Origin of the sequence: Vibrio aerogenes, assembly GCF_024346755.1 — a bacterium.
GTDB lineage: Bacteria > Pseudomonadota > Gammaproteobacteria > Enterobacterales > Vibrionaceae > Vibrio > Vibrio aerogenes.
In genome coordinates this window covers 1-115343 of record NZ_AP024862.1, presented here as the reverse complement: position 1 = coordinate 115343, position 115343 = coordinate 1, and the positions used below count along the sequence as shown (strand labels likewise).

General features: G+C 45.3%; 97 protein-coding genes and 1 pseudogene (1 of these 98 running past the window's edge). 43 read left to right on the top strand and 55 right to left on the bottom strand.

The window, feature by feature from the left end; genetic code table 11:
* The 3 genes from OCV29_RS18140 to OCV29_RS18130 form a co-directional block, all read left to right on the top strand.
* Nucleotides 1–1026, top strand: partial view of a hypothetical protein gene (locus tag OCV29_RS18140; RefSeq protein ID WP_073605164.1) — the 3' portion only. 39 nt of this gene lie to the left of the window's left edge; the window shows 1026 of its 1065 coding nt (coding positions 40–1065); its start codon lies beyond the left edge, outside the window; its stop codon occupies nt 1024–1026.
* Between the two features lie 30 nt (nt 1027–1056).
* Nucleotides 1057–2121 (top strand): hypothetical protein, encoded by a 1065-nt coding sequence (locus OCV29_RS18135; protein WP_139281658.1) that lies wholly within the window; start codon nt 1057–1059, stop codon nt 2119–2121.
* A 61-nt stretch (nt 2122–2182) separates the two neighbouring features.
* On the top strand, nt 2183–3424 hold the full coding sequence (locus OCV29_RS18130; RefSeq protein ID WP_073605166.1) for a hypothetical protein: 1242 nt from the start codon (nt 2183–2185) through the stop codon (nt 3422–3424).
* 17 nt (nt 3425–3441) lie between these two features.
* Here OCV29_RS18130 and OCV29_RS18125 read toward each other — a convergent pair whose 3' ends face one another.
* The 11 genes from OCV29_RS18125 to OCV29_RS18075 form a co-directional block, all read right to left on the bottom strand.
* Entirely contained in the window at nt 3442–4038 is a 597-nt protein-coding gene (locus tag OCV29_RS18125; protein WP_139281659.1) for a DUF6630 family protein, read from the bottom strand.
* A gap of 200 nt (nt 4039–4238) precedes the next feature.
* Nucleotides 4239–6068, bottom strand: coding sequence for an ABC transporter ATP-binding protein (locus OCV29_RS18120; protein WP_073605168.1), 1830 nt, complete (start codon nt 6066–6068; stop codon nt 4239–4241).
* A gap of 8 nt (nt 6069–6076) precedes the next feature.
* On the bottom strand, nt 6077–7909 hold the full coding sequence (locus OCV29_RS18115) for an ABC transporter ATP-binding protein (protein WP_261887419.1): 1833 nt from the start codon (nt 7907–7909) through the stop codon (nt 6077–6079).
* A gap of 141 nt (nt 7910–8050) precedes the next feature.
* Entirely contained in the window at nt 8051–8209 is a 159-nt protein-coding gene (locus OCV29_RS18110; protein ID WP_175561590.1) for a hypothetical protein, read from the bottom strand.
* Between the two features lie 132 nt (nt 8210–8341).
* Complete coding sequence (locus OCV29_RS18105; RefSeq protein ID WP_073605169.1) at nt 8342–9706, bottom strand: aminotransferase class III-fold pyridoxal phosphate-dependent enzyme; 1365 nt, start codon at nt 9704–9706, stop codon at nt 8342–8344.
* Complete coding sequence (locus OCV29_RS18100; RefSeq protein WP_073605170.1) at nt 9707–10477, bottom strand: carbon-nitrogen hydrolase family protein; 771 nt, start codon at nt 10475–10477, stop codon at nt 9707–9709.
* Between the two features lie 173 nt (nt 10478–10650).
* Nucleotides 10651–11676, bottom strand: coding sequence for an extracellular solute-binding protein (locus tag OCV29_RS18095; RefSeq protein WP_073605171.1), 1026 nt, complete (start codon nt 11674–11676; stop codon nt 10651–10653).
* 281 nt (nt 11677–11957) lie between these two features.
* Nucleotides 11958–12776: an ABC transporter permease gene (locus OCV29_RS18090; protein WP_073605172.1), complete on the bottom strand. Its 819-nt coding sequence runs from the start codon at nt 12774–12776 to the stop codon at nt 11958–11960.
* Nucleotides 12773–13696 carry an ABC transporter permease gene (locus tag OCV29_RS18085; protein WP_261887418.1) on the bottom strand — a complete coding sequence of 308 codons (924 nt, stop codon included), beginning with the start codon at nt 13694–13696 and terminating at the stop codon, nt 12773–12775. The genes OCV29_RS18090 and OCV29_RS18085 overlap by 4 nt, the downstream gene beginning before the upstream one ends.
* Nucleotides 13696–14769 carry an ABC transporter ATP-binding protein gene (locus OCV29_RS18080; RefSeq protein WP_139281660.1) on the bottom strand — a complete coding sequence of 358 codons (1074 nt, stop codon included), beginning with the start codon at nt 14767–14769 and terminating at the stop codon, nt 13696–13698. Before OCV29_RS18080 ends, OCV29_RS18085 begins: the two co-directional genes overlap by 1 nt.
* Nucleotides 14770–15000: 231 nt before the next feature.
* A complete protein-coding gene (locus OCV29_RS18075; protein WP_073605174.1) occupies nt 15001–15804 on the bottom strand; it encodes a helix-turn-helix transcriptional regulator in 804 nt (267 codons plus the stop codon).
* A 173-nt stretch (nt 15805–15977) separates the two neighbouring features.
* On the opposite strand from OCV29_RS18075, the gene OCV29_RS18070 reads away from it, so the two are divergent.
* The 8 genes from OCV29_RS18070 (at nt 15978) to OCV29_RS18035 (ending at nt 25261) form a co-directional block, all read left to right on the top strand.
* Nucleotides 15978–17249, top strand: coding sequence for an ArgE/DapE family deacylase (locus OCV29_RS18070; RefSeq protein ID WP_073605175.1), 1272 nt, complete (start codon nt 15978–15980; stop codon nt 17247–17249).
* Between the two features lie 66 nt (nt 17250–17315).
* On the top strand, nt 17316–18806 hold the full coding sequence (locus tag OCV29_RS18065; protein ID WP_073605176.1) for an aldehyde dehydrogenase: 1491 nt from the start codon (nt 17316–17318) through the stop codon (nt 18804–18806).
* 29 nt (nt 18807–18835) lie between these two features.
* Nucleotides 18836–19282: a hypothetical protein gene (locus OCV29_RS18060; RefSeq protein ID WP_139281661.1), complete on the top strand. Its 447-nt coding sequence runs from the start codon at nt 18836–18838 to the stop codon at nt 19280–19282.
* Between the two features lie 364 nt (nt 19283–19646).
* Nucleotides 19647–20237 (top strand): hypothetical protein, encoded by a 591-nt coding sequence (locus OCV29_RS18055; protein WP_073605178.1) that lies wholly within the window; start codon nt 19647–19649, stop codon nt 20235–20237.
* Nucleotides 20238–20691: 454 nt separating this feature from the next.
* Nucleotides 20692–20892 carry a hypothetical protein gene (locus OCV29_RS18050; RefSeq protein WP_073605179.1) on the top strand — a complete coding sequence of 67 codons (201 nt, stop codon included), beginning with the start codon at nt 20692–20694 and terminating at the stop codon, nt 20890–20892.
* Between the two features lie 522 nt (nt 20893–21414).
* A complete protein-coding gene (locus tag OCV29_RS18045; protein WP_073605180.1) occupies nt 21415–22563 on the top strand; it encodes a sialate O-acetylesterase in 1149 nt (382 codons plus the stop codon).
* A gap of 295 nt (nt 22564–22858) precedes the next feature.
* A complete protein-coding gene (locus tag OCV29_RS18040) occupies nt 22859–23815 on the top strand; it encodes a transposase (protein WP_073605181.1) in 957 nt (318 codons plus the stop codon).
* 477 nt (nt 23816–24292) lie between these two features.
* Nucleotides 24293–25261 (top strand): phosphotransferase family protein, encoded by a 969-nt coding sequence (locus tag OCV29_RS18035; RefSeq protein WP_073605183.1) that lies wholly within the window; start codon nt 24293–24295, stop codon nt 25259–25261.
* A gap of 127 nt (nt 25262–25388) precedes the next feature.
* On the opposite strand, the gene tnpA is transcribed toward OCV29_RS18035, so the two are convergent.
* A complete protein-coding gene (gene tnpA, locus OCV29_RS18030) occupies nt 25389–25847 on the bottom strand; it encodes an IS200/IS605 family transposase (protein ID WP_073605184.1) in 459 nt (152 codons plus the stop codon).
* A 206-nt stretch (nt 25848–26053) separates the two neighbouring features.
* On the bottom strand, nt 26054–27097 hold the full coding sequence (locus OCV29_RS18025; RefSeq protein ID WP_073605372.1) for a GMP reductase: 1044 nt from the start codon (nt 27095–27097) through the stop codon (nt 26054–26056).
* A gap of 475 nt (nt 27098–27572) precedes the next feature.
* Here OCV29_RS18025 and OCV29_RS18020 point away from each other — a divergent pair, with 475 nt between their 5' ends.
* Entirely contained in the window at nt 27573–28145 is a 573-nt protein-coding gene (locus tag OCV29_RS18020; RefSeq protein ID WP_073605373.1) for an outer membrane protein, read from the top strand.
* Here the strand turns inward: OCV29_RS18020 and OCV29_RS18015 are convergent.
* The 3 genes from OCV29_RS18015 to OCV29_RS18005 form a co-directional block, all read right to left on the bottom strand.
* Nucleotides 28142–29614, bottom strand: a complete 1473-nt coding sequence (locus OCV29_RS18015) for a bifunctional ADP-dependent NAD(P)H-hydrate dehydratase/NAD(P)H-hydrate epimerase (RefSeq protein ID WP_073605374.1) — start codon at nt 29612–29614, stop codon at nt 28142–28144. The two genes, OCV29_RS18020 and OCV29_RS18015, sit on opposite strands and share 4 nt — an antisense overlap.
* Before the next feature lie 75 nt (nt 29615–29689).
* Nucleotides 29690–30133 (bottom strand): PAS domain-containing protein, encoded by a 444-nt coding sequence (locus OCV29_RS18010; RefSeq protein WP_073605375.1) that lies wholly within the window; start codon nt 30131–30133, stop codon nt 29690–29692.
* A complete protein-coding gene (locus OCV29_RS18005; protein WP_073605376.1) occupies nt 30133–31140 on the bottom strand; it encodes a response regulator in 1008 nt (335 codons plus the stop codon). Before OCV29_RS18005 ends, OCV29_RS18010 begins: the two co-directional genes overlap by 1 nt.
* A gap of 495 nt (nt 31141–31635) precedes the next feature.
* Between OCV29_RS18005 and OCV29_RS18000 the strand changes: the two genes are divergently transcribed.
* Entirely contained in the window at nt 31636–31845 is a 210-nt protein-coding gene (locus OCV29_RS18000) for a cold-shock protein (RefSeq protein ID WP_073579533.1), read from the top strand.
* 211 nt (nt 31846–32056) lie between these two features.
* Here OCV29_RS18000 and pepT read toward each other — a convergent pair whose 3' ends face one another.
* Nucleotides 32057–33295: a peptidase T gene (pepT, locus tag OCV29_RS17995; protein ID WP_073605377.1), complete on the bottom strand. Its 1239-nt coding sequence runs from the start codon at nt 33293–33295 to the stop codon at nt 32057–32059.
* A 204-nt stretch (nt 33296–33499) separates the two neighbouring features.
* Here pepT and OCV29_RS17990 point away from each other — a divergent pair, with 204 nt between their 5' ends.
* The gene (locus tag OCV29_RS17990; protein ID WP_139281675.1) at nt 33500–33730 is read left to right on the top strand and encodes a hypothetical protein; all 231 of its coding nucleotides are present in this window, start codon (nt 33500–33502) and stop codon (nt 33728–33730) included.
* Between the two features lie 258 nt (nt 33731–33988).
* On the opposite strand, the gene OCV29_RS17985 is transcribed toward OCV29_RS17990, so the two are convergent.
* Nucleotides 33989–34192 carry a restriction endonuclease subunit S domain-containing protein gene (locus OCV29_RS17985; protein WP_073605378.1) on the bottom strand — a complete coding sequence of 68 codons (204 nt, stop codon included), beginning with the start codon at nt 34190–34192 and terminating at the stop codon, nt 33989–33991.
* Between the two features lie 364 nt (nt 34193–34556).
* Here OCV29_RS17985 and OCV29_RS17980 point away from each other — a divergent pair, with 364 nt between their 5' ends.
* The 8 genes from OCV29_RS17980 (at nt 34557) to OCV29_RS17945 (ending at nt 42695) form a co-directional block, all read left to right on the top strand.
* Nucleotides 34557–35513: an AAA family ATPase gene (locus OCV29_RS17980; RefSeq protein WP_073605379.1), complete on the top strand. Its 957-nt coding sequence runs from the start codon at nt 34557–34559 to the stop codon at nt 35511–35513.
* 10 nt (nt 35514–35523) lie between these two features.
* Nucleotides 35524–36441, top strand: a complete 918-nt coding sequence (locus tag OCV29_RS17975; protein ID WP_073605380.1) for a DUF58 domain-containing protein — start codon at nt 35524–35526, stop codon at nt 36439–36441.
* A complete protein-coding gene (locus tag OCV29_RS17970) occupies nt 36442–36915 on the top strand; it encodes a DUF4381 domain-containing protein (protein WP_073605381.1) in 474 nt (157 codons plus the stop codon). It abuts the gene before it with no gap.
* Nucleotides 36916–36952: 37 nt separating this feature from the next.
* Nucleotides 36953–37891 (top strand): vWA domain-containing protein, encoded by a 939-nt coding sequence (locus OCV29_RS17965; RefSeq protein ID WP_370737229.1) that lies wholly within the window; start codon nt 36953–36955, stop codon nt 37889–37891.
* A complete protein-coding gene (locus tag OCV29_RS17960; protein ID WP_073605383.1) occupies nt 37884–39830 on the top strand; it encodes a vWA domain-containing protein in 1947 nt (648 codons plus the stop codon). The genes OCV29_RS17965 and OCV29_RS17960 overlap by 8 nt, the downstream gene beginning before the upstream one ends.
* Nucleotides 39831–39832: 2 nt before the next feature.
* On the top strand, nt 39833–41485 hold the full coding sequence (locus OCV29_RS17955) for a BatD family protein (protein ID WP_175561599.1): 1653 nt from the start codon (nt 39833–39835) through the stop codon (nt 41483–41485).
* Nucleotides 41486–41724: 239 nt separating this feature from the next.
* Entirely contained in the window at nt 41725–42240 is a 516-nt protein-coding gene (locus OCV29_RS17950; RefSeq protein WP_073605385.1) for an acyl-CoA thioesterase, read from the top strand.
* 53 nt (nt 42241–42293) lie between these two features.
* Nucleotides 42294–42695: a hypothetical protein gene (locus OCV29_RS17945; RefSeq protein ID WP_073605386.1), complete on the top strand. Its 402-nt coding sequence runs from the start codon at nt 42294–42296 to the stop codon at nt 42693–42695.
* Nucleotides 42696–42730: 35 nt separating this feature from the next.
* On the opposite strand, the gene OCV29_RS17940 is transcribed toward OCV29_RS17945, so the two are convergent.
* Nucleotides 42731–42952, bottom strand: a complete 222-nt coding sequence (locus OCV29_RS17940) for a DUF3820 family protein (protein WP_073605387.1) — start codon at nt 42950–42952, stop codon at nt 42731–42733.
* A 51-nt stretch (nt 42953–43003) separates the two neighbouring features.
* Nucleotides 43004–43756, bottom strand: a complete 753-nt coding sequence (locus tag OCV29_RS17935; protein ID WP_073605388.1) for an SMODS domain-containing nucleotidyltransferase — start codon at nt 43754–43756, stop codon at nt 43004–43006.
* Between the two features lie 283 nt (nt 43757–44039).
* Here OCV29_RS17935 and OCV29_RS17930 point away from each other — a divergent pair, with 283 nt between their 5' ends.
* Nucleotides 44040–44531 carry a hypothetical protein gene (locus OCV29_RS17930; RefSeq protein ID WP_073605389.1) on the top strand — a complete coding sequence of 164 codons (492 nt, stop codon included), beginning with the start codon at nt 44040–44042 and terminating at the stop codon, nt 44529–44531.
* A 77-nt stretch (nt 44532–44608) separates the two neighbouring features.
* Here OCV29_RS17930 and OCV29_RS17925 read toward each other — a convergent pair whose 3' ends face one another.
* On the bottom strand, nt 44609–45511 hold the full coding sequence (locus OCV29_RS17925; RefSeq protein ID WP_073605390.1) for a DMT family transporter: 903 nt from the start codon (nt 45509–45511) through the stop codon (nt 44609–44611).
* A 149-nt stretch (nt 45512–45660) separates the two neighbouring features.
* Between OCV29_RS17925 and OCV29_RS17920 the strand changes: the two genes are divergently transcribed.
* Together OCV29_RS17920 and speG are read left to right on the top strand one after the other, a co-directional pair.
* Nucleotides 45661–45909: a hypothetical protein gene (locus OCV29_RS17920; protein ID WP_073605391.1), complete on the top strand. Its 249-nt coding sequence runs from the start codon at nt 45661–45663 to the stop codon at nt 45907–45909.
* 158 nt (nt 45910–46067) lie between these two features.
* Nucleotides 46068–46613, top strand: a complete 546-nt coding sequence (gene speG, locus OCV29_RS17915) for a spermidine N1-acetyltransferase (RefSeq protein ID WP_073605429.1) — start codon at nt 46068–46070, stop codon at nt 46611–46613.
* A 58-nt stretch (nt 46614–46671) separates the two neighbouring features.
* Here the strand turns inward: speG and ppiC are convergent, their stop codons facing one another.
* The gene (gene ppiC / locus OCV29_RS17910; RefSeq protein ID WP_073605392.1) at nt 46672–46950 is read right to left on the bottom strand and encodes a peptidylprolyl isomerase PpiC; all 279 of its coding nucleotides are present in this window, start codon (nt 46948–46950) and stop codon (nt 46672–46674) included.
* Nucleotides 46951–47115: 165 nt separating this feature from the next.
* Between ppiC and OCV29_RS17905 the strand changes: the two genes are divergently transcribed.
* Nucleotides 47116–48033, top strand: coding sequence for a chemotaxis protein (locus OCV29_RS17905; RefSeq protein ID WP_073605393.1), 918 nt, complete (start codon nt 47116–47118; stop codon nt 48031–48033).
* Between the two features lie 407 nt (nt 48034–48440).
* Here the strand turns inward: OCV29_RS17905 and OCV29_RS17900 are convergent, their stop codons facing one another.
* Nucleotides 48441–49022: an aldolase/citrate lyase/malate synthase family protein gene (locus OCV29_RS17900; RefSeq protein ID WP_073605394.1), complete on the bottom strand. Its 582-nt coding sequence runs from the start codon at nt 49020–49022 to the stop codon at nt 48441–48443.
* A gap of 156 nt (nt 49023–49178) precedes the next feature.
* Here OCV29_RS17900 and OCV29_RS17895 point away from each other — a divergent pair, with 156 nt between their 5' ends.
* On the top strand, nt 49179–50705 hold the full coding sequence (locus OCV29_RS17895; protein WP_073605395.1) for a DUF3612 domain-containing protein: 1527 nt from the start codon (nt 49179–49181) through the stop codon (nt 50703–50705).
* Nucleotides 50706–50993: 288 nt separating this feature from the next.
* Here OCV29_RS17895 and OCV29_RS17890 read toward each other — a convergent pair whose 3' ends face one another.
* Entirely contained in the window at nt 50994–52361 is a 1368-nt protein-coding gene (locus tag OCV29_RS17890) for a diguanylate cyclase domain-containing protein (RefSeq protein ID WP_073605396.1), read from the bottom strand.
* Between the two features lie 139 nt (nt 52362–52500).
* Nucleotides 52501–53106, bottom strand: a complete 606-nt coding sequence (locus OCV29_RS17885) for a TetR/AcrR family transcriptional regulator (RefSeq protein WP_073605397.1) — start codon at nt 53104–53106, stop codon at nt 52501–52503.
* 330 nt (nt 53107–53436) lie between these two features.
* Here OCV29_RS17885 and OCV29_RS17880 point away from each other — a divergent pair, with 330 nt between their 5' ends.
* The 3 genes from OCV29_RS17880 to OCV29_RS17870 all read left to right on the top strand — a co-directional run bounded on the left by OCV29_RS17880 (nt 53437) and on the right by OCV29_RS17870 (nt 57794).
* The gene (locus OCV29_RS17880) at nt 53437–54183 is read left to right on the top strand and encodes a MipA/OmpV family protein (protein ID WP_073605398.1); all 747 of its coding nucleotides are present in this window, start codon (nt 53437–53439) and stop codon (nt 54181–54183) included.
* Nucleotides 54184–54517: 334 nt separating this feature from the next.
* Nucleotides 54518–56470 carry an NAD(P)/FAD-dependent oxidoreductase gene (locus tag OCV29_RS17875; protein WP_084193471.1) on the top strand — a complete coding sequence of 651 codons (1953 nt, stop codon included), beginning with the start codon at nt 54518–54520 and terminating at the stop codon, nt 56468–56470.
* A gap of 385 nt (nt 56471–56855) precedes the next feature.
* Nucleotides 56856–57794 carry a porin gene (locus tag OCV29_RS17870; protein ID WP_073605399.1) on the top strand — a complete coding sequence of 313 codons (939 nt, stop codon included), beginning with the start codon at nt 56856–56858 and terminating at the stop codon, nt 57792–57794.
* Nucleotides 57795–57986: 192 nt separating this feature from the next.
* Here OCV29_RS17870 and OCV29_RS17865 read toward each other — a convergent pair whose 3' ends face one another.
* Nucleotides 57987–58340, bottom strand: a complete 354-nt coding sequence (locus OCV29_RS17865; protein WP_073605400.1) for a hypothetical protein — start codon at nt 58338–58340, stop codon at nt 57987–57989.
* Between the two features lie 280 nt (nt 58341–58620).
* Between OCV29_RS17865 and OCV29_RS17860 the strand changes: the two genes are divergently transcribed.
* Nucleotides 58621–60486, top strand: a complete 1866-nt coding sequence (locus OCV29_RS17860; RefSeq protein ID WP_073605401.1) for a putative bifunctional diguanylate cyclase/phosphodiesterase — start codon at nt 58621–58623, stop codon at nt 60484–60486.
* Nucleotides 60487–60662: 176 nt separating this feature from the next.
* Here OCV29_RS17860 and OCV29_RS17855 read toward each other — a convergent pair whose 3' ends face one another.
* The 6 genes from OCV29_RS17855 to OCV29_RS17830 all read right to left on the bottom strand — a co-directional run bounded on the left by OCV29_RS17855 (nt 60663) and on the right by OCV29_RS17830 (nt 66517).
* Nucleotides 60663–61961, bottom strand: a complete 1299-nt coding sequence (locus tag OCV29_RS17855) for a peptidoglycan DD-metalloendopeptidase family protein (protein ID WP_073605431.1) — start codon at nt 61959–61961, stop codon at nt 60663–60665.
* A 252-nt stretch (nt 61962–62213) separates the two neighbouring features.
* Nucleotides 62214–62513, bottom strand: a complete 300-nt coding sequence (locus OCV29_RS17850; protein ID WP_073605402.1) for an isoamylase early set domain-containing protein — start codon at nt 62511–62513, stop codon at nt 62214–62216.
* 491 nt (nt 62514–63004) lie between these two features.
* Nucleotides 63005–63754: a phosphate ABC transporter ATP-binding protein PstB gene (pstB, locus tag OCV29_RS17845; RefSeq protein ID WP_073605403.1), complete on the bottom strand. Its 750-nt coding sequence runs from the start codon at nt 63752–63754 to the stop codon at nt 63005–63007.
* 52 nt (nt 63755–63806) lie between these two features.
* Nucleotides 63807–64670, bottom strand: coding sequence for a phosphate ABC transporter permease PstA (gene pstA, locus OCV29_RS17840; protein ID WP_073605404.1), 864 nt, complete (start codon nt 64668–64670; stop codon nt 63807–63809).
* Nucleotides 64671–64672: 2 nt separating this feature from the next.
* On the bottom strand, nt 64673–65602 hold the full coding sequence (gene pstC, locus OCV29_RS17835; protein ID WP_073605405.1) for a phosphate ABC transporter permease subunit PstC: 930 nt from the start codon (nt 65600–65602) through the stop codon (nt 64673–64675).
* 93 nt (nt 65603–65695) lie between these two features.
* Complete coding sequence (locus OCV29_RS17830; protein WP_073605406.1) at nt 65696–66517, bottom strand: phosphate ABC transporter substrate-binding protein; 822 nt, start codon at nt 66515–66517, stop codon at nt 65696–65698.
* A 350-nt stretch (nt 66518–66867) separates the two neighbouring features.
* On the opposite strand from OCV29_RS17830, the gene OCV29_RS17825 reads away from it, so the two are divergent.
* The gene (locus OCV29_RS17825) at nt 66868–68511 is read left to right on the top strand and encodes a methyl-accepting chemotaxis protein (RefSeq protein ID WP_073605407.1); all 1644 of its coding nucleotides are present in this window, start codon (nt 66868–66870) and stop codon (nt 68509–68511) included.
* 445 nt (nt 68512–68956) lie between these two features.
* Nucleotides 68957–70597: a methyl-accepting chemotaxis protein gene (locus OCV29_RS17820; protein WP_073605408.1), complete on the top strand. Its 1641-nt coding sequence runs from the start codon at nt 68957–68959 to the stop codon at nt 70595–70597.
* Between the two features lie 105 nt (nt 70598–70702).
* Here OCV29_RS17820 and OCV29_RS17815 read toward each other — a convergent pair whose 3' ends face one another.
* Nucleotides 70703–72010, bottom strand: a complete 1308-nt coding sequence (locus tag OCV29_RS17815) for a DEAD/DEAH box helicase (RefSeq protein ID WP_073605409.1) — start codon at nt 72008–72010, stop codon at nt 70703–70705.
* 363 nt (nt 72011–72373) lie between these two features.
* On the opposite strand from OCV29_RS17815, the gene OCV29_RS17810 reads away from it, so the two are divergent.
* Complete coding sequence (locus OCV29_RS17810; RefSeq protein ID WP_073605410.1) at nt 72374–72643, top strand: Lpp/OprI family alanine-zipper lipoprotein; 270 nt, start codon at nt 72374–72376, stop codon at nt 72641–72643.
* Nucleotides 72644–72785: 142 nt separating this feature from the next.
* On the opposite strand, the gene OCV29_RS17805 is transcribed toward OCV29_RS17810, so the two are convergent.
* The 4 genes from OCV29_RS17805 to OCV29_RS17790 are packed head-to-tail and all read right to left on the bottom strand — an operon-like array spanning nt 72786 to nt 76854.
* Nucleotides 72786–73688: a L,D-transpeptidase family protein gene (locus tag OCV29_RS17805; RefSeq protein ID WP_073605411.1), complete on the bottom strand. Its 903-nt coding sequence runs from the start codon at nt 73686–73688 to the stop codon at nt 72786–72788.
* On the bottom strand, nt 73678–75105 hold the full coding sequence (gene phrB / locus OCV29_RS17800) for a deoxyribodipyrimidine photo-lyase (protein WP_073605412.1): 1428 nt from the start codon (nt 75103–75105) through the stop codon (nt 73678–73680). Before phrB ends, OCV29_RS17805 begins: the two co-directional genes overlap by 11 nt.
* Nucleotides 75102–75914, bottom strand: a complete 813-nt coding sequence (locus OCV29_RS17795; RefSeq protein WP_073605413.1) for a MerR family transcriptional regulator — start codon at nt 75912–75914, stop codon at nt 75102–75104. The genes phrB and OCV29_RS17795 overlap by 4 nt, the downstream gene beginning before the upstream one ends.
* Nucleotides 75904–76854, bottom strand: coding sequence for a YbgA family protein (locus OCV29_RS17790; protein WP_073605432.1), 951 nt, complete (start codon nt 76852–76854; stop codon nt 75904–75906). Before OCV29_RS17790 ends, OCV29_RS17795 begins: the two co-directional genes overlap by 11 nt.
* A gap of 405 nt (nt 76855–77259) precedes the next feature.
* Here OCV29_RS17790 and OCV29_RS17785 point away from each other — a divergent pair.
* Together OCV29_RS17785 and OCV29_RS17780 are read left to right on the top strand one after the other, a co-directional pair.
* Nucleotides 77260–78746 (top strand): annotated as a pseudogene (locus OCV29_RS17785) (hypothetical protein).
* The gene (locus tag OCV29_RS17780; RefSeq protein ID WP_073605414.1) at nt 78727–80310 is read left to right on the top strand and encodes a GGDEF domain-containing protein; all 1584 of its coding nucleotides are present in this window, start codon (nt 78727–78729) and stop codon (nt 80308–80310) included. The pseudogene OCV29_RS17785 and the gene OCV29_RS17780 overlap by 20 nt, the downstream one beginning before the upstream one ends.
* A gap of 152 nt (nt 80311–80462) precedes the next feature.
* On the opposite strand, the gene OCV29_RS17775 is transcribed toward OCV29_RS17780, so the two are convergent.
* Nucleotides 80463–81653, bottom strand: a complete 1191-nt coding sequence (locus OCV29_RS17775) for an MFS transporter (RefSeq protein WP_073605415.1) — start codon at nt 81651–81653, stop codon at nt 80463–80465.
* A gap of 302 nt (nt 81654–81955) precedes the next feature.
* Here OCV29_RS17775 and OCV29_RS17770 point away from each other — a divergent pair, with 302 nt between their 5' ends.
* The 3 genes from OCV29_RS17770 (at nt 81956) to sstT (ending at nt 85267) form a co-directional block, all read left to right on the top strand.
* Nucleotides 81956–82615, top strand: a complete 660-nt coding sequence (locus OCV29_RS17770; protein WP_245796963.1) for a PilZ domain-containing protein — start codon at nt 81956–81958, stop codon at nt 82613–82615.
* 144 nt (nt 82616–82759) lie between these two features.
* The gene (locus OCV29_RS17765; RefSeq protein ID WP_073605417.1) at nt 82760–83677 is read left to right on the top strand and encodes a DUF368 domain-containing protein; all 918 of its coding nucleotides are present in this window, start codon (nt 82760–82762) and stop codon (nt 83675–83677) included.
* Nucleotides 83678–84046: 369 nt separating this feature from the next.
* Complete coding sequence (gene sstT / locus OCV29_RS17760) at nt 84047–85267, top strand: serine/threonine transporter SstT (RefSeq protein ID WP_073605418.1); 1221 nt, start codon at nt 84047–84049, stop codon at nt 85265–85267.
* Nucleotides 85268–85442: 175 nt separating this feature from the next.
* Here sstT and OCV29_RS17755 read toward each other — a convergent pair whose 3' ends face one another.
* The gene (locus OCV29_RS17755) at nt 85443–86645 is read right to left on the bottom strand and encodes a tetratricopeptide repeat protein (protein WP_073605419.1); all 1203 of its coding nucleotides are present in this window, start codon (nt 86643–86645) and stop codon (nt 85443–85445) included.
* Nucleotides 86646–87141: 496 nt separating this feature from the next.
* Here OCV29_RS17755 and glgX point away from each other — a divergent pair, with 496 nt between their 5' ends.
* Nucleotides 87142–89124, top strand: coding sequence for a glycogen debranching protein GlgX (gene glgX, locus OCV29_RS17750; protein ID WP_370737230.1), 1983 nt, complete (start codon nt 87142–87144; stop codon nt 89122–89124).
* Nucleotides 89125–89396: 272 nt separating this feature from the next.
* Nucleotides 89397–91223 (top strand): ABC transporter ATP-binding protein, encoded by a 1827-nt coding sequence (locus tag OCV29_RS17745; RefSeq protein ID WP_073605421.1) that lies wholly within the window; start codon nt 89397–89399, stop codon nt 91221–91223.
* Between the two features lie 224 nt (nt 91224–91447).
* Here the strand turns inward: OCV29_RS17745 and OCV29_RS17740 are convergent, their stop codons facing one another.
* Nucleotides 91448–92812: a histidine-type phosphatase gene (locus tag OCV29_RS17740; RefSeq protein ID WP_073605422.1), complete on the bottom strand. Its 1365-nt coding sequence runs from the start codon at nt 92810–92812 to the stop codon at nt 91448–91450.
* A 220-nt stretch (nt 92813–93032) separates the two neighbouring features.
* Between OCV29_RS17740 and OCV29_RS17735 the strand changes: the two genes are divergently transcribed.
* Nucleotides 93033–93737 (top strand): DUF445 domain-containing protein, encoded by a 705-nt coding sequence (locus tag OCV29_RS17735; RefSeq protein ID WP_073605423.1) that lies wholly within the window; start codon nt 93033–93035, stop codon nt 93735–93737.
* Nucleotides 93738–93866: 129 nt separating this feature from the next.
* On the opposite strand, the gene OCV29_RS17730 is transcribed toward OCV29_RS17735, so the two are convergent.
* A complete protein-coding gene (locus OCV29_RS17730) occupies nt 93867–95255 on the bottom strand; it encodes an SLC13 family permease (RefSeq protein ID WP_073605424.1) in 1389 nt (462 codons plus the stop codon).
* A 237-nt stretch (nt 95256–95492) separates the two neighbouring features.
* Here OCV29_RS17730 and OCV29_RS17725 point away from each other — a divergent pair, with 237 nt between their 5' ends.
* Nucleotides 95493–96452 carry an AEC family transporter gene (locus tag OCV29_RS17725; protein WP_073605425.1) on the top strand — a complete coding sequence of 320 codons (960 nt, stop codon included), beginning with the start codon at nt 95493–95495 and terminating at the stop codon, nt 96450–96452.
* A 180-nt stretch (nt 96453–96632) separates the two neighbouring features.
* Here the strand turns inward: OCV29_RS17725 and OCV29_RS17720 are convergent, their stop codons facing one another.
* The 14 genes from OCV29_RS17720 to OCV29_RS17655 form a co-directional block, all read right to left on the bottom strand.
* A complete protein-coding gene (locus OCV29_RS17720; protein ID WP_073605426.1) occupies nt 96633–96899 on the bottom strand; it encodes a DUF5062 family protein in 267 nt (88 codons plus the stop codon).
* 264 nt (nt 96900–97163) lie between these two features.
* A complete protein-coding gene (locus tag OCV29_RS17715; RefSeq protein WP_084193474.1) occupies nt 97164–98603 on the bottom strand; it encodes a flotillin family protein in 1440 nt (479 codons plus the stop codon).
* A gap of 119 nt (nt 98604–98722) precedes the next feature.
* Nucleotides 98723–99232: a hypothetical protein gene (locus tag OCV29_RS17710; protein ID WP_073605427.1), complete on the bottom strand. Its 510-nt coding sequence runs from the start codon at nt 99230–99232 to the stop codon at nt 98723–98725.
* A gap of 211 nt (nt 99233–99443) precedes the next feature.
* Complete coding sequence (glgB, locus tag OCV29_RS17705) at nt 99444–101633, bottom strand: 1,4-alpha-glucan branching protein GlgB (protein WP_261887417.1); 2190 nt, start codon at nt 101631–101633, stop codon at nt 99444–99446.
* A gap of 286 nt (nt 101634–101919) precedes the next feature.
* Nucleotides 101920–104373: a glycogen/starch/alpha-glucan phosphorylase gene (locus OCV29_RS17700; RefSeq protein WP_073602353.1), complete on the bottom strand. Its 2454-nt coding sequence runs from the start codon at nt 104371–104373 to the stop codon at nt 101920–101922.
* A gap of 395 nt (nt 104374–104768) precedes the next feature.
* The gene (cyoE, locus tag OCV29_RS17695) at nt 104769–105635 is read right to left on the bottom strand and encodes a heme o synthase (protein ID WP_073602352.1); all 867 of its coding nucleotides are present in this window, start codon (nt 105633–105635) and stop codon (nt 104769–104771) included.
* Between the two features lie 13 nt (nt 105636–105648).
* Entirely contained in the window at nt 105649–105963 is a 315-nt protein-coding gene (gene cyoD, locus OCV29_RS17690; protein ID WP_073602351.1) for a cytochrome o ubiquinol oxidase subunit IV, read from the bottom strand.
* Complete coding sequence (cyoC, locus tag OCV29_RS17685; RefSeq protein ID WP_073602350.1) at nt 105963–106565, bottom strand: cytochrome o ubiquinol oxidase subunit III; 603 nt, start codon at nt 106563–106565, stop codon at nt 105963–105965. The genes cyoD and cyoC overlap by 1 nt, the downstream gene beginning before the upstream one ends.
* A complete protein-coding gene (gene cyoB / locus OCV29_RS17680; protein ID WP_073602349.1) occupies nt 106555–108579 on the bottom strand; it encodes a cytochrome o ubiquinol oxidase subunit I in 2025 nt (674 codons plus the stop codon). Before cyoB ends, cyoC begins: the two co-directional genes overlap by 11 nt.
* A 2-nt stretch (nt 108580–108581) precedes the next feature.
* A complete protein-coding gene (gene cyoA / locus OCV29_RS17675; protein ID WP_084193220.1) occupies nt 108582–109583 on the bottom strand; it encodes a ubiquinol oxidase subunit II in 1002 nt (333 codons plus the stop codon).
* A 583-nt stretch (nt 109584–110166) separates the two neighbouring features.
* A complete protein-coding gene (locus tag OCV29_RS17670) occupies nt 110167–110886 on the bottom strand; it encodes a YebC/PmpR family DNA-binding transcriptional regulator (RefSeq protein WP_073602348.1) in 720 nt (239 codons plus the stop codon).
* 88 nt (nt 110887–110974) lie between these two features.
* Nucleotides 110975–111184 carry a DUF3283 family protein gene (locus OCV29_RS17665; RefSeq protein WP_073602347.1) on the bottom strand — a complete coding sequence of 70 codons (210 nt, stop codon included), beginning with the start codon at nt 111182–111184 and terminating at the stop codon, nt 110975–110977.
* Nucleotides 111185–111341: 157 nt separating this feature from the next.
* The gene (locus tag OCV29_RS17660) at nt 111342–111542 is read right to left on the bottom strand and encodes a PA3496 family putative envelope integrity protein (RefSeq protein WP_073579466.1); all 201 of its coding nucleotides are present in this window, start codon (nt 111540–111542) and stop codon (nt 111342–111344) included.
* 379 nt (nt 111543–111921) lie between these two features.
* Complete coding sequence (locus OCV29_RS17655) at nt 111922–113898, bottom strand: replication initiator protein RctB domain-containing protein (protein WP_073602346.1); 1977 nt, start codon at nt 113896–113898, stop codon at nt 111922–111924.
* Between the last annotated feature and the right edge of the window lie 1445 nt (nt 113899–115343).

The window sequence follows — 115343 nt, the reverse complement described above, 5'->3', positions numbered from 1 at the left end:
GTGATCGGAGCCTGCATCATGTCTGATGAGTATTTAGGCTTTTTACTGGAAGAAAACTATGAACAAGCAAAATACAATAAAGGCGGCGGCGTCAAAGTTCGCTTTTGTACTTATGATTTAATGAAAAATAAAGGTAAGCGCTGGGGAATGAAGGAATTTGAGACAGGTTGGGCATCTCCAATTATGGCGCATTCTAAACAGGATGAATTTATCGTTGTTGATCGTATCGCAAAAGTATTTTACAACGGACTTGGTAAAAATAAACAGTACGAAAAACCACTCAACAGTTATAAAGCTGGTTTGTTTGGCCTCAAAAATATTCACGGCACCATTTATGGCGCTACATCTGCCCGCATAACATATAAGCGGATTGGCCCTGACAATTGGATCAAAGATGAACGGTTAAAAAATATTCCGGGGGGAGATCAAACATCCCAGAAAGGCTTCCGGGATATTGATGGTTTTTCTGAAAATGATATTTATGCGGTTGGTGGAGACAGGGATGTCTGGCATCTCGATGAACAAGGTTGGAGTCCTGTCGATATTAGTCGCCAGCCATTTTATTGCACCTGTGTTGTTTGTGCTGAAGATGGCTATGTTTATATCGGTGGGCGGTTCGGTGCAATTGCCCGCGGACGCGGTGATGAATGGGAAACTTATTATCCAGAAGAGTTGACCCATGATATTGAAAGCATTGCTAGTTACCGGGGACGTATTTTTGTCGGAACCCAAAAGCAAACGTGCGTTCTTGGAGAAAATCTCATTCCGGAGTCATATGACTTTGAGGGGCAACTTCCTCTTATGGCTGGTCACTATATTTATACCGCTTATGATCGTTTATTAATTGCGAACAACTTCAATCAGGTTGCTTTTTTTGATGGCGAAAAATGGCTGAATATCAATGGATGTGAAGATATGACAGCAGATGAAGCCAGCTTATTTATGAATCAAAATCTTGAGTGGCTGGAGAAAGCAACCGACGATCTGGAAGAGCTGACCGAAATCATTCAGAAAGGGAAGAAGTAATAAGAAACCATCGACAATAAGCTACAAAACATGGGACTAACAACAAAAGAAATATTACAGGAGTATTATGTAACCGGCGCTTGTATCATGAGCCCATACTACTTTTGTCTTCTTTTAGAGCAAGATGAAGATTCAAAAGATGATCCTGACGAAGATGGTGTAAAAGTTCGGTTTGCTGTACATAATCTGAAAAATGACCCGGGAAAACGATGGGGAAAAGTTCAATTTGATGAGGGCTGGGCCAGCCCAAGTATTGTTCACACCGATAAATTAAATGAGTATCTGGTTGCCGATCGGGGGGGAGATGTATATTACTGTGGAGTTGGCGATAATAAGCAATTTGAGAAATCAATTGAAGACTCTGCAGGAATCTGGAGCTTAAAAAATATTAACGGTAATATTTACGGTGCCACTATCCCCAGAATTACCTATAAACGGCTGGGAGTAAATCGTTGGGAAGAACTATGCGATTTATCCAAACTGCCAGGAGCTCAACACAGCAATCGGGTTGGATTTTATGCTTTAGATGGTTTTACAGAACAAGATATCTATGCCATTGGAGGAGATCGGGACGTATGGCATTTTGATGGTAAAGACTGGAGTCCCGTAGATATTGGTCGTGAAACATTTATATGTAGTTGTATTGTTTGTGCAGACGATGGTTATGTATATATAGCCGGGCGCGGTGGGATTATAGCCAGAGGACGGGGAGACGAATGGGAAACGCATTACCCGAAAAAACCATCCGATAATATATGGAGCATCACAAGCTACCGGGGAAGGGTTTTTGCAGGAACAGAAAGTGAAACCCTTATCATTGGAGATGATTTAATTCCACGTACCTATGACTTTGAAGGTCAGCTTCCATCAATTGCAGGCAGGTATATGTATTCAGCATATGACCGGTTACTCATCACAAATAATGATAATCAGATCGCATTTTTTAATGGTGAGAAGTGGCTCGATATTAATGGTTGCTTCGATATTACTGAAGAAGAAGCTCAGGTATTAATGAGTCAAAACCTTGAATGGATTGAACAAGCCCAGGATGATTTAGAAGATTTAATGGACATAATAAACAAGGTGAAAAAATGATCATTCATTTTAAACAGATAAATTTTGAATATTAGCGATGCGAAAATAACAGGTAATTAAAGTGGCAATATTTTCTGAGCAGGTATTAACTCAACTTCATGAAGATGCCCCATTTTGGTGGTATCTCAAAGATCAGGCAACCCGTTCCCCTTTATACCGGCGAAAGCAAATCACTGAGCTGGATAACCGGGTGAATGCTTTTCTTACAATGCTGGCACTCGCTGATAAGAATGGACATCAACCGCTTGCGCATATCCCGCTGGATGAGCAAGGCGGTTTGTTTGTTCATACGTGGCTGGGCATCAGGCAGCATCAGCCCGAAATATGGCAGGCTGCAATTGAGAACGTCACCGATGCAGCACTCAGCGATGAACTGGCTTCCGCGCTTGCCTGTTATGAGACACAATCTATCGGGGATGTGCTGTCTCATCTTGGGTTCAGTGACAACCCGTGGTTGCGGCGGGCAACCCTGAAATATGCACAGCTGCGGCAGGTACGGCTGGCGGATGCTTACCTTCAGGAGAAAATCTCCGCAGCAGATGAGCCGGAAGTACTCATGGCGCTGGAAAATATCGCCTGCCAAAGCCACGAAACACAATATGACCTCTCCGCCATTCAGATTGACTCCGAAGCCATCGCGTTTGCAAAGCTTTATATCCGCTACTGTCACGGAGAAAATGAGTCAACACTTATCCCGGATCTGATGCAAATCCTTCGCCCCGATTCAGCGCATTTACGCGACCTGCTTCCTCTGCTGTTTTCAATTGCGCCGGTCGATCAGGTCTCCACATGGGTTCAGCAGTTACTCAAGGCTGCCATCTCAGATCGGCTCAAGATTTTCTCAATCGGTATTGCCGGGTTGACGGAAAATATCCCGGTTCTGATTGCATATATGCATTCACCGGAATGGGCACCTCTGGCGGCTGAAGCGTTGACCATGATCTTTGGCGTAGAGCTTGATGATGATAACCTGAGCCTGCTTCAGGTCGAATTCGAAGATAAAGAGAAACAGTCAGCGTATGAAGCGCTGGCGGAAGAGACATGGCACCAACGCTATCAGCGGGATAAGCAGGCCCAGCCCTATGAACCGGATTTACCCTACCCTGATATTGAGAAAGTCACCGCATGGTGGGCACAACATCAGGCGCAATGGGAGTCAGGCCAGCGGTATTTTGCCGGGCAACAACCGGATCAGGCCGGGCTTGAGCATGTGCTGGCAAATGGCAATCAACAGCAAAGGATACTGGCAGCGCTGTATCTGAAGCGATTGGATCCGGAAAAGCCGATGCATCGTGTGGTTTAAGTACGGCTGCAACGGGTTTAATCTTCAAACCGGGAGACTATCGTGATTTCAAGCTGATTCACCTTCTGCTGTTCCAGCTTTCTGGCTGTAGGTTCAGGAAAGACACCGATGTAATACTGATCGCTACCGGTATCAAAATTAACCAGACGATACCCTCTGGCTTTCAGCTTCCGGTCGACAATTTTCAATAACACCAGAATATCATCATCAGGCTGCATTGCTTGTTCAACAGACTGGGCATTGACGGCATCATTTTGATGAAAATAGTCCCGCAAAATACGATTGATAAAATGAACGGTTTGATACTCTTCCTCTTCTCCTTTCCAGTCGAGTTGCAATAACTGATTGTCTTCCTGCAAAAAGAAAATCATCATCAGCGCTAAGTAATCTTCTCCATCTTCTATCTCTTCTGCATATTCACTTTCATCAAAACAGTCATCTAACTGCAACTTTTGGTTGTAATGACGATAAAAAGTCATGGCATCCATCTGTTGATAATCATCGATTAACTGAATCAATGGACGGTGGTCGCTATTTTTATCAACCAGCTGAACAAACTGACTGAGACCAGATTGAGAATGCAAATAAGGCAAAGCTATCCGCTTTGTGTTCATTCCCGCGACAGCACAAAGGCTGAAAGCGCATAAAAGGAAAAATAACAGAATAAATTGATTCATAAACAGAGGGATAACTCACCGGAAATAATGTCATCAGAATACTCTTCCTGACAGGAAACAACCATATCATGACTCAATTTATTCAATTGAATCAATACAAGACAGGGTTGTTTCCGTCTCAAAATATTGAAGTCTGATTATGTGCCTGTCACCGCTGATTCCGCCTCAGACTGAAATTGCTTGCGGTACAACTCGTAATACCGGCCTTGTTGTGCAATCAACATCTCATGACTGCCCTGCTCTTTCAGTTCGCCCTGATCGATCACCAGAATCCGGTCTGCCGCACGGATGGTGGACAGGCGGTGCGCAACGACAAAGCTGGTCCGGCCGTGCAAGACCTGTTGCAAGCTGTGTTGCAGCACGTGCTCTGTTTGCGTATCCACAGAAGAAGTTGCTTCATCCATGACCAGAATCTGAGGGTCGGCGACCACCGCCCGCGCAAAGGAAATCAACTGCTTTTGCCCGGTGGAGAGGTTGTTTCCGCCTTCCTGAACTGCCGTCTCGTAGCCGTTTTCCATTTGCAGAATAAAGTCATGCAGGTTCACGGCTTTAGCCGCCGCTTCAATCTCCGCATCCGTGGCGTCCAGATTGCCATAACGAATGTTCGAGCGAATTGTGCCGGTAAACAGAAACGGCGTTTGTTGCACAATGCCAAGGTTTGATTGCAACCATGCCAGACTGCGCTGACGATAATCCGTCCCGTTCAGCAAAATCTCCCCGGCACTGGGTTCATAAAAGCGGCATAACAGGCTGATGATGGTCGATTTTCCTGAGCCGGTGGCACCGACAAGCGCAATGGTTTCCCCTTTGTTCACCCGCAGGTTAAATCGTTTCAACACTGTTTCTTCCGGTTTATAGCCAAAAGAAACATCCCTGAATTCAATCGTCTCAATCAGGTCATCGCCGCCATCAATCACGGCATGACCGGCATCTGTTGCCTGCTGAATGCTCGCCAGCACAGTATCAGAATCCTGAATCTCCGGAGTGACCTGCAATAAGCCTATCACCCGTTCGACACTGGCAGTCGCCCGTTGTAACTCTGCAAGTTTGCCGGAAACCTCCAGCATCGGGTCCATCAGGGAGCGGGTATAACTCATAAAAGCAACCAGCGTACCGAGGGTGAGTGTCCCTGCCAGAACATCTGCACCACCGAGCCAGAGTGCGATGCCGGTGGAGACCGACACAAACACATTCACAAACGGATAAAACGCCGAAGTCAGCAGTAAGTTTTGCATCGACTGGAAATAGATTTTCCGGGTATCACTTTGAAACTCATGCAGGTTCTCATCCTCGCGGCCCAAGACTTTGCTGGTCTGCACACCGGACAGACTTTCGTTGTAAATCGCCGTGATCCGGCTGTTGGTTTGGCGCAGTTTCCGGGAACTGTCGAGAATTTTCAGGTTAAACCACACGGCCACGGCCAGCAAAACCGGCACCAACGCCAGTACGATGAGGCCCAACTGCCAGTTCAAAACCAGCAGCACCACAAAGATCCCGATGAGAAACGGAACGCCCCAGCATAAATCGAGCGTGCCCCAGGCAATCACATTGGCTATCCGGTTTGTGTCTGACGTGATCCGGGCCAGCAACCAACCGACGGCATTTTGATCAAAGAAACGAAACGACAAGGTCTGTAAATGTTCAAAGCTCTCTTTACGCAGCCGGTACATCAGGCGTGTTGATAGCTGCCCGGCCAAACGAATAAAGCACCAGATCGAAGCCGCAATGGACACAGTCAGTCCGGCAAAAATCAATCCATAGGAAAGGAGCTCAATGTCAGGGCCGAGTGCCACAATGTCATCGACGATGGCCTTGGTTACCAGCGTGAAACTGGCATCGACGATAGCCGTAAACAGCGCGACCACAATTAACCGGTGAAACAAACGCTTTTCCGGCTGATAAATCATCTGAAATAAGGTTTTCCATGCACCGTTCTGTACCGGTGTGTTGTTATCATATTGGTTCATAAATGCCTCTAAACGGCCAGTTCTGATTCAAAATCGGCTTGCTGGTGACTTTGAATCTTCCATAGCTGACGATAGAAATGATTGTTTGCTTCAACATCAGCATGTGTTCCCTGAGCGGTCAGCCGCCCGCCTTCCATCACAAAGACCCGGTCTGCGTGGCGGCACACACTGATCCTGTGGGTGATGATCAGCAGAGTTTGCTGACCCTTTTTCTGATGCAGGGCACGGATAATCTCTTGCTCTGTTTTTGAATCGACGGCGCTGAGGGTATCGTCCAGCACAAGGATCGGCGTGTCTCTCAACAAGGTTCGGGACAGAGTCATCCGTTGCTTTTGCCCGCCGCTTAAACTCACACCACGCTCACCAATCACGGTATCGTATTGTTTGGTGAACCGTTCAATGGTGTGATGCACCGCCGCATCAACAGACGCCTGAATCATCTCCGGATCGGTCGCTGCTGCCCGGCCCAATTTGATGTTGTCCCGCAGGCTCCGGCTGTAAAGAAACGGCTCTTGTAACAGTGCGCCGATATGTTGACGAACACTGTGTCGCGTGAGCTGATTAAGTTCATAGCCGCCCAGTTGAATGGAACCTTGCCGGTAATCCTGAAGCCGCATTAACAGTTGCACCAGTGTGCTTTTTCCGGCACCGGTCGGCCCGACAATGGCGATCGTTTCACCGGGGTCAATGTTGAAGGTGACATCCTTCAGTGCATGTTGATCGGCTTCAGAGGCAGATGAGTCCGCGTCATAGGCAAAACTGACCCTGTCGAAAACAATCCCCGGTGTGAAATTTTCAGGCAGAATCTGCTCTTCATCCACGGGTTGCTCTTCCGGGACAGACAGAATTTCCTGCATCCAGCCAATTGCAACCGTGGCTTTCCCGGCTTCACTCAGTTGTTGACCCAGCTGACGAATAGGCCAGATCAGCAGGATCGCATAGCCGATAAAGGCGAAGTAGGTGCCGACGCTGATATGACCGTGTGCCGCCATCCACGCACCACCGACCAGCACAATGCCGTTTTGTGTCACGCAAAGCAGGCTCGACGTCGCCCAAAACCTGGCCAGTAACCGCATCAGCTTCAGATTTAAGTCGCTGTAAGTCCGGTTGCTCTGATCAAATTTCTCACACTCATAAGCCTGACGGGCGAAAGCACGTACGACCCGAATTCCGGTCAGGTTCTCCTGCACGATGGTTGTCAGATGACCTTCCGCTTCATCCACCAGCTGGAACATGGCTTTCACTTTGCGGAAAAACTGCCATGCAAAAGTGAAAACAACAGGCATCAGGCATAAGCTGATGACGGTCATCAGCGGTGATTGCATCACCATCAGCGGGATGACAATACACATCAAAATGACGGTTCTCCCCATGTCCATCACCTGTAGCGTTAAAAATTCACGCAGGGTATCGACATCTGAAGTACAGCGTTGCACCAAATCACCACTATCAGCCCGGTTCAAATACGGTTCGGGGAGACGATGTATATGCGAGAAAAGCCGTTCACGCAAAGATTTAACGGTTTGCTCACACGCACGTGCGGCAAGAAAATCTTTGAGATACATGAATAGTCCGCCTAACGCGGTCACGACAACGATGGCGACACCGGCAAGCCAGAGCCGGTCGGGGGAACCAATCCAGTCCACAAGCCACTGTAATGAACTATGTGTCGTTGTGTGCCCGGAGGAAAGTAAGGTATCAATGGCAATCTGGCCGATGGTCGGGCCAAGAAACATAAAATAACTGGCAATTGAGACTGCAATCGCCGAGCCTGAGTAATACCATTTTTTTTGTTGAATCAGTTCAAGTAAAAACTGGTTCGGATGTTTCGATGAATTCACCGCATATCCTTCCTTGATTGATGATGCGGGCTTTCAACGTTAATAAAAAAGCCCGCAATATTGCGAGCTTTTTTATTGAAGAAACAAGAATGAGATTCTGAATCTGTCAGCCCGCGTTGAACGGGCCGGAAAACTGAATTCCTACCCGTGAGTCACACCATTGCCGGTCGCCATGAGCGGCATATTTTGGAGAATGATATTCATCATGGGTTTAATTCCTTCTTCGTTGGCTGTTACACAGCCGGTTAAATCAATCTGTTTGCCATTACAAAATGGCAGTGCAACGAATGTATAAGACATCCTGAACATTTGCAAGTAACTTATGTATTCCTTTTTATATACGAAAAGGAAAAGGCCTGAGCGGTTTGCACAGCCAGATATCCGGTTCAGAAAATACCCTGGATACGCGCTGCTTATAAAACGGTACTCTGGTTATATGCGGGCACTCACTTCAATGATGCTGTCGCGCAGAATCTCATAAATCGTGTTAATGATTGGCTCATCAAGAATCAAAGGAGGCGAGAGAATCAGGCAATTCCCTAAAGGCCGGGCGATCAGTCCCCGCTTCTGCGCAGCCTGTGCCACTTTCATCCCAACCATATCCTGCTCTGCGAACGGGATTTTATTCGCTTTATCTTTGATAAACTCAATCCCGATCATAAAGTGGCTGCCACGCACTTCCCCAACCAGCTCAAGGCTGTCTAAAGTTTTTAATAAATTCTCAAAAACTTTACCGGTATGCCTGACCTGCTCAGGAATGCGCTCCTGCTCCATCAGCGCAATGTTGGCTAATCCGGCTGCTGCTGCCGCCGGATGGCCTGAATAAGTCATCCCATGCAAAAACACTTCTCCGGGCCTGGAAATCACTTCATAGATTTCATCAGAAAGAATCGTTGCAGACAAAGGCTGGTATCCGGAGGTCAGCCCTTTTGCCGTGGTAATGATATCCGGGGTAATACCGAACATCTCTTTTGAAGCAAAGAAGTGCCCTAACCGGCCAAAAGACGTCACCACTTCATCTGAAATATATTTAATCTCATTGTCGGCACACACTTTTGCCATGCGGGCATGGTAGCCTTGCGGCGCCATGATCACGCCGCCAGCACCCATCACCGGCTCAGCAATAAACGCTGCGATGTTCTCAGCACCGATGTTGTGGATGTTCATTTCCAGATCGTCGACCAAACTGTCAAGAAATTCGGCTTCGGTCATCTCTCCGCCTTCTTTCCAGAAATGCGGGCACTGAATGTGATGCACTAACTCCGATGCACTGTCCCAGCCTTTGCTGTAAGCCGGGGTTGTCATGGCGACAGAAAGATGTGTAGAGCCGTGATAAGCACCAATACGGCTCAGTATTTTTTTCTTGTGCGGCCGTCCAAGACGGTTGTTGTAATGATGCAAGATACGAATGGCAGAGTCGTTAGCAACGGAGCCTGAATTGGCAAAATAAACATGGTTCAGATCACCGGGAGCAAGCTGAGCCACTTTGTCGGCCAGTTTTGCCGCTGTCGGATGGGTAAAATTGTAAAACGTCGAATAGTAATCCAGCGTGTTCAGTTGTCTGCTGATGGCATCAATAATTTCCTGACGCTTATGCCCGACATTGACACACCATAACCCGCCAATGCCATCGATCAGCTGGTTTCCGTTACTCTCTGTGACGTAATAGCCTTCGGCCGCCGTAACGACCGTCAGTGCGTCTTTATTTTTTAAGTCGTTTAGATCAGCGAAAGACTGAATCAGATGCTCATCTGCATGAAGAATATCGTCCGTGTCTGTTGGTAAATGCATCGCCATTTATATAATCTCCTGATAATCGGTGAGCTGTGTGGTGTTTGTGCTCACTTCAAACTCCATTTGTGCGTTGATATCGGTGATAAAAAGTGTCTCGGTTAATCCGGCGGCAGCGATTGGCTGTGAATCTGGCCCGGCAATCAAAGAATGACCGGCATAGCTGAGTCCCTGTTCTGTTCCGCAATAATTGGCATAAACGATCGTGACCGCCATTTCCGCCGCCCGCGCGGGCACCAAAACTCTGGACACATGCTCATACCCCTTCGGGTTGGCTGTCGGCACAAATATCAGCGTCACCCCCTGCCTGGCTAAAGCCCGGCAATGTTGGGGAAATTCAATGTCATAACAGATAAGCAGTGCCGCTTTTTGTCCGCCCCATGAAAACGTCTGGTATGCGTCACCGGCGACAAAGCTTTGTTTTTCCATTTCCCCGAACAGCTGAATTTTCCGGTAATGAGCCAGAATGTTGCCTGTCTGATCGAAGCAGGTGGCTGCGTTATAAACCTTGTCCCCACAAGCTTCTGCCCAGCCGATCGTCAAACCACAGCTATATTCTTTCGTCAGTCCGGACAGACGCTGCATCCAGGCGCCATCCATCGTTTGTGCGGCTGCCCGGTGTAAATCCGGCCGGTTGTAACCCGGTAAAAAAAGCTCAGGGAATACAAGCATCTGCGCGCCACCCTGCACCGCGGCTGAAAGGCAGTTCTCTATGGTGGAAAAGCCTTTTTCAATCTCACCGTCGGTGGGTAAACTCTGATAAAGCCCTACTTTCATCCCTGATTCCTTTGATTGAACTTATATCAATTCCATTCATTTCCTAATCTGGACATATCTGGTTCCGCAAACCGCTCAAGCCCTCCATGGGCGCTTAAACAAGGGCATCCATGCCCTTGTATGTTTGCTCCACCAGACATATCCAGATGAGCAGTACCTTCGTGTGATTGGTATTATTTTTTGAGGCGGGTCCAGATCGCGTCGTACATTTCCTGTACTTTTTGATCACAGGCCTGAACAAAGACACCTTTCGAACCTTTTGGCGGATGAGATTCCGGTGAGTTTTTCACGGCATCCGTCAGGTAAGGTTCTGTCCCTTTCACCCCTGCGGAATATTGCGCAAAATTGGTCACTGCCGCTGCATTTTCCGGCTCAAGCAGGAAATTCATAAATTTCAGTGCATTTTCCCGGTTTGGTGCATCTTTCAGCAGCACGACGTTATCCATCCATACCAAATAGCCTTCTTTGGGAAAGATATATTCGATATTCGCGCCTTCGTTTCTTGCTTTGGCAGAAAAGCCGGACCAAATCATACCAGCGGCGGCATCACCGGAAACCAGCACATCTTTCGCAACATCAGAGCCAAAAGAAGCCCAGTCTTTTTTGGCTTTATTAACCAGCTTGCTGAGCGCCTTCAACTGTGATTTATCGGTACTGCATTGCGGAATCCCCAGATACAGAGAGGCGAGGGTTAATGTTTCTCCGGCGGTATCCAGCACATTGATCTTACCTTTCAATGCCTGCGGTGGATCGAAGATAATCGATAAGGAATCTGCCGGCCCTTTATAAACATCGCGGTTAACAGAGAAGGATGTTGTCCCCCACTGGTAAGGAATCGAACTTTTCCGGCCCGGATCAAAAGGTACATCGAGCCACTGCTTCTCTATATTGCCAAAATTGGAGAGTTCCTCCGGTTTAAAGGTATCGAGCATCCCCTCACCTTTCATGATTTTGACCATATAATCGCCGGGAACGGCAAGGTCATAACTCCCCAGCTTGCCTGCCTTGAGTGATGCCAGCAGCGCTTCGTTACTGTCGTAGGTGTCCATCGTCACTTCCACATCATATTCTTTGGAGAATTTGTCCAGAAGTTCCTGTGGGATATATTCAAACCAGTGATAAAGCGATAACTTCCCTGCGGCCTGCACATTTGTGGCAAGAGCAAGTAACAGCATTGATGCGATCGTTGTTTTCTTCATAGTCTTTCCTTCCCTGTTAAGATTCTGATGTTTTTTCCGGCCTATATACCCAAATCACCTGAAGATGCAGTGTTCAGTGAGATTTGTCCGGGCTTGAAACAAGGCACTGATTTGAAAACATAGTCACTCTACGTTGAGAATCAGTAACGCTGGAGCAAGCCCGGACAAACTCACCCGCAGGGCGTCAGCCGAAACGCACATTTCTGCGTCAGGTGAATTTGACAGGTGTTTACATGCCTACATTCACCTTCCTTGAACTGCACCTTTCGGCTGGCGCTGAATCATGCATCTTCAGGTGGTTTGGGTATACGTCCAATCAACCAGGACAGCGCAACAAAAACAGCGGAGACACCGAGCATAAGCGTGGAAATCGCCATAATATTGGGTTTGATTCCCTGTTTGACGGACCCGAAAATGGCCGTTGGGAGCGTTTCAACGCCTGCGCCTTTGACAAAGTTCGTAATCAAAAAGTCATCCAGTGAAATGATGAATGCGAGCAGAAATCCTGACAGAATCCCCGGCATCATCATCGGCAGAAGCACCTGATTAAAGGCTTCTTTGGGGGTTGCATATAAATCCATCGCCGCCTGTTCATACATCGGAGGAATACTTTGCATCCGGGCAGAAATTGGCAGGTAGGCAAAAGGAATACAAAAAACGATGTGAGCCAGCAGGATGGTCAGTATTCCCCCTTGAAAGCCAATGGCCGAAAAGAACACCAGGCTGGCAACCGCAGTCACCACCTCCGGAACCATTAAAGGGAGATTAATCAGCGCAAACCCTGCAACTTTTCCTCTGAATTTTCCGGCTCTTGTCATCGCGACGGAGGCGGCCAGTGCAATCATCGTTGCGATGGTCGCGGCAGCGACAGCAATAAACATTGAGTTGAGCGCGGCGGCTTTGAACTTCGGTGCTTCGGGGCCTGAAAATACTTCGCTGTACCATTTCAATGACATCCCGCCCCATTTCGTGATCGAAGGTGATGCATTGAAAGAATAAATGGCGACAATCACCAGCGGCGCATAGAGAATCACCAGACACAGCAGGGTGATTTCCCGAAAGCCAGTGAACTTTTTTAAATCAATCAGATTTTTCATCATTTCTCCTGCTGTTTATGCTGGCTTCTGGCGTAAATAATCAGAACGGCCATCACGATGGTTAAAAGAATCATCGATACCGCAGCACCAAAGGGCCAGTTCCCCGCGGCACCTTTAAACTGTTCTTCAATCAGTGAACCAATCATGAAGTTCTTCGCGCCGCCGAGCAGATCCGGTGCTAAAAAAGCGCCCAAAGATGGCACAAACACCAGAATGCAACCGGCGATAATGCCGGGTTTGACGAGCGGTAAAATCACCAGGCGCAATGTTGTCCAGGCACCGGCATACAGGTCAGCCGCCGCTTCCGATAAACTGAAGTCGTAACGCTCTGCGGATGCGTAAATCGGCAGCACCATGAAAGGCAGATAGCTGTAAAACAGCCCTAACTGAACCGCAAGATCTGTGTTGACCAAACCCAGAGGTTCAGAGATCACACCAGTCCAGAGCAAAAATTCGTTTAATGGCCCGTTGTCCCTGATCAGAAACTTCATCGAGACGGTACGGATCAGCAGGTTGACCCAATACGGAATCGTAATCAGAAACAACCAGATCGGTCTGGATTTTTCGTCACGGGTCGCAATGAACCACGCGGTTGGAAATCCGATAATCAAACACAGCAGTGTCGCCATCGCAGCTTGCTGGATAGAGCGGAGAAAAATATTGATATAGGTCCATTCGATCACGGGGGGCTCATCACCAAACAGACCGCGATCAAGAAAGAACTGATCACAGGAAGCAGCAGAGAATTCCCAGATCACACCGCCACGAAATTCTTTGGTCAGAATTGAATAAACACCCATGATGGCGACGGGAACCAGTAAGAAGAAACCGATCATCACCCAGGAGGGAAGCATCAGACCAAATGCGTTTTTTTTGTAAATATCGGATGTGATACCAGCGCCTGAAGACGCGCCCGCAGCCATTAGTCAATCAGCAGGCTTGCTGCACCTGCCTCCAGTTTTAACCCGACCACATCACCCATTGCGGGAATTGTCATCGACTCCGAATTCTGCATCCGGACAGTCATGTCTTCACCGTCATCCAGCTTTAACTGCACATGCGTATCCGTTCCCAGATACGTTTGATCGGTCACAGTTCCCCGCAAGTCGCTCTGATCCGGAGCGCAAACACTAATCCGTTCCGGCCGGACAGAAAGGTGTCCCTTACCGGGGCTGACTTTAGCAGCAGCGGGACAGGAAAACGGATGTCCGCCCGGCAGCACAATCTGTGCGATACCGTCCGTGACAGACTGAACTTCAACATCAAGGAAGTTTGTTTCACCGATAAAATCAGCAACGAACCGGTTGACCGGTGCCTCGTAGATTTCTTTGGGGGTGCCTGTCTGCTGAACATAACCTTTTGACATCACCGCAATCCGGTCAGACATGGTCAGCGCTTCTTCCTGATCATGGGTCACAAAGACGAACGCAATGCCGGTTTCCCGCTGTATTTCTTTTAACTGCATGCGAACGGCCTGACGCAGTTTCAGATCCAACGCAGACAGAGGCTCATCAAGCAGCAGGACTTTGGGACGAGGCGCCAGCGCGCGGGCCAGCGCAACCCGTTGTTGCTGCCCGCCAGACAATTGTGTGGGTTTACGATTGGCATACTCCGTCATTTGCACCAGCTTTAACATATCGTCAGCCCGGCGAACCGCTTCCCGGCGGCTCCAGCCACTGCGCCGCAGCCCAAACATGACATTCTCTTCTACCGTCATATGCGGAAACAGCGCATATTGTTGAAAAACAGTATTTACCGGGCGCTCATGTGCCTTTAAGCCAGTCAGGTCGGTATCATTGAGATGAATACTGCCCTCGCTCACATCCTCGAAGCCAGCGATACATCTCAACAAGGTTGTTTTCCCGCACCCGGAAGGCCCAAGCAGGGTGAAGAACTCGTTTTCCCGTATATCCAGCGAAACCCCATGTAAAGCCGTGAAGGAGCCATAACGCTTCACAACGTTATGAATCCCCACTGAAACATCGCGTGTCATCATCAGTTATCTTCCTTGATACCCCTGTATTTCATTATTTAACGATATAACAAGCCTAATGAGGGGTATATAACCCCAGAGGGTTATGAATATGATCCACAGATAATGTCAGTTTGAATAATACCAGTCCGAGTCATTTTCTGATCTGGATATATCTGGTTCCACAAACCGCTCAAGCCGTCCATGGGCGCTTAAACAAGGGCTTAAACAAGCGCGTTGCAGCAGGTTTTTTATTCAGATGCTGGAGATGACAGGCATCAGAAGGGCGAAAAGTTCCGCCTGAGAACTAATCTGACACTTAGCGTAAAGCTGTTTGCGAAATACTTTGACCGTCTCTTTACTGATATTCAGATTCAGGGAAATCGATAGTGATGAGTGTCCCTGCAATATATGGAGTGCAACTTCTGCCTGACGGGGACTGAGTGAAATGTCATGCTGAGTGAAGACGGCATCCCGGAGGCGTTCCGTCACCGGCGGTAAACTGATATTTTTCCCCTCTTTTGGCTGATAGTCTTTCCAGTGTTGTGTACATAATGCGGACAAGACCTTTTCAAATGACCGGATGTGCTTTAATTCCGTTTTACTGAACTTCGTTCCCCGTGATTCATCCCGGCCGAAGCAGGCTGTCAGTGTTGTCTCAAGCCCCAAAGGGGCGAATAAAGCAAACTCATCAATCAGGGTTGTCTTGTCATAGTATTCATTGAAGTAGCTTGTAAACTTAAACTGGTCAGGCGCCAGATCAAAGATACTGTGGATACCGGTTTGAATGCCACTGCGCACCACATGATAAAACGGGTCCAGCATATATGCGCCACTGAGATAATGCGTCTGCATTTTTTCGTACACCAGCGGGTCTTCGGACTCTCTGTAAAGCTCTTGCGGCGTGTGATCTTTGTGGTAGACAATAATGATCAGGTTATCGAAATGAACCTGTCTGGCAACGAAATAACTCAAAGCTTCCGGAAAGTTCGCACTCCCCGAAGCATTCACTAAATCGGCCATTGCCTTATCCAGTCTGACATCAAATATCCTGCTCATTGATCAGTGACTCCTGAAACACTTTCCCTGCTATTTAAACATACCACTCTGGGGTTATATACCCCCAAATTTACAGGCTTTATGATTTCTGTTATCGACACGGGTTATATAAACCACAGTAAAAATCATCATTGATGTGACCAGTTTCCCCTTATTATTCAGAGAATTAAAAGATGAATACAACACTGTTAAGCCAGATTCTCGATTCGGTAGAAAAGCGCCGGAACAACATCATTACTGACCTGTCTTCTCTTGTCGCTTGCGACAGCACGCTTGGTCATGAGGCAGCGGCTCAATCTGTTATTAAACAAGTTTTTCTGGAATTAGGGACCAGGGTGAGTGAGATAACGATAGATCTGGACAAACTCTCCTCACTTCCCGGCTTCTCCCCACCAGTGACAAACAAAACAGATGGCCGGACAAATATTGTGGGTGTTCATACTCCCAAAGAGGCAACCGGCAGGTCACTTATTCTCAATGGTCACATGGATGTGGTGCCATCCGGACCGGCGCATTTATGGAATCATCCGCCCTTTGAACCCTATGTTGACGGCGACTGGCTGTACGGACGCGGTAGCGGCGATATGAAGGCGGGTATTGTGGCTTATTGCAACGCATTCGCTGCATTAAAAGATCTGGGTTATCAGCCTGCCGCGAAAGTGATTTTGCAAAGTGTCATCGAGGAAGAATGTACCGGAAATGGAGCCCTCGCCTGTTTAGATGCAGGCTACACTGCTGACGCTGCAATCATTCCTGAACCTTTTGGCCAAACCTGTCTGGTTGCCCAGCTTGGTGTCATGTGGTTTCAGCTAAAACTCACCGGCAAACCCGCACATGTGCTGGATACATCCAGCGGAAGTAATGTTTTTGATGCACTTTACCTGATCATCAACAGGCTGAAAGCGTTAGAAAGCGAGTGGAATCAAACTGATAGACGTCACCATTGCTATGCCAGTCATGCTCACCCGATTAATTTCAATTTAGGTAAGGTGCATGGTGGCGACTGGGCATCAACGGTCGCCTGCTACTGTGAAGCCGATTTCCGGGTTGGTTTTTACCCGGGAATGAAACTGGACGATATCAAGAATGAGCTTGAGCAGGTCATTGCCAGCGTTGAACTGCCAAACGACCTGAAAGCAGAACTATGTTATACCGGCTTCCAGGCTGAAGGCTGTGAAATCAATAAAGACGCTCCGCTGATTGAATCAGTGAAAGAAGCACATCGTCTGGTCTCTGATACACATTGTGAAACACTCGCAGTGACCGCCACGACGGATTGTCGTTTTTTCCAGCTCTATGGCAATACCCCGGCAACATGCTACGGCCCGGTAGCCGAGAATATTCATGGCTTCAATGAGAGAGTCTCAGTATCGAGCACGGTTCAGGTTGCTCAGGTACTGGCCGTATTCATTGCAAACTGGTGCGGCTTAGAAAAAACCGGATAAGCAGGCTTTTTCTGCTTTGAATGAACTCGCTGAGTTCCCCCCTATTCAGCTAAAACGGAGTCAAGGATGAACAGCTACAAACAATGGCAAGAACAGGCACAGTCAATCACATTAATTACAGACGCTTTTATTAACGGTGAATTTGTCGGCTCTGAAACAGGAGAGACGCTCACATCTATCAATCCGGCAACCGGAGAGATTCTGGCAGAGGTAGCAAGTTGCTCAGATATTGATGCAGACATTGCCGTGGCTGGCGCAAGAGCCGCTTTTCAATCCGGTGTCTGGTCGCGGATACCAAATGCTGAACGGAAAAAGATTTTATTAAAACTGGCTGATTTAATTGAAGAAAACCGGGATAAATTCGCTCTGATTGATACTCTGGATATGGGGAAACCCATTTCAGATTGTGTTTACTTTGATGTACCAACAACCGTTGACACTTTCCGCTGGTCTGCCGAGGCGATAGATAAGATCTATGGCGAGATCTCTCCGACAACTGACAGCAGTCTGGCTTTAATCACACGGGAGCCGGTGGGCGTCGTTGCAGCCATTGTCCCGTGGAACTATCCATTAATGATGGCAAGCTGGAAAATAGCCCCCGCTCTGGCAGCCGGAAACTGCGTGATTCTGAAGCCTTCGGAAAAATCACCGCTTAGTGCACTCTATCTGGCTGAACTGGCGAAAACAGCCGGTATTCCTGATGGTGTATTGAATGTATTACCGGGTTCAGGCCATACCGTAGGAAAAGCACTTGCATTACACCCGGATGTGGATGTCATCGCATTCACCGGGTCGACAAAGGTCGCCGGTCAGTTAATGGAATATGCCGGCCAGTCAAACCTCAAGCGAACCTGGCTTGAAGCCGGAGGAAAATCACCATGTATTATATTTGCTGATTGTGAAGACCTTGAAGCCGCAGCCTCAGCTGTCGCACTCGGTATTTTTTCCAATCAGGGAGAGGTGTGTATTGCGACTTCAAGACTGATTATCGAAGACTCAATCAAGGATGAATTCATTCCTTTACTCATCGAAGAGGCGAAGAAATATACCCCCGGCGATCCGCTGAATCCTGACACCATGATGGGCGCTTTGGTTGATCAGCAGCATTTGGATCAGGTGTTAGCCTGTATCGGGAAGGGAAAAACAGAGGGGGCAAATCTTCTGTTTGGTGGTGAAAGTGTACAGGTGAACGACAAAGGGTGTTACATCCAACCGACGATCTTCACCGGGGCACAACAGGATATGGAGATTGTGCAACACGAAATATTTGGTCCCGTTCTGGCAATCAGCACTTTTTCCGGTTGGGAGGAAGCCATTCAACTGGCAAATGACAGCAAGTATGGCCTGGGGGCCGGAATCTGGACCAGTAATCTCAAAAAGGCACATAAAACCGCACGGGAGTTACAGGCAGGCATGGTATGGATTAACAACTGGGCTGGCAGTGACACCACGACACCATTTGGTGGCGTTAAACAGTCTGGTAACGCCCGGGACAAGTCTCTTCATTCTCTTGAAAAATATACGGAAATAAAAACCACCTGGATTGATCTCAGCTAACTTTTAGCGCTGTGCACTGCCCATACTTCTTGTTCCAACGCTCCTGCGTTGGAATACATACCGGGTTTGAAACTGGCGTTTTCTTTTTTTGTTGTGGTTTTGATTCGGAAGATTTTGGCTTTTGTGGATGGTTTGGTGCGCTATTGAGTTTTGTTGATCCAAGCGGCGCTTGGTGGGCGCGCCCCAGATACTCTTTGCTGGCGAAAAGCGTATCCGGAAATGTCTTTTGGTGGACGCTGCACCTCTCCTTGTTCCAACGCTCCCGCGTTGGAATACATACCGGATTTGAAACTGGCGTTTTCGTTGTTTGTTGTGGTTTTGATTCGGAAGATTCTGGCTTTTGTGGATGGTTTGGTGCGCTATTAAGTGTTGTTGATCCAAGCGGCTCTTGGTGCTCGCGCCCCAGAGACTCTTTCCCGGATGAAAGAGTATCCAGAAAATCCTTTTGGTGGGCGCTGGCCGGAACGGTTTTGTAAGCGCATCCATGCGCACAAAACCTGACAAATTCATCGTGAATTTGCCTCCTGAATTATGTGATTTCTTGGTTGCTGTGCTACGTTTTTGTTATGGGATTGATAGGAGATATTTGGTGTGTTTGGGTGGTTGGCATAACTCGAAATTGCCCCATTCCGTGTTTCGGCTCCTTAGTTCAATCGAAAATTCCCACTCCAGCTGCCATACAAATTCTTATCTATTTGCCTATGTTTGGCCTTACCAGAAATCGACTACAATGTATGGGTATACAGTCATATTTAAATTTAGGTGTTTTTGTATGATTTTAAGACAGGAACAGTGCGCACTAATAAAATGTTATACAGCACAAGAATCCGAGGAGATGCAATGAACGCCGCAATTAATTTCGCATCGGCCATATTGGTCGCTTTCATACTTACATCCTGTGCCGCCATCGATCACACGTCAAAAGTGAAACAGAAAACTGGACAACCCCTTTTCGCTGGCGTAGGCGATATTGTTGTAAGCATTGATAGAGAACGAAATCTGGAAAATGCTTTTGGAAAATCCGACATTTTTGGCCGCAAAACTAAAGAGGGATATACCGAGATCCGTTTCGCCGGTATTGAGCCAGACGGTACCGTTGTTTTGTATAGAAAGGATATCAGCATTATTTCCAATGAAACAACAATGAGCCGCACTCCCATTTCAAATACCACTGGCTACTCGCAAACAAACGTAACAGGAAGCGCTAATACTTTTGGCAACCAAACCTCACTCAACGTTTCTGGAAACACAACCTACAATGCCACGACCATCGGGCCCGCTGAGGATTACCACATAGCCGTACCTTCGGACACAATTCCAATTCGGCTAAAGCCAAACGAAAAGGTGTTGCCCGTTTCCGGCTATTTGATACGAATCGGCCACGTCACACCTAATTCAATTGAGTATCGCGTCGAGCAACAACCGAACTAAAACGGGTCCATATGAAAGTGCTGTATAACAAATCACTGCAAGGGACGCTTTTTTATACGCAAGTTAATCCGTTATATTCTAATTTAGCAAAAGCGCTGACTCGCATGTGTCCAAATATAACTTAACCAGCTGATACATTTTTAATGCTCTGATATTCAAAACCATATACGACAATTGACACCCAATCCCACCAAGATTAGCACCCCGGTTGATATAGGGCATGTAAGTGCCAGCGTTGTGCTGGTTTTTTTATATGCTGCTTTTGCGTACCTGAATTTTATGATGTTGTCTATTCTTCAGACAAGATTATAGTCAAATTATGGTGAGCTGGGCGTGAGGCTGACTTCGGTCAGGCCGTTTCCTATGTCACGGTAGTCCTAACCTCGCTCCAGTTCACCACCCATTCTTAGCACCTCTGAGTTGTGATCGTTTCTCGATGACATAGGAGGCACTTATGCCCGTAACAATCGCTTACGACCCTGCCCTTTCGCAGCAAGCCTGCGAATATCTGATGCAAATTGAGGATTATCTGCACAAGAACAATCCTTCAGATCATAATTTCCATGAAGTCATACTTTACATGAATAAGTTGATCACCATTCAGGACGTAATCGGAAAAACCACCGCTTCCGGAAAGGCCAGCGTAAAACAATAAGCCTGTTGTTCTAAACTAAGTTAATTCAGAGCCACTTCAGTTGTGTGGCTCTTTTTGTGATAGCCTTCCGTTTCACTTCAGCCATCTTCAGCGACTTCACCCAGCAAAATGAATCCATGAAATCAGGAGAAAAATCAGGAAGATTTTTCAGGGATTGGGTGCAGGATGCACTTCCAATCCCGCTCCGGCCAGCACCCACCAAAAGGATTTTCTGGATACTCTTTCATCCGGGAAAGAGTATCTGGGGCGCGTGCACCAAGTGCCGCTTGGATCAACAAAACTTAATAGCGCACCAAGCCCACCACAAAAGCCAAAATCTTCCGGACAGACACGCAAAAGATAAAAGGTCAGTCCTCAAAACGAAGTGAATTAATAACCACACCCCATACCCTTTATAGTTTGAGAAGTCGCTCCGCAATTACCAGCCTGTCATTTGAATTCACGACTGTTCATATCTACCCTAAGTGAACCATATATACATTTGGTTTCATATAATTATATCAATTAGAAAGGAAACATCATATGAATAAATTACCGTTGCTGGCTGGTGTGCTGAGTATGGCACTACTTCCGTTATTTTCTCAGGCGGAGCCCGATCCTGACTTTCATATTTATCTGGCACTGGGCCAGTCAAATATGCAGGGTGAAGCACATTTACCTGACACACCGATTTCACACCCGAGAGTCCGGGCACTTCAGAGCCAGAATTGCAGTGACTCTGAATACGCTTACGGAACGTGGCGGGGTCATTTTCAACCCATCGCCCGTTGTAAAGAAGGTGACTTTCCAAAACAGGATGGCACCTATGCGCCTGTTGGTCTGAGCCCGGCTGACACATTTGCAGTCACCATGGCTGACGCAGAAGGTGAAAATGTCACGATTGGGATCGTCGGTGTCTCATACGGTGGTTCGGATATCCGGGCTCAGTTGCCAAACTGTGCCGATTTCGATCTGTGTAAGCCACCTTATGGCGATATAACGGGTGCACCGGTTGTGAACGGAACAACGCCGATCTATCCATGGATTTTAGAACTGGCGAAAAAAGCCCAGCAAGTCGGGGTGATCAAAGGCATCATTTTTCATCAGGGCGAGACGAATACCGGACAGGAAGTGTGGGTTGAGTATGTCAGACAATTTGTCAATCATCTAAGAGAAGATCTGAACCTTGACCCGGAAAAAGTTCCTTTCATTGCCGGTGAACTGCCAAGAACCGGCTGTTGCGCTGTCCACAACTCTTTAGTTCATCTTCTGCCGGATCATATCGAAAATACTTACTGGGTTTCATCCGGCCCGATGCCTGATGGCACCGTATTGGGAGACCGGGGCGACCACGTGCACTGGAACACCGACGCCGTGATTGAAATGGGTAAACGCTATGCCGCTAAAATGCTTGAAGTCGGTGATTATCCTTCAGACAAAAGGATCAGTGCATCGCTGAAAATTAAAGATGACTGGGAAAACGGTTATTGCGCCGTCGTCACTGTGACAAATCACGGGCAAAGCAGTGTGAACTGGAAAGCAAATCTAAACATAGAAGGCACCATCAGCCAGGTCATTAACGCCGAATGGGAACAGAATGGTACAACACTGACGCTGAATGGGCTCAGCTGGAATAAGACATTAAAAGCGGGAGCCAGTATATCTTCTGTGAGTTTCTGTGCTGAGCGGTAAACGCTCATCAGCCTGATGCCGTTTTGAATCACACAGAAAAGAGATGCATTCCGGGGGAGGGTTAATGGCACTGATGCGCTGAGAACCCAAGTAAAATCCACCTGCAAAGCCGGTGGATTTTAGCGGTTCTGCGGACACGCACCATAAACCTGTAGGTCAAAACTCAAGACATCATACTGATATCACATACGATTTCATTCACAACGCAAAGTCCATCGTATCTACGGTTACTGCATTTTCAACCATGTCATTCAACCGGTATGATTGACTCACTCACAATTAACCTGACGAAGTAATGACCACACCCAGAGCGCAGAAAGTTTCTCTTGATATCACGCCTTATTACCACTGCGTCTCCCGCTGTGTCCGGCATTCTTTTCTGTGCGGGGAAGATCAGTTCTCAGGCAAGTCTTATGAGCACCGTCGCCTGTGGGTTGAAAACCGGATTCTTGCGCTTGCTCAGGTTTATTGTATTGATATCTGTGCGTATGCGGTGATGCATAACCATTATCACCTTGTCGTGCATATCAATCAGGAAAAGGCAGCGCAGCTGACAAATGCTGAAGTGATTGAACGCTGGTCTGTTGAACATCAACTGCCGACAATCATTCAGCGCTATTTACATCTCCCATTAACACCCACTGAAAACCGGCAATGTGAAGTCATTATCGAAGCATGGCGCCAGCGCCTCTGGTCTCTCAGCTGGCTGATGAAAGAACTCAATGAGGAGATAGCCAAACAGGCCAATCAGGAAGATCACTGCACGGGGCATTTCTGGGAAGGTCGCTTCAAATCTCAGGCGCTGCTGGATAAGAAAGCCTTACTGGCAGCCATGACGTATGTTGACCTGAATCCCATTCGGGCAAAGGTCAGCCCCACCCCGGAAACCTCACAGCACACTTCCGTGAAAAAGCGGCTGGATAGTCTCGAAAATCACCAGCCAACGCCTGCTGGCCTGCACTCTTTTACAGGTTATGAACATCAGGACAACCCGGCAGGCATTCCGTTTCGGCTCATGGATTATCTCGAATGGGTTGATTTTGTCGGAAGGCAAATCCGGGAAGATAAACCGGGCTATATCGATGCCCACCTTCCGGCCATTGTCTCGCGTCTTTCCCTGAACCAGACTGAATGTCTCAAACTCTGTACCCATCTGGAACAAAACCGATGTGGGTGGATTGGGCCACCTGAGCAGCTCCTGATAGTGAAAACTTTCTTCAACAAGCAGCGAATTCACGGGATTTATTGTTAATCCGGGTTTCGCTGCATCCTGAATGAATCAACAACCGGCTTTCCTTATTTGAATTACCTCAAACGTGCTGTTTTCTTACTGGAAACACTCAGAATCTCATCACTTTTCAATATAAGATTATATTTCTCTGTGGCAAAGGCAGTTGTTGTGTGATCTTTGTTAAGGTGCATGTCCCTGTTATTACTGGAAACACTCAGAATCTCATCACTTTTCAATGTAAGATTATATTTCTCTGTGGTAAAGGAAGTTGTTGTGTGATCTTTGTTATGGTGCATGTCCCTGTTATTTATTAATGGTGCATGTCCCTGTTATTTATTGGTGATTGTGTCTGTGCAGCTAAAACAGGAGAAGCCGTGCCGGAAGGTTATATTGCAGCCCTGTCTATTGTATGATTTTTGCGGATTATACCCAATGAACTTTAAGGTGCCGGTTTCAGGAGCAGATTAAACAACAAACAGCGTCAGGAAGTAAATTTCAATGGACTTTGATAAAAAATATGATCGGCGGGAGCCGACAACCGATTTCTCTCAGGCAAAGCTGCAACGATTACTGTGTCGTTCAGGCTACGAACCCGCTGGATGTATAAAAAAACTATCAGGCGGATACAGCAACCTGAACTATCTCTTTGAATCAAAAGGGACAAAGTGGATTTTAAGGCTGTCAGGAAAATCAGTTCGCGAATTTCTCGGAGAATTATCCGTGCTTGAGCAAGTTGAGACAATCCTGCCTGTACCACGGGTATTGCGGTTTGAAACCGATGCGCCGGAAGTGAACCGGCACATCGCTATCATGAGTTTTGTTGAGGGCGTCCCGCTGAGCCAGACAGAAGATGATCTGCCTGCGGCTGCGATTGAATCAATTGCCCGCTCTTTGGGATACTGGATGGCTAAAATGCATCAAATCTCTTTTCATACCTCAGGATTTTTTGGACCCGGCGGCGAGATTGTGGAAACCTTTACGCCTTTTCAGGAAAAGACCTATCACTATTACCAACATCTCCTCTCAGAACCATTGCTGGCAAAGCGACTCGGCTCTGAGACGTTGGAAAAGTTAGCCAGGTATATAGAAATCAACCGGCCCTTACTTGAATCACTGCCCGCTGTGATGAACTTGACCCACTCTGATTTCAATCAGAAAAATCTGTTGGTTGAGAACAAATCCGGACATTGGCAGATAGCAGCTATTCTCGACTGGGAATTCGCTTTTTCCGGCTCACCAATGATCGATTTCGGCAATTTTTTTCGATACGACACCGAACTCTCCCCACACTACGAGCAACCACTGGTTGAGGCGTATCTGGCAAATGGCGGAGTGTTGGATCACAACTGGAAAGCACAGGGGAAATACCTCGATCTGCTCTCAATGATGCAGTTTCTCACCCGCGAAGGCGACTATCCGCGAACGTTTGCGACAGCACGTAAGGTAATTGAGAATACTGTGGAATGAAGAGCGGAAACCATCAAAAAAAAATATCCTCCGGCATAGCCGGAGGTTTTTCATATGCGCCTATAAGGCTCTCCTACCAGCAGCGCCCTAACAGGCGCATCACGCGATCTGACATTTGCATAGATGATTACTTACGGCCCGTAAACGGGCTGCCTGGATATGGGATCGACAGTTGCTCTCCCAATTTATCCTGTTCCAACTGATGTTTTATATAATTCTGTATCTTCGCGGTATTTTTCCCCACCGTATCTACGTAATACCCTCGACACCAAAATTCTCGATTTCTGTATTTAAACTTCAAGTCCTCAAATTGCTCGTAGAGCATCAGACTACTTTTTCCCTTCAAATACCCCATAAAACTCGAAACGCTCATTTTCGGCGGAATTTCTAACAACATGTGAATATGATCAACACAACACTCTGCTTCCAGAATATTCACCTTTTTCCATTCACAGAGTTTTCTCAATATTTCGCCTATCGCTCTTCGTTTTTCTCCGTAGAAAACCTGTCTTCGATACTTGGGTGCAAATACGATGTGATATTTACAATTCCATCTTGTGTGCGCTAAGCTCTTTTCGTCCCCCATTGGGACCCCCTTTCAATTTTTGTTTAACTTTTGCAGTTGCCAGACCGCAAGGTGTTTTAACAAATTGAAAGGGGTTTTATAACTGACTCATAGCTTAAAGCTTTACGGAACCCCCAGCCTAGCTGGGGGTTTTCTCAGCACAAAAAGCCAAAACCCGAAGGTTTTGGCTGATGCATGACAGTCTGGAAGAACTGATTTTCAAAAAACTACGCCTTCCCGAACACCTGGTTTTCCTGTTCTTCCACCCGGATAAAGGTCGTGCGCTTGGTCAGCTCTTTTAACTGAGCGGCGCCAACATAAGTACAGGTGCTACGGACTCCTCCGAGGATATCCTGAATGGTATCTTCGACACTGCCACGGTATGGCAGCAGCACGGTTTTACCTTCTGCGGCACGGTATTTAGCCACACCGCCGGAGTGTTTATCCATGGCCGATTTTGACGACATACCATAAAACTTCATATAGCTTTCGCCATCTTTCACCACAACCTCACCGCCGGATTCTTTATGCCCGGCAAGCATGCCGCCCAGCATGACAAAATCTGCACCTCCACCGAAGGCTTTGGACACATCTCCGGGGCAGGTACAGCCACCATCGCCGATAATCCGGCCACCCAGGCCGTGCGCCGCATCGGCACATTCAATAATCGCTGAAAGCTGCGGGTAGCCAACACCGGTTTTCACCCGTGTCGTACAAACTGAACCGGGACCAATACCAACCTTCACAATATCAGCACCGGCCAGAATCAGCTCTTCTGTCATATCACCGGTCACGACATTACCGGCAATAATGACTTTATCCGGCAGACTTTCACGAACCTTCTCGACAAATTCCACCAAATGTTCAGAATACCCGTTCGCAATGTCAATACAGACAAACATCAACGCATCATTCAGTGCCAGAATCTGATGCATTTTTTCAAAGTCAGCATCAGATGTGCCCGTAGACACCATCATATGTTGCAGCACGTTTTCATCTGCATTTGCGACGAATTCCGACCATTCATCGACAGAATAATGCTTATGAATTGCCGTCAGCACATCATGTTTTGCCAGTACTGTCGCCATTTCGAAACTACCCACAGAATCCATATTGGCAGCAATGACAGGCACGCCACACCATTGACGCCCACTGTACTTGAAGGTAAACTCGCGGGTTAAATTAACTTGGGAGCGGCTTTTTAAAGTCGAACGTTTCGGACGAAACAGGACATCTTTAAAACCTAACTTAAGTTCTTGTTCGATACGCATTGTCTTTTTCCTTATTGATTCACCTTGTGTCTCAATGTTGCAGTGCTGAAAATGATGTTGGCAGACATCGATTCATGATCATCGGACACAAAAAAACCGGAGCGTTGGCAGACGCTCCGGTTTTCAGCATTATAGGTTTTGTTTTACTTTCTACAAGACTGATATTTTTATTTTTTTTGTGGTACTATTTTGCGAAGCTGTATATCTGAAACACCAGAGCGTGTTGACCGCAATTCTCAAGGATTACAATCACCTGCCTTCCATAATTCCCGCAATTCCCAGGTTCTTTTGACCTCCAGATGAAACACTGCATCCTGAGATCACTTGAGCACACAGTCTCATAAGATCTCTTTCCCAGAATCTGATGAAAATATTATCTCAATGGTTCAATTTTGAACAAAATTTGCTAGAGTTAAGAAATGTCTGTCCATCTGGTTAATCCGGAAACTTACGGGCAGATTCAAAGGAGGATACGATGGCTCTCCCGTCACTACGGTTGAAAACAATCATGCTGTTACTGCTGGCAATACCTTTTCAGGTACTTGCGGCGGATCAGCATCATTTTTACCGTAGTTCAGGTATCGCCAAAATAGGCAGCACTTCAAGCACCTATGAAGAAACATGGGTCACGCAAGTCGGATTCAACTACGCACTCAGCCCGGCAATTAATCTGGACATTGGTTACTCTGAAAGTCCCTCTTTTCAGGACTTCTCCCTGTTTTCACAGCCTCAGTTACTCAATCAGCCGAAACTGACTTATAAGGGAATTTTTGGAGGGGCGAAGCTGCAACATAAAGTCTTTGACAATACGTCGATTTATGCAAAAGGCGGTGTGGCCATTACCCGGTTTGATGAATCATTTACAAATACCACTTCGGCACAGGACTCTGACGCCCGTGAAATCTCACCTTATTTTAGTGTCGGGGCCAGTATCCCGGCGACCAACCTGATGAACCTGGATTTGAATGTTGAAATTTCTTATCAGGATCCGGAGTTAAAAGCAGATATCAACCCAATCTTCCTGTTGGGCGCACAATACCGGTTTTAATTCACCAGATGGCGTAAATGAGGTAATAAATCGCTGGCAAGTAACCCCCGTTCTCCGAAAGCTTTTGCATTTTGATCGGCCGCCATACTGTGTGTCTGCACGCCCAGCTTTGCAGCTTCCGGCAAATCCAGCCCCTGTGCAATAAATGATGTAATCACACCTGTCAGCACATCGCCCATACCTGCACTCGCCATCCCTGGGTTGCCTGCCAGACAAACATAGGTATCTTGCCCGTCACACACTAATGAACCCGCTCCTTTCAACACAATGACGCCACCATAACGGGCCTGAAGCGCTTTAATCGCCGCATAACGATCTGCTTCTACCTCAGCAACGGAGGTCTGAAGCAAACAGGCAGCTTCAGCCGGGTGTGGGGTAATGACACGTTTATCATCTTCATTAGGCTGCTGCATCAGAAAATAGAGCGCATCTGCATCAACAACTTTAGGTTTATCCGAAGACGCAACAGTTGAATAAATACGGTAGGCTTTTTCATCTCTGCCAAGGCCCGGACCAATCGCCAGCACATCACTCCATTGCATTCGTTTTTCAACGAACTCCGGTGAATCCCAGCAGGCACTCATCACTTCAGGTGTACTGACCAGTAAAGGAGTCACATTATATGCGTGACAGAGAACAGACGTCATACCGGTCCCGCACTTCGCCGTCGCCATTGCTGCCAGAATAATGGCACCACCCATGCCTTCATTCCCGCCAAACAGTAGTGCTTTACCGTGGGAGCCTTTGTGTGAAGATGCCGCTCTTTTGGGTAAAACATGTCCCGAAGGTTTGACCTGAATCGCCCGGACTCCGGGGGTATTCATGTGGTCAAAAGCATCTTCGACCCCCAGACCAGCGAAATGCAGCTCTCCAACATAATTTCTGGCTTTGCCGGTGACCAGCCCTTGTTTCAGGCCGATAAAACTGACCGTATGTTCGGCTTTGACTGCGCCACCAAGGACGCTACCGGTATCACCACACAACCCAGATGGAATATCAACGGCAATCACCGGCTTTGGACTTTGATTCAGCGCTTCAATCAACGTGAGGGCGCTCATTCTCACCGGACCTTTTAATCCGGTTCCCAGTAACGCATCAATAATAACATCAACACTTTCAGGGACTTTATCACCGGGGGCTGAGACTTCCCCGCCATGGCTCCGCCAATGTTCGTACGCCACTCTCGCATCCCCGGTTAAAGAGTCCGGCCCGCCGGTCTGCCATACGGTAACGTAGATTCCGACGGATTTAGCGAGACTGGCCACAATGTAACCATCTCCACCGTTGTTACCTGAGCCACAACAAATCAACCAGTGCTCTGAGCTGGGATATTGCGCCATCCCTATCGCAAAAACAGCCTGCCCCGCCCGCTCCATCAGACTGTACATTTTCAGCCCTTTTGCATCAGCAGCAGACTGCTCTCCATTTTTGACTTGCCGGGTTGAGTAAAAAACATTGGTCATTGCCATAGACAAATACTCTTATCAATTATATCTGTGGGATACGACTGCACAGCAAAAGACTATTGAAAAAATCAGACCAGCTTAGCCTGTAGGATGATTCGACATCAACGCTTCTGAGGTCGCATCTTCAATCGACAGAAAAATCGATTTAATTTCCCCCGTCGGGGTTCTCATCGGATTTAACGTGACATTCTGATACATATAATCAGCCTGTTGAGTCACGGGCCTGACATTGCGACACTTAAAAAGGTAAGGCCTTTGACGCCAGGTAATAAAACTCCGGCAACCCAGGTTATAAACCGGCTTGGTTTTGACTTCAAACCAGGCCCTTGGGATCTCCGGAAATAACTCAAATAAAGACAAACCAATCGCATCATGCGATTGCTTACCACTATGGTGAGTCATGAACCCGTTCCATAACTGAACCTTATATTCTTTGTCGATGACAATCAGACCCAGATCAATATTCTGCACCATATCGACCATCCAGTGAAATTGCTCAAACTCTGCGGGAAGACTCATAATTAAAACTCCTCCTCCATTAAATAAGCCAGCTTGTTATCGAGAATCGGCAGTGATTCGTCGACAAACATAAAGAGCAAATCACATCTGATGGATGTATTTTCAATATTATAACTGACTTCAAAAGTCATCGTTTTTTGGAACGAACCCGCCGTTGACTCAATGACCGATTCAATTGGAATATGCTGCCCGAGCAATACCGGAGGACTCTGGAAAAAACGCACTTCAGACTGCTCTCCAAGACCATTTAAAAATGCGCCGACCAAAAGATTCGAGACATCAATCAATAATTCAATCTCTTTCAGATCTTCATTTTCGACCGGAACTTTCATTAACTGTTTCATATCAGAAACACTGGAATCACTCAGTAAAACCAAAGCTTCACCCGCGATCCCCTCACCGCTGAACCCCTGACACACACCAGAAACCTGATCATTTTCAGCCAGCTCTTTCAACGCCATATGCAGTTCAGTGACTTCGAAAATATTCACATTCGGTAAAGGTAACTCAACAAATACATCAAAATGACGGGCTAAAACATCCGCAGCACGACCAATGGCAATATTCGCCACTTCCATATAAATATCACGCCGTTTCAGAACAGGTAGCTCATAGGAAACCGGGGTAATCACCTGTTGTTTGACAGGTGTTTCAATCAGTGTTTTGAGAACTTCTTTCAGAACATCTGCAGCAATTGGTTTTTGAATGAAATCTTTTGCACCCAATTCAGAAACCCGCTCTTTTGCCTTGGGCTGAATATCCCCCGAAACCACGATCACAGGTGTCGTGTAACCAGCTTGCTTCATCGCTTCCAGCGTACCAAAACCATCCAGTTCCGGCATCGTCAAATCAAGAAACATCAAGTCAAACTGGCTTTCTTTCAACCGGTCCATCGCATCTAAACCATGCACGGCAAACGTAACCCCGGCATTGAGTGATGCCGGTAACGATCTTGCTATTTGCTTTCTTGCCAATGCCGAATCATCACAAATCAAAACTGAGAAGGACATAATTTCGCCTTAAATCATAACCAGTTAAGTTTCATTGTATACAGAAAATGAGAGGCTCACCAAAAAACAGCAGATATAGAGTCAAAAATATTTAATCCGAACAGGCAAATGGTCGCTACGGCGTGTTTAGCACAGATGCAGACAGGAAACTGGTGGAAATTCAGCAAAAAAACAATGATTGACCGACAGAGAAATAACTTAAATTTCGAGGCTTTAGTCAGAAAAAACCGGTCAAAAATGTAATATGTAAAAATTTATCTCATAATTTTTTGAGCCAAGGACGAATTTATTCCTAATCTTCCCGAAAAATAAATATTTAATTGACAAGCGAACAGATTACACTACACTCAAATGTACAGCTAGGAAGCAGTCCGTTGGTTACCATACGTCTTGTTGGATTATTCGTTACTCCCCGGTCGTTCGTACTCATCTTACTTTTCCACGCTATTATGGCCGTAATGGCTTAGTTTTACTTAGATTTACCAGGAAATAATTATGTCTAATACAGTGACTGGCACTGTCAAGTGGTTCAACGAAACTAAAGGTTTTGGTTTTATCCAGCAAGAAAATGGTCCAGATGTGTTCGCACACTTCAGTGCAATTCAAGGTGATGGTTTTCGCACTCTGACAGAAGGTCAGACTGTTGAGTTTGTCGTGTCTCAGGGTCAAAAAGGTCCTCAGGCTGAACAGATCAAAGTTCTGTAAGCAATAACTCGAATTATCAGAAATAGCCAGCCTCCGGGTTGGCTATTTTTTTATCTGTTTTTCGTCATCCACATCAATTTGTCTGACCAAGAATCAGACAAACTGATGAAGCAAACCTGATACCTTCTGTTTAAGCCAGCAGGCTTATCTTCATTAACCCAACATCTTTACTCAACATCCAGCCTTTGCCCAACCTCTGAAAATACAACTTTCAGATTTTTTGATGAGCGTAGTGCACGGTGTTTTCTGCAATTTTCACGATCACACGAACAGCCTGTTGCATCCCCTCGATGGTCACAAATTCATGAATACCATGAAAGTTATAACCGCCCGTAAAGATATTTGGACAAGGTAATCCTTTAAACGAAAGCTGCGCACCATCGGTGCCACCACGAATCGGACAGACTTTTGGCTCTACATCGACATCAATCATCGCCTGTTTGGCGATTTCAATAATCTGTGGATGCGGCTCAACCATCTCCTTCATATTGGCATAACAGTCCGTAAAATTGATTTCCACACGGCCACGCTTCAATTTTTGATTCAGGCGCCCGACTGTGTCCCGCATCACCTTTTTGCGTCGATCCAGCCCATCGTGCTCAAAATCTCTCAGGAGATAAGTCAGCTCGCTTTGAGCAATCGTCATGACTGCGGTTGATAAGTGATAAAAGCCTTCATAACCTTCTGTGGTTTCCGGCGTTTCATCCTCAGGCATCATCATTTGAAACTGCGCTGCGATATTCATGGCATTAACCATTTTACCTTTCGCAGTTCCCGGATGAACAGACACACCATGACAGGTCACAACCGCTGACGATGCATTAAAGTTTTCAAACTCCAGCTCACCCACAGGACCACCATCAACAGTATAAGCCCACTGCGCGCCAAATTTTTCCACATCAAAAAGGTCTGCACCACGACCGATTTCTTCATCCGGTGTAAATGCGATACAAATGTCGCCATGAGGAATTTCAGGGTGATCAATCAATACTTTCATCGCGGTAATAATTTCAGCAACGCCCGCTTTATCATCAGCACCTAACAGGGTGTTTCCATCGGTCGTGATCAGATTATAGCCATGCAATGCATGTAACTCTTTGTACTGAATTGGCGATAAAACTTCATCCCCTTTGCCAAGGGCGATATCACCTCCCTGGTAATTTTCAACAATTTGAGGCGTCACATTTTTGCCTGATGCATCGGGTGATGTATCCAGATGTGAAATAAAACCAATTGAGGGAACATCATGATCAACATTCGACGGGAGCCGCGCCATCACATAACCATGTAAATCCAGACTGACATCCTTGAGGCCCAATGCAAGCAGTTCATCAAAAATATACTGGGCTAACTTTTTTTGCCCGGAGGTACTCGGGCAACTCGATTTATACGGATTGGACTGAGTATCAAAGGATACATAACGCAAAAAGCGATCAACCAGACTTTCCATAACAGAATTCTCACGAAACAGATGATATTCAACCAATATTCAATGGGTTGATTTAGGATATTGATATACTACGGTGAGGTGTCAGTCTGTATGTTGCTATAAATCAGTTTTTTGCGATTCAATAATGATATGTTTCAAGGTTTTCACAAATAGGGAATTTGTCAGTGCAATTGGGTAGTGCAATTGATAGCGTCGTGTAGTGAAATGAGTTACACAACATCTGGTTTTTATACAAACGCCGTGCTTAATTTTTCAAAAAGAAGCGCTTCATCAATCAATTCAGCTCTAGAGCGTGTTTATCTTTCATCGCCGTTCCTGCTGGAGGCTATTTTTTACTCTGGCAAGGCGGCAAATTTAGATAATAGCAATCTATATTTAACATTTGCCAACGCGGTCAGAGTAAAAAATGGCCCCAGCCCTTCGGGTAGTGCCTGAAAATTGCTCACTCTGTGTTGCTCAAAGTTCATTTAGAATCCTAAACGACACTTTTCGCGCCTTGACTGAGCAATTTTCAGGCGACTACAGGTTAGGCTATGAAAGATAAACACGCTCTGGGAGAATCACTGACAATTTTTTGCTGAATGCTATTTACTGAACTATGCTTAAAGAGTCTCAGAGTTCCCTTCGCTGAACACATATACGCACCCAGGATATACCTCTCGTTTTACGGGAGGTATATTTTTTGGCTTTGGCTCAGTGAACCGGTACATCGGCATCGTCGGCAAACTGGCCAAAAAAGCTTTCCAGTACTTCCGGTGTCAGCTTACCCTCAGCTTCAAGTTGCTTTAGTTTGGCAACGACTTCTTTTTGTTCTTCAAGAGAAGGGAGCTTTACTTCTTCTTTCTTCTCAGGTGCCTGTGCGGCCATGTCTTCAAGCGCTTTATCGAAATCACTCATCTCTCTTTATGCCTTCAGTTTTATTGTTCGGTTCATCCAGGACACATTGGTTCAACAAACCGGTTTATCTCAGTGTCCTCAGAATTCAGTCAGCCATACTATTCACTCTTGATTCATGCATCAAGGATGAAAGATGAAATATCAATCCACAGTTGAAATCAACGAGTGTTTCCTATCAAATACACACCGAAGCGAGCAGAATCATTTACATTATTGATAATTTAAACAGGTAACATTAATCTTATCGATAAAAATGATTTTATTCAGCAAGTTATCTGCTGACAAAGTAAAAATTTAGTGAACTTTTCTTTCGTTTCTCAAACTAATCCTCAGTAATTTAGTTTAACCTGGAGCACTCATTGTCATGCAATCGGCAGCGTTTCAAAAATTGCAGCACTACTTAAACAGCCAAATCATCGGTCAGGAATCACTGGTAAAACAAGTTCTGGTCGCCCTGCTTGCGGACGGACATATTCTTGTGGAAGGTCCTCCGGGGCTGGCAAAAACCCGGGCGATCAAATCACTTGCAGATTGTATCGAGAGTTCATTTCACCGGATCCAGTTCACGCCGGATTTGCTTCCGGCAGACCTGACAGGTACGGATATTTTCCGCCCTGAAACCGGTGAATTCAAATTCCAGCCTGGCCCCATTTTCCATTCACTGCTGCTGGCAGATGAAATCAACCGCGCACCAGCCAAAGTACAGGCTGCGATGCTGGAAGCGATGGCAGAGAAACAAGTCACAGCCGGAAGAAAAACTTATGCACTGCCAAAACTGTTTCTGGTCATGGCAACTCAAAACCCGATTGAGCAGGAAGGGACTTATCCGCTGCCTGAAGCTCAGCTGGACCGTTTCCTGCTTCAGCTGAATGTTGACTACCCGGATGCTGACAGCGAATTATCCATTTTACGTCTGAACCGGGGAGAGGCTCAGGGAATTAATGCCACTCAACCGGATAAACTCAGCCAGGAAGATATTTTTAAAGCCCGCCAGGCGGTGCTAAACATCCATATGGCCGAGCCAATTGAACAATATATTGTCCGGTTGGTCATGGCGACTCGCCACCCGAAACAATATGATGAAAAACTGGCTCAATGGATTGAAATGGGCGTCAGCCCCAGGGCAACAATTGCACTCGATCGATGTGCCCGTGCCCACGCCTGGCTGAATGGCCGCGATTTTGTCAGTCCTGAAGATGTTCAGACGATGGCATTTCCGGTATTGCGCCATCGTCTGCTTTTAACTTATCAGGCACAGGCTGAAGGCGTTCATCCAAATCAGATCATTAACCAAATTCTTTCTCTGGTTGGTAGTGCATAAGAGGCAGAATATGGAATTACCTGCTTACAGCAACGGCGTCACACTCGGTCTGAAAGAGTTGCTGTTTTATAAACAGCAATGTGTGGCCTGGCTTCCCCCGGCAAGAAGCCTCTGGTCCACCATGGCTGGCCAGCACCAGAGCCGTAAACTGGGCCGCGGCATGGATTTTTCTGAAGTCCGCCAGTATCAGGCCGGAGATGATATCCGGACGATTGACTGGCGGGTGACAGCCAGAACCGGAAAGCCTCATACAAAACTCTTCAGCGAAGAGCGGGAAAAACCGGTGGTGATTTATGTCGACCTGAGTGCCAACATGCACATGGGTTCCCGGCTGCTGCTGAAATCGGTACAGGCCGCTCATATTGCGGCGCTGATTTCATGGCTCTCATTTACCCAAAAAGACCGGATTGGCGCATTGATTGATTTAGGTGACCGCCAGATCGAAATTAAACCGAAAAGTCATCAGAGCGGCATTCTGACGATGTTGCAAAAGATGATTGAGGGACAGGCAGAAATTCTGCAGCAAACGAACCGCAACGAAGTCAATTCGATGGCAGAGTCACTGGTTGCACTCAACCGCCTGGCACCCAAAGGAAGTGAAGTCATTGTGATTAGTGACTATACCCGCTATCACGATGATATGACATCTCTGTTCAATCAGTTAAGGCAACATAATCTGGTTCGTCTGATTCAGATTTATGACCCGCTGGAACGGGGAGAAACATCCTTCAGAGGTGTGGAGTCCGTCTCAGACAGCCGTCAGACCCGATGGTTAAACTTCTCAGCAGGAAAAACCCGGAGCGGTATAAAGAAAGCCTTTGAGACTCAGAAAGACCGTTTAGAATTACTGAGCAGAACTCAGGGAATTCCTTATACTCAATTATCCTGTGGTTTACCTTTATTGACGCAACTTTCCGGGAAGTTTTAAATGGCGAAATCAATCTCAAATTTACTGGACCTGAAACCTTTGCATCTGCCGGATGCTCCTTCATGGTGGCCTTTAGGCTGGGGGTGGATCAGTCTGATCGCATCTGCTGTGGTTGTGATTCTGCTGATTCTCTGGATAATCAGCAAATATCGTCGCTGGATAGCGCCGAAAAAAACAGCCCTGCGGCTGTTACAACCACAATATGGCCAAATCACGCCTTCAGATGCGATGGAATTGGTCAGACAGACCTCTTTATTCTATTACCCCCGCCAAAAAGTCGCCCATTTAACCGGCCGTGACTGGTATAACTTTTTAGATCAACAACTTGGTCAATCACTCTTTGTACCAAACGAAACATTGTGGCAACAGGCTTTGTATCAAGCGTCAACACCAGATGAAACCCAGCGGTTAGTCAATGACTGCCGCGCCTGGGTTCAGGGTGCTTTGCCACCGAAAAGAAAAAACAGGAGATAGGAAAGTTTTGACTCATATCGAATTAGTCTGGTGGTGGATGTTGTTTTTGTTACCGCTTCCGCTACTGATTGTCAGATTACTTCCTCCCGTCAAACAGCCTGCTGCTATTCAGCTTGCATACTTACCTCCGGAAGGCAGTATGACCCGTCCCAGCCACTGGCTGGCACGGATTCTGGCCGCTCTGGTCTGGGGAATGCTGGTACTGGCCTGTGCCAGACCTGTCTGGCTGGGCGATCCGGTGACTATCCAGCCAAAACACCGCGATCTGATGCTGGTGGTCGATCTTTCTTACTCGATGAGTCAGAAAGATATGAAGCAGGGCGATGATTTTATTGATCGTCTGACAGCCGTCAAACAGGTGGTCGGGCAGTTTATTGAAAAACGGGAAGGTGACCGGCTCGGTCTGGTGCTGTTTGCCGATCATGCGTATCTGCAAACCCCGCTGACCTTTGATCGGGAAACCGTAAAAAAGCAGCTGGATCAAACCGTGCTTAAACTGATTGGAACCAATACCGCGATTGGTGAAGGGATTGGTCTGGCGACGAAGACGTTCATTGATGGTGATGCACCACAGCGGGTGATGATTTTGCTCAGCGACGGCAGCAATACCGCAGGTGTGCTTGACCCGATCCGTGCGGCAGAAATCGCTAAAAAATATCACGCGACTATTTACACCATTGGTGTCGGTGCCGGAGAAATGATCGTCAAAGACTTCATCTTTTCACATAAGGTCAACACGGCCAAAGATCTCGATGAAGCAACTTTGACAAAAATTGCACAGATCACTGGTGGACAGTACTTCCGGGCACGTAACAGCAAGGAACTGTCGCAGATCTACGACAAAATTAATCAACTTCAACCGGTACAAAAAGCCGGACAAACCTGGCGTCCGCAGACTGAGTGGTTTATCTGGCCACTGGCACTGGCTTTTGTGCTGTCTCTTATTCTGGTGATTGTAAGGAGAAACCATGTCTGATTTTGTGTTTCTTTATCCTTTATGGCTGGCGGCGCTGCTCCCCGTCATCGCCGCGCTGCTCTGGCTGGCTAAACGACGCCGGAAACAGCAGCTGATTGCCCCGCATATTGCACAGGCTCTGGGGATATTTAATGGTCAGACCTCATCAGCAAAACTGGCCATAATCGGGATCACCTGGACAGCTGCGGTGATTGCGCTGGCGGGACCAAGCTTCCAGCAACAGTTGCGCCCTGCCTATGGCGATGCCCACGCACGGGTGCTGGTGATGGATATGTCGCGTTCGATGTTTGCCACAGACAATCAACCAAACCGGTTAACGCAGGCGCGTTATAAAGCGGCTGACTTACTGAAGCAGTGGAAAGAAGGTGTGACAGGCCTTGTGGCTTACGCCGGCGATGCTTACACCGTCAGCCCGATGACCACAGACTCAGCAACCATAGCAAACCTGCTGCCAAATTTGTCACCCGATATTATGCCGTATCCGGGCGCAAATGCCGTCAAAGGTGTACAACAAGCCATCACCATGATGAAAAATGCCGGGCTCAGTTCAGGAGCTGTCATTCTGATCACTGATGATTTAGATGAGCAGGAGCAGCAAGGCATTGAAAAATTGCTGAAAGGCACCCACTGGCGACTGGCTATCTTGGGGATGGGCACACTTTCCGGTGCACCTATTCCACAAAGCAACGGCTCGCTGCTGAAAAATGCACAGGGACAAACCGTGGTCGCGAAAGCCAGTTTCCCGCGGATGAAATCTCTGGCACAGAATGTTGGCGGTACGTTTATTTCTGTTCAGCTCAGTAATCAGGATGTTGATACGATTGTGCATGCAACCCAACCTTCCGGGCTGGAAAATACCTTAGCCAAAAGCAGCAAACAACAAGTGAAAGATCGGGTCAACAACGGCTACTGGTTGTTGCCATTGCTGTTAATACCAGCGCTGTTACTATTCAGACGAGGGATTATTTTTTGTTGGCTGGGCCTGCTCAGTTCAGGGCTGATTTGCCTGACACCACAACCGGCAGCAGCTTCTCCCTGGCTGAATCAAAATCAGTCCGCCAAACAGCAGTTCGATCAGAAAAACTATCAGGATGCTGCTCAAAATTTCACAAGCCCGGACTGGAAAGGCGCTGCATACTACAAAGCCGGAAAATATCAGCAGGCAATTGATGCCTTGTCGTCAATTCAAAATCCGACACCAAAACAGCAATACAACCTGGCAAACGCCTACGCCAGAAAAGGAGAGTTGCAAAAAGCGGCAGACCTTTATCAACAGGTGCTGGATAAAACTCCGGGCGATCAGGATGCAAAACATAACCTTGATGTGGTGAAAAAGGCGCTGAAACAGCAACAGCAACAGCAACAGCAACAGCAACAGCAACAGCAACAGCAACAAAACAAGGATAAAAACAGCCAAAATAATAATCAGCAGAAAAAACAAAACAGCAAAGATCAGAATAAGCAGCAGTCTTCCGGCAAAAACCAGCAAAATAAAGACCAGAAATCATCTGATCAGCAAAAACAAAACAAACAGTCCGGTTCCGAGCAAGATAAACAGCAGCAACCGGATCAGAATAAAAAGCAGTCGGGTCAGCATAAAAAGCAATCTAATCAAGCAAAGAACCCGTCTGAACAGAAGAAAAAAGACCAGCAGAGTGACCAGCAACACAGTCAGTCTCAGGCCGGAAAACAAAAAGAGAAACAGGACAAAAAGGCTCAGGCAAAAGCCAGCCGTCCCCAGCAGAAAAAACAATCCCAATCATCAAAACCTGAATCTGCGATGCAGCAGGCCAAAGAGCAAAATAAACAGGCAGACCCGGAGCTCCGTAAACTGGAGCAGGTTGAAAATGCCCGGGATCCAAGCCGCCTGCTCCGCGCCCAGTTATTACTTCAGGCTCAACAAAAAGCACCACCAGAGGACAACGGTAAAGCATGGTAAGTATGAAGAAACAAACCCAACCAGTGATGATGTCAATCCTGGTCATGCTGGCTGGTTTACTGATCAGTCTGACCAGCTATGCATCCACTTATGCAACGGTCAGTAAAAACAAGGTGACGAAAAATGAACTGTTCCGGCTTCAGATCATTACCGATACAAAAGCATCGAGTGATGACCTGAATCTGGATCCACTGAGAAAAGATTTCTATGTTGACCGGCCCAGCTTTGGCACATCGGTCAACATTATCAACGGCGACAGGAGCGTCCGTAGTCAGTGGGACGTCTCGATTGCAGCAACCCGCAGCGGCATTCTCACCATTCCTTCTTTTACGGTCGGCAATGAAAAGACCCAGCCGATTGCGATTCAGGTTGGTAATGATCCGACACTGCCCAGTGATGATGAAATTGTTGAAATTCATTCAACGCTGGGTCAATCAACGCTCTACCCGAATGAGAGCACATTGTTACATGTGCGTTTAATGCTGAAAACCGACACCCGGCACATGCAAAACCCACAAATTCAGCCACCATCCGCAGAAGGTGTGACTCTGGAAGCAGCCAGTCAGCCGGATCAGCACCGGGAGATTATCAATGGGCTGGCGGTCACCGTGTTAGAACAAAGCTTCCGGATCACGGCGACAAAAGCCGGAGATTTTTCTGTCACCGAGCCCGTTTTTACCGGCACGATGCTGTATAGCGGGATGCGTGGACAAACAAAAGTACACGCGATTAAAACCACCCCCAAAGTTTTCCCGGTCAAAGTACTGCCACAACCCGCAAATTATCAGGGTGTGTGGCTGCCAACTTCCTCGCTGTCGCTCAAACAAACCTGGGTGAATGGTGAAGGAAAACCCGTCTCATCCGCTTCAGCGCAAATGAACGTCGGTGATTCACTGACCCGGACCATTCAGCTTCAGGTGCGGGGTCTCAGTCAGGAACGCATTCCTGACATCCAAGTCAGCTATCCGGATTCAGTCCGGGTTTACAAAGAGAAGCCGGAATACAAAACGCTTGATAACGGCGACACGCTGATGACGCTCAAACAAGTGTTGATACCCAATCAGGCCGGGCATATTGAAATTCCCGGTATCAGCCTGAACTGGTGGGATACCATCAACAAGAAGCAGAAAAAATCGATGCTCACAGGTCTGAACCTTGAAGTGGCTCAGGGTAAACCGGTTGAAACCATGATGTCTGTACCTCAGGCTCCCGCTGCACCGGCGGCAGCTCCCGCGAAAGTGATAAAAGAGAAAGATGCCGGCTACTGGCCTTATCTGACTGCAGGCTTCGCCCTGCTTTGGTTGATCACTTTTATTCTGCTGGTTGTGGTCTATCGTGAGCGCTCACATACATCCAAACCAACAACGGAAAAAACACAACCCGATCAATCAGCACAAATCACGCTGAAACAAGCCCTCAAACAAAAAGATGGCATCCGGGTTCAACAGTTAGTCAACCAACATCTGGCACAGTTTCCGGGGGATGAAGAAACTCAGCAGAACATTCAGAATGAAGTGAACCGGCTGCAGGCCATCATCTATTCCTCTGCACCAGATGATTATGATCCCAAGACGCTGATGCAGTTACTCACTCAACTGGAAAAACAAGCCAAAAAGAGAGAGAAAAATCAGGCTGATTCGTTACCACAGCTTTAAATTTTTCTCCGGCCAGCGCGATAAAACGGGTTTGAAGAATCAGACCCGTTTTTTTATTCCCTGAAGAGATTTATTGCCTGAAGAGATTTATTGTCTGAAGAGATTGCCACCCCGCGCCTGATTTGCTATTGGTATAAAGATACTCCAACCATCTGACACAGGTTGTTTGAGTATCAATTCAGGAACGCAAGAATAAAATTTAAATCCTGATATTTCAGCTCAACACAAGGAACGCATCTATGACCGACTCATCAAGCTCCGATAGTAAAAACAAGCGCGAACTCACCCTCCGCTTTTTGGCCGAACCCGGCGATGTCAATTTTGGCGGAAAAGTTCACGGTGGTGCCGTGATGAAATGGATCGATTTAGCCGCTTACGCCTGTTCTGCCGCCTGGAGCGGAAAATATTGTATTACCGCTTATGCCGGTGGCATTCGCTTTGTTGCGCCTATTCTTGTCGGTCATCTGGTCGAAGTCAGCGCAAAAGTTGTCTATACTGGACGAACATCGATGCATATTGCGATTGATGTTCAGGCCAGCAACCCCAGAACCCAGGACAAACGCCTGACCACCCACTGTATTGTGATTATGGTTGCCGTGGATGAGCTGGGGAAACCAAGTTCCGTACCAGAGTGGGTACCCACAACACCCGAAGATATTGAATTGAGAGAATCTGCCATCCGGCTGATGAAAATGCGTGAGCAGATTGGTGAGGAAATGGAAGCGCACGTCAAAGCATTCAAAACCAAATCATAAAAAGCCCGGCGGAGCATGCAGATTCTGTACATAAAACAGAAGAGGCAATCACCATGAAAAAATTTTTCTTTATTGCATGTATGACCGGGTTATGTGGTTTATGGACGGTTGAAACTCAGGCGAATCTGGTTCCCGCCATCAAAACGGCAGTTGCGACTCAGGCACATGGCTTTGATCATCAGAAGCTGATGGATGAAATCATGGCCAATAATCAGACCGCCGTGCGTGAGATGATCAAAAGTAAAGATTACGATCCCAACTACCTGTTTTCAGACGGGAAAAGCTACTTCGACGGCGTGATGACGTTTGATAACTGCGAAATGGCTGCAATTCTGCTGGCTTCCGGCATCAGCACGAACCTGAAAACTTCCGGTAACCAGACCATTGCCGAAAAAATTACCCGCTCAGATAGCCTTTGTCTGAAAAAACTATTGACCAAATATACCGGGAAATAACAGCTTTCACGCTCGAACGTATAAAAACAACCGGACTATTCCGGTTGTTTCAGTGGCTTAACCAGCCGGTCCAGCCCTTCAATCTTAATCGCCAGACACAGCTGCATTAATTCACCCAGTTCACCTTTGGGAAATTCCCCTTTCCGCTCAAACCACAGCAGGTATTCCTCCGGTAAATCAATCAGCACCCGTCCGGCATATTTGCCAAACGGCATTTTCACTTGTGCCAGTTTTAACAGATTTTCTTTACTGAGCATATCAATCACACCTGCTGTAGTCGTTCGATGTTCAGGGACTGCCAACCCAATCTAAACCGGGAAGGCTTTGCCAAATAACATATTCCGGCAGAATTCACCGAATTCAGAATCCGCCATCGACTGCAGATGATACGGACTGTCCACCCAACCGTAAACCCGCAGCAATTCCTGAACCCCTTCACGATAGCTGCGGATGAACTCAAATGTTTCCAGCGCCACCTGTTCCATCTGATAAGAAGAAATATTGCTGATCTTATTCTGGTGCTTACAGTATTTCATCATCCGCAGCAGTGGCAGCAGTTTGCCATCCAGTTTTGCATCAGCGGCGATCAACTGCGTTTCTGAAATTTGCGGACTGCCGACATAGGACCAGTCATTGTGATTGGAAGCCAGCGGAATATAAAAGCCCAGCTCATGATGATCGCCGACCATCACCGCCGGCACCAGCTCAAACCGACAGTGGTCAAAATTGAGCGCCATACACATTTTATCTAAACGCAATACGCTGTCCGGCCACACGTGATGCAAGTCGTGCTTTAACTGATTCAACACCACATGCGGCACAATATCCCGCTGCTCAGACGACATCACCACAAACAGATCGACATCACAGGCTGATTCAATCAAGGTCTGCTTTTTATAACCACCGGTAATAAAGCAGTCAGTGACATAAGGGAGTTGCTTTAACTGGTGCCGGATTGCAGCAAAACAGTCGCTAATTTCGGCTTCCTGCGTCTCTGTCAGCGCAATATGTTGTAAAAATTGTTCAAACTGGGCTGATAATTCAGCGGATTGCTCAACCATATGATTTCCTTACTGATGCATTTCATAACTGCGGCACAGTATAAGGAAAGAGATTTCATATTTATACCCAAACGATCTCAGGATGCAGGATTCAGTGAGATGCGTCAGATCCTGTGGCAAAGCGTTGATTCAAAACATTGATTTATAGCATTGATTCAAAACACGGTGATTCAGCGCTGACTTTTATCTTGAACAGCCATTGCACAAAAATAATGAGAATAATTTGCAATTGATAATAATTTTCATTTAAATTATTACCTCAATCAGACGGATGGGAATCATCATGAATTTAGAACAGTGCTGGCGTTATTACGTCAAAGCAGAAGAGCTGAATCAAAACGGACACTGGCCGGAGGCATTCCACTTGTATCATGATTTTCTGGCTAACCTGCCCGATCATTTACAGGCTGCAATGACGGGCCATTCAACCAAACCGTGTCAGCTCATGTGCATGCTGGATGGATTTAAAAACGCCACGATTCATCAGGCTGAAATTCTGAACACACTTGGAAAAAATGAAGCGGCGTTTAAGCTGCTCAATCAAACCTACAATTTCCTGCAGTTTATGGCACTTGAACCTTTCTCTTTGCGGCCAGCCGTACATGACGTGCTCAATGATCACAGCGAAGCACTGTTACAGCACATAGAAGCCTTTTGCGCCGCCCAACGTTCAGCCACATGGATGCTGGAATTAGAACAAATCCAACGGGCTCATTATCATTTTCATCAGCTACAACAGTTCCGGCAAAGCGAACCATGCAGCCTGATGAATTAGTCTTGCAGATAAATTAGTCTTGTTGCCATCCGGACCAGAATTAAACCAGTTCAACGGGTCCGGAGACAAACCAACCTTCACGCCTTACGCAAAAACCGCAGTTGCGGCCCGAATACGTTAATCAGCGCACCGGAAACAATTAAACCACCGCCGAGGTAAGTCCAGACGGACGGCACTTCGTGGAATACCCACACGCCAATCAAGCCTGAGAAGACAATCTGGATATAAGAATAAGCGGAAGCTTTGCCGGCGGTCTGGGTTTGCATAGCTTTGGTCAGCCCGTATTGACCGACCTGAGTAAATACCCCGACTAAAACCAACACCAGCGTTAAGTGCAGATCAGGCCAGACAAAATCTTTGCCCATCAGCACGGCAGAAACAGGCAGCGCGACCAGCGGGAAATAGAAAATAATCACCGAGCTGTCTTCACTGCGGCTGAGTTTTCTGACGATGACATAAGCAACCGCACTACCGAATGCGCCTAAAAGAGCGATCCCCACGCTAAATAAAGGCAGGTGATAGTCGACATTGCTGTCCATGCCCGGCTGAACCATGGTAAACAACCCAAGCAAACACAGCACAATACAGATCAGCGTTGCAAACTGAACCCGCTCTTTTAAGAAAATCACCGCCAGCAATGCCGTAAATACCGGATGAACATATTGCAGGATCGTGGCAGCCGCCAGAGGAAGCGTTGTGACTGAATAATACACACACATCAAAGCAATCGTGCCCACGACACCACGGGCAAATAACCACTTTTTATTGTTTCCCCAAATGGAAATCTTTTTACGCCGGACATCGAGATAACTAATGATCAACGAAACCAATGCTCTGGCCGCTACAATTTCAAACAGTGGAATCCCGTATTGCCCTACCAGCTTGACACAGGCAGACATCAGGGCAAAACCAAGGGCAGATAAAAGCATAAAACGGACGCCAAGTGGCACCAGTGAGTCAGATTCAGAATGGGGAGACATAACAACATCAGATTAGTCAAAAGTGTGAGCAGTTTAACATATTCAACGGATAAAAGGACCATGAATATGCTCACAAATCATTGTCATCAATATTTCATCTTGATTTGATCTAATAGCAACCAATGAAATCAGATGAATAGAGTCACACCTTGAATGTTTCCACGATTACACTGAGCCATACAACAATAGAAGATTTACACGCCGTCGAATATCAGTGGGTTCGATCCATGTATGCCAGTGGGCACAGTGCTGAAGAAATCAATCATTATATTCGCCAGTGTTTTGGAGGCGATGAGTCTTTTGCCGATCTGTTTCGTCAGGTTGCACTTCATCAGGAAGAACTGTATGTCCTGCTGCAGTATCTCGGCTATCAGCCCGTGTATTATGATTCTGAGTGAACACAGCTGAATGTTATTTCCAATGCCTTTGCGGGCAGAAAAGTTTATTTTTCAACCGGAACTCGCTAAAGTAAGGGAAAAGCACTTTTACTTTTAAGAACTTTCACTTTAAGAACCTGCAGTGCTTATTTCACTTGTCTGGATCACACACGATTATGCTGAATGACGAACTATATCTTCGCGCACTGGAGCGCGATGATTTGAGGTTTATTCATAACCTCAATAATAACCGTAATATCATGTCTTACTGGTTTGAAGAACCTTATGAATCGTTCGATGAACTTGAAGAATTATACAATAAACATATCCACGACAATGCTGAGCGCAGATTTGTCGTCGAAGACAGAAACAAACAGTTGATCGGTCTGGTGGAGTTAATCGAGATTAACTATATTCACCGTAGTGCTGAATTTCAGATCATCATTGCACCGGATTATCAGGGTAAAGGTTACGCCTCCAGTTTAATTCACAAGGCGCTGGACTACTCTTTTACAATCCTCAACCTGCATAAGATTTATCTGCATGTCGCCATTCAGAATGAAAAAGCGATTCACTTATATAAAAAGGCAGGATTTACCGAAGAAGGCCATCTGGTTCAGGAATTTTTTATCAACGGACATTATCAGGATGTCAAACGCATGTACATTCTGCAGCATGATTACCTGACACGTATCGGACAGGCCATTCATTTTGATCATGTCTGACCCTTTTGATCACGCCTGAATATGAAGTCCGGTACACCCTTTAAGTCCGTTATAATACTTAAGTCCGGTATAATACTTTCACGATATGCCAGCCAAACTTGGTTTTGACCAGCTGCGGCGTCAACACTTCGCCTTTAAAACAGGCTTTATCAAAGGGGGGGACCATTTGCCCGCGACGAAACTCCCCCAGGTCACCACCTTTTTTGCCGGAAGGGCAAATCGAATGCTTTCTGGCGAGCGTCTGAAATTTTGCACCTTTTTTTAATTGTCGGAGGATATCTTCCGCCTGATTTTTATGTTTAACAAGAATATGCAGTGCAGCTGCTGTTGTAGCCATTGTTATGTTCTCCCCATCAAAACGATGGATTATAACGTAACCGGTCAGAGATAGTGATGATTGAATCGATAAGATCAATAAAATTCCGTTTAAAGAAATTCTGATATTGAACCGCAACTCAGATCGTTTACTATTACAAATAAGAGCGTCTTTAGGTAAGTCATCATGGGTAAAACCGTAAGTAAAGCGAATCAATCACAGGGAATGCTGATGTTTACACTCAATCGTCAGAGTCAGTTGTTTGCGATTGGTACGCTAAAAATTCGTGAAATTGTGTCTTATCAGCCCATGACACAAATTCCCTACTCACATCATAATGTGATTGGTACAGTCACTATCAGAAATTTAACAATTCCGGTCATCGATATGGCTGCAGCCATTGGCTTTTATCCGATTTCACCGGAAGAATATAAAGACTGCTACCTGATTGTAACCGATTGTCTGCGTACAGTTGTCGCGTTTATGGTTCGTTCAATTGAAAAAATCATTGAATGTAACTGGCGGACAATCGAACCTGCACCGTCAACTGCAGGGCACCATGTCTTTGTGACGGGGATAACCCGTTTTGAAGATCAGATTGTACAAATGCTGGATGTTGAACTGCTCTTATCCAAAATTTATCCGCAGTATGAATCCGCGAGAATTCCAATCCTGACCGATATAGAACGGGAAAAGCTGAAAGCGTTTAATATCTTGCTGGTCGATGATTCAACCGTGGCCCGGAAGCAGTTATCTGATGCTCTCGACGGCATCAATATTCCTTATGATATTTGTAAAAACGGTGCCGAAGGGCTTCAGCTGATGCGTGATCGTGCAGAAAGGGGATCTCCGGTTGATATTCTGGTCAGCGATATTGAAATGCCCGGCCTGGATGGCTACGAATTATCATTTGAGGTGCAAAATGATCCGTCTCTGAGCAACGCTTACATCATTTTGCACACCTCACTCTCCAGTGAAATCTGCATTGAGCAGGCACATCAGGTAGGCGCACATGAAGCACTGGAGAAATTTAACTCCACAGAGTTAGTCGAAGCGATGCTGCGTGGTGCGACCAAGCTGCAGGAGCAGGCTGTCAGTAGTTGAGACCAGCCAGGGGAGCTGTTTTTTGATAAACATGTTTTTTGATAAACATGTTTTTTGATGAACACGTTTTTTAATTCACACATTTTTAATTAACACGTTTTTAATTAACAATAACCGTTTGTGCAAAAACCCCAGTCAAAAAAAAGCAGCGCATCTGCCATTGCAGATCAGGTGCGCTGTTTCAGCAAGAAAAAAGAAGCTGCTTTCTGCCCCAGTAATCATTCGTACTATCGAATCGACTCACGCTTTTGAGTCCCACAACTGACAAAAAGTACAATCATCACTTCACAGCTTCAAAACAGGAACAAGGAATATTTACAACTCACTCTCACTTTATACCAATGCCACTTCATACCAATGCCACTTCTTTTCTGTCAGGAATTTCATGAGATGGTATGACTTCCGGCCTAACCTTCGTCGTAACTCACATCCAGCTGATAATCACCGTCTCCCTTGGCATGATATTCTTTGCTCTCACTACACACCAGCGGATGGCCTTTCTCGTCACACTTCACCAGGCTCACCCAATGACGAATACACAAAGTCGCATGACACTCTGAAGCCTGTGCGTTCAGATGTGTACAGGTTTCCAGCTGAATATCCTCGATTTCAACCAGTTCAATACACCCGGTTCCCCGGCGAGCTCCCAGCGCTACCTCTACATGACAGCCATCCCCGTTACGGAACACAATTTGTTTGGGTTCGTTCCGGTCGCCAACGTATGCGACAAAATGATTTGGATACTGCAGACCGGTATGTCTTCCATCACTGAAGTAAGCCACAATATGGTGGTAGTCAATCACATAACTGGTCACATCAGCATGAGATCCTTCATCAAGAGGGAAAAGTTTATCCAGTAATTTTTTGGCCTGAACCTGTTTCTCTTTCGCCTGTCCGGCCCCCAGTGATTCTACGGAAATCACCATCTCTGTAATAAATTGCTGACTTTGCTGTCTGTCAAATATGGTATTTGGCATTTGCATATTCATCAATGAATCCCCTCAATCAGTCCTTTTTAAAATTCACATTCACAACCTCACTTCATATGGGGTATTTTTCACCACGATGTGACCTTGCTTATCTTTTAGACTAATCTATTCTATATACAATTTCACAACAAAAATTTTACAGTGTGAATTATACAAATGGCCTTATCAAAGAGTATTATTCGTCAGTCTCATTTTCTGGGTACAAAAGTACGAAACTTAAGAAAGCGAAATCATCTGACGATGGAAGATTTATCTGCACGGTGTATCCGGATCAATCCTGAGTACGCCCCTTCGGTTTCTTATCTGTCAATGATAGAACGCGGCAAGCGGGTACCCAGCATTGAAATGCTGAAAGTGATTGCTCAGGTATTCCAGAAAGATCCAAACTGGTTTCTGGATGATCAGCCGGAAGCTGTTGATATTACACCAAATAAAGGCAGCCGTGGCGGGATTACCGGGATGGCACTTGAGCCTGGTTTTCTGTTTTCGGAAGAAATCCTGCAAATTGCAATTCCGGAGATGCTGTCTCAGACAGGTATTTCCGGCAGGCAGTTTGCACAACTGCTTATCCGGGCGCATCAGGAGAGCCTGAAAAATCATTTTCCTGATCTGGAACGTGCCGCTGAGAACATTGGTCAGAAGCAGCTTAATCTGACGGTCGAAGATCTGATCGATATCGCCCATCATCTCGGATTAAGGATTCACTGGTTTTCAGAAGCTTCAACCGAGATCCGGGACGAGCTTGGGCTCAAAGCAAACAGACTGGTGACCTCATATTTTGAACCACCCGGTTCCATCTACCTCAATGAATTGATGAAACCCTATCCGACCCGGATAAAATACGATTTAGCTGTGTATATCGGGCATAACATCCTGCACAGTAAAGAAGGCTGTAAAACCGTACTTTCGATCGGGCACACCAACAGCTGGGAAGAAGCTTACGGTGAAGCACAAAATTACGATATTAACTCAATTGACATGCTCAAAGCATGGCGTGACTTTGAATCCAGTTTCTTTGCCGGTGCCTTATTATGCCCCAAAGTGCCCTTTCGCCAGCTGCTGGACCGGAACGGATACGAAATATCGGTGCATGAAAAAGTCGGGGTTTCACCTTCTGTTGCCATGAGGCGGATGACCGCCGTTTCTCCCTATCCTTACTGGCATTACTTTGATGCCTATGGTGAAGGCAAACTCAAAGCCGTGTACAGAGGCAATGGCATCCCACTGCCCTGGGGGAATATGAGAAAAGTGAAAGATCCTTGTCAGCACTGGGCTGTGTTCCGCCAGCTCGCCACTCCCAAAGCTGGCAGCTCAGCCCAAATATCTTTGCTGAATGTCGGTGATGAACCCCGAATTTACTGCTGTGAATCAGTGAATGTGACCGATCCAGCGGGCAATTCAAGAGTGCTCTGTGCCGGAATTGATTTAAACCCGGCACTGGAAGCGCAGGGCTGGGATGCTTTGCAGATTGCATCATCCCTCAAAGAAGCCTGCATCCATGGCGGCGGCGGTGCAAAAATCCCGGAGCCGATCCATCAACGATTAACAACCATTGCAAAAATACTGAATATCAACTGGATTGAACGGGGCATCGCACAGGATGCACAGCTGATATGTTCACGGGGAGGCGTGTGTCCACGGACACCAAACTGTTATGAGTCCGGCAAGGAAAAAAAGAAATAACATCAGCAGGAAGCCTGACAAATAAAAAAAGCCAGTCACAAAAATAGTGTGACTGGCTGATAATCAGTGTGAACAATAATCAGGTTCACTAACAACGTCAGTTGGCTAGGTGACCCTCGGCTTAAAAGGGTCACTCTTAATAAAGCATGATGCATGCCAACTTTAAAAATAAATATAAGCTATTGATTTTTAATAAAATTAATTCTAACCCGCTTCAACTCATAGCAGAAGAGTTCATATCTGATTGCATTATGCAAAGATATTATCATTTTGCAAATGCAATATGAATCAGCGCTGATACTTTTCAGCGTACATATTACTGTCAGCATATCTGATCATATCACCGACATTGTTCATCTCTTCCATGTACGCGGTATAACCAATACTCACTTCCACATGAATACGGTGTCCTTCGCAATCGATCGATGCCCGTTCAAACGTATGACGAATTTTCTCAATGACACTTCTGATATAAAGTGAATGGCCGCTGTCAGCGAGTAAAACCAGAAATTCATCACCGCCAATTCTTGCAACACAATCATTGTCCCGGACGACATGACGAATTCTTCTGGCACATTCGATCAAGACCTGATCGCCCACCAGATGCCCGTACTGATCATTAATCAATTTAAATTTATCAATATCAATACAAAGTAAACCAAATCCCGGACCAGAGCAGCGACCCCTCTGTTTTTTTCCCTCAAATACTTTACTGAGCCTGTCCATGAAAAAACGCCGGTTTGGCAACTGCGTAAGCTCATCACACATCGATAACCGGCTGGAGCGCTTATATAACAGGTAAATAGTCAGAAATGAAATCGCCAGCACGATAAACAAAGAGTATCCGATCAAACGGACCAGGTAGTATTGATACCAGGTATACCGGCTAAGAATACTCCCTGGCTTTTCTGCCACGGCAATTTGCCAGGTCCCCGAAGGAAAATAAAACATTTCCTGCACAAATATATGTTGAAAGACTTCCGGATTACCCCAGAAAACATCCGCTTTTTTTTCGGTAAAATCCTGGCCGCTGACGGCAATATCGAAGTGACTGGCTAAATGAGTAAAATTCAGAAAATTAAACAATTTATCAATATCAACAACGATACTGACTCCTCCCCAATAATGCTGATTTTCCGGCGGATCGAGAAAAACCGGAGAGCGGACTATCACCGCTCTTCCCCCCTGAACAAGAAACACCGGACCAGAGACAACAACTTCCTGAAGCAACCGGGACTTCCGGACAGACTTCCACTGGTCAGGCAACTGATGGAAATCCGTTCCAATGACTTTGTTGCTGCCTTGCAACGGATAAACGTACCGAATCACATCATCCGGAGCAAAGGCCACAGAACGGATAAACTTACCCTGTTCAATGGTTTGCCGGGACACGTTTTCCCAGAATTGCTGAATGGACCGGCTATGCACAGAGATAAGCATCGAAAGACTTTTGGCAGCGTAAGCATCAGCCAGAATTGATGCTTCTAATTTATAGCGAATCAACGACAGTTCTTCTTCAGCCCGCTGCTGAATATCATGTCGCATTGCCTGTCGGTGAGTCAGAAAAAGAAACTCGATTAAACCAGTATAAGCACAGCCTAAAATGAATAAAAAGATGATGACTGTCCACTGCTTCAGAAGAAACGGATGTCGCATGTATACGCTCTCTGTTGTGATGGTTCAAAGCTCGTTGAGATCAATTACTCTAACAAAAACAATGAGAGTTAGTATGCATATATCTCCGCAGATGCCCAAACAACCTGAAGAGGCATGATTCAGATTGTTTGGCAATCAATTAATGTGGCTGCAACATTGAAAGCGCCATTCTGGTATACATCGCTTCCAGCATATCCCAGCCGGCGTCCGTCTGAACCGGAATACCGGCAAAGACCGACTCGCTCCCGGACCGGATAATCAGATAATTGAGGCTGGCACCGAAAATAGCGCCAAAAGCATTCAGAAATTCGCTGTCAAACCGCCCTGTTTTGAGCAAAAATGAAAACAACGCCTGAACATGCGCTTCCCTTGCTTTCGCCAGTACATTTCCGGCCGGAGAGGATTCAATCAGCTCCCAGGCCAAAATTGCCGCGGTCGCCTTACGGGTTCTGATTGACTGAATATGCTGATGAATCAGCGTTGCCACCGCATTTTCAAAATCATTTTGAAAATCTTCAAGGGTCAGTTGACCTATACTCTCTTCTACTGTTGGCCAGAACTCCCCACTTTCAGCGTACTTCTCCGCCAGTTGTTCTAATCCACCAAAATATCTGTAAATCAATACCTTATCTACTTTCGCTTTGGCGGCAACATAGTTAATTTTTAATTGTTGAAAACCTTCATTCACCAGAATATCTTCAAACGTATCCAAAATTCGTTGTTCAGTCTGCTCTCTTTTTCCCATGACTTTTTATTCACCTTCATGAATAGGTAATATATATTGCATATTAGTCTGCTATGTTCCTGTTCCTAATTGACCTCAAGATATATGTTCAGCGAGAGTTGATTGGTTTTTGAACAAGGCACTGATTTAAATCAGGCCGGATAAATGCCTGAATCAAGATTTTACTTTACAAACATATCATAAATAAACAAAATGTCACTAAACGGTGACAAACGGGACAGGATCATCATACAAAGCAGTTATATGAGTTGTTTCTCATAAAAACACTTTATATTTTCGCATGCGGCTTATGTGATTGATCCCGGGATTATTATAAAGAGTATTTGATTTATGAAAAAAACAACCAGTCTGGTTTTAACGGCAAGTTTCACTGCTTTTCCACTCTGTGCTCAGACGACAGATTATTCAATCGGTGCGGGCGTGGGCATACAACAGTCAATTTACAAAGGCGTGGATAATACAACGTCAGCTTTTCCATTAGTCGCTTATGAAGGGGATCATTTTTTCATTCAGGGCCTCACCGCAGGCTATAAACTCCGTCCGGGTAACGCATCCTCAAATCTCATTTTTAAAGCGATGTATGACCTTAAAGAATTTGATCCTTCAGACTCTGACAACGCGCAAATGAAACTGCTGAATAAAAGACGCGGCACGGTCATGGCAGGTATCGGATATCAGTTGAATACGGCACTCGGCAGGTTTCAGGCTGATGTGCTCACCGATGTCGGTGATGAACATAACGGCGCTTCAACCAGAGCGATGTGGACTATCCCACTCCCCTATGGCCGCTGGGGCGTGAATACAACGCTGGGCTATACCTACAGCAACGGAAACTACAATAACCACTACTATGGTATTTCGGCTCAGGAGTCTGTGACATCCGGACTGGATAGTTACGACCCTGACTGGGCTGGTGCATTCTTTACCAATGTTCAGTCTTACTGGGCTTTAACACAACATTTATCAGTCGGCGGTGGCATCAGTTACACCATCTATGATGACGAAATAGCAAACAGCCCAATGGTTGACGATGATACATCGGTAGGTGTCAATCTCAGTATGACCTATCGTTTTTAATGACATGATTCAAAGAGATACCCCAGGGCGTGTTTATCTTTCATCGCCGTTCCTGCTGGAGACGATGAAAGATAAACACGCCAGCACCTTCTCTCAGCTTCTCAGCCTGCAACGAAATAAGAACCGGAAACACAACAAATACCGGTTCTTGTCTCACTTCAGTTCTGGTCTCAAATAAGTTCCCGCCATTGAGCATATGTAAGTCATTTAATACATAAAAATCCCTGATATAAACACCATAAATTTTCGTCTGTTTCCTCTCAGTCAAATCCGCTAATTTATTTTTTCTTATAAAACAAAACTCTTATTGACCAGCCCAATTCACGGAGAAGCAATGATGAAACTGAAATATCCACACCTGTTCAGGCCCATTCAAATCGGCAAAATCACATTTAAAAACCGGATATTTTCCGCCCCGGTCTCTTTACAGGAATTATCCAGTGAGTGCTTTTTATCACAGGAAAACATTGCATTCTTCGAGCTGAGAGCCAAAGGCGGTGCCGCCAATGTCACCATCGGTGAAGCCATTGTCGAAGAGACAGGCCGGGCACACACCAAGGAGTTACGCATTGACGACCCTCTGATTTTACCGTCACTCACTCATGCAGCCCGCTCGATTCGCCGTCATAACTCAATTCCAAGCATAGAACTGGCCCATGGCGGTAAATATGCCGGGATTCCGAACCTTGAAAACCCACATCCCAAAAACAAACCCTACGGCCCGATACACGAATTCTCTGAAAATGGCACAGAAGTATTCCAGATGGAAGAAGCCATGCTGATCCGGTTGGCAGAATCCTATAAAACCGCCGCAGCACGGGCAAAACTGGCCGGATTTGAAATGCTGATGGTTCATGGTGCGCACGGTTGGTTAATCAGTCAGTTCCTTTCCCCAACGAATACCCGGACCGACCAGTACGGCGGTAGCTTTGAGAACAGAATGCGTTTTCCGGTCATGGTACTGAAAGCCATCCGGGAAGCTGTCGGACCGGGCTTCCCGATTGAATTCAGAATGAATGCGCTGGAGTTGTATCCCGAAGGACATGGGCTGGATGAAGCCATCCGGGTCGCCAAATATATCGAGCCTTACGTGGATATTCTGCATATCAGTGCCGGTAACCAACACGTTCAGGAAACCTTCGTCAGAACCCACCCATCGATGTTTTTACCTCACGGTGTCAATGCAGGACTTGCGGCTGAAATTAAAAAGCATGTCAACATTCCTGTCGCCGTTGTCGGCGCCATTACCGACCCGGATTTAGCCGAGGAAATCATCGCGTCAGGACAGGCCGATATTGTAGCTCTTGCCCGGGGATTAATGGCTGACCCGTTCCTGCCACAAAAAGCCCATGAAGGACGCGATCAGGATATCCGTAAATGTATGCGGTGTCATGATTGTATGGATACCATCATTGTGACCCGGGATACGGCATGCTGCATTAACCCGGTGATTGGTGAAGAAGAACTCTATTTCTCACCACCGCCTTTGCCTGCGCAGCCGAAGAAAGTGCTGGTTGCCGGTGGGGGTCCGGGTGGCATGCAGGCAGCATTGTCTGCGGCTGAACGCAATCATCAGGTGATTCTGTGTGAAGCCAGCGCAGAACTGGGGGGACAAATTCGTTGTGAAGCGCATGTCGATTTCAAAAAGAACTATTACGAGTTCTCACAATGGCTGATTCATCAGGTGACGCAACATGAGAACATCGAAATTCGCATGAATACAAAAGTTGATCCACAACTTGTCGATAGCATCGCACCAGACTCCCTCATCTGTGCCATTGGTGCCGTGCCGATCAAACCTGGCATTCCGGGGATTGATGACCCACGGGTGATCGACTGCATGGACATGGAAGATGAAAACCTCGAAACAGGCCAGCGGATCGTCATTATCGGCGCCGGGCTGGTGGGCTCTGAAGCAGCCGTACACTTCAAGCGGGAGAACAAGCAGGTTACCTTAATCGAAGCCAGAGATGACTTTGCTGTCGATGCCAACGTTTTCCATAAAATGGCACTCAATATCGAACTGCGCGAAGGCATCGATCTTCACCTCAATACCAGTGTGGAAGCAATTACTGCAGAAGGCGTGGTTGCTGTCGATCAATCCGGTCAGAAGCATGTGTTCCCGGCAGATACGGTTTTCTGCGCCGTGGGAATGCGTTCACTGGCGGAAGAGCGGGAACAGCTCCGGGAATCGATCATTGATTTCAGACCTGTCGGAGACTGTGTTCAGGTTGGCAAAGTATCCGCAGCTGTTCATCACGGCCATTATGCTGGTGTTGATCTTTAACGCCAGAGTACTGCAATAACGACAAGCCGGGAGGAAATTTGTTCCCGGCTTCTGCTTTGACTCAGGTGTTTTGCAGGGCAACACCTGTTCTCCCTCTTTCTGCACCTTCCCCGCTCTCCTTTCGTTTCTTGCTTATTCACTGATTTTATCTTAATGATTTTTATCAATTAATTTCTTCAGCATCCTTCCATTCATATAAGTGAAATAAAAATTCACAAAAAAACCAATAAAAACAACATCCAATAATAATCAAATTGAAAATAAAAATTCATCTCCAGTCTTTAATTTATCCGGGTCCAAACAATAAAGCGCTGAGGACCGGTTTGTCATCCGATGTCGGGGCGACGGTATGAAAGCAGCACTTCAAACAAACAAGGTAAATCAAATGAAAAAAGCAGTTCTGGCAACCGCAATTTTTACAGCATTGGTATCTGGTTCATCTTTCGCAGCAACCGTCTATGACAGCGAAGGAACAACACTGAAGGTTGGAGGCCGTGCAGAAGGACGTTTCAACATCTCTGACAACAATGAGTCAAAAGCTGATGGAACAAGCAAGTTCAAAGACAAATCCCGTGCCCGTTTCAATCTGAAAGGCAAGACTGAGATCTCTGATGAGCTTTACGGTTTCGGTAAATATGAAGCGGAACTGGATAGCGATTCTGACCTGACAAACCGTTACTTCTTCGCTGGTATCGGCACCAACATTGGCGAATTCTCTTACGGTAAACAGGATTCTGCTCAAACTCAGCTGACTGACTTTACTGATATCCTGAATACATTTGGTGCCAGCGCTTCAAGCTACGTGAGCGGTAACAAAAGCAAACGTGAGAACAACTTCCTTTACTCCGGCGAGTTTGATGCACTGACAGTGAAAACAAACTACGTTGCATCCGATGAAGAAGATCAGGACAGCTTCGGTATTTCTGGTGTTTATCACATCAATGACGCCTTCAGCGCTGGTTTGGGTTACGTGACTCAGGATGAAAATTCATCTGACACAAGTGACCAGTTCAACGTGACTGTGGGTTATACAATGGATGCTCTGTATCTGGGCGCACTTTTCAGCACCGGAACTATCGAATCAAAAGGTGTTGACAACGATGTAACGGCTTATGAAGTCGCTGCAAAATATAAATTCGGTAAGACTGCACTGGCTGCGGTTTATAACTATCAGGAAGTCGAAGACACAGATACAGTTGATGAATTTGCTGTTGAACTTGAGCATAAATTCAACGGTCATCTTCGCATGTATGCCGGTTATCTGTTCCAGCAAATAGATAACGAAGATGATGAGCTTCAGGCGGGTATCCGTTACGATTTCTAAGATGATGAATCTGGTCAGGCCTTTAGTCCACTGTTGTCAAACAACCCGGCCTGACCGTTTGATCACATCATAATAAAAACAATTTACTGTCCTTTTTATTCATTTGGCCTGATGCACTTGTCAGGCCCTTTTTCACTTGTGGTCTTTTTAACTTATCGTCTTTTTTTACTTCTGTTTTTTTAACTTCTGTTTTTAACGATGGCGCTTTGGTTGTTGATAAGTTTTACCAGCCGCCTGATAAACATCCTTCTTCTTCACACTAAACTCAGCGTCAAAAAACCAGGCAACAAAGTAAATCACATCATCACCTTCATTCATAATGTGTTCCACATACTCCTGAATTTCTCCCTGTTCATTTTCCTGCTGAGTCACATGATAAATTCTTTTCTCACCTTCAGCTTCTGCAATCGCAAACTGCCCGGTTAACTCTTTCGCGGCCTGAGCAACCTCACTGTCCTCAACCGTTTTCAGAAAATCAAGCGCCTGTGGCAACGAACCACATTCACAAGCCTGTTTCACTATTTGCACGAAGTCATGCTGTTGCATTGTATTTACCATTCTGATTCTAAATAAGTGCGCTTATCCTCTCATAAATTGATTTTTCTCAAAAGCCCGGAATGATTCTGTAGCTCAAAACCTGATATACCACTCTAAGTCATTTCCTGATTGGTATAAGGCCCCGGTTCCCGGATTCAGGCTGTTTGGAAACCGATTCATAGTTTGTTAAGAAAATAGCCCGGATACTGGAAAAGTTGCATTTCTTCTTCCACATTTAAAGGGACATTCTTAAATTAAAAACAAGGTCAGCGGGCTTTTTGGCATGAAAATGGACAAGCATTCCTTGTTCAGAGAACGAAGTCTTCAAGCAATCTCTGAGCTTATCGACACAACAGACGGCTCTTTATATCAACATGCGACGGATATACTGCATCACGCGTTATCTTCGTATGCTTCGTTACTGATAGAAATCGACCGGACATCTCAGTCGAAACGTTTATTAGCAACATCACCGAAAATGAGAGCGGAAGATAACATTTGCCGGGATCTCGAAACCCTGCTGACCCAGCAGATGAAATATATCCGGGATGACTACTTTATCATTCCGGTGCATACGTCTTTACGGTTTCCGCAAGAGCGGTATGTTGTGCAGCATCAGATCGAAGGTTATTTCGGAACCACACTCCAGTGCTCAGTTCCCGGCAATCTGTGCTACGTGTTTATTTCTCTGACGACAGAACCGATAGATGATCCGGATACCCTGTATGAATGGCACCAGTTAATTGCACAAATCATACAACAGAACCAGAAACATGATTATCTGGCCCGGCGGGTGGACCTGCTGCTGAACCGGCTCAATCACGAAGTCTCTCACGATAATCTGACCAATCTGATGAACAAAAGTTATCTGACAGATACGCTCGAGCGCCTGATGATTTCCCCACCGGAAACCGGGCCCAAACTATTCTCGCTGGGCTTACTGGATATAAAGAACTTTAGTTTGATTAATGATGTCCATGGTGCTTATGCAGGTGATCAGGTTTTGAAATATGTCGCACAAGTGATGACCAACCTGATACAGGACGAGCAGTTTGTCTTCCGGCTGGCAAACGATGAATTTGCATTTATTACATTTCGTCAGAATCCGGTCTCACTGTGTGAAAAGATGATCAAACAGATCTCCCATGGATATCATGATGCCCAGCATCACATCTCACTGAAAGTCCGGATTGGCCTAGCAACATACACCCAAAGTTCTGTCAATGCCGATGAACTGTTACTGCATGCTTCACTCGCACTCAAAGAATGTAAAACAGCAAACCAGATGATCTGCAGCTACGAAACATCCCTGAGCGAAGCCTACCTGCGCAAAACTGAACTGATTAATGCACTGAAAAAAGAACTGAGTCAGTGTATTGATGCCTCTGACGCACTCTATATCAAACTCCAGCCAATCGTACGCCGCCATCAAGGCGTCTGGAGTTACTTTGAGGTTCTGGCTCGCTGGATGCATCCGACATTAGGAGAAATCAGCCCGGTAGAGTTTATTGAAGTTGCTGAAGAATCCGGTTTAATCATCAGCCTGGGGCGGCGGATTATCAGGCTGGCCTGTCTTGCAAAGCAGGACATTGAATCTCATGGTTATCAGATCAGGCTGAGTATTAACTGCTCGGCTCAGGAACTCAGTCAGTCTCATATCTACACGGAATATTTGACTGAACAGGTCAGCTCTTTTGGATTTAATCCGGATGAGTTTACGATTGAAATTACTGAAACCACCCTGCTGGTCCAGCAGCATTTAGCGAAGAAGACATTGGGACAGCTCCGTTCTGCCGGGTTTAAAATTGCACTGGATGATTTTGGTACAGGTTACTCAAGTCTGAATTATATTCACAGCTACCCGATAGACTGTATCAAAATCGATGCATCTTTTATCAAGAATATGCTGAACAGCTATAAATCCGAACAGGTCGTCAGCCTGATTATCCAGCTGGCAAATCAATTGAATATTGATCTGGTCGCAGAAGGTGTTGAGCAGAAACACATTCTGTATAAGCTCTATCATATGGGCTGCAATCAAATTCAGGGTTACTGGTTTTCCTGTCCCATTCTGACTCAGGAAGTGATCAGCCATCTGCTGACCCAAACTCAGTCATCCGCATCCGACACATTGATTAACCTGCGTTCATCTTAAATCAGGGTGTTATATCATATCCACCGGGAGCACCCGGAGATGTTTGGCGAAACAGAATGACAAGGGCATTCAAATCAATTCCAAGGGCATTTAAATCAATTCATTGATAAAAAAAGCCAACATGACACAGGTCTGTTGGCTTTCCATTCACTGAAATTCAGGCTTCAATCAGGCTGCTAACTTTGACCCGGACTATTTTCTGTACGGGCTGCAAGCTGGAGTTCTTTCTGTTTCAACAGTTGGTCCAGCTGATTGCGGTTTGCTTTAAACTGCTGCATCTCTTTTCTTGCAACCGAAGTTGCCATCGGAATTTTCGCTTTCATTGCATTCACCGGGCGCCCTTTGACGATCAGTTCATAATGCAGATGCGGACCAGTAACACGCCCGGAACGGCCGGTTAAAGCAATTTTCTGCCCACGGGAAACTTTCTGACCTTTATGGACCAGGATTTTACTCAAATGCAGATAACGGGTTTTATAAGTGGAATCATGACGAATCACGACATATTTACCGGCATAAGGGTGGTTACGAATCATAATGACAGTCCCATCGCCCGTTGCCAGCACCGGCGTCCCGACCGGTGTCGCAAAATCAGTTCCGTTGTGTGGCATAATGCGGTGCGTCACCGGGTGATGACGATGGGGATCAAACGGTGAACTAATCCGCCATCTTTTGCTGGTTGGATAACGGCGAAAAGCTCTTTGCAGGCTGTGTCCGTTACGATCATAATACTGACCATCGGTATGCAGATAAGCTGCAATCGTCCTTCCCCGGTTAAAGATTTTAATCGCCTGAATTTCCGTATTACCGGTCAGTTGCTTGCCAACATACTGCTTCGACTGAACAATCTCAAACTTATCTCCGGCGCGCAAATCTCTGGCAAAATTAATTTTATCTTTCAATAAAGAAACAATCTGCTCAATTTCATTGCTGTTTAACCCCGCCTTATTGACAGATAATGAAAAAGAACCGTGAATTTCCCCTATGAGCGGCTCACGCTTCCACTGACCAGGAATTTTAATACTCTTATATTCATAACTACCGTCTTCCAGCCGGGTAAAGACCACGCTTTCAACCAGGCTGAATTCAAGTGACATTTTTTGCAGCGTTTGCCCGTCTTCCCCACGCCAGAAACGAAGCGTATCACCGGGCATGATAGTATCCAGAGACAGGTAGTCCAGATCCGTCTCCATAATTTTCATTAAATCACGGTAACTGAATCCAAGTTGCTCAAAGATATGACTGAGGTTATCGCCGGGACGAATGGTATACTCATAATCGGGCAAGCGCTCAGCAGCTAGCGTCTGTTCAGCCACTAAAGTCTCAACCAAACGATTTTCCGGTAAAGTCAGTTCCAGACTGCGTCGGTGAGCCTGTCCATGATAAAGCAAATTATAAAATGCGATCACGCATAATAATGGTAACCCCAGAACATATACTTTTTGCCGGCCAGAAAGCGCCGCGACACGTTCGATGATTGCTTTCACCACTCACAATACCCCGATAATTGAAAAATCAGTAAAGCTTAAAATTTTATACTGTAAAAGTCACGAAAGAAAAATGAAAAGGCTTAGATAAACGGCAAAAGGCACCGAAGTGCCCAATCATACATATGCTCAGGTATTCAATCTGTATTCTTTCAGATACGTTACTTTCCCGGTGCTTTTCAGCTCAGAAATCACTCAACTGAACAAAAACCGTTGTAACAACATTATTGTAAGGAAAAATTACTGGTGTGTTGAAACCAGGCAATTATCTTCACCAAACTCATTGGGAACATACTGATCAGCACCAGGGTCATTGACCCAATCCTGCTCATTAATCAGGTAACGAAACTGGAACTGCCCATCTTTCGGCAGGCGCGTCTTAAATTTAAAAGTCCCTGATTTTGCAATTTTCTTCATCGGTTCAGGCTTCCAGTCAAGAAAATCCGCTACGATCGCTGCTCTTGAAATATCTTCAGGCATATCCAGCTCAAACGTGACTTCAACTTCATTCTTGGTTTTAAAAAAGCGCTTACTAATCATCTGCAAACTCCGTCTTATCATCTCGGTGCTGATTCTTAACATGTCACTCTTTACATCAATAGAATAACTTGCCGAACCTAAGTTGTATAAATATTAACCAATCTTGTTTATCTTAGGAAATGTAGACCCTATCTACAATAACAAAATATACAAAGTGCTATTTTTTCTTTGATTTTCTGCCATCTGGCTATGGGCTGGTTACTGTCACCCATCAGATTGAATGATGCGACAGTAAGCATACGTTCATAAACATAAGCAATAGTATGAGATTTTTCCAGCTCAAAGTGTGATATCGGTTCCATCAGTATTGGATAATACCCATTCCACTTATTTTCTGATCAGGTATTGAATGTGATGAGACCCAAGGCATTCGGCCATCAAAAATAAAAAAAGCCCCTGAAACAGGGGCAAAAGTTACCATCGCTTATAGTTATTTGAATGCTGTAACCTGATGGTGAAGGTCTGTCTGTTCAAACTAAAATGCGGCCGGATCAGCCAAAGTCGCCATTGACATAACCACGGGTACGGTCATCCCCCGGATTGCTGAAAATCACTGAAGTCTCGTTATGCTCAACCAGCTCTCCCATCAGGAAAAAAGCGGTTCTGTCTGAAATACGGCGAGCCTGTTGCATCGAGTGTGTCACAATCACGATGGTGTAGTTTTTCTTCAGTTCTTCCATCAACTCTTCGATTTTATGCGTGGCAATCGGATCCAAAGCCGAAGTCGGCTCATCCATCAGAATCACATCAGGTTCCATGGCAATGGTCCGGGCAATACATAATCGCTGCTGCTGTCCGCCTGACAAACCAAATGCATGAGACTTCAGACGGTCTTTCACTTCATCCCAAAGCGCCGCACCACGCAGAGAGCTCTCCACGACTTCATCAATGTGCTTCTTGTCTTTAATCCCTTGTGCACGCAGGCCATAAGCCACATTCTCATAAATACTCATGGGAAACGGATTCGGCTTCTGGAAAACCATCCCGACTTTAATGCGCAAATCTGCCACATCGATATTGCCGTAGATATCTTCGCCATCCATCGTCAGCAAACCGGTAATTTTCACACCTTCAATCAAGTCATTCATCCGGTTCAGGCAACGCAGCAAGGTTGATTTACCACAACCTGAAGGACCAATCAGTGCCGTCACCTGACGCTGAGGAATAGGCAGATTAATCGATTTTAATGCCTGGTTTTCACCATAAAACAGATTCAGGTTTTCAATAGAAAATTTATTCATTGTTTCAATCTCAAATAATTCTTTATCACTTCATCAACAAGACACGATGTGTTTAGTACGTTGCTGTATTAAATCGTCTTGCAATCAGTTTCGTAATCATGTTGATCAAAAGAACAACCACAATCAGTACCGTCGCTGTACCGTATGCCTGGTTCCACTCTTCAATCGTGAACAATTCGGTCGTCAGTTTGTATAAATGCACCGTCAGTGTCCGGCCTGAGTCAAACAGTGAATCCGGAATACGTGCCACCATACCCGCAGTCAGGAAGATGGGTGCAGATTCACCAATCACCCGGCCAATACTCAGAATGACAGAGGTCAGAATTCCGGGAATCGCACTGGGTAAGATCAACCGCCAAATCGTATAGATTTTTGAAGCACCCAATCCGTAGGATCCCTCACGATACGTCTGAGGTACGGCCATTAAGGCTTCTTCCGTAGTACGGATGATGACAGGCAAAATCAGAATACTGATCGTTAATGCACCTGAAAGGATAGAGAATCCAAAGCCCAGAATCGCCACAAAGAATGTCATTCCGAACAAACCGAAAATAATCGATGGAATACCCGCCAGAGATTCGGTACAAAAGCGAATCACTTTCACCAGTTTGCTACCAACCTTCGCATACTCTGTCAGGTATATCGCCGTCATAATTCCCAGCGGTGCCGCCACAATGATCGAGGCAATAACCATATAAATGGTCGAAACAATCATCGGAAAAATACCGTGCTCATCTCCGGTTCGGGTATAGTTATCGGTAATGAAATGCCAGTCGACATGCTTCAGACCATTGGCAAGAATGTACCAGATGATCCAAAACAGGAATCCGACGGTAAATGCAGCGGACAGCCAGATAAAGCCTTTTAAAATCTGGTCCTGAAATACTCTGGCTTGTTTAAGTTTCACTTTATCCATCGTTATTTCGCCTTCTCACGGTTCAGATATAAAAGTCCGGCATTCAGCATCATGATAAAGACAAGCAACACCACGCCTGTCGCATAAAGTGCATTGGCGTGCACGCCGCTGGCATAAGACATTTCAATCGCAATATTCGCGGTCAGTGTCCGGGCTGATTCGAGAATGCTGTGAGGCATTGCCGGTGCGTTACCCATCACCATGATGATGGCCATCGTTTCACCGAGTGCACGGCCAATTCCCAGAATAACGCCCGTCATTATCCCTGAACGGGCCGCAGGGACTAACAGCTTGAAGATGGTATAGATATTTGAAGCGCCCAGCGCATATGAGCCTTCTTTGTAAGAACGGGGCACCGCACGAATGGATGTTTCTGATACCGTAATCACGGTTGGCAGAATCATCACGCCCAGTACAATCATTCCGGCCAGAATCGTATTTCCCGCCGGAACATCAAAAATCTGCTGAATCAGCGGAACAATGATCACCAGACCGAAAAAACCATAAACAACTGAAGGAATACCAGCCAGCAATTCAACTGCCGGGCGAATCACATCAGCCAAACGTTTAGGGGCGACTTCAGCAATAAAGATAGCCGTCAGCACACCAACCGGGACACCGATGATCACAGCACCAAATGTAGAAACAACAGACGCAACGATCATCGTCGCGACACCGTAAAGCGCGGGCGGTAACCAGTCCGTTCCGAGGACGATACCGGAAACCCCGGCTTCCTCAAATGCAGGAATACTCTCTTTAACAATGAAGTAAGCAATAATGAAGAGGGAAACAATTCCAATCACGGCACTGGTTAAAAACAAGCCGTGAAAGATTTTCTCTTTCCAGTCGACTCTTTTTTTAGCACGCAGGCGACGACCAGAGGTGTGAGGTATCTCATTCATGATGTTGTCATTACTCGTAGCGATGGTCATAAACAATCTCACTTATCGGACCAGCCGAATGTGGACAGAAAAAGCCCAGCCGATTCACTCAGCTGAGCAATAAAAAATAATTGTGGTTTTACCTTAGTGAATTGAAATGTAGCCTTTCTTGCTCACGATTTTCTGAGCATCTTTAGTCAGCATCCAGTCCAGGAACTTCTGAGTTTCAGCTGAAGGCTTGCCTTGCTTGTAAAGTACAAGGAACGGACGGGCAACTTTATAAGAGCCGTTCTTAACATTTGCAACTGTTGCATTCACACCATCAATAGCAAGCGGGTGAACAGAAGAATCAACAGAACCAAGGGAGATATAACCAATTGCATACGGGTTAGAAGCAACCATTGTTTTCAAACCACCGTTACCGTTTGCAACCTGAGCGCGCTGAGAAATAGCAGACACTTTTTTCCCTGCGATTTTCTTCTTCAGCTTCATGATGTCTTCAAATGCACCACGTGTTCCTGAAGCAGTATCGCGGGTGATAGCAACGATTGGCTTATCATTTCCGCCAACTTGTTTCCAGTTCGTCACTTCACCTTTATAGATAGCTGAAACCTGAGCTGCAGTCAGACCTTTCAAAGGGTTTTTCGGGTTCACAACAACGGCGATACCGTCGCGGGCAATCACTTCTTCGACTAAAGAAGTCTCTTTCTCTTTTGCTTTCAGATTACGTGAAGCCATACCAATATCAGCACTGCCATTTTTCGCAGCTTTGATACCTGCAGAAGAACCAGGTCCCTGCACTTCGATGAAAACACTTGAATGGCTTTTCATATAAGTTTCTGCAAAAACTTCCATCAGTGGCGTCACACTACTGGAGCCTACTGCAGAAATTGTTTCTTTAGCTGAAGCAATATTCACTGATAGCGCACTGATAAGAGCAACTGCACCGATAACTGTTTTTTTCATCATCTATATCCTTTAAATGGCGTGTTCGCCGTTCACGTTTTATTTCAACGAGGGTCAATGTAGGATAGAAATATGACAATTGTGTTTCAGTCTGTTTAAACGTGCATGACAAACGATAAAAATATACATGAGCTCAATGGAATGAGGCTCACAAAAAATCTTTATTAAATAATGAGTTAGGACGCATATCAGCGTAAGTGATAATTCTGATATCAGTTAATTTTTTTTGCATTTAACCATCTGATAAGTAAAGATTTTTTAGTTATCATTTTCACGATTTTTATTTGAAATATCCATGAAGAGAGATAAAATCACATTTCTTCCCCCCCATCGGATTAAAAGGGTCACTCATGCGACACATCATAAATATACTATCTATCAGGTTGCAGGTATTCATTCCGGTTATTGTCACATTAGCTTTACTGATAACCAGTTTTCTTCTGACAACATCTAATCTCCGGCAGGCATTTAACGGTGTCTCCACATCGACAGAACACATTATCGCAGGAAAAGACCAACTCAATGAGGTCATCGATCATGTATACAATATGAGGATTCACGCGATATACAGCACTTCAGAACATGAATCAGCAAGGTCTTTTACCAACTTGCTTGAGGAAAAAAAGCAAGCCATTCAGTCTTTATTACTCAAACTCGGACAGTTCCCGGCAATTCAGGATGAAGTGAACGCACTAAAAGCAGCAACGGATAAATATGTCAGTTACTCCGTCAATACGATTCAGCCCCTGCTTGAAGAAAAGTACAGCCAGCAACAAAAGCCTGACTTTGAAAGCCGTTACCAGAAAGCCTCTGATATTTACCGGGAACAGGGTAAAGATATGATTGCGCAAATCCAGTCTCTTTCAAACCATATGAATAAAATGGTCAGACAGGATATCGAAACACATACTCAAAAGCATCATCAGGCAGAGATCTACGCGCTGGTTGGACTGGCTTTTATTATTGTCATTGCCATCATCATTAACTGGTTATTAGCCGGCATCATTATCTCACCCATCCACCATTTGCAAAAAATAATGCATCACGTCGCGGATGGCGATCTGACCGCAGTCGCAAAAGTTGAAGGAAAAAGTGAGCTCAATGCACTGGCAAATGATGTGAATACCACCATCCGCCATTTACGAGACATGATCAGCACATTGCTTCGTACCAGCACTGATGTCGCCACTTCAGCAACAGAACTTGCCGCTGTGATGACACAGGCAAGTGTGAACTCTGATCAGGAGAAACAGGAAATTGAACTGGTTGCTTCTGCCGTTTCTGAACTGGAACAGACCGCAAGCAGTGTGACCGGGAATGCACAGGAAGCTGATGCAGCAGCAGAGCACTCCAACCAGTTAACCGCCTCCAGCCTGGAAATTTTTGATCAAAGTAATCACACCAACCAGCAAATGACGACACAAATCAACGAAGCAGCTCAGGTTGTTGCCTCTTTAAAATCACAGTGTGAACAGATCGGCACAGTCGTCGAAGTGATCGAAGAAATTTCTGAACAAACGAACCTGCTGGCTTTAAATGCTGCGATAGAAGCAGCACGTGCCGGAGAAACAGGCCGTGGATTTGCAGTCGTTGCGGATGAGGTCCGGATGCTTGCTTCCCGAACTCAGGAATCGACAAGCGAAATTCAAACCATTATTGAAGAACTTCAAAACCAGTCGGGTACAGCAAATGACAGCATGACATCCAGTCTGACAATGCTCAATACCAATCAGAAAATGATGGAACAGGTACAGTCCACCATGAGTGACATTGCCAAAGCGATTGGCAGCCTGAGCCTGATTAATACTCAGGTTGCATCATCTTCTGAAGAGCAGCGGCAGGTCACGACAGAAATTCATCAAAATATTTCAAATATCTATGAATTAGTAACTCAGAATGTTGCCGGCATTGTGCAGTCGACTGAAGCCAGTCAGGAGTTATCATCTCTGGCTGAGTTGCAGGCTCAGCAGCTCAGTATTTTTAAAACTTCATAAAAACAGTGAAGGCGCGCCAGTGATCGGTGTTGGTCACGAGCGCCGCCTTGATGCAGCAACTCAGCTCACAAACTGATTAACTTTCACCCACAATCAGTTCATAAAAGTGTCGTATCGCTTCAAAAAACAACTTAAACATAGTCATCCACACCCATATATTTCACTAAAAAATGAAACCGGATAAGATTTAATATGAACTTTTTTTGAACTTTTTTTGTCAGTTATTCGCCCCCTGTCATCTGCACATCTCATCTGACCAGCTATAAACAACTGAATAAAAAACAACCAAGTAAACCAGACACATACCCCCTGATATCATAAACAATCTATTGATTAATAAAGAAATTGTTACAATATTTATCTGCATTCTGACTGTTGAAATAATCATCGGACCAGTTAGAATCCTCTCCCGTCTTCAAAACAACAGAGGTTAAAAAATCGCCATATGATGAATAAATTATCAATAAGATTTCAGGTCATTTTACCTGTATTGGTGACATTGATCCTTTTGGTCGCAGGCCTTGTGTACACTAAAATCAATCTCAAACAAGCGTTTAACGGTGTTTCACAGGCTACAGAAGAAGTTGTAGAGAACAAGGACGATCTCACCGCAATCATTGATAACATCTATGGTATGCGAATTAAGGCTATTTACAGTATTTTCAACCCTAAGGATATCAGCACGTTATCTTCTGTTCTGCGTGAAAAGCAACTTTCTAATGCCAAAAAGCTGAATCGATTAAGTGAAATTTCTGAACTCAGAGATGAAGCTGTTGCCCTGAAAACTGCGATGGATCATTATGTCAATTACTCCATTAATACCATGCTTCCTTTAATGCATGAAAAACATAATGGTGACCAGCAACAAAGCCAAAATTTTAGTCAAAGATATCAGAACGCCTCAGATATTTATCGTCAGGCAGGCAAAGATATGGTCAGCGCAATTCAGCGTCTGTCAGATAAGATGAACACAGTTGCGTTCCAGACCATCAATTATCACAGTGAACACCATGCAGAAGTGCTGAATTATACTTTGATTGGTTTAGCGGTTATTTTGCTGATTGCACTATTGGTCGCCTGGACGTTATCCGGCATTATCGTCAAACCGATTCATCACCTTCAGTCAGCCATGCATGAAATTGCCCGTGGTAATCTGTCAGTCAAAGTGAAAGTCGATGGTCACAATGAACTGGGTGTTTTAGCGCAGGACGTCAACGCAACCGTCGGGCAACTCAGTGATACTGTAGAAACACTCAACCGGATCAGCAATGAAGTCGCAACCGCTGCAACAGAACTGGCAACCGTCATGACACAATCAAGCAGTAACTTTGATCAGGAAAAAGACCAGATTGAACAGGTTGCATCCGCAGTTTCTCAACTTGAAGTCACGGCGACCAGTGTGACCGGTAATGCGCATGATGCCAATACAGCGGTATTTGAAGCCGGAAAAATGGCAATGAACAGTCTGGATATGTTCGAAGAAAGCGGGCGTGCAAGCACAAAAATGGCAGAACAAATCAGCGATGCCGCACAAATGATTTCAGACTTACAGGCACAGTCAGAGCAAATTGGTCAGGTTATTGAAGTCATTGAAGATATTTCAGAGCAAACCAACCTGCTTGCCCTGAACGCAGCCATTGAAGCAGCCCGTGCCGGAGAAAGTGGTCGCGGATTTGCAGTCGTCGCCGACGAAGTCCGGATGCTGGCAGCCCGCACGCAGGATTCCACACAGGAAATTCAGGAGATCATTGAAAATCTTCAGAAAAAATCCGGTGACGCGAATGAAAGTATGACGACCAGTCTTTCGATGCTCAACAGTAGTCAGGCACTGACCGCGAAAGTCCGCGGCGCGCTGAATGATATTGCAGCGTCCATTTCTGAGCTGGAAAATGTGAATACTCAGGTTGCTTCCTCTTCAGAAGAACAGCAGGAAGTGACGTCTGATATCAATAAGAACATTGTCAATATTTACGAGCTGGTAACTCAGAATGTCAGCGGTGTGACTCAATCAGCAGAGGCAAGTCTGGAGTTGTCTGTTTTAGCCGAGCAACAAAAACAACAACTGAATTTCTTTAAACTCGCATAAACCGGGTCACAGTCACAGCTTAAAATTTACAAGCGGATATCAAAAAAGCCATGACATCTGAGTCATGGCTTTTTAATTCTTTCCGGGAACGATTTCAAAACCCGATTACTTTTTCTTCGGAATAAATACAGCTTCGCCCACCGGCACATTTTGATAATAGCTTTTATCGCGTTTCACCGGCTTCTTCGGTGTTACTTTGACTTTCTGCCGTGAAGCCACTTTCTTTTTGGCATTGCCCGGTTTACGCGGCTTTCCTGGCACCAATCCTTTAAACTTCGCTTCCAGTCCTTCAAATACCGAAAACTCAATGGTCTGAGAAAGAAAAGCTTCTACCCGTTTAAAGCTGTCCCAGTCTTTAGGGCCCACAAATGAAATCGCATTCCCTTTATTACCAGCCCGCCCGGTCCGGCCAATACGATGCACATACTCTTCCGTATGTTTCGGCATATCAAAGTTGATGACATGGGTGACATTGGTGATATCAAGACCTCTTGATGCCACATCGGTCGTCACCAGAATCTTATAAGCACCCCGTTCAAACTGACCCATAATCGTGTTTCGTTTTGTCTGGTTCAGCTCTCCGCTGAGCGCAACTGCTTTTAGCTTTTGTTGATTGAGCTTATCAGTTAAACGCTCTGTATCAGCACGGGTGGCAGTAAAGATGATCATTTGCCGGTATTCAGATGACGACAGTACGTGTGCAAGCAACGCTTCTTTGTGATCCAGGTGATCACACAAATAAAAATTCTGCGAAATATCTTTATGCTCTTCATTCGCCACCCCAACAGAGATCCGCCTCGGGTTATCCAGCATCTCCATCGCAATATCATTGACCTCTGCATGATCCAGTGTCGCTGAAAACATCAGTGTCTGGCGGCGGCGATGCTTTGCTGCCCGGCTGATTCGCCGTAACTGAGGCGCAAAACCAAGATCCAGCATCCGATCAGCTTCATCGAGAATCAATGTTTCCAGACCTTCCAGATATAAAGAGCGGTGATCCAGATGATCAGCAAGACGGCCCGGCGTTGCCACAATGAAGCGCGGATAACGTCTTAACGCTTTCACCTGATCGTTAAAGTTTTCTCCCCCGACAATTAAGGCCGCGGTATAACTCAGTCCACCCAGCATCGCCCGTAATTCTGTATAAACCTGCTTGGCGAGTTCCCGGGTTGGCGCAAGAATGACACCACGTGGATCTTTTGCAGAAAACGATTTATTTTTCAGAGCCTTATGCAACATAGGTAAAATAAAGGCAAGCGTCTTTCCTGACCCCGTCTTCGACGACGCCAGTAAGTCTTTTCCCGCAATGATCACCGGAATTGCTTTCTGCTGAATTTCTGTCGCTTGTTGAAATGCATAGTGATTTACATTTTTCAACAACCGGTTATCCAGGCCTAAATTTTTAAATTGCAAAGGTCTCTCCTGTTCATCTGATGTATGACAAAAAGTATATACCCGACAAGGCATCCTGAGGCCATCCGGGTATAAATATGCGAATAAGCGCGGTATCTTAACTCAATTAAATCCGGCTGGACAGCAATGTTTCGTTATCATTTTTCACCCATCTTTTGCACACCCGCGATGTATTTTTCAGTCAATTTCCAGCCACAGACAATACATATCTCGTTGTATGGTTTTCAAATTTCTTATTTTTCTCTGACTTTCTATTCACTTTATTAGTGCTACAATGACAACATCAAGTGTTCGTTATCTCCCCTCCAAACGGGTGAAGCGAACAGGTTTGATTCATAAAAAAAACAGCTAAAGGAGTTCACAATGAACAAGCTTTTATTTGCGATCGCAGCATCAGGCGTCGTTTTCCTTTCTGGTTGTGCTTCTCAAATGGATAGCTCAGCATCAGCAAAACTCGATAAGCTCAGCAACCAGGTAAGTCAGCTTAGTGATGAAGTCGCAGCACTGAAAAGTGAGCAAATGACTCTGAACAACAAGTTAGATCAGGCATCTGACGCCATCACTTCAGCGAATAAAGAAGCAGCAAGAGCGAATATGAGAATTGATCATATTGCTCAGTCTTATACCAAATAAGAAACACCCGGAGGAAAGTGCCGGTTTGCACTTTCCTTTATCATTCATTTCCTCTGTTCTGAATCATCCTGATCATTTCTTTTTCACTTATCCCGACATATCAATCGGACAAAAACAGAAAATTAAGATGCTGAGAAAGCTTTCAATGCTCATCAGGTGTGACGATCTCTACCGGTATGCCGTTTTTTGTCACCAACGCGGCTTTTGCTTTTTTATCAGGATAACCAAACGCGTCTAACCACCACATCAGCGACTGTGGCAGAGACAATGTCTTCTTCGACCCATCACTGCGGGTCAGAGGTTCATGGACTTCCATGTATACCGTCCGCTCCGGTTCAAGGGACACTTTTACCGGCTCATCGATCACCCGGACTTTTTCTCCGACTTTGACCTGATGGAATAACCATTCGATATCTTTGGGGTTCATCCGGATACAGCCGGAACTGACACGAAGTCCGATGCCAAAACTTTTGTTGGTCCCATGGATTAAATAATCGCCGGCACCATAAGCCAGTCTCAGCGCAAACAAACCCAGCGGATTATCAGGTCCGGCCGGGACAACCGAAGGTAATTGAATCCCTTTTTTTTGATACTCACTCCGGATGGATTGAGGCGGTGTCCAGGTTGGATTAGGTCTTTTCTCACTGATCCGGGTTTTCATTTCCGGCGTATCCCGGCCAATTCTGCCAATACCGACAGGAAAGATGTGCACTGTCTTCAGGTCCGGCTCGAAATAATACAGCCTTAATTCGGCCAGGTTGACCACAATGCCTTCATAAGGCACATCCGGTAAAACTGTCTGTGCCGGGATCGTCAGGATATCACCCGGTGTGGGTAAAAATGGATCCACGCCGGGATTAGCTTCCATGACAGCCAGAAATCCAACATCATATTTATCTGCAACTGCTGCAACGGTTTCTCCTTTCTCAACCTGATGATAAATAATTTCTCCGACCATCCGGCTTCCCTGTGGCGGGAAATGATATGTCCGGGCGTCAGTCAGACAGCTCCACAACAGCAGAAAACAGAATAAATTACGACACATACACCTGACCTTCCTTCGCGGCCTGATAAATCGCTAAGGTTATCTTTCTTTCTGTCTGATGATCAACGATAGGCGAAGGATATAACAATGAACTGACAGAAGGCATCTTCCATGGTTCATGGCACCAGCGGTCCGGCACATCTTTCAGTTCCGGAATCCACTGCCTGATAAAGCGACCTTCAGGATCAAATTTTTGTCCCTGAGTCACCGGATTAAAAATACGGAAATAAGGCTGGCCATCACATCCGGTTGAAGCCGACCATTGCCATCCACCGTTATTCGACGCATAGTCACCATCAATAAGGCGGCTCATAAAGTAATCTTCACCATGACGCCAGCTAATGTGCAGGTCTTTGGTTAAGAAGCTGGCGACAATCATCCGGAGCCGGTTATGCATCCAGCCGGTATGTTTGAGCTGACGCATTGCTGCATCCACAACCGGATAGCCCGTCATCCCCTCTTTCCAGCGGGTAAACGCCTCCTCATCAAACTTCCAGTGGAGCTGCTCCCCCCAACGATGAAAACAGACGCCCCGGCATAACGCGGGTTCAAACACTATCAGATGCTGATAAAACTCCCGCCATATCAGTTCATTCAGCCAGGATTCTGCTCCCTGACTTAATCCTCCCCCATCGGATTCTGCATATAAAGCAGCAACACACTGACGTGCAGACAAAGCACCAATCGCAAGATAGGGCGATAATACGCTGGTATTGTCTCCGGCCGGGAAATCCCGCAACTGATGATATGAGCTCACTTTGTCACGACAGAAATCTCTGAGGCGCTGGTTGATCACATCCGTATCAACCGTCCAGGCATCACTTGGCTCACACGGATAGCTGAAGCTGACATTTTCAGAAAATAAGCGCTGAGTAAAAATACGTGAAGGTGTTTGCACTCCGGCTTTGACAGCAGGAATAACTTGTGGCGTTCTGAATAACTGACGCCATGTTTTCTGAAATGGCGTGAAGACTTTGAAGTAGCATCCCTGACGGTTGAGCACCTCTCCGGGAGACATCAGACATTTATCATGAAATTCCCGGAACGAAATTCCCGCAGAAGCCAGTTCAAACCCCATCGCCTGATCGCGCTGCTGTTCATTCCATTCATATTCTGTATTGACCAGGACTTCATTCGCTTCGATGGCACTGGCGATGTCCTTGACGGCCCCAATACTTTCATCAAAGGTATTTACTTCCATGTAATACAGAGGAATATTGAGCTGACTGAGCTCATCGCACAGCTTTGTCAATCTTCTGCGGATCAGATCAGCCTGCATCGGTGACATTTGATGTCGCTTCCATTGTTCTGGTGTGGCGATATAAACGGCAGAAACAAACTCTCCCGTAGCAAGCGCATAGTTCAATGCACTGTGATCAATTGTTCTCAGATCCCTTCGATACCATACTAACTTCATGAACCCCCCAGTTCCTGATGCAGTTCAGTCAGCATCCCGGAACAGGAAATCTCTCCGGAGAAACACTCACTGAACTCATGTATTGCTCTTTGCTGTTTCACCGTCAGTGATTTATTCGCAAAAAAATCAACATGATTAAATTGATGCTCTTTTAAATGACCGGACAAATCCGATATGTCTTCAACCCCATCAAGCATCACAATGAAGTACCCTTTTTCAGCCTGCTTCAGCGTCTGAATCCATGCCCAGATACTGCCTGCTGAGTCAAAGCTGACACACAGACATTTCCCAAGACTGCTGGCTTTATTTTCAACTGTGACCATCCAGCTGAGATGAGTCATCATCAACGACTGGAAAAGACTCTTGCGGACTGACTTTTGTGACCCTTTCATTCTTTCCAGAATGTTCACAACCGGCACAATAAATTGTGCTTCAACAATCGATAGCGGATACATCCTGAACACAGAAGAGAGAATCTCTTCGGCCCGGCCCCGGTTAAGCTGAGACAGTGCATCGAGTAATGCTTCACATTCATTCAGATTTGCAGATGAATCCAACGGCTCACTGTCTTCTTCAGTTGAATGCCGGATTAATTGTGCAACTTTACCAATAGAGATCCCTTTAGCCAGCCACTGACGGATACGCTGGATAGTCTGTATATCCTGCTCATCAAACAAACGGTGCCCTTTGGCTGTTCTTTTTGGCTCAATCAAATGATAACGACGCTGCCACGCTCTGAGTGTGACAGGCTTTACACCCGTCATCTCAGAGACTTCGCGGATAGCATATAATTTTTCTTCAGAGTCCATAACGTAACTTCAGTCCCTGTGGATAAGGATTTAAATAATGTTGTTGTGCAATGTATGCATTCGGATATTGAGACAAATAGTGCTGAATCATTGTCACAGGGACTAACAGAGGTAACACGCCCTGCCGGTAATCATGGATCAAACGGGTCAGCTCTTCTTTTTGTACCGGATCGAGGAACGGCTTAAAATATCCCTGAATATGCATCAGGACATTGGTTGCATTCTTTCTGCTCGCTCTTTTCGCCAGCGCATTCATCAACCCCAACCGGTATTGTTCAAAAAACGTCACCGGGTCTGCCTCTGCGACTTTTGCCACCATTTGACCCAGTTGACGGTATGACACAGGATCATGCGCCATCAGTGTAAATTTATAGCGACTGTGAAATGCAATAATTTCGGCAGGCTTAGGCACCTCACTGACAGACTGGTATAAGTCATACAGACAAAACACCCGTGAGATGAAGTTTTCCCGCAATACCGGATCATTTAAACGGCCATCTTCCTCGACAGGTAGCCAGGGCATTTTTTCAATTAATTTCTCAGTATATAAACCTGTGCCATCTTTTCGTACACCATCTTGCTGATATACTTTAACACCTTGCATACCACAAGTCGGTGACTTTGATGCGACCACATAGCCACAAAGTTTCAACGGTTGCATTGTGCTGATTTTATTTTCAGCAAAGCGATACATGGTCTCTGTATAATCGACGGATTCATTTTTGGATTCAACCAATGCCGTCTTGCCTTCCATCCCGATAAGCCGGATGGCTGGCCGCGGCACACTCATTCCAATTTCAACTTCCGGGCAGACAGGATGGAAATCAAAAAACTCAGAAAGTGTATCAAGAATGAAGCGATTACCTTTATGACCGCCATCAAAACGAACTTTCTTGCCAAGTACACATCCACTGATCCCAACAGGTATTTTCTTCGTCATTGCCATCACCATATTTATACATAAATTTACTTTGTACAACTTAGTATAGCATAGTTATACAGGATGGAATTACGTATCACTTTTGTATCAGAATTATTACTGACAATAAGGTATTCGTCAAAAATTTGGCCGAAACTGTTTCAACCATTGATAAATCATCCTATGATTGTTACATATGAAAAGTGTCAAAATAAGAACACTTCGTTTCATAAAACAATAAATGGCTCACTGTCATGTTGGTATCGCGCAGTTATAAATCAGATAAATCAGTTACCTGAAAACCCGGCTAAAATGGAAGCGTGCAGAAAATACGTACTATTTTATTATGTATAAAAGAATACAATATCAACGAAACTGTCACGCTCACAGAGTATTGGACTGACATGGCCTAAAGGATGATTCAGTTTGGACAAGAGTCTTTACCTCCTTGAAATTGAAATTGAGCAACTCAAGCAACGCCTGGAAATCTCCCCTGAAGATGTACTCAGAGATGCAGAACAACTTCTGACGCGTTCAAAGCAAATCCATTATCCTGAGGGGGCAATTCAATGTCTTCTCATTATGTCACGCAGCGCCCTTCAGATCGTCCGGCACGACCGCAGTCTTCATTATGCAAATGAAGCACTTGATATCCAAAACAGCCTTGATAATGACAGATATCTGCCAGAGATACTTCATTTACACGCCATGAATTATTGGGAAGATGGCAAATATTATACCGCGCAACAGCACTGGATCAGTGCACTTGAACAATCGACGCTGGAAGAACAAATCGAGATCCTGATCGCTTCTCTGTTAGGGCTTGGTAACATATGGCGTAGTACCAATGAACACTATCTGGCCTGTGACATCCATCAGCTGGCGGTTAAGGTAGCAAATTCAACCCGGATTGCCTGGCTTGAAGGACGCGCCAGAATTCTTTGGGCATGGGATTTATATTTACTTGAAAACTTCGCAGAAATGCTGACCGTTCTCGACGTTGCCATGGAATTACTTGAAAATCATCATAATCAACAGTGGCTTGCTGAAGCATGGGACTTCCAGGCTCTGGCGCTGTTGGGGCTCGAACGTCTTGAAGAAGCTGACAATGCGATTCAGCAAGCCATTACCCTGGCGAAAAATATCAACTTCCCTGGATTCAGTCACATGCTTATATCAGCCGCTCAAGGCTGGAATTCATGAGAAAAAATATCGATCAGGCAACAGCATTACTGAATCAGGCAGAGAAACTGGCAGGTAAACTGGATGACAACCACGATTTACTCGCTCCGATTTATTATCAGCAGTCGATTATCGCTGAACAAAAAAGAGAGTACAAACTTGCACTGTCAGCGTTTAAAAAATACCGCGACTGTTCGGTCAATCAACTGAAATTGCAGATCACCCGGGAAAGTAAAGATAAGGCACAAAGCCAGAAAAAACTTCTGGATCAGAGAGCGAAAAAGCTCATCAACCGGATCCGCAGTCAATACGAATATGATCCGGAGAAACACCTGTCAAATGTCGTTTCTGAAACACACTGGTGGGAACAGCTTATCTTGTACAAAACAGCTTTAACATATTCAAATCATTCAGTTATTATCATTTATCATGAAGTACCTGAATATATCGATATCTGTACCGAACTTGCTCATTCACTTTGTTCAAAACAAGACCTGGTTGCCCGTTTAAGCTCTGAGCGCCTTGGATTATTGCTTTCAGACAAAGATGAAATCGCCCAAAACATTTTTAATGTATTAAAGAAGATGATTGAAATTTATCCATGGGAAAGAAAAGGACTCAGGGACTTCCCGCCCGAAGCGACTTTACATGATATCCTGTCTTTTCCATTTACTCTGGATCAGTTAATTCAGCTGCCAAGCGAGGAACAACATGCCGGGCTTACTGAATAAGATTAAAGAAGCAGGTCTTGACGTCACTTCTGTTCATGGTGACGGAGCGATTATTCTCTGGAACCATATCCGGAATTATATTGCGTCGACACAATGGGAACAGGCGCAATGCCATGTGATCAGCGCAGAATATCAGGCGCTGTTAAATCAAATCGAATTAAGTATTGATGAATTAAATGCAGCTCAGGCCCTGTTACAATTACCGCAAGATGCTGAAGCCGTACTTTCGATCAAAATCAGCCTGTGTCAGCGTTTAATTGAATCAGGAGATTACCGGACAGCACTAAACGAATACATTTCGATTTCTAACATTGCTGTTGAAAATGAGTTTATTGATGAATTTGCACTGGCTGTGATTGGCATGGGCGAGCTTTGTTACCGTTACGGTGACCCGACAAAAGCACTGCTGTTCTATCAAAAAGTTAACAGTATCGACCAGGCAATCTCAAGCCGCTCACTGCGTCTCAGATATAAAATATGCATGTTAGCCTGCTATGTCAGTATGAAAAAATATGCAACCGCAGAAGAACTTATCAAGGAGTGCGAAGAACTCAGTATCCTGGTCAGCAATCAGGAACTGACCCGACAGATTATTTTCTATGAAACCAAAATCCACCGCGCAAAAGGCCATATTGATAAAGCGATTCAGGTCCTTTCAAAAGCACCCTATACAACGAACAACCGCTACAATAAACCATTGACCTGCCTGCTAAAAATTGAACTGGCATATTGCCTGATTGCTCAGGGAAAAATCACTCTGGCAGAAATGATATTAACGCAAAAGCTGCAAAAGATGGCTCATCTGACTAACCCTGAATTACACAAATCTTTATATCAGGCCCTGGCATATATTTATGAATATCAGACGAAATATGAAGAGGCACTGAAATATGAAAAACAGGCATTTCAGATTGAATCAGATTTAATGAAACAAATTCCAATTGGAGAACTGGGTGCCAGCCAGATCAAACGCCTCTCACAATTTGAGTTACAGCTTAAACTCATTATGTCGAAAATGGAAAACCGGGAGTTAAAAGAAACGACAGAAAGTCAGAAACATACGGTGGCACGACTACAGCAGGATGTATTCACCGACCCGTTGACAAAACTGCATAACCGGCGATGGCTGGAAGTAAAATTAAGAGATTTACTGCTCAACGAAGTCTCATTTGCATTTTTAATCATCGATATTGACCATTTCAAATCAATCAACGATGAATTTACTCACCTTATCGGCGATAAAGCCATCATCAGTATCTCTGATGAGCTAAGCCGTTATTTTAATTTTCTTCATGCGTCATGTGTGCGTTATGGAGGGGAAGAGTTTCTGGTCATTCTGGAAAATACAACACTCGATGATGCCCAAAAACATGGTGAGAAATTCCGTCATCATATTTATCAGCTCAACTGGGATGAACTGTTCAATGAACGCAAACTCACTGTCAGTATCGGAATAACGCTGCACAGAGACGGGGAAAATACACAGCGAACACTTCACCGGGCAGACAAAGCGCTTTATCAGGCAAAAGCAAACGGAAGAAATCAGGTCTGTGCGGAAGCCTGACCTTGCCAATCAGCGTGCAGACAAGCCTGTACCCCCTGTCTCTGGCGTTGTCTGCATATACATCATCACTTTTTATACCATTCTGAGTCAGTTTCTGATCCGGTATTGTATGCCATTGGTATTGTTCTTCAGTGTTCGTTGATCACAAGCATCTATTGCCATTGTAATACTCTGACTTCATTGCCTTTTGCAGGAATGCCCGGAATATTCAGAGACAGCAAAAATGAAGCAACTGCCATCACGGCGCCGATATAAAAAACAGCCGGTGGAGAAACCATCCAGATCAAACCAAATGAAGCCGGTATAATCACAGCTGCAATGTGGTTGATCGTAAATGAGACGCCTGCGGTTGAAGCCATATCAGCCGGATCAGCGATTTTCTGAAAATAGGTTTTAATTGCCAGCGCCAGAGCAAAAAACAGATGATCCACCACATACAAACCGGCAGCAATATGGGCATTTTCGACAATCCCGTAACCGACAAACACCAAAACTAAACCACCGTATTCCAACATCAATGCCCGCCGTTCACCGATGATACCAATCGTTCTGCCGATTTTTTTGGCAAACAGGAAATTAAAAACATAGTTGATCAGAAATAATAAAGTAATTTCACTGGCCGAGTAGCCAAATTTTTCAACCATCAGAAAACCGGCAAATACCGTAAAAATCTGCCTGCGTGCACCACTCATAAATGTTAATGCATAATAAAGCCAGTAACGTTTTCTGAGCAGTAACTTTTTGTTTTGAATCGTCTTCGCTTGAAACTGTGGAAATATCAGCGCAGCGATGATCGTCAGGGCAAAAGCAATCCCCCCGGTAATCAGATAAACCCACAGGTAGGACAGTTTCAGCAAATCCAGCATCAGCCATAAACACCCATAAGTCAGCAAAGAAGCAAGCGCACCAGCCGAAATCAGCTTCCCTAACATTTCTGGCGCTTCATCCTTATTTATCCATTGCAGCGTCAGGGATTGCTTTAATGTTTCCAGATAATGAAACCCGCAGGACATCAGCAACGTCGTCATCAGTAACCCATTAAAAGAAGGGAAAAAACCGGTGACTGCGACCCCCAGCGTTAACATGGATAGAGCAATCATCAAGAAACGTTGTTCTTTAATAAACAGCAGAATAAAAACGGCAGAAAACGCCAGAAAACCGGGAATTTCTCTGACGCTCTGTAAAATACCAATGTCTGAACCATTAAACCCGGCGTTTTCAACAGAGAAATTATTCAGCAACGCACTCCAGCTGGCAAAAGCAATGGGCACAATAAACGAGACAACGAGCAAAAAATTCTCAGGGCTTTTCCACCTGCCTCTGTTTTTTCCTTCTCCTGACACAACAATTCCTTTTCATATGAGACAAATGAGTCATCATAAGCGATCATGGTGAGAATGAGAACTCTGTTTATTCAGGCCGCTCATATGGCTCATAGCTTACCCGTCAAAAAACCCGATCAAAATAACAATTTATGCAACACGACGGGTAAATGTATTGACTTCCCCGCTGCAGAATGCCGCCAGGCAACTACACTTAGTATCATGAAAAACTGAATCGATACACACGACAAATGGCAATGCCTAAACCTGAATTCACACATAAAAATCATGTATCAGCTCAGAATAGTCTTGAGTCATTAGCAATGATTGATCACAGTAGTGAGCTGACGTTAAACATTGCAACACCCGTCGGAAAAAAATTCAGATGCAATACCACTTTTATTGGCATCCATTCAAATGCTTACATTCTGACAGAACTACCTTCCTCAGATGGCGGAAACACCCGGACATTTTTCCAGCCGGGATTCTGGTGTAATGTCAAAGCAATTTCTCACCGTGGAGAAGGGGCATTTATCTATTTCCGCAGCCAGATTCTTCATGTTCTCAACAAGCCCGTACCGCTGGCTATCATGTCAATTCCCGAGGGGGTGAAGTTAACACCGCTGCGTAAAGAAGCCCGGTATCAGGTCAAACTCCCCGGAGCAGTTCAGTTTGATAACAGCAAAATTGAGTGTGAAATCCGGGATTTGTCTAAAAGCGGTTGCTGTTTTTCAACGTCACTTCTGGCAAAAAGTCTTTATGAAGGCGATTATGCCACCCTCATTCTGAGACAGGGAAATCTTGAAGTCAGTGTCGAAGGCAAGATATGTAATATTCAGCGTAATTCCCCGCATCGAATCGACCATGGTTTTGAATTAACCGATAAAGGAAAAGTCAGTATCAGGCCATTGCTTGAACTGCTGAATGTGAACGGCACCAAGATCATTCTTGATCATCACCCCACACAGCAGGAAGATACGTGAATGAGTCAAAGATCCCGGCATATGACCGGTTACCGATGAATTTTGACAAAAATTATGCAGATAACGACAGATTACCTGTTGAAAAAACATCAGCCTTCGCGATACTAAAGCCATCCAAATCAGACCTTAGTCAACAGTATCATAATGAATTATCTTTTCACTTTTTTTAAAGGCATGGCGATGGGAGCGGCAGATGTTGTTCCTGGTGTATCGGGTGGCACTATTGCCTTTATCACAGGCGTTTATGACACATTACTTGAGAGCATCCGGCGCATTAACCCCAAGCTCATCACAGTGATCAGAAAGCAGGGAATAAAAGCAGCACTAACCTACATCAACCTTAAATTTCTGCTCTGCCTGTTTGGTGGTATTTTTTTGAGTATCATCACGCTGGCTAAATTAGTTTCCTGGTTACTCGTGGCACACCCGATTCCGCTCTGGTCATTTTTCTTTGGCCTGATTCTGGTATCTGTCTTTCATATTTTAAAACAAATACAACACAGAAAAATCACCCAGCTTGCGGGCTTCATTGCCGGTATATTGCTGGCGTATTCAATTACAATATTACAACCACTGCACCTTGAGCCAACATCACTCAATATCATGCTCGCCGGTGCTGTTGCTATCTGCGCGATGATACTGCCGGGAATCTCAGGCAGTTTTATCTTATTATTAATTGGTATGTATACCCCGATTCTGAGTGCCGTCAAAAGTTTTCAGATCTCGCCAATCCTGACCTTTCTGAGTGGATGCGTTCTCGGACTCTTGTGCTTCTCTCATCTCTTGTCCTGGATGTTGAAACATTACAGAGATCTGACGCTGGTCACTCTCACCGGTCTGATGGTGGGAACACTGCCGAAGATATGGCCATGGAAAGAGACCCTGACCTGGCGAATTAACTCGCATGGAGAACAGGTTCCGCTGCTTCAGCAGAATTTAATGCCGGCTGAATATGAGCGCCTGACAACACAACCCTCTCAGCTACTTCTGGCGATTTTGATGATGCTCGCAGCAATCGGACTGGTTCTGATGCTGGAAAAGACAGCGAAGAAGAAATATTAAACGGTATAGACCTGAGCGGCCTCAAAATGCAGCTCAGGTATATCACCCAAGCCTGTTCATGTCTGGTGAGATACAAGGCCGTTTTCATCAATTCAGTTCATACAGAATGAAATCAGATCCAAACAGAAATAAAATCCATTTTTTTTAACAAATGCAACAAATTCACCACTAAATGCATCAAATTTGCAATTTTCCGACCAATATATCAATTAATCCTAGACACTTTCTGCTGGCACTATAATATTAATTTTTTCCGGAACCCGGTGCCGGAAGCATTATACCCAAACAACCTGATGGTACTGACCTCACACAAATCAGCCTGCTTGGGTATATAACTCATATACAAATAATTTAATGACAGGAATTATCATGCAAAACAACATCTTTGCCCGTTTTGCCCGAGGGAATTTAGTGATTCAGATTATTATTGGGATCGCCCTTGGTGCACTATTAGCAACATCTGCCCCCGATGTTGCTCAAAAAGCAGGCTTACTTGGCAGCCTGTTTGTCAGCGCCCTGAAAGCAGTTGCCCCGGTTTTAGTTTTTGTGCTGGTTACAGCATCCATCGCCAATCAAAAAAGAAATCAGCAGACCCACATGCGCCCAATTGTCATCCTTTACCTTGTAGGGACATTTGTTGCATCACTGACCGCTGTAGTTCTTAGCTTTCTTTTCCCGACGACACTGACACTGGTGACCGGCGCAGAAGGCACCACACCACCGGAAGGCATTACAGAAGTACTTCATACTCTGCTGTTCAAGGTTGTTGATAACCCGGTGAATGCCATTCTTCAGGCAAATTATATTGGCATCCTGGCCTGGGCTATCGGTCTGGGTATTGCCTTCCACCATGCCAGTGCACATACAAAAGCAGTTCTGGAAGATTTAAGCCATGGTGTTTCACAAATTGTTCGCTTCATTATCAGACTGGCGCCTTTTGGTATTTTCGGGCTGGTCTCTTCAACGTTTGCAACAATCGGTTTCTCAGCACTGGCAGGTTATACCCACTTACTCGCTGTCCTGCTTTCTGCCATGCTAATCATTGCTTTGATTGTCAACCCTGTCATTGTTTATATCAAAACAGGACAAAATCCATTTCCTCTTGTTCTGCAATGTTTGCGCGAAAGTGGTGTAACGGCATTTTTTACCCGCTCAAGTGCTGCAAACATTCCTGTGAATCTGGCATTGTGCAGCAAACTTGATCTGGATGAAGATACCTATTCCGTCTCGATCCCGCTTGGCGCGACTATCAACATGGCTGGTGCTGCCATTACAATTACGGTTTTAACACTGGCTGCTGTTCATACTGTCGGGATTGAAGTTGATATGATGAGTGCTGTTCTGCTCAGTCTGGTATCCGCAATTTCAGCATGTGGCGCATCTGGCGTTGCCGGTGGTTCACTGCTCCTGATTCCTCTGGCTTGTGGCCTGTTCGGAATTTCGAATGATGTAGCAATGCAGGTCGTCGCGGTAGGTTTTATTATTGGTGTCATTCAGGATTCAGCGGAAACGGCACTGAACAGTTCAACAGACGTGGTATTCACTGCGGCAGTTTGTCAGGCTGAACATAAAAAAGCCAACAAACACTAGAGCGTGTTCTCGTTTTATATCAAAAGAAAAGCCCCTGACTTCAAAATCAGGGGCTTTTTATTAACCGCTGCTCATTCCATTCAAAATAGTGACTGATCTACTCAATGATATAACTTGCAGGCCACCAGCAAACAACGCCCGTTCTGAGCCAGTTCATAAGTTCATAACTACTCATTCAGTGCATATTTTTATCCGTATAATCAGTACTGACCTGAACACCTGTCTGTTCAAAAGATACTTTTTGTTCTTTTTCTTCTTTCTCTTCCTGCTCTGCAACCGGTTCTGTTCCGGAAACACCGGACGCTGAAATTTTGTTGATCAATTCACTGTGTTCGGATGAAAGTATCTCTTCAGTCCCTTCACCGGAACCAGAACCAGACACCGGAACATCCCTTTTATACAACTTATTAAATGCTTTGATTAACAAGTGCTTCGTGACACCACCCTCATGCAGTTTCTTGAGTAATGGTTTAGCAAAATTTTGCAGCAGAACAACCGCTTCAACACCCAGTTTGTTTCCGACTTCATCTCTGACATTCTGCGCCATCTCATAGCCACATTTTGCCGAACAAAATAGCCAGACATAAGCGATCGAATTACCGTGTTCGCCGTGATCAATCCACGCTTTCCCCGCATGATACATCGCTTTAGCATTGCCTTTTTCTGAACAACGCTCGAGCCAGTAACAGGCTTTACCGTGATCCTGATGAATTCCAATCCCCTTGAGATAATTGAGACCCAGTTTGATCATGCCTTCTTCACTTTCCAGTTTTGCCGCTTTTGCAAACCAGAAACAGGCATCTTCCGGTTTCGGAGAAGGATTGTCTTTGGACATGAACCAGTCACCTAACTGCAACTGTGCCGGTGTATAATTTGATAGTGCTGCTTTTTCCAGCAGACTCATTCCTTTTTCAATATCCACATTGGTGCCACGGCCAGTCAGATAAGCCTGACCCGTTTCACACAGAGCAGCCATATTTCCTTCCAGTCCCTGAATATATTTCTGCCAGAAACGCCCTTTTTCTTCATAGACCATATCACCAACAGTTTTTTTACATAGCCGGACAACACCATACATCCCGGTTTCGCTGTCGAGCTCAGCCGCTTTTTCATACCAGTACAGCGCATCTTTTACATTGAAGCGTTCAGCTTCTTTGGCCATAAATAAAATCGTCGGAACATGCCCGGATTCTGCTTTCAGCAAACGTTCCTGATGCTCATCTTCTTTCTCTCTTTCCAGAGCCTTACGACGAGCTTCCCCTTTTGCGATCCGCTCTCTGTCGAGCTTTTTCTGGTTGAGAGACATCATCATCAACCAACTCACAAGACCGATCAGAACCAATCCCGCTAAACCAATAAAAATTCCAAGAATACTCATTAATGTTATTTCTTATTCCACTAAAGCCGGAAAACACTCCGGACAAAACAACTGCGACACTGTATGACATGAAACACAATAAAAATAAAATTAAAGAATATCAACAACAACGGATTTCATGCGAATCCTTTTACTCATACAGTGACATCAACCTAAAATAATATAGACAAACAACCTGAAGATACAGTATTCAGAATATTCGGGTATATCTCTGAGTATAATTGAAGATAATCATTCAGATTTCAGCAAGTACACCCGGGATAAAAAGCCACAGTACCCACATTAAATGAACAATTCATGATAAATCACAGTTTTTGTGGGCCATGTACGTTATCCGTTGCCTTCTGATAAAGAGCCCTCTCAACAGAAATACCCGGCAAAATACCTGATAAAAGACATATTTTATGGCGAATACTTGACCTATTCACAACTAAGTTTTTTACTAAAAAGAGTAACGCTCGCTTAATCACTCATCAAATAAGACTCTATAATGCGTATGAGAAATGACCGTTTGTCCCGTCCCTACCCTTTAGGGGCAACACCTGATAGCAATGGATGTAATTTTTCTGTTTATGTAACAGATGACTGTCAGATTCAGTTAGCTTTGTTTGACAGCAAGGGGAAATGCCGGACCTTCCCGCTGACAAATGAGTATGCTGGTATTCGTTACATCTATATTCAGGAAGTCACTGCCGGCCAGAAATATGGTTACCTGATAAAGCAACATGATCAGCGCTGGCACTATATTTCAGATCCTTACACAAAAGCACTGGAGGGACCATTAACATACACTCCCCCCTTCACAGCAAAAAAAAGCTTTCAGCTACCGAAGTGTGTGGTGGTAGATAACCACTTTGACTGGCAAGATACAGTAAAACCAGAGATTCCCCGTGAAGCGACCGTCTTATTTGAGACCCATGTGAAAGGCCTCACTCATGAAAATCCGGCAATTCCGGCCAATATCAGAGGCACCTATCCGGGACTGATTCATCCTGAAATGATGAAATTTTATCAGGCACAGGGGATCCGCACCCTGCAATTTCTCCCGGTGGCTGCATGTATGCATGAAACACACCTGCTCGAGATGAATGCAGTGAATTATTGGGGATACAACCCGTATGTCTTTATGGCGCCGGATCCCCGCTATGCAGTCAAAGATGCTGTGACTGAATTCAAAACCGTCGTCAGGGAACTCCACAAAGCGGGTATCGAAGTCATTCTTGATGTTGTGTATAACCATACCGCAGAAGGCGGCGGTGAAGGACCACTCTTCAATCTCAGAGGACTTGACCCTCAGTACTATCTTACCAATGGCCCGTACTTTGCTAATTTTACCGGCTGTGGTAATACCGTCGATTTATCCTATCAGCCAGCGCTGAATCTGGTGATGGATACACTCAGATACTGGGTCAGTGAATATCACATTGATGGCTTCCGTTTTGATTTGGCAGCGACTTTGGGACGAAATGGTGAAGAATTCAGTCAGGGGGCTGCTTTTTTCAAAGCGGTTGCCCAGGATCCCATTCTCAAACAAGTGAAATTGATCGCCGAACCCTGGGATATAGGTCCAAATGGCTATCAGGTTGGTAACTTTCCATTCGGTTGGAATGAGACGAACGATAAGCTCAGAGATATCAGCCGGAGTTTCTGGCGTGGCGATCAGGGATATCTGAAAGAATTTGCGACCCGTTTGATGGGCTCGAGAGATCTTTACAGTGCAGCTAACTGGCCATTTAAATTAACCGTAAACTATATCACCTATCACGATGGTTTCACGCTTCAGGATCTGGTGTCTTACCGGCATAAGCATAATGAGCGAAACGGAGAACAGAACAGGGACGGACATGGTGATAACCGCTCTGAAAATTATGGAGTGGAAGGCCCGACAAGCGACAAATCCATTTGTGACATCCGGGCCCGCCAGAAACGCAATTTTATGGCAACGGTACTGTTTGCATTCGGAATGCCGCATATTCTCACCGCTGACCTGTTATCTCACTCCCAGCAGGGAAACAATAATGCATATTGTCAGGATAATGAGATCAGCTGGCTGAACTGGAACCTGAACACTGACCAGCAGCAATTCCGCGACTGGTGCGGAGCGCTGGTGAAAAACCGTGAACAGTTTATGATTCAGTTTATCGATGCATTCAGCGGCAATTCACGAAATTCAAACCGGGTTTTCTGGCGAAGAGTTGACGGTAAATTAATGAATCAGGATGACTGGAACCAGCTCAGTGCTGTAGCACTACACCTTGGTATTGGGGATGACGGCGCTGAACTGCTCTATCTGATCAATCAAACCAAAGCGCCCGCCCGCTTCTCTTTGCCGAAAAACAAAAATCAGCAATGGCAGGTCATATGCGATACCGACTCTTTTGTGATGATGGACGATACCGTATCGGTTGAAAAGCTTCAGCCGGAGATGACGATGACGATTCTTTACTTCGACCCGCAGTCTCTGCACGCAGAATCCTGATGTTTTATCTCTGAGTCAGACAACAAGGCCTGTATCTGCTATCTGCATTGACCGGACCGTACAGGAAAATAAGAAACATAAATAGAACATACTGATTACAATGGGTATAATAAAATGCTCAGTTTCCCCCCAGCAATGACCACAGTCCATGAAACCCAAACCTGAACGCGTGATAGTCAGGGAATCCGGGTCAATCATATTTTCTTGTCACAGAAACAGGCTGTGGTGTTATTGCTTTCTGTATTGATATTAAGCTGTATTAAGGATTCTTCATGTATAAGCGATTTGAGGGTTTTACGCAGGCTTTCCCCCCCGAAGAGCCACAACAACCCCCTGAAACTTTATGGGCATTTTGCCGGTATTACACAAAAGGCTTTACCAAACCGCTCTTATTCATTGCGGTTCTCAGTACCATGATTGCCATTGTCGAAGTCTCTCTCTTCGGCTTCATGGGCCACCTGGTGGACTGGTTATCTTCAAGTCGTCCGGAAACGTTCTGGGCTGAAAATAAGTGGACACTCAGCGGATTAGCGCTGGTTGTTGTCATTGGTATTCCATTATTGATTTCTGTTCAGTCTCTGCTGGTTCACCAAACCATGCTGGGCAATTATCCGATGTCTATCCGGTGGCTGGCCCACCGTTACTTACTGAAGCAAAGTATCTCCTTTTATCAGAATGAATTTGCCGGCAGGATTGCAACCAAAGTGATGCAAACCTCCCTTGCAGTCCGTGAAACGGTCATGAAGGCAGTGGATGTCTTCGTATACGTGGTTGTTTATGTAACGGCAATTTTGTTTATGCTGGCTGACTCAGACTGGCGCTTAATGATGCCAATGCTGGTCTGGTTACTGATCTATATCGGTATTCAGTTATATTTTGTGCCTAAGCTGAAGCGGGTTGCATCGCTTCAGGCTGACGCGCGTTCAACCATGACCGGACGCTTTGTTGATAGCTACACCAACATACAGACAGTCAAACTCTTCTCTCATCATCACCGTGAAACAGAGTATGTTCAGGACAGTATGAAAGGATTTTTAGGCACGGTTTATAAGCAGATGCGGCTGGTTACCGGCTTTAATCTTTCTGTAGAAGTGGCCAACTATCTGCTGCTGTTTGCGATCGCCGGTACTTCCATTTATCTGTGGTCACAAAGTCTGGTGACGGTCGGGATCATTGCGGTGGCTATTTCACTTTCATTACGGATTAACGGTATGTCCCACTGGATTATGTGGGAAATCGGTGCATTGTTCGAAAATATAGGGACAGTTGTAGACGGTATGGCATCTTTGTCCCGTTCAATCCAGATCCAGGATAAACCGAATGCAAAAGCACTGGATATCAAACAGGGCGCCATTGACTTTGATCATGTCTCTTTTCATTACGGCGAAAATATCCATGTCATTGATAACCTGAACCTGAACATCAAACCAGGAGAAAAAGTGGGGCTGGTTGGCCGCTCCGGTGCAGGGAAATCAACACTGGTGAATCTGTTACTGCGTTTTCATGATGTGGAGAGTGGTGCCATTCGTATTGATGGACAGGCGATTGATGACATTACTCAGGACTCGCTGAGAAGCGCAATTGGCATGGTCACACAGGATACATCATTGCTTCACCGCTCTATCAGAGAGAATATTCTCTACGGAAAACCAGATGCGACAGAAGAAGAGTTGCTCAAGGCAACGAAACAGGCACATGCCCATGAGTTTATCGAAACCCTGACCGATCCACACGGCAACTGCGGTTATGATTCTCAGGTTGGAGAACGGGGTGTGAAACTGTCTGGCGGACAACGTCAGCGGATCGCCATTTCCAGAGTATTACTGAAAAATGCACCGATTCTGATTCTGGATGAAGCCACATCAGCACTCGATTCAGAAGTTGAAGCTGCCATTCAGGAAAGCCTGTATCAATTGATGGAAGGCAAAACCGTCATTGCGATTGCGCACCGTTTATCGACCATTGCGGCGATGGACCGGCTGATCGTCCTCGATGAAGGCAAGGTGGTTGAAGAAGGAACCCATCAAGAGTTGCTGGATAAGAACGGTATCTATGCGCATTTGTGGGAACATCAGACGGGTGGGTTTATTGCCAGTTAATCACCACATTTATCCCCCCTCAGTCCGGACGGGCTTACAGCTGAGCCCGTCCGCATACCACCTGCCAGATTTACAATGTAAATATGATTGATACTGATTTTCAACGCGGAATGACTATTTGTGAAGGAATAACTCTGTTTGTGTGAACCAGCGCCTTGCTCAAAGCAATCAATTCCCGCTGAACATGCCTCTTGAGGTCTTTGTATCCATGTTGGTATGACAGTTTACATTTGATGATAGCAATGAAGTAAGGTATCAAAAGAATAATAGTAACTGCCCGGTTTCACGGGTTTACAATCCTGCTTAAATGCGGTTTCTTTCTCGTTATACAGCATTTTTACTAACAATTTGCCATCCGCGGCATTGCGGAAAACATCCCACTGAATATTAGCACTATATGGGGAAACCCACGCTCCGTGCCATGGGTTATCGGGTTGATATCCTTCACTCAGGGAAACACTTTGTGTGCTGCCCTTCAGCTGCATCTGCGCTGCAAACGGAATAATCGTTTCTGCATGGGCAAAACGTAACTTTGCTGCATATGGATTCGTCCCGTTTTGTACAGCTTTAACCTGATGAAAGAAATCATCCTCAAGTCCTTTCGCAATCCGGTATGTTATATCGGTCTGATTCAGACCCGGCCCTTTCTGATAGAAATTTTTTCCATCCGACAGGTAAGTCAGCCACTGCGTTTCTTCCGGCGTAAAATACAGGTTAAATTGCCATGGCTGATGATTCGATTCATCAACCATCCCCGGAGAAATCAGATACAAATTGAATAGCTGCATCGCCGCGTCTGTCTCAGTGTACACCTGGGCTTTTTTCTTCCCTCTGCGGGTGAACTGATACTTTCCCTCTGCCAGTGCATCAACAAACGCCGGAGTATAAATTCTTTCTAAAATCCTCCGGGCGATCTGATGTGTTTCAGGTTGGTCAAACAGTCGCTCAACCGCAAGATGCAGCGGTTTATTATGTTTTTTGTATTGCTGATACGCTTTATTTTGCTTATGAAAATACAACTGATTCCGGTTAATCTGCGGTTGCATGATCAAGGGCTCCAGTGCCGGGTCTGCCTGAATCAAACCATGAACAAACGATACAGCACTCTCTTTGGCCCGGGAGCGCCCGGAGTATTCAACCAGAATTTTCCGGCCTTGTTTTGTGGCATGCACAAACAACGGTTTATCCCGTTGCACCATTCTCATGCCAATCCCCCGATGTTCCCGATGTCCAAGACGGGACAACTCGCCGTATCCAAGTTTTTCATTTGCAGTCATCAACCGGGAAATTTCAGCACCCAGTTTCTCTCCGGCAGGCGTCAACGCATGCAAGTCTTTGGCTTTTTGCCAGATTTTCAGGCTGATATCATCGTATTTGGGGCTGGTTAAAGCTCTGGAACCATGTCGTGCCAGAGATTGAGTGAAGACCAGTGAATATCCGTCAGGCACGGGTTCATAAGTATTCATTGCCTGACGGGGTGAATACACGGTTTTAGTGCCGTAAACGTAGTCTGCGGATGCCGGGGAGTTTCCCGGCAAGCTGCATCCTGCCAGCATCATCGCACCGAATACAGAAATGTATATTTTCATGATAAATCCTGAATAAAAGATCAAACTCCCCCGGCTGCATCAGAAGGGCAGCTCAGGTACAAGGATGGATATTTATCACCACAGCTATAAATATTCAATCAGATCAATCACCATTTACCGCAACATCCTTTGAGCGAATCACCGGCTTTGCTCTTTTCGACGGGTTGGTTTTCTTCTAAAATCGGCGTATTTCAAAATATTCAGGAGAATAAACAACACGATGAATAACAAGAGTATCATGACCAACTTTATTGCCATTCTCTGCATGTTGATTGGTTATCAATTCAACGAGCCAGTTATACAAACAGCGGGACTGTTTGCCTTTTCTGGCGCAATAACCAACTGGCTGGCTATTCATATGTTGTTTGAAAAAGTACCCGGTTTATATGGCTCAGGTGTCATTCCCCGCCGGTTTGATGCATTCAGAACGGCGATCAAATCATTAATGATGGAGCAATTTTTCAGTCAGGAAAACATCGGAAAATTTCTCGACCAGGAAATTGGTGAAACCCACAATTTTGAAATGGACGCCATAATCGAGACCATTGATTTTAACCCAACCTTTGATGCATTGGTTGACGTCATCGCTCATTCTCAGTTTGGTGGCATGCTGGCCATGGTTGGCGGAACAGAAGCACTACAACCCCTCAAACAACCTTTTGTTGAAAAAATGCATGCTTCTGTGGCCGAAATCGGCCAGAGTGAAGCCGTGCAGGATGCGATCAAATCCCAGCTAGGTTCAGGTTCGGTCAAACAAGATATCGAAGCAAAAATCGAACAGATTATTGATCAACGTCTGAGTGAGCTGACCCCGCAACTGGTGAAAGACATGGTACAGAAGATGATCAAAGAACACCTGGGGTGGCTGGTTATCTGGGGTGGTGTTTTTGGTGGCGTCATTGGTATAGTGGCGTCATTGATATAGTGACGTCATTGATATAGCTGCGGCCCTGTGCGCTTAAATCAGCAGGCAAATCACACCGGAAGCTCCCGCCGGTGTGATTGATTTCCTGCACAACACGCAATCCGTATCCGGTTTTTCTGTCCCGATCAACTATTGCCAGATATACAATGCAATCACTGTCAGTAACATCACACAGATCACATTGAGAATCATCCCGACCTTCATCATCTGAGTCTGCCGGATATAGCCGGTAGAAAAAACAATCGCATTGGGTGGTGTGGCAACCGGTAACATAAATGCACATGATGAAGCGACCGCTATCAGTACCACCAGAATCACCGGCGGCATATTCAGCGCCTCAGCCACACTGACAAAGACAGGAATGAGCAATGCCGCACTGGCAGTGTTACTGGCAAACTCCGTCAGAAAAACCACAAAGCATCCGATAATGACGATGATAAAGAACACACCGAACTGGGTAATCAGCTCACTCAGCTCCTGAGCAATAAACACACTGGTGCCGGTCTGTTTGAGGATATTACTTAAACTGATCCCACCACCAAATAACAGTAAAACACCCCAGTCTGCCGTTTTTTCTATATCTTTCCAGTGTACAACACGGGCGAAATTGATCAGTACAATCACACCAAGCGCGATGATCGTATCAAAAGACTTAAATCCGCCAATCATGCCGTTAATTGGTTTACTGAAGATCCATAAGAACACTGTCAGAGAGAAGATCCCCAGTGTCACCACTTTCCCTTTATCCCAGTTCACCGGCTCATAATTCAATTCAAAACGACCGGATAAATCCGGTTTAAAAACCAGATACAAAACGAAAATAGCGACCGGAAGCAAAATTGCAGCGGCAGGAATCCCATAAAACATCCATTCCGTAAAAGAGAGCTTCAGCTCAGCAGCCGCAATCGCATTGGGCGGGCTGCCTATTACTGTCGCAATCCCGCCAATACTGGCGCTATAGGCAATTCCGAGCAGAACAAACACATATGTTCTTTCACGCTGACCCGAATCCACTTTACTCAGCACCCCCAGCACCAACGGAATCATCATTGCTGTTGTCGCAGTATTGCTGATCCACATAGAAATCACAGCCGTCACCGCAAATAGCATAAACACCGCGACGGCCATTTTTCCCCGTGCCAATACAAGAACTTTATCGGCAATCACTTTATCCAGCCCCTGATGATGCATTGCAGCCGCCAGTGCAAATCCCCCCAGGAAGAGATAAATAATCGGATTAGAGAAATTGCTCAGCGCCGCCTGCGTATCAAAAATACCGAACAAAACAGCCAGCACAGGGACCAGTATAGCGGTCACGGTGACGTGCAGTGCTTCTGTCAGCCACAGCACGGCAATAAAAACAAGCAAGCTGAGTCCCAGCACAACCTGAGGAGGAAACGGTAAAGTTTTATATAAAATAAAGAAGAGAAGCGTATCACTCAGGACAATTATACTGTTACGGTTAAAAAACCACTCACTCGTATTTGAGGGAAGTGGGACGTTATCATTTTTATTCATTATGTATGCTTCCTTTTGAATTAAAACGTCAGCATGTGACGTCGCTAATATAACTCAGGATGAATATTCAATGAATGACATAGCCAGCAAATGTAAAATGTTATGCCTGCATAGAAAACATAACCTTAACAATCATTTCACCTCATGCATTTTTACAAACTCACGGTATAATGATTTTCAATCATTGTGCACTCACCAGGCTATTTCCCCAGCCGTTATCTCCGATACAGGGAAACCATGGATTTATTACTTGAGCAGTTCAAATTTTCGTTATCAGTCACCGGTCCCATCTGCCTGATGTTATTTTTGGGCGTCTATTTCAGAAAAACCAGCCTCATCGATGATCATTTCATTGAAGTCGCTTCCCGTCTGGTGTTTAAAGTTACCCTGCCGGTCCTGCTGTTTCTGAATGTGTTGCAGTCAGACTTTAGTGCAATTGCTGACAGTGCATCATTCGTATTATTCGGTCTTTTCTCTAACTTCATCTTCTTTCTTTTGACAACCGTGGTCATTAAACAGTGGTCAAAAAATTCAGCGGATCAAAGTGTCATCATTCAGGGTGGGTTCAGGGGAAATGCCATGATCGTCGCACTGGCTTATGTTGCCAACGCTTATGGCAATCAGGCAATTGCAACAGCAGCGCTTTACTGTGCCGGGCTGGTCCTGCTGTTTAATGTAGAAGCGGTGTATACGCTCATCCCGAAAAATCAGAATAACCGGGAAAATGCACTGGGTGTGATCGTAAAAACACTGACCAAAAACCCACTGATTATTGCTATTTTACTTGGGCTGACTTTTTCTCTGCTGAACATTCCGGTACCGGAAATTGCAGATAAAGCGGGCCATTATTTTGCGAATATGACACTGCCACTGGCACTGATTTGTGGTGGTGGTGCGCTGGATCTCCGGCAGCTTCACCGGGATAAAAGTTCAGCATGGATTGCCACACTGTTCAAGCTGGCATTGTGTCCGCTGCTGATTACCGCTGCGGCATTACTTTGCGGATTCAGGGGGATTGAACTGGGAATTATTTTTCTGACCAGCTCCGCGCCAACCGCATCTGCCAGTTATGTGATGGCTCGTGTGATGGGCGGAAATGCTGTACTGGCAGCCAATATTATTGTCCTGACCACCTTTCTTTCTCTGCTCACCACGACAATTGGTATTTTTGCTTTATCAATACTGAATCTGATTTAATTCAGGCGGGGGCTCATCCCCGCCAGTGGCACTGACAGGTTCTCATCAAAAAATATGTGGAATTCCGGATAAAATGGTATGGCAGGCAGGGAAAGCGGAATATAAAGCGTGAAGAATGGCCGGATGAGAAGAGAAGAGACAATACCGGGGCCTAATGAATTGCCTCAATGTGTTCAATCCTTATTTTAAAGGATCATCGTCAGGCAAAGCATGATGGATCCAAAGCGCTAATCGCTTTTTGATACTTTTTCCATCAGATTTATCCGCCGGGAGCGGCGTGATCTGGCGGACTTTCACTAAAAACAGATACAGGGCTTTGACCTTTGTCGACTGGGAAGCATTATCACTGGTGAGCTGATATCCCTGCATTTCAGCCATCTTACATCCCACTTCCATCGCTTTGCGGAATAATTTATCTTCATTTTGGATCTTAGCTGTTTTTGCCATACTTGTACCATAGTTCGCATAAAATCATACAGTTAGTATATACCTAAACAGACTCAAGATGCAGGTTGCGATGATATTTGTTGGCGCTTGCAGCAAGGCAGGAAATCCCATGACTCATCATATCAGGCGCTGATATACATCATATATACACAAATGACCTGAAAATGCATGATTCAGGTTGTTTGAGGTATTTTGGTGAATCATAAAAAAACCACTTCATTTTGAAGTGGTTTTTGTACCTTCAACATCCGGAATCCGGCGATATCATGCTTCTTCCTGCTTCATGTCCACAGTGGTTTCAGCTTTTAGCTCTGCCTGCTTTCCCATAAATGAAGGCAGTTCAATCCCAACGTTACTGGCCATTTCATGCATTGGCGCGCCCATAGTCAGGAAATCTTTCATGAATGATTTCAGCCCGGCCTGCCCGTTCTCAGACCCCTGATCCCAGACAGTCAGATTATCAATCTTCATCTTCGCAATCGCTTCTGTCTGCAATCTGACGACCTCTTCCAGTTTCTCGATCACCTGAAGTTTCGCCAGAGCATCACTGTCACCAGCCGACCGGACTAAATCATGATAACCTTCCGCTTTGGCTTTCATCACTTTGCGCATCCCTTCTGCTTCGGCTTCATATTTGGTCAGTAACGCTTCTGCTTCTGCCTTGGCAACAATTTGAATTGATTCGGCCTCACCTTTCGCTTCTTCTATTTTCTTCTCGGCTTCAATTGTTTCTGCCACCACTTCATGTGCCCGCTGTCTGGCCAGCTCGGTCTCTTTTCGTCTTTCCTGAATCTCTTTTTCAGCAATCTGTTCAGCAACTTCAGCATCTTTACGGGCAGAAGCTTCGGCAATTTTCAGCTCTGCTTCTGACAAAGCAATGGCTTTTTTAGTTTCATTCTCACCCTGAATCTGCTCAGACTGACGCTGAGCCACAAAAATTTCTTTTTCAGCGACCGTGCGACTGATGGCTTTTTCTGATTCAGCAGATTCAATCGCAACCTGCGTATCTTTCTCACGCTCTGCTTTCTGCGTGCCAATCGCCCCCAGTTTTTGTTGCTCAGCCACATCTACGTTTGCCCGTTGAACCACAGTTTCAGCAGCTTTTCGGCCAATTGCTTCGATATAGCCCATTTTATCGCTGATATCTTTCACGTTGATGTTAATCACTTCCAGCCCAAGCTTTGCCAGTTCATCTGCGATATTCGTATTTACCTTTTCCAGAAAACTTTCCCGGTCCTGGTTAATCTGCTCAATTGTCAGTGTGGCAACGGCGGCACGCAACTGACCAATGGTAATATTTTGTGCCGCTTCTTTAACTTCCACCTGAGATAGCCCAAGCAAACGTTCGCTGGCGATTGAAGAAAGTTCGGGTGAGGTACCAATCGCCACCGTACATGAAGTCGGAATATCCAGACGAATGTTATTCGCAGATAAAGCATCTTTCAGATCGACTTCATAGTCGATCGGCTGAAGCGACATATACTCATAGTCCTGAACGACAGGTAAGACAAATGCTGCACCACCATGAACCACTTTCGCTGACCGTCCGCCGCCTGTTTTACCGTAAACGACCAACAGCTGATTCGGTTTACATCTGCGATAAAACAGCAGAAAGGAAAGCACAAAAAACAACAGTAATAAAACAGGCACAAACACAAATGCCATCGTGCCAAAATCTGTAACTGATAATGAAAGATCGTACACGGGTTATCCTTAGTTTATTTTTAATGAATCAAATGAATGAGCTCGGTCATATCTAGAGCGTGCTCTAGGGCCATACCATTCTGAATAAGTTTCTGACCAGTTTATTTTCCAGGTTGGTATCAGTTGACCTTGGTGATATCTATATGGGCAATTTCATGGGTGATCCGGGAAATAGAAACCGTTTCGCCAGAGTTAAACTGACGGCTTTCAGAGACAGCTTTCAGATAGTAAGTTTTACCCTCGATGGTGGTTTTAATTTTACCGTAGCCAGAGGCTGACTTATCCGGCACTCTGGAATAGACTTCTGCCGGGTGCCCGTCCTCAACAGACAGCTCAGTCATCACACCGGTCTCCATCTTTCCCGCCCGCCTCATCAAATACATAAAGGCCGTCGACATACTGACTGAAATCCCCAGACTTTTCAGATAAACGCCCAGCGTGATTTGTCCGCTATCCTGTGATAACGCCAGAAAAGACCAGCAGAAAGTCATCGCCAGCGCCAGCACCGAGTTAATTAAAAAATCATCACCCAAATCGAAACTCAGGTCTGCTCCAAAGAGCATCAGAAGCAGTTTAATGACAAATATTGAAGTGGACGCAATTGCTATCCAGAAAATGATATCCAGCATAACGAATATAAATCCGTATGAAATGAAATAAGTATAATGAGATTCGGGGATGTTAATTGAGGATTGATATTCCTGTCAATGTCCTCATACATTATAAATGATGTGTATACCTAATTGACCTCAAAGATACATCTTGAGGCCAATTGGGCATGTGAGAACAATGTGAAACACCTGTACTGAATCACCGCAATTCACACTGTAAATCGAATTGCTATACTGCGATCAGCTTATAAAAAACAGTCGCCAACGGCGGAATACTTAATAACAGGGAATCCGGCAGGCTTTCACTCTCAACCGACGCTGTTTTCACTAGTTTTTCGACCGGGAAACCACTACCGCCATAGCGTTCATCATCGGTATTGAGCAAGAGCTGATACGGACCGGCAAACGGTACGCCAATCCGGAAGTCGTCCCGGCTGACGGGTGTAAAGTTACTGATGACCAAAATCCGTTCACCGGACAGACTGATGCGCTCATGGGCCAGAATACTGATGTCCGCAGCATCCGATAAACGCCACTCAAACCCTTCAGGTTTACAGTCGAGTTCATAGAGAGCTTTTTCACTGGTATAAAGCCGGTTTAAATCGCGGGTCAGCGTCTGCAGACCTTCGTGGCGACCATAATCCAGCAGGAACCACTGCAGCTGGCTGTCATGCGCCCATTCGCCTCCCTGCCCGAACTCCGAGCCCATAAAGTTCAGTTTTTTTCCGGGCTGTCCGTACATGTACCCAAAATAGGCCCGGAGATTCGCGGTCTGTTGCCATTCATCTCCGGGCATTTTATTCAGCAACGAGCCTTTGCCGTACACCACTTCATCATGTGATAACGATAAAATATAATTTTCGCTGTGCGCATATATCAGCGGGAACGTGATGGTGTTGTGATGATATTTTCTGTGGACCGGCTCATTTTGCATATAAGTCAGACTGTCATGCATCCAGCCCATATTCCATTTGAAGCCGAAACCCAGACCGCCAAGAAATGTCGGACATGAAACACCGGGGAAAGCCGTCGACTCTTCGGCAATGGTCATCGCATTGGGGAAATGTTTATAGACTTCTTCATTCATCCATTTCAGCATTGCAATCGCATCGTAGTTTTCTCTGCCGCCGTCAACATTGGGTATCCACTGGTCGTGGCTGCGTGAATAGTCGAGGTACAGCAAAGAAGCGACTGCATCAACCCGAATGCCATCAATATGGAACAGGTCGAACCAATACAAAGCATTCGCCACCAGAAAACGCCGGACGTGCTCACGCCCCATATCGTAGATGTATGAATTCCAGTCCTGATGCCATCCTCTGCGCGGGTCAGGATCATGGAATAAAGGTGTTCCGTCAAAGTTATTCAGGCCGTGGCCATCTGCCGGGAAGTGCGCAGGAACCCAGTCCAGAACAACCCCAATATTGGCCTGGTGACATTGATCGACAAAGTATTTAAAGTCATCGGGTGAACCGTAACGACTGGTCGGCGCAAATAACCCGACAGGCTGATAACCCCAGGAGCCATAAAAAGGATGCTCAGCGACGGGCATTAATTCGACATGGGTATAGCCCATGTCGACAAGATAGGGTACCAGTTGATCCGCCAGTTCCCGGTAATTCAGAAAACGGTCATCCGGCCCCAGCTTCCATGAACCGGCATGGAGTTCATAAAAAGATAAGGGTTGCCCGGGCTTTTCAGTTACCGGCCGGTCAACCCATGCTTGATCACCCCATCCATAACCATCGTGATTATAGATGACAGAAGCCAGTGATGGAAATTGTTCCGCATGAAAGCCCCAGGGATCCGCCTTATGAGGCAGCCCTTCCCCGTCCGGGCCTTTAATTTCGTATTTATATTGTTCACCTTCAGACAGCCCCGGAATAAAAATACCCCACATGCCGTAATCCAGCCGCTGCATTGGATGACGTCGCCCATCCCAGTAATTAAATGATCCAATCAGGCTGCAAGCGGAAGCGTGCGGTGCATAAACCAGAAACCGAACCCCTTCAATCATCTGACCATCACGTTCTAAAGACATAAACTGAGAGCCCATATGATGATACATATGAACCGGCGTATGAAGATCTTCATATTCAGCATAAATTGAATGGTACTGATACGGATCATCCACAATTTGCTCGCCGGATTCCCAGCGAATATGCAAACGATAGTGGGTAAACCTCAGATCAAGGTCTTCCTGTAAAATAAATCCGCCATCATCTTCCGGTGTCATATCAAACCGGGATTGATCGTCGAGTAAAAGTGAGACTTGAACAGCATCCGGCATCCATACCCGTAGTACACCCTGTACCGGAGAAATGTAGGGGCCGAGAAAAGAGAATGGATCTGCGAAAGAAGCGTGCTCAAGTTTATGATAAATCTGTTGTTTTTTTAATAATTTCTGACTTGTTTTCAATATCCGTACTCCTGCCCTCAAAGTTGATTCACAATGCATCGGTGGGATATGTATCCATAAACCCTTTGCGTATCCTTGTTTATCCAATATCCCGGATACTCCGGTTACATCACTGATGTACAGAACAACTGTGGATGAAAATGCCCGCATAAGCGGGCATACGCATTGGTTTTAGTCTATAAGACAACAATCTCACATAGAGTGATTTGACTTAAAATTCTGAATTTTAATCTATATCTGACCCTATCAACGTGTTGCAGGGTCTGTCGACCTCTGGCATCAGTCGTTAACGTTTGACCTGTTTGAGCTTCCAGATATTATCAACATAATCCCGGATACTGCGATCAGAGCTGAATTTACCCACCAGCGCAGTGTTTAAAATCGCTTTTTTTGCCCAGCCGGTCTGATCCCGGTACTGTTGATCAACTTTGGACTGTGCCTCAACATAAGAAGCAAAATCCGCCAGTACCAGATAAGGATCCCCGCCATCAAGCAAACTCTCATAAATCGTTCTGAGTTTACCGGGATGTCCGGGAGTAAATGTATCGCCTAATAACAGGTCCAGAGAAGCTTTCAGTAAAGGATCCGCATTGTAATAGTCATACGGGTTGTAACCGCTGGCTTTTAATTTCTCGACATCATCCACTTCCAGACCAAAGATATAAATGTTCTCATCGCCGACTTCTTCACGAATTTCAACGTTTGCACCATCCATCGTTCCGATCGTTAATGCGCCGTTCAGGGCCATTTTCATATTACCGGTACCGGATGCTTCCTTCCCGGCAGTCGAGATCTGTTCAGACACATCTGTCGCCGGAATAATGATTTCAGCCATGCTGACGCGGTAATCAGGAATAAAGACAATTTTGAGTTTTTCATTCACCTTTGGATCATGATTGATCTTTTCTGCAATCATATTAATGGCATAAATGATCTCTTTGGCCAGATAATAACCCGGCGCTGCTTTCGCTGCGAAAATAAAGACTCTCGGTGCCATCTCAAACTGCGGGTTTTCCGTTAAGCGGTAATACAGAGATAAAATGTGCAGTAGATTCAGATGCTGACGTTTATACTCATGTAACCGTTTGATTTGAACATCAAAGATCGCATCGGTATTCAGCTCAATATCTAAATGTTCTTTAACCCACTCAGCTAAACGCACCTTATTCGCTTTTTTGACAGCCATAAATTCATGCTGAAAATCGCTGTCATCAGCCAGCGCTTTCAACGCTGACAATTCGTCTAACGCGACAGGCCATGAATCGCCGATTTTAGAAGTAATCAGGTCAGATAAATCCGGATTACAATACTGCAGCCAGCGCCGTGGCGTAATCCCATTGGTCACATTGAGTAACCGGTCCGGATACAGTTCATGAAATTCAGGGAACAGATCTCTTTTGACCAGTTCAGAATGCATTGCAGCAACACCGTTCACAGCATAAGAACCGACCACACACAGATTCGCCATCCGGACCATCCGGTGAAACCCTTCCTGAATAATCGACAATTTTTGCTGCTTGGTCACATCTCCCGGCCATTGTGTCCGGACTTCCTGTAAGAAGCGGTGGTTAATATCGTAGATGATTTCCATATGGCGGGGTAACAGCCGCAGAATCAGGGCTTCATCCCATGTTTCCAGCGCCTCCGGCAGTAAAGTGTGATTCGTATAGGCAAATGTCTGGCTGCTGATCTTCCAGGCTTCACTCCAGTTCATCCCTTTCTCATCAAGCAAAATGCGCATGAGTTCGGGAATCGCAATAGCCGGATGGGTATCGTTGAGCTGAATCGTTTCAAATTTTGGTAAATCTTCAATCGCATGACCGGCTAATTCATGTCGGCGAATAATATCCCTGATCGATGCGGCGCTATGAAAATACTGCTGCATCAAACGCAGGGTTTTGCCTTTTTCATGGTTGTCATTTGGATAGAGAACCTTAGTAATGTTGCCGGCATCAATCAGTGCATGCTGTGCTTCAAAATAGTTGCCGTTATTAAAACTTTCGAGTGAGAATGGTGCAATGGCCTGACATTCCCATAAACGAAGCGGATAAACGGTATTACTCTTGTAGCCGACCACCGGAATATCCCATGGCATCCCTTTCACGGTCATACCGGGAATCCAGCGTCGCACTTCTCTGCCATTCACCTGCTCGGTCTTTACATGTCCGTAAAAACCAATCTCCTGTGCCAGCTCGGGCCTTGCGACTTCCCATGGATAACCTTCCACACCGCACCAGGCATCCGGCGCTTCCTGCTGGTGGCCCTCTGAAAATGATTGTTTAAACAGCCCGTATTCATAATGCAGACCATACCCAACCGCAGGAAACTCCTGCGCAGCCAGAGAGTCCATAAAGCAGGCAGCCAGCCGGCCAAGGCCACCATTTCCGAGCGATGGGTCCCGCTCCTCCTCCAGCAAATCAGACAAGTCTTGCCCGAGTTCACTCATGGCCTCACGTATCATCTCAATAATGCCCATGTTGAGCAGGTTATTCCCCGTCAGTCGTCCAATCAAAAACTCAAGCGACAGGTAATTCACACTCTTGGCCTGAAGAATGTGCTCATCCTGCTCGGTTTCCAGCAAATCAAGCGTCGTGAGTTCAGACAATGCACGTGACATAGCAAGATACCAGGAACGCTTTGTCGCATGTTCCTGAGTTGTGGCATATGTGGATGTCAGGTGACGCTTCACATTGTCCAGAAATAACTGTTTATCAAATGATTTTTGCAATACAGGTTTCATCGTAAAACCTCACTGATAGATGAGCGGTTTGTTTATCCAGAATAGCTTCCCAAGTAATAACCTTAGTCAGTAATTCGGATTCCTAGCGGTTTTCTCCTTTATCAAGTCAGCAAAAAAGTGACGAACATCACAAAAAATTTGATACGACTTCTGTTTTATACCAATCTGGAAAATTAACTGATCATCTGAATGTGTCTGGTGGAGCAAACCTATAAGGGCATGAATACCCATGTGTAAACCTTTTTTTATAAACAAAAAGGGGGATGGCTTGAGCGGTTTGTGGAATCAGACAGACCCGGATCAGAAATGACTTCGTTTGGTATGCTTATTTCCTCAAAACATAAAAAACCCCTGAAGCAAAATACTCCAGGGGTTTTAAGAACAATGAGATGCGGTCAGAGACTCAGCGGTATCAGTTCAACACCTAAAACAGTACTTAAACTCATCACAACGACCAATGACATTTTAAATACCTGACGGGACCAACCTTCATAATTGTCGCTGTCCATTTTCCGGAATGTTACCCGGGTCCACATGAAACAAACAACAGCAGCAACAACCAGATACTCATAACCCGTATTTCCGGCCAGATACAGCCCCAGTGCAACGGCATTAAATGCAGCAACGTAAGCCATCATATGCTGTCGTGCTTTTTTAATCCCCGAAACAACCGGAAGTACCGGAATACCAGCCTGACGGTAATCCTGCATCCTGAACATGGCAATCGCATATGAGTGCGGCATTTGCCATAAACAAAATAATGCAAAAAGCAGCAGGGATTCCGGACTGATGTAGTTGGTCACAGCCAGATAGCCAGCCAACGGGGGAACTGCCCCTGAAATACTGCCGACTAAGGTGCCGTAAACAGAAGTCCGCTTGTACCACATCGTGTAGAAAAATACATAAAAAATGTATCCGAGCAGTACAATCACTGTCGTCAGCGGATTCGTCTGAAGGTACAACAATGCCGTGCCGGATATCAGCAAAATAATCGCAAAAATGAATGCATGGTCAATATTAATCTCACCGCGTACCAGTAAACGCTCCCGCGTCCGGGACATCTTCCGGTCGATATCACGGTCAAAAATGTTGTTGATCACACATCCCGAAGCGATCACTAAAGCGACACCCGACATTGCATACAGCAGAAGCAAAGGTGTAGCAGCTTCTGTTTTTGCAGCGAGGAAAAACCCCGCTGCTGTAGAGATCAGATTGCCAATAATGATTCCGGGTTTCGTAATTGACAGATAACCTTTGATCATATCAACCAACCTGTTACATCATCATGTTGACATTGAGGTTCCACATAATCCACAGCGACCCCCCAATCACGATTAAAACGACAATGGCCGAAAATATCAGTGAGATAAAGTTCCATCGCCCTTCATCAGTTTTCAGCTCCATATGCAGAAAATAAACAAAGTGCACAATGACCTGAACAATGGCACAGCCGAACAGAATCGCGTAGGTTGTATGAGCAGGTAAACTCTGTGTCCCTGCATAATAAAACGGAATCGCGGTCAAGATCAGAGAAGCAATAAAGCCTATGATGTAACCCTTTGCTCCGCTTTCTGTATGTTGATTACTCATCACATCACCCCGACTAAGTAGACAAATGTAAAGACACAAATCCATACGATATCCAGGAAGTGCCAGAACAAACTCAGACAACCAAAGCGCGTTTCCATCACTTCAGTCAATCCTTTCTTATTCAGTTGCCACAGGCAAACAACCAGCCAAATCAGACCAGAAGTCACGTGGATACCGTGTGTGCCGACCAGCGTAAAGAATGCAGAAAGGAACGCACTTTTGTCCGGACCGTGCCCCATCGAAATCAGGTGATGGAACTCATAGATTTCCATCGCAATAAAACCCAGCCCGAAAAGGAAAGTAATCACCAGCCACAGCTTCATACTGCCGAGCTGCTTCCGCTTCATCGCAATCATACCGAAACCGAAAGTGATACTACTCAATAGCAGTAACATGGTTTCAACAAACACAAACGGGAGTTCGAAAATATCTTTACCAGTCGGACCACCCGCTGTTCCCATTTCAAGAACAGCGTATGTCGCAAACAAACTGGCGAACAAGATACAGTCACTCATCAGGTAAATCCAAAATCCGAACAGCTTATTGCTGCCGGTATCATGGTGGTGATCATGCCCATGATCGACCGCAGAATTAGCGTGCATAGTTCACCTCCACATCGTCTTTCTTCTCTGATGATTTTGCCGCTTCCCGTAACTGAGCACGGTGAGCGTCTTCAATCGCTTTAATTTCATCAACCTGAACATAATAGTCGACGTCATCGTTAAAGCTGTGCCGGATGGTTGTTGCAATCACACCAACAAGGCCAATTGCAGCCAGCCACCAGATGTACCAAATCATGGCAAAACCAAATACCAGAGCGAAGGCAGAAACGTACATACCTGTCGGCGTATTTTTCGGCATATGAATCGGTTCATATTCCACTTCTTTGTCCGGTGAATGCTCACCACGCTGCTTCTGATACCAGAATGCATCAATTTCATCGCCTTTCGGCAGAACAGCAAAGTTATAGAATGGCGGTGGTGAAGAGGTTGCCCACTCCAGCGTCCGTGCATCCCACGGGTCACCGGTCAGATCACGGTTCTGTTCACGATCACGGATACTGACGTAAATCTGAATGAACTGACACACCACACCCAGCGCAACAATGGCTGTGCCGAAAGCGGCAATCGCCAGGAACGGGAAGTATTCCGGATTGATATCCTGACTTAAACGACGAGTCATGCCCATAAAGCCAAGCGCATACAGTGGCAGGAAGGCCAGAATAAACCCAATCAGCCAGCACCAGAATGCACGTTTACCCCAGGCTTCATTCATCATAAAGCCGGTTGCTTTCGGGAACCAGTAAGTAATTGCAGCAAAGCAGCCAAAAACAACCCCACCAATAATCACATTGTGGAAGTGCGCAACCAGGAAGACGCTGTTATGAAAGACAAAGTCAGCACCAGGAACAGCCATCAGCACCCCGGTCATCCCACCGATTGAGAACGAGATCAGGAACCCGATCGTCCACATCATGGGAGTCGTAAACTGAATCCGGCCTTTGTACATCGTGAACAGCCAGTTGAAGATTTTAACCCCGGTCGGTATCGAAATAACCATCGTCGCGATTCCGAAGAAAGCGTTCACATTCGCACCAGCGCCCATGGTAAAGAAGTGATGCAGCCAGACGACAAACGCCAGAATCGTAATCACAACAGTCGCCCAGACCAGCGATGTATAGCCAAACAGTTTTTTCCGGGAGAACGTTGCCGTGACTTCGGAGAAAACCCCGAATACCGGCAGAACCAGAATGTAAACTTCAGGATGCCCCCACGCCCAGATAAGGTTGATATACATCATCATGTTACCGCCCATATCATTGGTGAAGAAGTGGAATCCTAAATAACGATCCAGTGTCAGCAGCGCAATCGTCACGGTCAGAATCGGGAATGAAATGATGATCAAAATATTTGAACACAGCGAAGCCCAGGTAAAGACCGGCATTTTCATCATCGGCATATCCGGCGTCCGCATCCGCAGAATCGTGACGAAGAAGTTAACACCACTCAGTGTCGTCCCGACACCGGATATCTGCAACGCCCATATCCAGTAATCCACCCCGACCCCCGGGCTTGCATCAATCCCGGACAGAGGCGGATAAGCCAGCCAGCCGGTCCGGCCAAATTCACCCAGCCCAAGTGACATGTTGGTCAGAACCACCCCAACAATAAACAGCCAGAAACTCAGGTTGTTCAGGTAAGGAAACGCAACATCCCGTGCACCAATCTGCAATGGAATAATAATATTCATCAGACCGATGACCAGCGGCATCGCCACAAAGAAAATCATGATCACACCGTGAGCGGTGAAGATCTGATCATAGTGATGCGGGGGTAAATAACCGGCTTCTCCCGCAGCAGACAACGCCTGCTGGCTCCGCATCATCACCGCATCGGCAAAACCACGCAAAAGCATGACCATAGCAACAGCGATGTACATAAAACCAAGTTTTTTATGATCTACAGACGTAAACCATTCATTCCAAAGATATTGCCATTTGCCCAGGCGCGTCACCCAGGCAACAACAGCCAGACCAACCACTGCTATCACGGACAGGGTGATCATAATAATCGGCTCATGATATGGAATAGATTCCAGTGTTAATCTTCCGAACATAATTATTCCCCGTGAGCAGCCATTTGATGGCCTGCTTTCTGATCTGAATGATTCATTTCATGATTCATCTGCTGGTGCGACTGATGTTCATGGCCATGTTGATGTTTCGTCTCATCTCCTGATGATGGCATATCCATCATGTCTGACATCATTCCACCCGGGTGTTGCATCACAATCTGATGGAACAGATTATCAGGCACACTGGAGTAATACGTCACAGGGTCATCAATACTTGGCTGTGCCAGTTCACGGTAATCAGCAAAATCTTTCATCGTATTCGGTGCAGATTTAACCTTCTCTATCCAGGAATCAAAACTCTGCTGATCAGGTAGTGCTGTTGCTATGAATTTCATGTGAGAAAAGCCATCACCACTATAACTGGCAGCAAAACCTTTATAATCACCGGCCTGATTTGCCACCAAATGGAGGCGTGTCACCATTCCTGGCATCGAATAGAGCTGACTTCCCAAACGTGGAATAAAAAAGGAGTTCATCAGGTTGTCTGAAGTAAGGACAAACTTCACCGGAACATCTTTGGGAAATGCAACATAGTTGATTGTCGCCACATCATGATCCGGATAGATAAATAACCATTTCCAGTCCATCGAAACCACTTCAATTGTCAGTGTTTCATTGTCACTGACAAGTGGATTCGAAGGCTCCAGATGATGTGTGGAACGCCAGGTTATCGTCGCCAGAATGGCAATGATAATAATCGGGATGATCCAGACTACGAGCTCAATCTTAGTGGAATGAGACCATTCTGGCGCATATTCTTCATCTGTATTACCAGCCCGGTACTTGTAAGCAAAATAGATGGTCATCAGTATCACAGGGATAACAACGATTAACATCAGGAGCAAAGCTGTAATAATCAGCTCTTTTACCTGAACACCTACCTCGCCTTTCGGATCCAGCAATGCAAATTTACATCCTGAGAGCATAAGCGTTACCAAAAGTAACCCGGTTCTCTGAATGATGCTTTTGTATCGTGAGGCTTCCATTGACTTTTACTTTCTCTTTTTGGCAGTGTCTTTATCACTCTGATCAACGCAAATCAGAAGCAATAAGATCACTACAGTTGGTTTTAATAAAAAGTATTATGTTGAGTTTTGTAACAAGCAAACTTTATAAATCAAACTTAGGTTGAGTTTTTCAAAAACGTGAAGTTTACAACTTTACAGTCAAAAATTCCCAAACTTATTGTCATATAAAGAAACGCTTAGTTACATTCAGTGCATTATCTTAACAATCACACTATGGTGCGCTATAGTAAATTGCAATCTTAAGTTACGCAAACTAAAGAGAAAAGAATATGAAAGTACTATTTGTGAGTTTTATCAACACAACTTCGTGTAATAGAAGTGTTTTTTATATATATCCTTACTGTTAATAAGTTTTTTGTTTATTTTTTTTTTTTATAACATTTGAGCTTTCTCACGAATTTGTCATAAGGTATTGATCTTTCATCCTTCAGACAACGTAGTACACTTTTTAAACGGAATATTAAAACCTGAACGGAATAAAAAAACGGTAGGCCCGTGGACTACCGTTTTACACTGAATAAATATTGATCAAAATCTGAAATTATGCGATCTCAGCATTATGATAAACCTGCTGAACATCATCACTCTCATCCAGTAAATCGAGAAACTTCTGGAATTTTTCCGCATCTTCTCCGGCAATTTCTGTATGTGTCTGAGGCACAAATGTAATCTCTTCAACATCGACTGTTAGATCGGGGAACGATTCAGCCAGCGCTGTTTTTGCCTTAAAAAACTCTGTATTTGGCGCGAAGACTGTAATCACACCATCTTCAAGCTCAATGTCAGTGACATCAACATCAGACATCATTAACGCTTCCAGTACCGCTTCTTCGTCATCTCCCCGGAACTGGAATACAGCCTGATGATCAAACATATGAGCGACAGTTCCCGGACTGCCGATTTTCGCACCGGTTTTGACAAAACACTGACGAACATCCTGATAAGTACGGTTTCCGTTGTCAGTCAGGCAGTCAACGATCACGCTGACGCCACCCGGTCCAAATCCTTCGTAACGCGCAGGCGCATAATCTTCACCACCGCCACCGGATGCTTTATCAAGCGCTTTATCAATCACGTGAGAAGGCACCTGATCTTTCTTGGCCTTGGAGATCAAATGTTTCAGTGAAAGATTTGTATCCGGATCTGCGCCACCATTTTTGGCACAAACATATATCTCTTTACCATACTTGGAATAGACTTTAATCTTGGCGCCTTGTGTCTTCGCCATGGAAGCCTTGCGCACTTCAAAACTTCTTCCCATCGGGATGTTCTCTCTCAATCAATAGAATGCGACGAATTGTAGAAAAAACACAGAACCATTTCAATTTCTGCAAAAAATATGGGATAGATTACATAACACCCATCACTCTTTTGTATTTCTCTACACATTGCTCAAACCAGGTCTGTTCATCTGCTGAGCGAATCGAACTGATATATTTGGTTAATTCTTCAGGGCCAGCTTTGCCCTGCTTCAATTTCCAAACCAGAAAAGCAGCCTGTTTATCCAGCTCAATCCGGTTTTTTTCTTCAGCAGCAAGTTCAGCAAGATTAAAAGACATAGGTTTACCTGCACTCAGTAAAACAAAGCAGGAAATATATCACAGGGGAGGAAAAATCAAGAAAGGAAATATCCTTTTTGTATGCCGGAGCAATCTCAGGACCGCGGGCCCGGTATATATTGCTGAAGGGTAGTTCCTCCACCCTTCAGCACATTGATTAATGAAGAAGACCTAATTCTTTTGCTTCTTCGATCGTTAAGCCACTTTCTCTTATCTCTTTCATCGCTTCAATCCGCCGACGGGCTTCCGCCGATTTAAGAGTATTTTTTTGTGGTTTAGCCGATTCAACTTCATCCATGAAGTCCCACTTGCTTGTCATATTTGCCATTTCATCATGGTCAATTGAATTGATAGACATAAACACCTCCGAACAAACCATGCAAGGGACATGTATTCTATATCGAAGAGAAAAACGCTTGTTAAGCAAAAAGATCCCAGAGTGTGATTATGTTTGAAATTCCGGATAAATTTAGATGACGAAAATCGCATTTTTTGCGCCGGAGCACATCTGGAGCGGCTTGCCAGAATTGTCCCGGATCAACGTTCAGATAACGCAAAACAAAAAAAAGCGAGCTCGGGAAGCTCGCAAATAGCTAGGTATGAATTTTTATTGCATTTTTGTGGCATAGTTCAGCCAAAGACATTGTTATTTATAACGAATATCCTGCGAGACAAACAGTAATAGTTATTCAGATCCGCTCTGTCAGTTCCCTGTAAAAACAATGCAAATATACGCCCTAAACATCAATTGCAATATCATCTAAAACTTTCAGGACCTCTTCATCTATCTGCCCTTCCCCGATTTGTTTGCAAACTTTTCTTCTTACAGCCAGCCCGGAGATCAACTTTTCAATTGACAGATGTTTCTCTGCATTGCCGGCATTAAACTGTTCAACTGTTTTGCTTAACACTTCATACGGAATAGCTTCCTGCCCCGCTCTTAACCAGTCAAGCTTCTCTATCAGCTCCTCACACTCCTGACGAAGTTGTGAGGGGGAATGTCCGGTCATCGCCGATAAAGCCAGAATACTGCGTTCCAGGGCCTCTGGTGAGGTGTATTTGGACAGAGTGATCGTAATCTCATCGGCATTGATCTCAACCAAGTGTTTCCTTAATTTGACGCGTCGTCCAAGATTGCCTCGTGGTGATGGTGATTTTCTTTTGATTGGTTCAAATTCTCCATCAATGATGGAAGACAACTCATCCAGTTTTTGTTTGGAAACCAATTCATGCCGGAGCGGGTTTGGTAATGTAGGAGCCATGTTCCTTTTTCCGGCATTCGTCGTTCTGGCTCTGGAGTAGCGCAGAACTTCTTCAACATCACACCGGATATCCACTTCGTAATCGGTGATCTTATCTTTCGTACAAATTCCTGTTACAGACAGATGGTAGCCCCACAGATTGACCTCGAATGAATTTTCATCATGGTGTACTTCGGCCAGACGTTTCAGTTCCCGGATCAAGTCCATTGAAAAACGCCGCCACTCAATATTTCTGGCAAGTTTCTGATTCAGTTCTGAGAGTAATGTGGACTCGTGGTGTCTTCGGGACATCCGGCTGCGAAAGTAAGAATAGAGCTGAAATACCAGTGTATGCTGTCGCAGAATTTCAGGAGGAAAGAGGAAAAAATAATCGCGGGTCAATAGCTCTTCATAGAATGACGGCTCCCAGACCAGAATATACAGATTAGGCTTAATCTTGATTTCCCCGCCAGCACCTTCAACAGGCGCTTCCTCAGAAGCTGTAATCGTCCGGGCCAGAAAACGAAAACGATCACTTTTAAATCCTTCCGGCATATTTTCACTTAACCAGCGCCCCGTTAACTCGTGTAACTGAAAATCAGTGAATTCAATACGATCAATACTGTCACGGATCGAATCTCTGGCAGGGCCGCTGTCTTTCTTCCCTCTGAGTGAAAGGATATCCGTAATATACAGTGGCGTTTTATTTGGGATTTGCTTCGCATTCAGGTGATATTCTTCTTTGTGATAGTCGTGATACTGCACAGTGAGTGTGAATAAAGCAAATAACGTCATCAGATCATCAACTGTCATAATATTTTTTGACGATCTTGTCTCTATTACGGCTTTGGTGCCTGAAATGGAAACCATTGATTTTTGGTAATTTTTTCTGGTCCTTGGCGGCGCTAATGCTTGATCAATAATCCCAGCCCAGTTGGTTGGAGAAACAACAAACTGCTCCGATTCATCTTTGATCGTAGGTGGCGTGTTTAAACCATGCTCATGTAATAGCCGCTGATTCACCTGAGTCTGTGCCAGTGCTTTCGAACGCTTCTGCCTTTCTGATTGTTTGACTGATTCAGTGACTAAACTGGTAACACCGAGTGTAGAGATGAGCTGGTTGGGATTGACAAACCGGTGAAGCATTGTTTTTCCAGCCAGTCCTTCTTCAAATCTGACAGGAATTTGTGCAAAAAGACCAATATTGACTGCAGCTCTTAATCGTTGCTGGATTGCTGCTCTGGTGAGCTGTCCGTCTGTGGCATCAATTAATTCTGTTGTTGAAACCAATCCATCCTGACTGCTTAACCCCTTCAGAGAAACTAAATTCAATAGTTCAACAATGCTTTTCGTCACCCCTTTAAAATGCTGATACTGTTCAATCCAGTCAATTGATGACTCAGATACTTCGAACAAATGCCCATCTTTATGATTTCTGGGAGACTTAATCAATATTTTTTCAGCTGAGCTCATATTTGGTTAGAATCACATAATCTGTAAAATAATCATTGTTCCGAGAATAATGAAAAATTATCTATAAATAAAGAGAAAGTTTTTATTTTATTTTTTTGTGATCAATATGCTTAATTTTGATCTTTAATGATTAAATGATCTAATGATCCGGGTAAGAAAGTAACCCTAAATATATGGTATAAAAGAACTTTTTTTTATTCATCTTGAAAGCATGATCATGAACCCTTCGGACCCATGATCATTGAATACCTGAAAACATGATCATCAAAGCACTGAAAGATGATCATCTGTGTTTCAGAACAATGATCAATGATAATCCGGAAAGATGATCAAGTTGTTGCTTTGTTCTCATGTTTTTAGTCTTGGTTATATTCAGACAAACGAATTCATTTTTTATCTTTCTTTCTTCTCAGACGAAAGCATGATCATGGATATGAGTCCTTGATTGGCATATTTTCGGGATACGGGCAGAAAGTAAGCGACATTTGGCACTGTAAATTGTAATTTTTTAATTAACCGCTCGCATCGTAAGCATGATCAAGGTGTTGAAACAGTATTTGAATTCATTTTTTCAATTTTCTATTTTGGTTTTTATATCGGTTGATTCTTGATAGAGCCCGGTTGAAAAGACATGAGCCGTATATCTGTGTAAAAAACATATGCTTCCGGCTTGCCATTCATCTTGATCATTGTTCCGATCTTTATCGTCTGTTTTTTTTGACCAGAATACCTTGGATTTCGAACTATATTGCCTTGATCATTGTTCCTGAGTCGTCTTTTTGCCCGGAAGCATGATCATAAGAACTTCTTGATCATGTTTCCAAAAGCATGATCACCATTCATTATTGTTTCTTGAATGAATGATTTGATTGTATGGTATCAACACAAGTTTTTCTGCGTGAAATGCTATGGATGTATTGCGTGAGGTCCCGAAGGGCAAGATTGATGGGCTCCTGCTCTGCGTTACTGATTTTCAACGTAGAATCACTATGTTTGCTCTCTGTTCTTATAAAGAAGGCATATCTTGCTCAGAAACCCCTCAATTCTTGCTAAGCGATTTCTTGATGATTTGTTTGTCTGAAGAAAGCTGTGGATTTATTTTTTATTTTCAATTTGTTAAATGATGCATCATATTAAAGTTGAATGAGCACTCTCCGTAACTTTGTCGTGATCTTTAATCGTTCCGGTTTATTTTTATAATTTACATTGTAAATTGTGACGCGGTAACACTTTATTTTTATATGCTTACCTTAGTGTTAGTTATCCATAATTTTTTATCAGTTTTCATCATCAAGATCGACTTTATAATAAGAATTACATTTTATTGGCCAAAAATTAACACTTTAATGTGATAATTATATTGAATTGGCTGTTCACCTTTTTGTTGATTTTTATTATATTTGGTGTACATTTACTTTCAGGTTATTCATTATGGAAAATTGGCG

Bases quoted from the DNA above. Each gene is read 5' to 3' on its own strand.
- OCV29_RS17655 (WP_073602346.1), bottom strand. From the start codon at position 113,898: ATGAGCTCAGCTGAAAAAATATTGATTAAGTCTCCCAGAAATCATAAA.
- OCV29_RS17955 (WP_175561599.1), top strand. From the start codon at position 39,833: ATGAAGAAACAAACCCAACCAGTGATGATGTCAATCCTGGTCATGCTG.
- OCV29_RS18070 (WP_073605175.1), top strand. From the start codon at position 15,978: ATGAATACAACACTGTTAAGCCAGATTCTCGATTCGGTAGAAAAGCGC.
- OCV29_RS17935 (WP_073605388.1), bottom strand. From the start codon at position 43,756: ATGGTTGAGCAATCCGCTGAATTATCAGCCCAGTTTGAACAATTTTTA.
- OCV29_RS18085 (WP_261887418.1), bottom strand. From the start codon at position 13,696: ATGGCTGCGGGCGCGTCTTCAGGCGCTGGTATCACATCCGATATTTAC.
- OCV29_RS18050 (WP_073605179.1), top strand. From the start codon at position 20,692: ATGCCCGTAACAATCGCTTACGACCCTGCCCTTTCGCAGCAAGCCTGC.
- OCV29_RS17755 (WP_073605419.1), bottom strand. From the start codon at position 86,645: ATGAGTATTCTTGGAATTTTTATTGGTTTAGCGGGATTGGTTCTGATC.
- pstC (WP_073605405.1), bottom strand. From the start codon at position 65,602: ATGACCATCGCTACGAGTAATGACAACATCATGAATGAGATACCTCAC.
- OCV29_RS17950 (WP_073605385.1), top strand. From the start codon at position 41,725: ATGACCGACTCATCAAGCTCCGATAGTAAAAACAAGCGCGAACTCACC.
- OCV29_RS18095 (WP_073605171.1), bottom strand. From the start codon at position 11,676: ATGAAGAAAACAACGATCGCATCAATGCTGTTACTTGCTCTTGCCACA.
- phrB (WP_073605412.1), bottom strand. From the start codon at position 75,105: ATGAAGTTAGTATGGTATCGAAGGGATCTGAGAACAATTGATCACAGT.
- OCV29_RS17660 (WP_073579466.1), bottom strand. From the start codon at position 111,542: ATGTCTATCAATTCAATTGACCATGATGAAATGGCAAATATGACAAGC.
- OCV29_RS17930 (WP_073605389.1), top strand. From the start codon at position 44,040: ATGAATTTAGAACAGTGCTGGCGTTATTACGTCAAAGCAGAAGAGCTG.
- cyoA (WP_084193220.1), bottom strand. From the start codon at position 109,583: ATGGAAGCCTCACGATACAAAAGCATCATTCAGAGAACCGGGTTACTT.
- OCV29_RS17980 (WP_073605379.1), top strand. From the start codon at position 34,557: ATGCAATCGGCAGCGTTTCAAAAATTGCAGCACTACTTAAACAGCCAA.
- OCV29_RS17735 (WP_073605423.1), top strand. From the start codon at position 93,033: ATGAATAACAAGAGTATCATGACCAACTTTATTGCCATTCTCTGCATG.
- OCV29_RS17740 (WP_073605422.1), bottom strand. From the start codon at position 92,812: ATGAAAATATACATTTCTGTATTCGGTGCGATGATGCTGGCAGGATGC.
- OCV29_RS18075 (WP_073605174.1), bottom strand. From the start codon at position 15,804: ATGAGCAGGATATTTGATGTCAGACTGGATAAGGCAATGGCCGATTTA.
- OCV29_RS18065 (WP_073605176.1), top strand. From the start codon at position 17,316: ATGAACAGCTACAAACAATGGCAAGAACAGGCACAGTCAATCACATTA.
- OCV29_RS17665 (WP_073602347.1), bottom strand. From the start codon at position 111,184: ATGTCTTTTAATCTTGCTGAACTTGCTGCTGAAGAAAAAAACCGGATT.
- OCV29_RS17970 (WP_073605381.1), top strand. From the start codon at position 36,442: ATGGCGAAATCAATCTCAAATTTACTGGACCTGAAACCTTTGCATCTG.
- OCV29_RS17975 (WP_073605380.1), top strand. From the start codon at position 35,524: ATGGAATTACCTGCTTACAGCAACGGCGTCACACTCGGTCTGAAAGAG.
- OCV29_RS17985 (WP_073605378.1), bottom strand. From the start codon at position 34,192: ATGAGTGATTTCGATAAAGCGCTTGAAGACATGGCCGCACAGGCACCT.
- OCV29_RS17885 (WP_073605397.1), bottom strand. From the start codon at position 53,106: ATGGGAAAAAGAGAGCAGACTGAACAACGAATTTTGGATACGTTTGAA.
- OCV29_RS17900 (WP_073605394.1), bottom strand. From the start codon at position 49,022: ATGAATATGCAAATGCCAAATACCATATTTGACAGACAGCAAAGTCAG.
- OCV29_RS17720 (WP_073605426.1), bottom strand. From the start codon at position 96,899: ATGGCAAAAACAGCTAAGATCCAAAATGAAGATAAATTATTCCGCAAA.
- glgX (WP_370737230.1), top strand. From the start codon at position 87,142: ATGAGAAATGACCGTTTGTCCCGTCCCTACCCTTTAGGGGCAACACCT.
- OCV29_RS17780 (WP_073605414.1), top strand. From the start codon at position 78,727: ATGCCGGGCTTACTGAATAAGATTAAAGAAGCAGGTCTTGACGTCACT.
- OCV29_RS17710 (WP_073605427.1), bottom strand. From the start codon at position 99,232: ATGCTGGATATCATTTTCTGGATAGCAATTGCGTCCACTTCAATATTT.
- OCV29_RS17875 (WP_084193471.1), top strand. From the start codon at position 54,518: ATGATGAAACTGAAATATCCACACCTGTTCAGGCCCATTCAAATCGGC.
- OCV29_RS17940 (WP_073605387.1), bottom strand. From the start codon at position 42,952: ATGCTCAGTAAAGAAAATCTGTTAAAACTGGCACAAGTGAAAATGCCG.
- OCV29_RS17905 (WP_073605393.1), top strand. From the start codon at position 47,116: ATGGGTAAAACCGTAAGTAAAGCGAATCAATCACAGGGAATGCTGATG.
- pstA (WP_073605404.1), bottom strand. From the start codon at position 64,670: ATGGATAAAGTGAAACTTAAACAAGCCAGAGTATTTCAGGACCAGATT.
- OCV29_RS18035 (WP_073605183.1), top strand. From the start codon at position 24,293: ATGGACTTTGATAAAAAATATGATCGGCGGGAGCCGACAACCGATTTC.
- OCV29_RS17805 (WP_073605411.1), bottom strand. From the start codon at position 73,688: ATGTGTCGTAATTTATTCTGTTTTCTGCTGTTGTGGAGCTGTCTGACT.
- ppiC (WP_073605392.1), bottom strand. From the start codon at position 46,950: ATGGCTACAACAGCAGCTGCACTGCATATTCTTGTTAAACATAAAAAT.
- OCV29_RS17820 (WP_073605408.1), top strand. From the start codon at position 68,957: ATGATGAATAAATTATCAATAAGATTTCAGGTCATTTTACCTGTATTG.
- cyoD (WP_073602351.1), bottom strand. From the start codon at position 105,963: ATGAGTAATCAACATACAGAAAGCGGAGCAAAGGGTTACATCATAGGC.
- OCV29_RS17865 (WP_073605400.1), bottom strand. From the start codon at position 58,340: ATGCAACAGCATGACTTCGTGCAAATAGTGAAACAGGCTTGTGAATGT.
- OCV29_RS17945 (WP_073605386.1), top strand. From the start codon at position 42,294: ATGAAAAAATTTTTCTTTATTGCATGTATGACCGGGTTATGTGGTTTA.
- OCV29_RS17990 (WP_139281675.1), top strand. From the start codon at position 33,500: ATGAGTTACACAACATCTGGTTTTTATACAAACGCCGTGCTTAATTTT.
- OCV29_RS17870 (WP_073605399.1), top strand. From the start codon at position 56,856: ATGAAAAAAGCAGTTCTGGCAACCGCAATTTTTACAGCATTGGTATCT.
- OCV29_RS17725 (WP_073605425.1), top strand. From the start codon at position 95,493: ATGGATTTATTACTTGAGCAGTTCAAATTTTCGTTATCAGTCACCGGT.
- OCV29_RS18020 (WP_073605373.1), top strand. From the start codon at position 27,573: ATGGCTCTCCCGTCACTACGGTTGAAAACAATCATGCTGTTACTGCTG.
- tnpA (WP_073605184.1), bottom strand. From the start codon at position 25,847: ATGGGGGACGAAAAGAGCTTAGCGCACACAAGATGGAATTGTAAATAT.
- OCV29_RS17960 (WP_073605383.1), top strand. From the start codon at position 37,884: ATGTCTGATTTTGTGTTTCTTTATCCTTTATGGCTGGCGGCGCTGCTC.
- OCV29_RS17830 (WP_073605406.1), bottom strand. From the start codon at position 66,517: ATGAAAAAAACAGTTATCGGTGCAGTTGCTCTTATCAGTGCGCTATCA.
- OCV29_RS17880 (WP_073605398.1), top strand. From the start codon at position 53,437: ATGAAAAAAACAACCAGTCTGGTTTTAACGGCAAGTTTCACTGCTTTT.
- OCV29_RS18100 (WP_073605170.1), bottom strand. From the start codon at position 10,477: ATGAAAGTAGGGCTTTATCAGAGTTTACCCACCGACGGTGAGATTGAA.
- OCV29_RS17925 (WP_073605390.1), bottom strand. From the start codon at position 45,511: ATGTCTCCCCATTCTGAATCTGACTCACTGGTGCCACTTGGCGTCCGT.
- OCV29_RS18080 (WP_139281660.1), bottom strand. From the start codon at position 14,769: ATGATGACACGCGATGTTTCAGTGGGGATTCATAACGTTGTGAAGCGT.
- OCV29_RS17850 (WP_073605402.1), bottom strand. From the start codon at position 62,513: ATGATTAGTAAGCGCTTTTTTAAAACCAAGAATGAAGTTGAAGTCACG.
- OCV29_RS17860 (WP_073605401.1), top strand. From the start codon at position 58,621: ATGGACAAGCATTCCTTGTTCAGAGAACGAAGTCTTCAAGCAATCTCT.
- cyoC (WP_073602350.1), bottom strand. From the start codon at position 106,565: ATGCACGCTAATTCTGCGGTCGATCATGGGCATGATCACCACCATGAT.
- OCV29_RS18025 (WP_073605372.1), bottom strand. From the start codon at position 27,097: ATGCGTATCGAACAAGAACTTAAGTTAGGTTTTAAAGATGTCCTGTTT.
- OCV29_RS18045 (WP_073605180.1), top strand. From the start codon at position 21,415: ATGAATAAATTACCGTTGCTGGCTGGTGTGCTGAGTATGGCACTACTT.
- OCV29_RS17825 (WP_073605407.1), top strand. From the start codon at position 66,868: ATGCGACACATCATAAATATACTATCTATCAGGTTGCAGGTATTCATT.
- cyoE (WP_073602352.1), bottom strand. From the start codon at position 105,635: ATGATCAAAGGTTATCTGTCAATTACGAAACCCGGAATCATTATTGGC.
- OCV29_RS17730 (WP_073605424.1), bottom strand. From the start codon at position 95,255: ATGAATAAAAATGATAACGTCCCACTTCCCTCAAATACGAGTGAGTGG.
- OCV29_RS18015 (WP_073605374.1), bottom strand. From the start codon at position 29,614: ATGGCAATGACCAATGTTTTTTACTCAACCCGGCAAGTCAAAAATGGA.
- OCV29_RS17965 (WP_370737229.1), top strand. From the start codon at position 36,953: ATGTTGTTTTTGTTACCGCTTCCGCTACTGATTGTCAGATTACTTCCT.
- OCV29_RS18135 (WP_139281658.1), top strand. From the start codon at position 1,057: ATGGGACTAACAACAAAAGAAATATTACAGGAGTATTATGTAACCGGC.
- OCV29_RS17745 (WP_073605421.1), top strand. From the start codon at position 89,397: ATGTATAAGCGATTTGAGGGTTTTACGCAGGCTTTCCCCCCCGAAGAG.
- OCV29_RS17770 (WP_245796963.1), top strand. From the start codon at position 81,956: ATGATTGATCACAGTAGTGAGCTGACGTTAAACATTGCAACACCCGTC.
- OCV29_RS18040 (WP_073605181.1), top strand. From the start codon at position 22,859: ATGACCACACCCAGAGCGCAGAAAGTTTCTCTTGATATCACGCCTTAT.
- sstT (WP_073605418.1), top strand. From the start codon at position 84,047: ATGCAAAACAACATCTTTGCCCGTTTTGCCCGAGGGAATTTAGTGATT.
- OCV29_RS17790 (WP_073605432.1), bottom strand. From the start codon at position 76,854: ATGACGAAGAAAATACCTGTTGGGATCAGTGGATGTGTACTTGGCAAG.
- OCV29_RS18090 (WP_073605172.1), bottom strand. From the start codon at position 12,776: ATGATGAAAAATCTGATTGATTTAAAAAAGTTCACTGGCTTTCGGGAA.
- OCV29_RS18125 (WP_139281659.1), bottom strand. From the start codon at position 4,038: ATGAACACAAAGCGGATAGCTTTGCCTTATTTGCATTCTCAATCTGGT.
- OCV29_RS18005 (WP_073605376.1), bottom strand. From the start codon at position 31,140: ATGTCCTTCTCAGTTTTGATTTGTGATGATTCGGCATTGGCAAGAAAG.
- OCV29_RS17765 (WP_073605417.1), top strand. From the start codon at position 82,760: ATGAATTATCTTTTCACTTTTTTTAAAGGCATGGCGATGGGAGCGGCA.
- OCV29_RS17795 (WP_073605413.1), bottom strand. From the start codon at position 75,914: ATGGACTCTGAAGAAAAATTATATGCTATCCGCGAAGTCTCTGAGATG.
- OCV29_RS17890 (WP_073605396.1), bottom strand. From the start codon at position 52,361: ATGCGACATCCGTTTCTTCTGAAGCAGTGGACAGTCATCATCTTTTTA.
- OCV29_RS17895 (WP_073605395.1), top strand. From the start codon at position 49,179: ATGGCCTTATCAAAGAGTATTATTCGTCAGTCTCATTTTCTGGGTACA.
- OCV29_RS18055 (WP_073605178.1), top strand. From the start codon at position 19,647: ATGAACGCCGCAATTAATTTCGCATCGGCCATATTGGTCGCTTTCATA.
- OCV29_RS18120 (WP_073605168.1), bottom strand. From the start codon at position 6,068: ATGAACCAATATGATAACAACACACCGGTACAGAACGGTGCATGGAAA.
- pstB (WP_073605403.1), bottom strand. From the start codon at position 63,754: ATGAATAAATTTTCTATTGAAAACCTGAATCTGTTTTATGGTGAAAAC.
- OCV29_RS17670 (WP_073602348.1), bottom strand. From the start codon at position 110,886: ATGGGAAGAAGTTTTGAAGTGCGCAAGGCTTCCATGGCGAAGACACAA.
- OCV29_RS18110 (WP_175561590.1), bottom strand. From the start codon at position 8,209: ATGTCTTATACATTCGTTGCACTGCCATTTTGTAATGGCAAACAGATT.
- OCV29_RS17810 (WP_073605410.1), top strand. From the start codon at position 72,374: ATGAACAAGCTTTTATTTGCGATCGCAGCATCAGGCGTCGTTTTCCTT.
- OCV29_RS17700 (WP_073602353.1), bottom strand. From the start codon at position 104,373: ATGAAACCTGTATTGCAAAAATCATTTGATAAACAGTTATTTCTGGAC.
- pepT (WP_073605377.1), bottom strand. From the start codon at position 33,295: ATGGAAAGTCTGGTTGATCGCTTTTTGCGTTATGTATCCTTTGATACT.
- OCV29_RS18105 (WP_073605169.1), bottom strand. From the start codon at position 9,706: ATGGCGATGCATTTACCAACAGACACGGACGATATTCTTCATGCAGAT.
- OCV29_RS18000 (WP_073579533.1), top strand. From the start codon at position 31,636: ATGTCTAATACAGTGACTGGCACTGTCAAGTGGTTCAACGAAACTAAA.
- cyoB (WP_073602349.1), bottom strand. From the start codon at position 108,579: ATGTTCGGAAGATTAACACTGGAATCTATTCCATATCATGAGCCGATT.